The organism is Vibrio zhugei (genome assembly GCF_003716875.1).
GTDB lineage: Bacteria > Pseudomonadota > Gammaproteobacteria > Enterobacterales > Vibrionaceae > Vibrio > Vibrio zhugei.
The window spans coordinates 519,044-634,386 of the sequence record NZ_CP033078.1 but is presented as its reverse complement, the minus strand read 5'-3'; the positions used below and the strand labels follow the sequence as shown (position 1 = coordinate 634,386).

The window sequence follows — 115,343 nt, the reverse complement described above, 5'->3', positions numbered from 1 at the left end:
GTTTAACATCACATAGAGTGTGACCAGTTTGTACGTTCTTCATACCAACGATTGCAATAATGTCACCCGCTTGAGCAAAAGTCAGCTCTTTACGGTCATCAGCTTGCATTTCAACCATACGACCAACACGTTCTGTTTTACCAGTGAACGAGTTAAGAATCGTGTCGCCTTTGCTCAGTTTACCAGAGTAAATACGAACGAAAGTTAGTGCGCCAAAACGGTCATCCATGATTTTGAATGCTAGCGCTTTGAATGTTTCGTCAGCAGAAACCACAGCGTGATCGCCAGTTTCTTCACCTTCAGCATTCATTAGCGGCTGTTCATGAACTTCTGTTGGGTTTGGTAGGTAATCAACAACGGCATCAAGTACTAGTTGAACACCTTTGTTTTTAAACGCAGAACCACAGTAAGTTGGGAAGAACGCTAGGTCACGAGTACCTTTACGGATACAACGTTTGATGTCTTCAATAGAAGGCTCTTCACCGTCCATGTACGCCATCATTAGATCGTCGTCTTGTTCAACAACCGTTTCGATCATTTCTTCACGGTACGCTTCAACATCGTCAACCATGTCAGCAGGTACGTCTTTGATTTCGTAGTTTTCTGGAAGACCAGTGTCATCCCAAACGTACGCTTGACGAGTTAGGATATCAACCACACCTGAGAACTCATCTTCAATACCGATTGGTAGAGTCATCACCAATGGAGTTGCTGCTAGAACATTTTTAACTTGGTCAACAACGCGATAAAAATCTGCACCCATACGGTCTAGTTTGTTAACGAAGATCAGACGAGAAACACCAGATTCGTTCGCGTAACGCCAGTTAGTTTCTGATTGAGGTTCAACACCACCAGAACCACAGAATACACCGATACCACCATCAAGAACTTTCAAAGAACGGTAAACTTCTACAGTGAAGTCAACGTGTCCAGGAGTATCGATGATGTTGAAGCGGTGGTCTTTCCAGAAACACGTTACCGCTGCTGACTGGATAGTAATACCACGTTCTGCTTCCTGCTCCATGAAGTCTGTAGTAGATTCACCGTCATGAACTTCACCGGTTTTATGGATCGTACCAGTTAGCTTTAGGATACGCTCAGTTGTGGTAGTTTTACCCGCATCAACGTGCGCGAAAATACCAATATTTCTGTATTTCGATAAATCAGTCATTGTCTTACTCTGTTAATAAGGTATAAAGTGCGCGCAGAGTATATCATAATCTGTACAGACTGATAGCCCCACACGCCGATTACCCAAAAAAAACTGTCTCTATATTACCCGCTACGTTTCTGCATTCATTCATCCCGTTCGTACTCATATAATAAGCAAACGCTAGAATATTCATCGAATAAAACATCCACGTACTGCGACTAATACACTCACTCATTTCCAGCGATTCAGTATAGGCAAAAATGACACTCTTGAGCGCCTCACTGCTCGATACCGCACCACTAAATTCTTTGGCCGAGAGGATACAGGGATTTTATTCAAAGTTCATCAAAAGCTTCAATCGCTTCAGATAATTTTTTGACCCCATGAATTTGCATGCCGTCAATGCCATTTTTCGGCATATTCGCAAACGGAACAATCGCTTTTTTAAAGCCATGCTTAAACGCTTCTTGTAAACGTTCTTGACCACTCGGCACCGGTCGTATTTCTCCCGCTAACCCCACTTCACCAAAAATCACCACATCTTTAGGGATCGCTCGATCGCGAAAACTCGAAAGTAACGCAACGACCAAGGCTAAGTCTGCACTGGTTTCGGTGACTTTTACTCCACCCACGACATTCACAAACACATCTTGGTCAGCCATTTGTAAGCCACCGTGTTTATGCAACACCGCAAGTAATAAAGACAGTCGATTTTGTTCTAACCCCACGGCGACGCGACGTGGATTGGCTAACTGCGAATAATCGACTAACGCTTGTATCTCGACTAATAACGGTCGAGTTCCTTCCCATACCACCATGACAGAGCTGCCTGACGTTTCTTCTTCACCACGAGATAAGAAAATGGCGGAGGGATTACTCACTTCGCGTACCCCTTGGCCTGTCATGGCAAAAACGCCTAACTCATTGACCGCACCAAATCGGTTTTTATGACTACGCATGGTTCGAAAACGACTGTCGGTACCGCCATCCAGCAACACTGAGCAGTCAATAATATGTTCGAGCACCTTAGGCCCGGCGAGTGTGCCATCTTTGGTGACATGCCCAACAATAAACACCGCAACATTATTTTGTTTGGCATAACGCGTTAACGCTGTTGCCGATTCTCTCACCTGGGACACACTGCCTGGTGAGGACTGAACATCCGCCACGTGCATCACCTGAATCGAGTCGATCACCATAATTTTGGGTTGTTCTTTTTGTGCCACTTCGCAGATTTTATCGACATTGGTCTCCGACAACATTTTCAAATTATCTTTGGGTAAACCAAGCCGTGAAGCACGCATCGCAACTTGCTGTAATGACTCTTCCCCTGTGACATAAAGCGTGGTCATCTGAGATGATAAATAACACATGGTTTGCAACAGCATCGTGGATTTCCCCGCACCTGGGCTACCACCAATTAAAATAGCAGCGCCTGGCACAATTCCCCCACCTAGGACTCGGTCAAATTCTTTAAAACCGCTGGTAAAGCGTGGCACTTCTTGGAGATCAATCTCTGAGAGAACCTGAACTTTCGATTCCCCCACTCCCGCGTAACCATGTCCTATGCGCTCATTACGTGCAGCTTGAGGCGAAGCGGCTAAACGGACTTCAGTAATCGTATTCCACGCACCACAAGCGCTACATTGGCCCTGCCAGCGTGGAAAATCTGCGCCACAATCGTTACATACATATGCTCGTTTTGCTTTCGCCATGAAAATGATTACCTTAATTGTAAAATGATGACAAGAGATGTGAAATGTCTAATACTAAGTCGCTATAATGGCAGCGTCTTTTCTAAAGACTTAGAATTTATTGCCGATCAATCTATCAAACAATTCATCTAACAGGAAATTATGGATCAATCTGACGTACTTTCATTCGCTGAACGCTTAATTCCTGCCTACCATTCAAGCGACTTTGAGTCTCTTCTCGATAAAGTCACTCAAGATCAGCCACCGTCAGCGAAAATTCTTATTAAAATGGAATTAAGCCAGATGATGGCGCCTTGCCATAACAATGTAGACCTAAGAGGCAAAGTCGATGGCGTATGTCGTGAATATCAGATTGATGGCTTCACCCACTATCTCGATGATGTAGCTCTCAATACGTATCATAAAAATATGAAGAAGTTCGGTAGCTACACATACGGGGTATGGAGTGCACTAAATAGCACGCGTAACAATTATCGTGTAATGCAGAAAAAGGCGCAAGATCCCACGAATAACACCCAAACGAATGCATTCGATGTGGAGCCCATTCGTCTTGGTTACGATCTAAAACGCATGGAAAAACGGTTACGGCTATCCACACAAGTACAAGTCAAAACAGCAACCACCGATATGTTGATTCATGGTGAAAGTTTCGATCTCTCGTTATCAGGTGGTCGCTTTAAGCTGCCATCCTGCTTTAAATACAAAACCGACCAAATTATTAAAGTTAAATTTGTCGAATTAAACCAGCGACATGATATCCCCGGATTAGACCAATATATTGATTATAAAATCATTGGCGTCAACGATGCCTACAGCCACGATTCAGTGACTTTTTTGCGTGCCCTAAGAATAACAAAAACCGATATCATAGGCCAAGTCATCACAGAATCATTAACGACGATAAGAAAACAACAAGCGCACGATAATCAAGATAAAATTGCCCGTGTGCGCAGTCGCGCTTATGAGCATATTTTTCTAAAGCATTCCTGTGGCTTGCCACTATTTTTCAATAATGACACACTACAGTTGGCATTAGTAACTGAAAATAATAGAGAAATATGGCAATACTGGCACGATGAGCGCAATCAGCAAACCTTAGGTAACCTCTTTACCCCCAAGCGCATGGCAGCATTGGCTAAATCCAACCTCAAAGAATGCAGCGTCACTATCTATGCGTTTAAACATGAACTCAATGGAAAAACGCTGTTCTTTTCTTTATTAAAACCCGAGGTCAAAGACGAGATACGCCACTTATTTTGCCATGTAGGGGCCCAGCGCGATACATGGAAAGTGTTTCGGTTAACCATGTTTATGCTATCTGAATCTGAGCAAGCGACCCTCGCATCGCATGATGATGAACTGCAAGGGTATGCCACGCAAATGAGTCACTACGGTGTGTTACAAGAGATCGGAGACATCCAATCCGCTCAGGATTATTTACTGCAAGCCAAACCCGCTTTGCCAGTAAAATATGTGAATGCTTTCTGTCATCCACGCGCGATACCTCATTCTCCAATGGGCATTCATTTTGACGCCTGCTCACGCCGTCGTGAGCCACGCTATCAATTCAGGACACCTATTGAGGTTTACCAGAATAATCAATTGCTCTCGACAGGCGCTACCGTCGATATTTCCAAACATGGATTGAACCTAACGCTCAAAAAACCAGTGGCTTTAACGAGTGAGGTTGACGTCACCATTAATTTTATCGAACTGCAGCTCTATAATTCAAAACTCGCCTTAGATCGCGTTCCCTACCAAACGGTGCGCATTAGTCCCGAAGGTCGCTATGTGCAATTGATGATTGATGAAAATGCAGAAACCGTGAAAATTACCGCTTTTCTGCAATCGATCATCGACCATAACAAAACCAAAATAATAGAAAAACCTGAGGTGCTGCCGTCGGTAGCACTATTGGAAGGACTGCATAGCATTTTACTGAGTAAACTCGTCAGTACTCCGATTTATATTGAAAAGCAGAGCCGTCGATTGAAACCCAAGGTAATAGGCATCAAGTTGCCATTACCTAACTATCTTGAATTATTCGATTTTCTGGGAAAAGATGAGACATTGTCGTTAGATTCTATTTATAAAAATCATACCAATACGCTCATGGCGACCCCAATGCGTCATATTGAAGGGCTCGATCCGCAATGGAATGAAATCTATCTCTTTATCTCTAAATTCGCTAATCGCATCCAAGCGATAGAGGCACGCTTACACAGTGATTTTAACGATGCGCAAGCAAGGCTAGAGTATATAAAACAAGCCAAAAACTTGGGGGAGCTATTGGTTCTGCGTATTGCGTCCACGCCCGTCATTAACGCAAAAACCCGATTGCTACACGAAGATATCGAAGAAATGAGTCATCTTGATATGCGTACTGCCGCCGCAATCGATAAAGAAGTGAACGCCATTGCCGGTTATAACGAGATTATTGATATCACTGAGGAAGTCTTGATGCGTATACCGACCCATCAAGACTAACCATCCCATCGGATAAAAGGGGTCTTAAGGCAGGGTTTTCCAGCTCAGTTTACCTTGCTTTACTAATCCTGCCGACAAAATACACAACACGCCACCGAGTCCTGAATATTGCACTGACGTTTGTGCGCTTTGTTGAACTTTCGGTTTGGCGTGATAAGCGATGCCAAGCCCTGCTGCATTCATCATAACAAGGTCATTGGCGCCATCACCAACCGCAACGGTATTATGCGTTTCAATCTCATAACGCTCTGCCAACTGATGCAAAATATCGGCTTTCGTTTGTGCCGAAACCACCTCACCAAGTACCTCCCCGGTCAAGCGCCCTTGCTCAATCTCCAGCACATTGGCTTTCGCATAATCCAAGCCCAGTAATTGCTGTAAATGATCAGAGAAATAGGTAAACCCGCCAGAGGCGATAGCGGTTTTCCAACCAAATTGCTGTAACGTATGCACTAACGCGCGCAATTCTGGCATGAGCGGTAACGAGGAACGGACGGTGTCGAGAATGCTCTCATCAGCGCCAGCCAGCTTACTCACCCGCTGACGCAGGCTTTGTTCAAAATCCAATTCACCTTGCATCGCACGCTCAGTAACCGCGGAGACCTCCTCGCCCACCCCAGCGAGCTTGGCAATTTCATCAATACACTCAATTTGAATGGCGGTCGAATCCATATCCATCACAATCAACCCAGGTTTGCTCAAATCAGGCACATCTTGAATCACGGCATATTCGATCCCTAATTCTTGCGCAATCGCCTGTCGCTCTTTCGTCAACTCGCCAGCCATTAAGGCGACTTCATAGTGACCGACCCGCCACACATCAACGATATGATTGGATTGGCCAGTCAAAAAATCGAGATCGCGAAATATCTCTGCGTGTAAACATTCACTGAAGACAATCCAATTGGCTTGCTTGCGCTTGAGATAATGCCCGTGTTGGATCTCCGGGAAACGCTGAATCAGGGATGGGTGTTTTTTAATTGATAAACTCTTCAAAGCATCCATGTATACTATCCTTTATGATGGAGACTAAACGTTACCCTATTGCAATTTAAAAACGCAAGTCTCAATATAGCCATCGCTTCATTTTTATAGGTATTAAGGTTTATGAATGGTTCATTGTTCTCATTTCGCGTCGTCATTCGCGCTAGTGCGGTCATACTGGTAACCTTGATGTTTATTGTCACCATAACTAACAGTGTCATCATTAGTAGTGGCAATGAGCGCATCCAAGCGAATCAATTGGAAACACTGACCAAAGTACTGATCACTCAAGCAGCAATGACAGCCAGCGATATGATTGAACAACAAGATCAGGAGCGACTATTAGCATTAACCAACCAACTTGCTCATGATCGGTTGGTGTTCGATGCCACTATTTATGATGCGGAAGGGGTCAAATTAGCGTCCAGTGATAATGCCCTGAGTGCGCGAGAAGTCTTAGGGTTAGATACACCATTACATACTGCCAGCATTGGCCGTCAGCAATTGGTGGAACCGATCAAACATGATAATACCATTATCGGTTTTGTTCGCATTACCTTTGAAACCGGTAAAGTCACGGCAATTTCGGATCATCACTATAGAAAAAGCGATCATTACATGTATTTAATGATTCTAATGAGTTTTATCAGTGGTGTATTGTTGACGCTCTTACTAAGACGCTCGAGTGCCCCCAAAGGGGAAAATTTACTGCTCAATCCCCCAGCCTCTTAATAGTGCGCGATAAAAAAAACCTCCGTCAGTACGGAGGTTTTTTTATTCAAAACACATTAAGCATTTTGATCATCAATCAATACAGACTCTAGCGCAATAACGATCATATCGTTAAACGTATTTTGACGTTCATCGGATGTGGTTTGCTCACCGGTTTTAATGTGGTCAGACACGGTACAAATAGTCAGTGCTTTCGCTCCGTACTCGGCAGCAACACCATAAATCCCAGCCGCTTCCATTTCTACGCCGACAATACCGTACTTATCCATAACATCGAACATGTCTGGATCTGGAGTGTAGAACAGTTCCGCAGAGAACAAGTTACCCACTTTAACATCCGTACCACGAGCTTGCGCAGCTTGCTCTGCAGCACGAACCATCTTGTAATCAGCAATGGCTGCGAAGTCATGATCTTTAAAACGAATACGGTTTACTTTTGAATCCGTACACGCACCCATACCAATAACAACATCGCGAACTTTGATATCTTCGTTCACAGCACCACAGCTGCCAACACGGATCAATTTCTTAACGTTAAAGTCTTTAACGAGCTCAGTTGCGTAAATCGAGCATGATGGAATCCCCATACCGTGGCCCATCACAGAAATCTTACGGCCTTTATAAGTCCCCGTATAACCGAACATATTACGAACATCACACACTTGAACAACATCGTCCAAGAAGGTTTCTGCAATGTATTTCGCACGCAACGGATCACCCGGCATCAGTACAACATCAGCGAAGTCACCTAATTCAGCGTTTATATGTGGAGTTGCCATAACTATTTCCTATTGTTTATTTTTAAAGTAAGAAATCCACCAGGTTTGCACCATCAGTGGATCTCTAAACTGGTGGTCAATGATAATATCGTTGCTTTGTCGAGTCTACTTTCCTACAGCAATAAACCTGAAGCTCGCCGCTTTATGATCACAAAGTACGGTAGATTAATGGGGTTTCCTCATAGTGCTCGGAAACGCCCACCGCATCGCGAATCAATTCTGCGGCTTTTTGCCATTCTTGTTCATTACGTGCATGCAACATAGCGATCGGGGTTTGGTTATCAAGAGTGTGCCCAAGAGCCGCAATATTGTCCAAACCAACCGAGTAATCAATTCCATCACTTGCAACCCGACGGCCGCCGCCAAGCTCAATCACAGACATGCCTATTTTGCGGGTATCCATCGTGCTCAACACGCCTGATTCACGAGCAAATACTGGCTTAATAATAGTCGCGCGCGGCAAATGTTGAGCATAATTATCAACAATGTCACTCGGTCCACCCAAGCCGGCCACCATGCGCTCAAAACACACCGCGGCTTGACCCGAACTCAAAGCATGTTTTAGCTTGGTTTGTGCGGCATCTATTGAAGGCGCAAGATTACCCAAGACCAACATTTGTGCCGCTAAGCTTAAAGTGACCTTGAGTAAGCGAGGGTTTTGTTGCTCGCCACGCAAGAAACGAATGGCCTCAGTCATTTCAAGCGCGTTGCCTGCCGAGGAAGCCAAGACTTGGTTCATATCCGTCAACAGAGCGTTCGTCTTCGTTCCCGCCCCATTGGCCACTTCCACTATCGATTGAGCTAATTCTTCCGATTGCTCATAGGTCGCCATAAACGCGCCAGATCCGACTTTTACATCCATGACCAGTGCGTCTAATCCCGCAGCGAGCTTTTTCGATAAAATAGAGGCCGTGATCAACGATAGATTATCGACGGTTGCGGTAATATCCCGCGTCGCGTACATGCGTTTGTCCGCGGGTGCTAAGTCACCCGTTTGACCAATGATCGCAACACCAGCGGATTTTGTCACTTGCCCAAACACGGCATTAGATGGCGTGATATTGTATCCAGGAATGGATTCAAGCTTATCTAAGGTTCCTCCGGTATGACCAAGACCTCGCCCTGAGATCATAGGAACATAACCGCCACAGGCGGCAACCAAAGGCCCCAACACCAGAGAAGTTAAATCGCCCACGCCGCCCGTCGAGTGCTTATCCAATACTGGACCATCAAAGTCCATTGATGTCCAATCGAGGACTTGGCCTGAATCACGCATGGCACACGTTAACGCTATACGCTCTGGCATCGACATTTCTCGAAAGAATATTGCCATCGCAAAAGCAGCGATTTGCCCTTCAGAGACAGACTGATTAGCAATGCCTTGGACAAAGCATTCAATCTCAGCCACGGTCAACTCATGTCCATCGCGCTTCTTACGAATAATTTCCTGAATTAATAACGCCATCATGTATCCTTATCAAGAGCAAAAGCAGTAAGACTCACTACAGATTTAGTAAGCGCTTGGATCCGCAGTTTCATCGCTGACTTCTAGCGTATTCAGCAAGTTTGTCAAAAGGCTCGATGCCCCAAAACGATAATGACGTGGGCTGACCCAGTCAGGCCCAAGAAGCTCGTCAGCCATCGCAAGATAGGCAGCGGCATCTTCTGCTGTACGAACGCCGCCAGCAGGTTTAAAACCAACACGATCCGCCACATCCATATCACGAATCACTTCTAACATCATACGGGCAGATTCCGGCGTGGCATTGACTGGCACCTTCCCTGTAGAGGTTTTGATGTAATCAGCGCCTGCGTCAATCGCGATTTTAGACGCCAGCTTAATCAAACGTTCTTCCTTTAGTTCACCCGTTTCAATGATGACTTTCAGCAAGGCTTGCTCACCGCATGCTTCTTTACATTGGCGTACCAGCTCAAAACCGCACTGCTCGTCACCAGAGATTAAAGCACGATATGGGAACACGACATCGACTTCATCGGCACCGTAAGCGACGGCGGCTTTCGTTTCTGTTACCGCAATATTGATATCATCATTGCCGTGAGGGAAATTGGTCACTGTCGCAATTTTAATGTCTGGCGTACCTTGTTGTTTCAAGGTTTTTTTCGCAATAGGAATAAAGCGAGGGTAAATACAAATCGCCGCTGTATTGCCTACTGGGCTCTTCGCTGCATGACAAAGCTGAATGACTTTTTCATCGGTGTCATCGTCATTCAATGTAGTCAAATCCATTAGTTTTAACGCACGTAAAGCCGCCGCTTGTAAATCACTCATTTTTCTCTCCCATCCAGTTATTAAGGGACACGAATCATCAACATGATGAATTCAATTCTCGCCAATCCACTTGTAACACGGTTATGACTCTACGACGGATCATGCCAAATCACAGCGCTCATTCGTAGAGGTATTGATGAATAGGACTACCATAACGTAAAAATTCCTATTCGATAGTGTTCATCGAGAAGCAAACGGTTTGCATCTCAAAATATTTCAATGCGATTCGATGAACATAAAAAAACCCCGCAGCACATTCATGCTACGGGGTCTGGGTTCGTGGCGTCTATATAATTACTCTACAAACTATGATTAAGAAAGAGAGATAAAGAAGCCTGCGATAGTCGCTGCCATTAAGTTAGACAACGTACCAGCCGCAACCGCACTCATACCTAAGCGCGCAATATCATGGCGACGATTTGGCGCTAGACCACCCAAGCCACCTAACAGAATGGCCACGGATGATAAGTTAGCAAAACCACACAATGCAAATGAAATGATGGCCGCTGTTTTCGCAGATAGCGCTTGTCCAGTTGAAGCAACAACATGCGTTGCAGGATCGCTAATGTAAGGCACAAAATTCAAGTACGCAACAAACTCGTTCACGACCAGTTTTTGACCGATAAATGAACCAGCCAGTGGCGCTTCGCTCCATGGAACACCAATTAAGAATGCAACAGGGGCAAAAACCCAGCCTAGAATCATTTCTAAGGTCAGTCCTGGCATACCGAACCAACCACCAACGCCACCAAGTAAGCCATTAATCAACGCAATTAATCCGACGAAAGCTAACAACATGGCACCAATGTTGAGTGCTAATTGCATACCGGTAGCGGCACCACTAGCGGCAGCATCGATAACATTGGCAGGCTTATCGTCACCACCACTCAAGTCTTCATCCAAGATTTCTTCGTGAGGCTGATCCACTTCAGGCTTCATGATTTTGGCAAATAAAAGCCCGCCAGGTGCGGCCATGAATGATGCCGCAACTAAGTACTCTAGAGGCACACCCATTTGAGCGTAGCCTGCAAGCACACCACCAGCAACAGAAGCAAGACCGCCACACATCACAGCAAAGAGTTCAGACTGTGTCATGCGTGAAATAAATGGACGAACAACCAAAGGAGCTTCAGTTTGACCGACGAAGATGTTCGCCGCGGCTGACATGGATTCCGCACGAGACGTGCCCAAGGCCTTTTGTAAACCGCCACCAAGAATACGGATAACCCACTGCATCACGCCTAAATAGTAAAGTACAGAGATCAAGGCCGAGAAGAAGATAACCGTTGGTAGTACGCTAAATGCAAAAATGAAACCTACATTTTTCATATTCCCATTGACGAGGTTACCAAATAGGAAGTTTATACCGTCTTGGCCGTACTCTATAACGTGGTGCACTCCACCGGATACACTCGCTAGTAGGTCGCGTCCCCAAGGTACGTATAAAACGAAACCACCGATAATAAATTGGATAGCAAAAGCACCACCCACGGTTCTTAGATTGATAGCTTTACGGTTATCGGACAATAAAAAAGCAAATGCTAGAATTGTCACCATACCGACTAGGCTCATAAACAGGCTCATAGTTTATGACTTCCTTACTGGTTAGTAGTTGGCGTGTTGGACACAAGAATAAATTTGGCGGGATTATACTGAGGTAAGCATCAAAAGTAAGGGTCGCTCACGCTTTTATGAACATATTTATCCCTATACATTACTAATTGAGACACTAATCACACTGCATAATTAAAAAGCCAATTTAAAAAACAACATTTTAACAAAAAAATCACAATAACAAAGCGTAAGAAAACGACAAAAGCAAACGATTACAAATGAAAAATATCCTCATTTAACTGCAATATCACTGCAAACTATCGCTTTATCGCCTCATTATCCAAGAAAAATATATCGTATTTTTCTTACATCAACTGAGGCCGTCATCACAGTCAAGAGAGGCGAGTTTTCAATAATGTCTCAATTATCATGAAAAATTAACAAAAAGTGAGATATTGATCGATTTAACGCGGAGGTCTTCGCGATATTTACTGATACACCGCCTGATAAGAACACACCAATTAGCCAGCTTTTTACTTATTAATGACCGTAAAGCTGTACACTCATTACTCATCAATATGCATTAGTAGCAATTAAAACGTTTGCTTTGTAACAAAGCATAACGATTAACAATGAATAACTTTTTATTAACATTATTAACAAGCCATTATCAAACCTTTGTGATAATGCTGTTTTTGTGAGCATAACGACATTGAATCGACTTGACCAAACGAATTTGGCCTCTATTGCAAAAGTGTGATGAAAACGAAACTATTGACATTAGAACGGATATCTGACTTTCATTGACAGGCTGAAAAGGACATGACAAAAACGCAGGTAATCGCTGCTGAGGTGTCGTATGAGGATGACTATCAGCGGGCAGTATCCGGTAATTGAAAGACGTCACAACTGTTATGCCACAATTGAGATTTGAGCTCATCGGGCGTTTCAGAGCGCAGCTCCAGCAGACACTGAAAGATAAGAGGTAAACGCTCAGGGTGATTACTTTTCCCTTGAAAGCCCGCAATGGGCATATCTGGCGCGTCCGTTTCCAGAACGAGTGACTCAAGAGGAAGTGACGCTATGGTACGACGTGTCTTTTGTGCTCGAGAATACGTAATACTCCCTCCTACACCGATTTTTAGCCCCCTCTCAATCAATTGCCGAGCCTGTTGCTCACTGCCAGTAAACCCATGTACGACGCCCCCCTCATCAAACTGCGCATTCTTGAGAAGAGAGAGAATGTGATGATGAGTTTTTCGGCTATGGATCACCAGTGGCAAGTGATAATGCTGAGCCAAACGAATGTGTTCAGTAAACACTGTGACTTGCTGCTGAAAATCGATGTCGATCATCGCGTCTAATCCACATTCACCAACAGCAACAATTCGGCGAGAACGCTGCTTTAACGCGTCATCTAATTGACTGAGCGATGAGGTCATCGCCATATCGGGGGATAAAAAGTAAGGATGCAGACCGAGAGCCCCATAGACCGATGGAAAACGAGACACAATCGACGTTACATTCGCCCAACTTTTTTGTGTGGTGGCGGGCAACAATAAGCGATGAACTTCCGCGTCCATCGCTTGTTGTATGGTCATTTGAGGATCACCCAACTCGGCAAAATCAATATGACAGTGGGTATCAAAAAACATGGGGAATTTATTGCTCTTCGCGCTTGAATATCAGCTCGTTACCCGATGACTCAGCCGCAACAAAATAATACCCAGCCGTATCGAACCCCTTGAGCTCTTCAACCGACTCAATACGATTTTCGATAATATAACGCGCCATCATGCCACGAGCTTTTTTCGCATAAAAACTGATGACTTTGTATTGGCCGTTTTTGCAATCTTTAAATACCGGCGTAATCACTTGTCCTTCGAGGCGCTTAGGCTTCACCGCTTTAAAGTATTCATTCGAAGCCAAATTAATGAGAAGCTCAGAGCCTTGCGCCGCTAACGCCTCATTAATTTTATCGGTAATGATGGTATCCCAGAACTGATACAAGTTACTGCCGCGGTTATTCTCTAGTTTAGTGCCCATTTCTAAGCGATAAGGCTGCATTAAATCAAGTGGTTTAAGTAGGCCGTATAGCCCCGACAGCATTCTTAGATGGTCTTGAGCATAGTGTAAATCGTCCATCGACAGCGACGTAGCGTCTAGCCCTGTATAGACATCACCTTTAAAAGCAAAGATTGCTTGGCGAGCGTTATCAAAATCAAACTGCTTACTCCATTGTGCAAAACGAGCCACGTTCAAACCTGCGATTTTGTCACTGACTTTCATCAGCTTTGAAATATCTTGCGGCGATAGCGTCTGACACACATCGATCAACTCAGCTGAATGTTCAATCAGATCAGGTTGAGTATGGTCTTTGGTCGGTAGAGGTGATTCATAGTCTAGCGTCTTTGCCGGAGAAACGACGATCAGCATAATTATTGTCCTAATGTATGTTGGGTCTATGTAGCCACTATATCACAGTCAATCAGTGAACTAACCAATGTGTCTAGAGTACGAAAAAACACTCTTCACATAAAGTGAGAAAACCCTTTACGCACAGAAGTGGGACAAATCTCTTACCAACGAAAAGAGAGGTGCGCTTCTGAGTTCGATACTCAAAGACGACGCTCTGTGGCATGAAAATAGGACGAAACATCAGTGATTGATATCATACTCTTTAGTTAGGCAAATTTAGCGCGATGCACCATCTATTTCCTTTTCTGGGATCTTCGATAATGCCTCTACCTCGGCCATGCGCATATTTACTGCCACTATATTTTCGCTGCATTTCTCCGTTGTTACGTAATGAGTAATACAACCACATATATTACACCGATGAAATTTAGCCTCTCTGTCGCCCCAAATATAGAAAACTGTTTTCTCAGTTTGGAATTTTATCTGGACGTCTTCCGGTAAATAGTAAGCCCAAAGAGCAGAATAACGACGGCATATTGAACAATTACATTTCCCAACTTCATTCGGAGAAAAACTCAATGTAATTTCAACATTTCCACAATGACAACTGAGTTTCACTAGTCCTCCCTGTTTTTGCCTAACGTAAAGTACTGCAGTACCTTGATTGCAGCCTCAGCAAACTGATAACTTTAAACCACAAGAGCACAACTTAGTAGTGTTTGCTGGTGCGTATTGTTATGTATAGTTGCTATAGTAAACTGAGTAAGCTAGAAACCCCTGCTCCAACAACACTTGCTACTGTACTATTTGAAAGTAATTCCTTGAGTAATGTCTTGGCTTTGGGATCATTAGAATATGCAACTTGTTCAACCAATTCTTGTACATTAATATTTGTTACTTGCTTATTCTCGTTTCCAACTTGGACTTGGGTACTATCTATAGTACCAATAGTAATTTGTTAACGATATCATTTGGAAAAAACGCGCACGCGCGTGTTGGTTACCGACAACCAAGTCGAAAAAAAGCCATGCAGTGTCTGCATGGCTTTATGAGTTTTTATCATTGGTTGAACAATGAATTACTTGGTCTTGGTGTTATCCCAAATCCCTTCTTCTAACTGCGATTTGAGTTCGGGATAATCATTGACATCAAAGGTGGGTAGTTTGCCCGCTTTTAACTGCTGGTTATAATCTTTCGTCAACTTAACCACAATCCCCGAGAGCAACAAAATCGCGACAAGGTTGACGATCGCCATTAAGCCCATCGATACATCAGCCAGCGACCAAACCGTCGGTAGATTCGCTAACGAACCAAACATCACCATGCCAAGAAACACCACACGGAAAAACATTAGCGTGGATTTTTTACGCATTTTTAAGAAAACCAAGTTGGTTTCTGCGTAGGAATAGTTTGCGATGATGGAGGTAAACGCAAAGAAGAAAATCGCCACGGCAATGAACGTACCGCCCCAATCGCCAACTTGGGTACTCAAGGCTCGCTGCGTCAATGAAATCCCTGTAATGTCACTATGAGGCACATATTCCCCAGACATTAAGATGATGGCCATAGTCGCAGAACAAATAACGACCGTATCGGTAAACACGCCCAACATTTGTACGTAGCCTTGAGAGGCTGGATGAGGTGGATATGGCGTCGCGGTTGCCGCCGCATTCGGTGCCGAGCCCATGCCCCCTTCGTTAGAGAAAAGACCGCGTTTCACCCCATTGATCATCGCTTGAGCAATCGCATACCCCACACCACCAGCGGCAGCTTGTTGGAAACCGAACGCACTTTTGAAGATCAAGGCAATGATATCGGGTAATTTTTCAATATTTGCAAACATGACGAACAAAGCGATCGCCAAATAGGCCAGAGCCATAAATGGAACAATCAATTCTGCGGTTCGCGCAATTTTACGGATACCACCAAAAATCACAAAGCCCGCAATGAGAACCAAGCCAATGCCAATCAAAACAGGATCAAGGTGAAAAGCGGTATGCATGGCATTGGTGATCGAGTTGGCTTGTACGGCGTTAAACACTAAACCAAAAGCGATCAGCAAGAAGAGTGAAAATAGTACTCCCATCCAACGCATGCCCAAACCTCGAGTCATATAATAGGCTGGGCCACCACGATAGTTGCCGTCCATGTCTCGGGTTTTATACAACTGGGCTAAGGTGCTTTCCGCATAAGCGGTTGCCATGCCAAGCATTGCCGTGACCCACATCCAAAAAATAGCACCTGGTCCACCGGCGGTCAGTGCCACAGCAACCCCAGCCATATTACCTGTTCCGACACGAGCGGCTAAACTGGTACACAACGCTTGAAAAGAGGAAATCCCAGAGCTGTCCCCTTTGCGGCTATTTTTCAAAACGGAGAACATATGGCCAAAATGGCGAAATTGGATGAACCCCAAGCGGATAGTGAAATAGATGCCTACTCCCACTAATAAATAAACGAGAACTGACCCCCATAGGAGATCATTCAAAAAGCTAATTAGATCTGTCACATGAACCTCTTGTAGAGTTTTGACGCAGTTCCAAACCTACTGTTTGGCCTAGTAAGTCACCGACAAGAAATGTGATTTCCCCGGTTCTTACTGCATAAATGAATTGTTCATTGAGCGCTCGAATACTCTTCTTATTGATTCAACGCACGATTTTAAGCGCTGGATAATGCAGACACTTGGTACAAAAATCAATAAGAGATCGATTGCATAAATGAATTATCGTTACCAATAATTTACTAACTGTTAACAGCTGATAAACCAAATAAGAAACAATTTAAAAACAAAAATAAAACATAAATATCACAAATAAACCCGCTATAACATGCATTATCTGCGAAGCCATAAGAGTGACTTCCTCTTTTAAAATCAAGGTTAATCACGGATTAATGGCTATTATCCTTATCAACGCAGCGCAAGATGTCATTGTGTGGTGATTTCTCAGTGGCTGGGTCATCTCACCCAAAATGCTCAACAGTTCCTTAACAAGCGAGGCGTACTAAAGAAGTCACGATAGGTCATCAAGTGATGAATAATTCACCACCCGACGAGCGATTTTTGGCAGAAGTCACATTCAATGACTAATAAAGTTCATCAAGATGCAACAAATGAGAAATAAATCATAGATACGATTGCCAAAGATGTGCTAAACAAAGCACTAAAGGAAAGGTTAATTTCAATGCTACCGTAACCACAACAACTCAGATGAGGCTTGCTTATGGATGATATGCACTTCGTAGAAATGTTGGAAAATGAAATCAATAAAATTCGCGCAGCCCGAGCGTCAAAACCGGGGAAGAGGATGTGGAGAGAAATTGAAGCGCTACGGGATAAACGGCGTCTAGAAAAAGAATTAATGGAAATGGACGCTTGCTTAGATATTAATGACATTAAATTTTAAGGACAAACACACAGAAAAAGAGGCATGATGACATGCCTCTTTTTTATTGAACCACCATCACCTAGCTTTCTAATGTTTGGTTGTTGATATAGTGAGCTAACTGAAGATAGCGATTCTTAATCGCCTCGCCAAAGACAGGATCAATATCACTATGCTGCCATTGTGATTCAAGATACTGCCAATCTTGAGGAGTAAATGTGGCCCGAATTCAACTGCGAAGTGCGACACTCTCCAATATCAAGAAGCTAAAGCCATCTCCTCAAATATAATGGCTGCCTGCTTGAAGCCTAAACACTTTCTCGGACGGTAATTTATCCGCGATAAAGCGAACTCTATATCGATGTCCGTCACTGTCGTTAGATCGGTTCCTTTCTTCACATATTGCCTTAAAAGACCGTTCGCATTCTCATTAGCACCACGCTCCCAAGAACTGTACGGATGAGCAAAGTACACATCAGCCTTTAATTCTTTTGCGATGGTTTCATGACCTGCAAACTCTCGCCCGTTATCTGCCGTAATGGTATGGACATGTTTCTTATAGGGCTTCAGTAGCTCTATTGTCGCTTTGGTGACATCATCCGCTGACTTAGATGGCACTTTCTTTACCACGTAAAATCGAGTCTTACGCTCTAAAATAGTCACCATTGCACCTGTACCATGCTTACCTAGCACAGTGTCGATTTCCCAGTCACCAAACCGCTCCTTACTGTCAACGATGCTTGGTCTATCATCAATCGAAACGGCATTTTTTATCGCTGGAGCTTTCTCTTGTTTACCTCGGCGATACCGCTTATGACCTTGTCTCAAGTGACGATATAACTTACCGCCCAAGCGTTTATCTTGAGCAACAAAGCGATAGATCCACTCATGACTGACAGATGCACCAATTTTCGTTAATACATTAGAAATCTGCTCTGGACTCCAATCTGTTTCTAAAAGAAGGCGGATAAAATCGACACGTTCCTTTGGTATTCGGTATTTACGTGCTGTTTTGCGCTTTTTGGTAGACGACATCTGGGCTTCGTTAGGGCAATAATGCTCTCCCTTCCGACCGCGTTTAAGCTCACGGTATACCGTCGAGCGGTGGCACTGAACTGTTTTAGCTATTTCAGGAACCGAAATTCCCCGTTCCAAAAGAGCAGAAATCTGGTATCTTCTGCCTTCGGTCAACTGTTGATAATTCATGGTAGTACTGCTTGTTTCTTTGGCGAGAAGAGCGTACCACTTTCAGCAGTTGGCTTCCTCTTCTACATATTTCCATGAATGTCGCACTTATTATCTGAAATCGGGGGCTTCTATTTTTGGCAGTACATTGAGTTCCTCGATCGATAGGTGCCGATGTTGAATCGCAATAAACGATTCAAGCAGTTCGATAAATCGATCCTGCGGCACGATCGCATCCTGTAAAACCATATCGACCGTCTCTAAAAATTCCTGCGTTTTGACCGATAAGGTAGCATGCTCTTCGGCTAAGTTGACCAAGCGTTCATCGGTGCCATAGTGCTCATTGTAATAGTGATACATGAGATCTTCTTTGGGGTGGTGGACATGCTCTGAATGTCCAGCGAGGTAATCAACGATCTCTTTGATTAATAAATAATTAATTGATTTCTCAGCTTGTAACGCCTGCACATTCTCATCGAGTATCGCCAGCAAGCGTTTCATATAACCGTGCTCACGCCCTATCCTTTCCATCATCATGTTCATGCTCCTTACCTACCCTTTTTAACAGTGTATGTAAGAGAAAACTAATAAGCTTTGATTGCTGTCTAATTTTTAACCCATTTCGTTTGTGAGCGAAGAGAGCTGCCAATCGATCGGTTGGCGACCTTGAGAAAGGAGTATGTGATTGGTCTTTGAGAAATGTTGGCAGCCAAAAAAACCACGATAAGCAGAGAGTGGTGAAGGATGGGCAGCCGTCAGAACGGTATGTCGGCTGGTATCAATCATACGACCTTTTTTCTGTGCATGGGCGCCCCACAATAAAAAGACAACGCCTTCACTGTGCTGATTTATCGCTTCAATGACCGCATCGGTGAAACGCTCCCAACCTGTATTTTTCGCATGAGAATGTGCCTTGCCCTGCTCAACGGTCAGCACGGTATTTAATAATAAAACGCCTTGATCGGCCCACTCTTTTAAATAGCCATGCGTAGGGATGACAAAGCCTGAAATGTCTTGGGCCAATTCTTTATACATATTGCGTAAAGATGGCGGGATTTTCACCCCCGGCCTCACCGAAAAACTTAAGCCGTGTGCCTGATCCGGACCGTGATAGGGATCTTGTCCAAGTAGCACGACCTTGACTTGATGAAACTCAGTATAACGAAAGGCGTTAAACACCTCCGACTCCGGGGGATAAATCACTTTGCCCGCTTGGCGTTCAGCAGTAACAAATTGCAAGGTATTCTGAAAATACGTGTGTTGCTTTTCTACGCCAATAACATCATGCCATGTTAATAACTCGGTCATGCAGGTCTCCTATCATCTGAGAATCAATCAAGAATTATATACTGATTTATTCTCAGATGCAGGCTTGAACAGGTTGTATATGGATAGAGACAATCGCGTTATTTTACAGGCCTTTGTGGGCTGCGGTGATGGCCTTGCCCAGAGACATGACGATTCGGGACCGGCCTACGATAAACCGGCATATATACAGAGCGAGCAGTCGTTACAGTTTTTGTCATAATGGATCCTCCAAGATAGTCTCTTGTTCACCTATGAAAAAACAATGCCAACTTTTTATGATGTACCGGCATTCGCTTAACCCAAGACATAAAAATGAAAATACTCTTATAAATCAATAACAAAAATAGTCACATATAATTCCAATCACGTACATCACTTTACTTCCTGATAGCATCCGCCATACTCTGCTTTCATCGAAATGTGGAATTATAACGACACATTGCTCCTCATTGGTGCATCGCTCTTTTTGTCATTTTTTTTCATGCTTTTTATGACGAAATCATCGTTAAGCCCCCGTTTTTTATCCATTTTATGGATTACCTTTTGCAAAAAAAACAATGTAACACGTTGATTCCCCTAGTTTTATTCCAATAAAGAATAATGAAATGTGTTGTTTTTTGACCAATATCAATACTATAATCAGGGTTATTAGTAAGGCTTGATGATTTATCAAGTGGAACATCAATAAATACCACAACATGTGGCTAGGAGGTTGGAATGATCCAAGGTATTCAGATTACTCATGCAGACAACGCATCACTTATTAATTCTATTTGGTTAATTAATGAGGAAGCGAATGAAGCGCGCTGTATTGCAGCGACAAAAGGCTTCAAAGAGGATCAAGTGCTACCGCTCTCTGATCTTGGTCACTATGAAAGTCGTGAAGTGGCGATCAAAGCCGCACCACTGGTTGAAGGTGGTCAGCACCTTAACGTCAATGTATTGCATCGTGAGACGTTACTGGATGCCATTGATCATCCGGAAAAATACCCACAATTAACCATCCGTGTTTCTGGTTATGCCGTTCGTTTCAATTCACTGACTCCAGAGCAGCAACGTGATGTTGTGTCTCGGACCTTCACTGAAACGATGTAACGCCATCTGCTGGATATAAAAAGCGGTGCATCATGCACCGCTTTTTCATACCTATACTTTTCATATCTATGACGATTGCGGCGTTCAGCCCGCGTCGTTCACGTCAATCAAAAGCTGCTTGAGCTTGGTAAAATCATTATCAAAATTCAAAGACAGCAATTCCATTTTTGAGTGCTTATCAAGCGCGGGGGGTAATGGAATATCCGTTTCTAAAATCTCATCAACGACTTCTTTAAACTTCGCGGGATGAGCGGTGCACAAAAACAACCCAGTTTCATCGGCTTGTCGCTGCTGCTCCAAAACATGATAAGCGATGGCGCCATGAGGCTCACATAAGTAACCGAGCCCTTGCAGTTCACGTACCGCATCGGCAGCGATGGCATCGTCAACCACCGCACCTTTACCTAACTGCTCTAAAGGCCATCCTTTAACACGGCAAAGCTCTTCAATGCGTGGCCAATTATTCGGTTGGCTTACATCCATCGCATTGGACGTGGTGGCAACCGTTGGTTTAGGAGCCCAATGACCGCTTTCCAAATAGCGCGGAACCGTATCATTAGCATTGGTCGCCGCAATAAATCGTTTCACAGGCAAGCCTAGCGCTTTCGCAATCAACCCTGCGGTCAAGTTACCGAAGTTACCGCTTGGTACCGAGATCACTAAGTTATTGCGCTCTTGAGGGGTCATTTGCGCGGCCGCTTCAAAGTAATAGCAGACCTGAGCCATGAGACGACTGATATTAATCGAATTTGCGGAATTCAACCCAACCTGCTTACGCAGTTCCTCATCATTAAAAGCGTGTTTCACTAATGCTTGGCAGGCATCGAAGTCATCGTTGATCGCTACCGTATGGATATTCTTACCCAGAGTACAAAATAGTTTTTCTTGTAACGGACTGATTTTACCTTTCGGATATAAAATCACGACATTGATATTATCCATACCATAAAAGGCATGAGCCACTGCGGCCCCCGTATCACCTGACGTTGCAGTCAAGATGGTAATCTTTCCATCATCGGCCACTGTCGCCAACGATTGAGCCATAAAACGACCACCAAAATCTTTAAATGCTAATGTTGGACCATGGAAAAGCTCTAACGCATAAACTCCATCTTTGACTGACTGAATCGGCGCAGGAAAAGCAAAGGCGTTACCAACCAGTTCATGGACTTTTTCTGCAGGGATCTCATCGCCAATCAAGGCCGATAAAATGCGAGCGCTACGCGCAACAAACGATTCTGATAGCAGCCCCTCAATATCATCAAATGTCGGTAACTCTGCTGGAAAAAATAATCCTTGATTGCGGCCTAAACCTTGTCGAACCGCCTGACCAAACGATACCTGTTCATCATTCTCTTTTATATTATACAGCTTCATAGCTTACTTCCTGTCACTTGAGATCCGTGTTTATCCAATTGACAAATATGGACAAACCCTTCGGCATTTTGTACGTAATGTTCTTCTAACCAGCGGGCTAAACGCTGAGCGGTTTCTTTCTCTTTACAGACACTAAACAGTGTTGGGCCACTGCCAGAAATTCCGGTTGCCAAGGCTCCCAATGCACTCGCGTGTTGACGCGCAGCCACAAAACCAGGAAGCAATTGAGCACGATACGGTTCAGCCACCACATCGTTGATCATCGTCGCTGCCAACTCCGATTGCCCCGTATGACACGCGTGAATAAACCCAGCTAAATGCCGCCCGTGAGCAATCACGTCTTGGCGACGGTATTGCGCTGGTAAAATAGAACGCGCTTCGGCGGTGGAGACTTTAATCCCTGGATACGCCATAACCCAATACCATTCATCAAACCCAGGGACGGATTGACTAATGATTCCCACTTCTTCGATCATTAATTGAATGCCACCTAAATAACACGGTGCGGCATTGTCATAATGTACCCCACCGGAGATTTGGCCTTCCATTTCGCCCATTAACGCTAATAGTTCAGTGTCATTCAGCGGTTGTCCATGAAAACGATTCAAAGCATCAAGCGCCGCGACGATGGAACATGCGCTCGATCCTAGCCCCGAACCAATCGGCATATTTTTCTCGAGCGTCATTGCTACAGGCTTTAACGCCCTGTTTTTTTTACTGAGCTCCCGCGCAAAAATCGTCCAACAATCATACACAATATTGTCTTTCGGATCGCTGGGCAGTTTATCAATAAAGCGCCCAGCTAACGCCAGACTGAATGCTTGTTGACCGAGCGTCACTTGCACTCGGTCCCCTAAACGCGACCCGTCAATGGGGGAAACTGCCGCCCCCAACACATCAAAACCCACACTCACATTACCGATTGAGGCCGGAGCATATACTACGACACTGTCTTCATCCCTGCTCATCGTCTTAGACTCCTAACTTCCAACCTAACGTACGCATCACATCAGAGAACACGCCAGCAGCGGTCACTTCAGTCCCTGCGCCATAACCGCGTAATACTAATGGAATGGGTTGGTAATAGCGGCTATAGAAAGCCAGTGCGTTTTCGCCTTCCTTCACTTTATACATCGGATCATTCTCATCAACGACAGCGATACGGACATGACATTTTTTATCGGCAATTTCGCCAATGTAACGCAATACTTTCCCTTCAGCGCGTGCTTTTTCACAGAGGTCAGAAAAGTAGGCATCCGCTTGTGGCAAGCGCGCCATAAACGCGTCAACATCCCCGGAATCATCAAAACCCGGCGGCAACGCTTGCTGCACTTCCACATCATCAAGCTCTAATGACAAGCCCGCTTCTCTTGCTAAAATTAAAAGCTTACGCGCCACGTCCATACCCGATAAATCATCGCGAGGATCCGGCTCGGTAAAGCCTTTTTCTTTTGCCAGCACCGTTGCTTGACTCAGGGTATAACCTTCATCTAACTTACCGAAAATGAAAGACAAAGATCCAGAAAGGATGCCATTAAATTGCTCTAACTCATCTCCCGCCGCAATTAAGTTCTGCAAATTTTCAATGACAGGAAGACCCGCACCTACCGTCGTTTCATACATGAGCTTACGACGTGATTTTAGCGCCGTTTCACGTAATTGATGGTAGTACTGCATGCTGGCGGTGTTGGCCTTTTTATTCGGGGTGACGACATGAAAACCTGCAGCAAGAAAATCCACGTATTGATCCGCAATGAGTTCACTCGAGGTACAATCAACCAATACGGGGTTAATTATATGGTTACGTTCAACCAAAGCGGTTAAACGTTCCAAACTAAACGGTTCAGTCACATTGTTTAAGCGTTCACGCCAGTTATCCAACGGCAGTCCGGCACTATCCAACACCACACCTTTACTGTTTGCCAATCCGCATACACGAATGATGGTGTCTTTTTGCGCCAATTTTTCTTGTTGACGTTGAATTTGATCCACCAGCTCACCGCCAACACCGCCGACACCGACCACGAAAACATCAAGGTAGTGCTTAGCATTGAAGAAATTTTCGTGGCACGTTTTGATGGCTTCAGAAATTTTATTCTCGGGGATAACCGCCGAAATGGCTCGCTCAGAAGAGCCTTGTGCGATCGCCACAATATTGACATGCACTTCGGCCAATGAGGTAAAGAATTGAGAGGCAACACCACAGGATGTGCGCATCCCGTCCCCCACTAAACTGATGATCGCAACATCATCCACAAACTCAACCGGTTCAAGCAATCCGTCTTTCAGTTCTAACTCAAACTCATCGGTTAACGCCAGTTGAGCTTGTTCTTTATAGTCTGCCGCAATACAGAAACTGATGCTATATTCTGAAGACGATTGAGTAATGAGTACAATCGAGACCCCGTGAGAGGACATGGTACCGAATATACGGCCAGCCATTCCCACCATGCCTTTCATTCCCGGACCTGAGACATTCACCATAGTGAGATTATCTAACGTCGTGATACCTTTGATAGCGAGGTTATCTTCACCAGTATCTTGACCAATCAGCGTTCCTACGCCTTGAGGGTTAAAACTGTTTTTAATCAGACATGGAATTTGGAATTGAGCGATAGGCGCAATCGTCTTTGGATGCATAACAGAGGCACCAAAGTAAGATAACTCCATCGCTTCTTGATAGCTAAGAGACTTGAGCAAGCGTGCATCAGGCACTAAACGAGGATCACAGTTATACACCCCATCGACGTCCGTCCAAATTTCACAACAATCGGCACGTAGACACGCGGCTAAAATAGCCGCAGAGTAATCGGAGCCGTTGCGCCCCAGACAAACCAATTCCCCATGTTCATTCCCTGCGGTAAATCCGGGCATGATGCCGACATGCTGACGAGGGATTGGCGAGGCGTTAAAGCGCTGCGTTGACGCATCCACATCAACAAGCGCTTCAAGGTATGGGCCTTTGGCCACTAAGTACTCGACCGGGTCGATCAAGTAAGAGTCTTGGCCTTTGGTATGCAAAATGGCTTTCATCAACTGCACTGAAACACGTTCACCAATACTGATAATGCGCGCATTCACGTTATCTGGACACATACTCAGCAAGCTGATGCCTTGTACAAAATCGCGTAAGCGTGACATCGATAACAGCAGTTGCTTGTCAAACCCCTCGCGCTCCACACTGGGCAGTACCGCTTTTATATCATTAAATAGGGTAATTAAGTTGGTTTCTAATTGCTCTATTTGTCGCTCGGCCTCTCCATATCGCATGGCATGCTCAATGATGGCCACTAATGTATTGGTGGTTTTACCCGGCGCTGAGAGGACAACGGCGACCTCTTCCTGCTTCGCATTATTAGCAACGATATCGGCCGCTCTTAAAAAACGATCCGCATCTGCCAATGATGACCCTCCAAACTTTAATACTCGCATCCCTTCCTCCAAGAATCTAAAAATAGTGATAAAAAAAGGCCTGTATCGTTGGGATACAGGCCTTTTTTAAAAATCTTTCGCTCAGCAGCCTGCCCCAACATAGTATGAGTTGGTAATAATAATGGTGGTGGTCATTACGGCTGCGTTGAGAGATAACATAATTATTCTGGTCTTTGTGTTCGTGTTTGCTATTTACTACGTTTACCGTATTTTTCTAGTTGAAGTCAACGAAAAAATACTTTTTTTTCTGAGCGTAATCGCAGGTAGAGGCATTCTGATATTTTTGTATAGGAATGAATATAAATACGAGATAGTGATTAACCTATGCAAAAAATGGCTTTAGTCGTGATTAAGTAATCTAACAACACCATTAACAGCCACGCAAACCGACCAAGCCGGAATGCCTCTCTATCATTACAAAACGGAAAGATCTAACTCAGTTTTTGAAATTAACATGCCGTTCCAATCGGCATACAGATAATCACCAGGAAAAACGGTTTGCCCGTTCATCGCCAGTTTTTGATTGACAATGCCCGCATCTAACTTCTCGCTTCTCACAGGGCAAGTACCCAAAGCTTGAATACCAATATCCATCTGTGAAAGAGTCACAACATCGCGAACAGCGCCAAAAATGACAATACCTTCCCAATCATTTTCCATCGCTTTAAGTGCCATTTGATCACCAATTAGCGCTCGCTGGCACGAGCCATGGCCATCCACTACCAACACCTTACCTTTACCATTTTGATTAAGCATGTCTCGAACTTTCGAATTATCGTGATAACACTCAACCGTCACAATTTGCCCCCAAAAGGCAAAACGTTGTCCATAATTCTGCAATGGTAGCTCCAGAACGCTTACGGTATCACCATAGTAATCACTGATATCTGGTGTAATGTCGCTCATTCTTCCTCCTTGAGTTCAATTATTGTCATATTTTAAAAATGCCAGCCTGTCAGGCGGACAGGAAACATCAACCAATAACCCCATAACGTGATTGACGATAAAAGGTTATTTTTAATAAAAACATAATGTTATATTTAATTCCGACTTAATTTTTTGGTAAAAACTTGTCGACTGCGATAACAATAGAATCATCATTAACAAGGTCGTCACATCCATCATAACGGCTTCCCCTATGAAGTACATGATGAAAAACTGTTCTATTCTCACTATATGAAAAAAAATCTGTCTAGTTATCGCATTATTATCAAAAAATAATAATTACTCATCCTCTAATATCTACGCAATCAATGGCTTATCAGACAAGTAAGGCAAAGGAACACCACGTTTGATAACAACTCGATTACATCAATGAAATGCGATTCATAACGATTAGCTTACATCTCTTGATGTAAATCAACAAAGCATTGAGAATTAACATTTGGTCGTTGTTAGCATGCTGTTAACAATATAGAATCGCTCTAAAAGACTGATAGCCAAACTCATATGACCAAACTTCTATGAGCACATATGACATGTATTATATCGTTTCCAGCTCTTGTTATCGGGCAACGTTTCACTCACTATGATGTAGTATATTGTTTCAGCTAGCGTTCTATCAGCACAGTTTATTCACAATTTTAGGTACCGCTAATGCAAACCCCGCAGATTCTTATTGTTGAAGATGAGCAAGTGACTCGTAACACTCTTAAGAGTATTTTCGAAGCAGAGGGATACACTGTTTTTGAGGCAAGTAACGGTGAAGACATGCATACCTTGCTGTCAGAACATCCTATTAACTTGGTCATTATGGATATTAACTTACCAGGAAAGAATGGACTTTTGCTCGCTCGTGAATTAAGAGAACAAGCCAATGTCGCGCTCATGTTCTTGACCGGTCGTGATAATGAAGTTGATAAAATACTTGGTTTAGAAATCGGCGCTGATGATTACATCACCAAACCGTTCAATCCGCGTGAATTAACCATTCGTGCACGTAATTTGTTGAACCGTTCGATGAACGCCGGTGAAGCGCAAGAAGAAGCACACAGTGTTGAAAAGTATGAATTCAATGGTTGGATATTGGATATTAATAGTCGCTCATTATTCAATCCTAACGGCGAAAGCTACAAGCTACCGCGCTCTGAATTCCGTGCGCTTTTACACTTCTGTGAAAATCCCGGTAAGATCCAAACACGAGCAGACTTATTGAAAAAAATGACAGGTCGCGATCTCAAGCCTCACGATCGTACCGTCGATGTCACTATTCGACGTATTCGCAAACATTTTGAGTCTGTCGCGGGTACGCCTGAAATCATCGCCACCATTCATGGTGAAGGTTACCGCTTTTGTGGTGATTTAGAGTACTAAGCTGATGGCTTAATTCATCAAAAAACCCGTCATTCGACGGGTTTTTTTATATCAAGCGGTGAGTGATGTCATCTTAATAAACTTTATCGATACCGACATGATGCTCAACGAGCCAGACTTCTTTGCCATCGTCATCAAGCGCGAGAGCAATCGACACTGGCTGATCCAAATTCAGTTCAATGCCACTTTCAAAAACGGCTTCCCAGACATTTTCACTTTGAGTACGCAGTTCCACCGTGTCACCATCGATACTCCAAGTCGAATCCCCTTGTTTGAAGACGATTCTTTTCACCGTTAGATCAGCGGGCAAGCTTCCAGAGGTTTCTAACGTCAATGTGCCATTTAAGTTTTTAGTCACCGTATCTTTGGCCATTTTCGGCATTTGATCGGTCCACAAATTACTTTTCAGTTGAGTATCAATCTTTGCTAACTCCGCTAAGCTACCCTGCTTCCAATCCACTTGTGGTGAAAAAGAACACGCCGACAGCGCGAATGCTAAAACTATTGCGACCCATGTCTTCATATTATTTCCTTTGCCCTAACCACTGTTTAAGTATTTCAATATCGTATTGATATTCGTTCTTGATTTCATCAACCCAATCACGAATATTCTGCCACCAAACGGGACTTTCTGGTGATTGGGCTTGCTGAGCAACACGTTGGATATGTTTTAAGCCTATCGAACCTGCAGCACCTTTAATTTTATGGGCTTCAGAGACAATATTGTCCTGATCTTTGGCAACCATATTCGAATCCAACACTTTCAAATAAGAAGGCATCATTTCTTCAAATAATTCAATACTATCAAGTATCGGTTGCACCCCTACAATACCGATATAGGACTCTAACATATCTGTATCAAGAAGCCTTTGTGAAATTTCGTTATCCACCATTTTAGGTTGCTCTTCTGATTCGTCCGGCTCATCTTCCGGTAGTGCCTCTAACGGCCCGGCAATACGTTTTAGCACATTATACACTGCACTCACGGACAAAGGCTTGCTGATCGCATCATCCATGCCTTGCTTGATATATTCATCTTTGTTTTTCAGTACATTTGCCGTCAAAGCCACCAGCGGTGGCAGTTGGCGATATTGCTCTCGCCAGTGATGAGCAATATCAAACCCCGTCATATCCGGCAATTGAATATCGAGGAAAACCAAATCATATAACTCAGGAGAAAACTCGGTAAGGGCTTGTTTGCCAGTCATCGCCACGGTCACTTGATGTCCCATGCTTTCCAACAACGATTGTGCCACCGTCACATTCAATTCAATATCTTCTACCATAAAGATATTCAATGATCGTGTCGCTGATTCCGTCATCACTTGTGTCTGTCTCAGATCTTCCGCTAACGGCACATGTACATTGATGGTGAACGTACTACCGAAGCCTTCTTCACTGCTGACATGAATATCTCCATCCATCAAATTCATTAATTGGCGTGATACTGATAACCCAATCCCGGTTCCGACGGCATGCAAATTATCTTTGCCAGATTTCACTTGATAGTACATGGTAAAGATATTATCGATTTCAGATTCGGGTATCCCAATGCCCGTGTCTTCGACTTCCATGACGATATCAGCATAGCCGTCATGCTCTTCGGCACTGACGGTCATAACCACCCCACCTTCTTTGGTGAATTTCATGGCATTACTGATGACGTTCCACAACACCTGACGCAAGCGGGTCGCATCAACTTCGATGAATTTGGGCAGGGAGGTTAATCGGTCTAAATCGAAGCGTAGCCCTTTTTGTTCCGCCATCAATCCCGATAAGCTTTCTAGCTCAACGACAAATTCTTCAAAATCTAAAGGTGCGGGTAACAACTCCAATTTACGACGATCAAACTTATCCATATCGATAATGTCGTTAAAAATATTCCCGAGCGTGATCGCACTGACGTTGATGGTTTGCATATATTTGCGTTGTTCGTCCGTCAGCGATGTATCTAACAGAATGCGACTGAGTCCAACGATACCATTCAGTGGTGTGCGCAGTTCATGGCTAATGGTCGAGATAAACGTTGTTTTATCTCGGCTCGCCTTCTCCAACGATTCTTCATAATGCTTACGTTCAGTGATATCACGGCCAAACCCTACCAACCCAAGGTGATCCCCCTCTTTGCTGTAAAAAGGCACTTTACGCAGCTCAAAATAGTTCTTCGAACCATCTGGATATTCCATCCATTGCTCATAAGTCACGGCGCGATCATTGTTAAATACTTCTTGATCAGTTTCGACAATCGGTTTGGCAATTTCTTCGCTATAGACATCCCATGGAGTGAGCCCGACCAATTCGCTTTCTTTTCGTCCGGTCAGTTCTTGCATGGCTCGGTTGCAACCGGAAAAAACCCCCTGTGCATTGCGATAATAAATGAGGTCAGGCGAGGTATCGATGAATGAGCGTAAGAGCGCTGTACTTTCCGCGAGATCCAACTGGGTTTTCTCGCGCTGACGCACCTCATTTTCTAAATCAAGCATCGCCATCTCACGAGCTTCTTCGGCCTTAATTCGCTCCTCAATTTCTTGATTTAACTTCACAATGTTCTGTTGGAGTTTTTGATTGAGGACTTGATCTCGTGAGCGCATATCCTTCAGTTTTGAAACCAGTTTCGCTAAACGCTGTCTTGATTCCTCCAGTTGGTCGACCACAACAGACAAAAAATAGACCGCCCATGGCGTAATTAAGAGACCAAAAAAAACCGAGCGAACAATATCGATATTATCGACGCTGCCCTTCAATGCCAGAGTAATGCCCACTTGAACTACAACGGCAAGAGCCACCAATGCTAAAGCAAGCAAAATGGAGAAACGTAAAATGCCGAGTTTGACCAGAAGATCAACATAGTATTGTGCTAAGTTTTTTATGGGTTTCATTCATAACTCCACAGGAATGAATTAGGGGCAGTGTACCGTGTTTCAATACACATCGTCTGGATAGGCATCACAGGAAAACCGATTTCCCTTAGCATAAGCTGAGACGTACGTTTTTACCATCATTAGACTGTCCCATCGCTGATTTTTTCGAGTATTTTAATCACTTAAAACATAGAGATAGCTCGCTGTTTATCACGTGTACAGCTTGTATACTGGCGCGAATAATTCCTCCTTTTTATAGAGAATCATCCCACTATGAGTGCATTTGACGACATGCTGGCAGGCAAACATTATCCCATCAACGATGCGGAGCTTATTCGTATCCGTAACACCACTCGTACTCGCGCCGCTGAATTTAATGAATTGCATCGTGAAGACTTGGTAAACCAACAACGTTTACTCAAGGATATATTTGGTCAGATGGGTGACAACGTTCACGTAGAAAAGCGTCTAAACGTCGATTATGGTATTAACACCACCATTGGCAGCAATGTGTTTATCAACTTTAACTTTACCTTACTCGATTGCGCACCAGTGACGATTGGCGACAATGTGTTTATTGCACCGAATGTTCAATTTTATACCGCCCATCATCCCATGGATGCCAGTACTCGCAACCAGCACATTGGCTGGGCAGAACCCATTACTATCGGTTCCAATGTCTGGATTGGTGGAGGAACCATCGTGTTACCTGGCGTCACCATCGGCGAAGGAGCGGTCATTGGAGCAGGTAGCGTCGTCACGAGAGATGTTCCCGCCTACCACGTGGCGGTAGGTAATCCTGCCAGAGCGATACGCCCTATTACCGAAGAAGCGCAGTAATACCGGGTAAAAATGGTACGATGAGGAAGCCCATCCGCTTCCTCTCAATCTGGTGTCACTCTACTGACGAGATACAAATAACGCGTGTCCTGCCATCTCCAATAAATTTGCATAACCTGTCACTTTATCAATGAATAACACCCTATAGTCAGTAGGTTATAATCGCCTAACAGCAAAGTCATGCCGACATTTGATAAAAATCACTAACATAATGAACAAACCCAGAATAAAAGACCACAATATAGAGAGACAGACAAAACATTCATTGGAAAATGATTTATTTGAAAAGACATTCGCCTAGCACACCCTCTTTTCCCCTCCTATATATTCGTTACTTTTATGTAACAACCCTCTACGAATAGATCCATTAAGTAATTGATTTTATATTAATTATTTTATTACTCAGCAAGAAAAAATAGTGAAACCGAGATTTCATAGCATCTGCTTGACCTTTCGTGCAATAAGCTATAATTTGTCGTTTCAGTATGCGTTTATTTTATTTGACCAGTTAATTTTTTAGTCATTTTTTCACAATAAAAACTCATAAAATTACAACTTATAAGAATATATAGTCATTTATTGTCTGGAAGACATAGACGGCAAGAAGGGAGAATTGCAATGGCTCTTTATGATCCAAGCTTTGAAAGAGATAACTGCGGATTCGGCTTAATTGCGCACATGGAAGGCCAACCAAGCCATAAACTTGTTCGCACGGCCATCTCTGCACTCGATCGAATGACTCACCGCGGAGGCATCGCCTCTGATGGCAAAACCGGTGACGGCTGCGGCCTATTACTGCAAAAACCGGATTCGTACATGCGTCTTATCGCAGAAGAGAATCAGTGGAAACTCGGTAAGCAGTACGCTGTGGGTATGATTTTTTTCAGTCAAGATCCCACCAAAGCTCAGTTCGCACGCGATATTATCAATAAAGAGCTAGAGCAAGAAACCATGAAAGTTGTCGGTTGGCGCGATGTGCCGACCAATGCTAACGTACTTGGCCCTATAGCAACGTCTTCGTTGCCGAATATCCAGCAAGTATTTGTATCCGCCCCTGCCGGTTGGCAAGAGCGCGACATCGAACGCCGCTTGTACATTGCTCGCCGTCGTATCGAAAAACAAATCACCCAAGATGATGATTTTTATATCTGCTCGCTGTCCACTCAGGTCATCATCTATAAAGGCCTATGTATGCCTGCGGATTTGCCCCGCTTTTATCTCGATTTGGCCGATCTACGGATGGAAGCGTCTATCTGTTTATTCCACCAACGCTTCTCAACCAACACACAGCCACGCTGGCCCCTAGCCCAACCATTCCGTTACCTCGCGCATAATGGTGAAATCAATACCATTCAAGGTAACCGTCAATGGGCACGCGCACGCGCCTACAAATTCGTATCGCCGTTGCTACCCGATTTACAAAGCGCAGCGCCCTTTGTCAATGAAACGGGCTCAGACTCCTCTAGCTTAGATAATATGCTGGAGCTGTTATTACAAGGTGGGATGGATCTCTTCCGAGCCATGCGTCTGCTTGTGCCGCCCGCTTGGCAGCATCACCCAGATATGGATGATGACCTGCGCGCTTTCTATGACTTTAACTCAAAACACATGGAACCATGGGATGGCCCCGCGGGTATAGTGCTTTCTGATGGGCGCTATGCCGCGTGTAACTTAGACCGGAACGGCCTGCGCCCAGCGCGCTATGTGATCACCAAAGATAAGCTCATTACGTTAGCTTCAGAGGTCGGTATCTGGGACTATGCGCCGGATGAAGTGGCGGAAAAAGGACGCGTCGGGCCTGGCGAGTTGCTGGTTATTGATACCCAAGAAGGCAAGTTATGGCAATCGTGGGAAATCGATAACGACTTAAAAGTTCGCCATCCTTACCGTGAATGGCTCAACGAATGCGTCTATCCGTTAATCCCCTTTTCATCCTTGCCCGATGATAAAGTCGGCAGTCGGACACTGGATGAATCACAACTAGAAACCTATCAAAAACAGTTCGCGATGAGCCACGAAGAAGTGGATCAAGTTCTTCGCGTCTTGGGGGATATGGGACAAGAAGCTGTCGGTTCAATGGGTGATGACACGCCAATGGCCGTACTGTCTTCGAAAGAGCGCTTAATCACCGACTATTTCCGTCAAAAATTTGCGCAAGTGACCAACCCACCGATTGATCCTCTGCGCGAAAAACATGTGATGTCATTGGCTACCTGTATTGGCCAAGAGATGAACGTGTTCAATGAGACCGATGGGCATGCCTATCGTGTCACATTCGACTCGCCGGTACTGCTCTATTCCGATATGCAGCAGTTGATGAATCTTGATACCCAACATTACAAACATGAAGTTCTCGATATTCAATATGATCCAAACGAAACGGATCTAAAACAAGCGGTCGTGGATTTATGTGAACACGCTGAACAACTGGTACGTGACGGCTGCGTGCTTCTCGTCTTGTCTGACCGTCACCTTGAGAAAGGCAAACTGCCTATTCCTGCGGCGATGGCGGTTGGGGCGATTCAAACCCGCTTGATTTCCACGCAATTACGCTGCGATGCCAATATCATTGTGGAAAGTGGCGCGATCCGTGACCCACACCAATTTGCCGTATTAATTGGTTTTGGCGCGACAGCCATTTACCCTTATCTCGCCTATGAAACATTAGGTAAGCTCATTGACGACGGCGCGATTGATAAAGATTATCGAACTGTGATGCAAAACTATCAATATGGCATCAACAAAGGTCTGTACAAGATCATGTCGAAAATGGGTATCTCTACAGTAGCCTCTTACCGTTGTTCCCAGTTATTTGAAGCGGTCGGGTTAAGCTCTGAGTTAGTGGAACTGTGCTTTAAAGGCGTGATGAGCCGCATTGAAGGCGCGGGCTTTGCTGATTTCCAACAAGATCTCTTGAATTTATCACGTAAAGCATGGACTAAGCGTAAACCGATTGAACACGGTGGCCTATTAAAATACGTCCATGGCGGTGAATACCACGCCTATAATCCCGACGTTGTGCAAACACTGCAAAGCGCGGTGAAATCTGGCGACGCAAAAGATTACAAAACTTACGCGGAAAACGTTAACCAACGCCCGATCGCGATGTTGCGTGATTTAATGAAGTTAAAACAGCCAGAGCAGACTACGCCACTAGAAAAGGTCGAACCGGCCACGGATCTGTTTAAACGTTTCGACTCTGCCGCCATGTCGATTGGCGCGCTTAGCCCTGAAGCCCACGAAGCTCTCGCCACCGCCATGAACCGCTTGGGCGGCTTCTCTAACTCAGGCGAAGGGGGTGAAGATCCTCGCCGCTTCGGTACCGAGCGTAACTCTCGCATTAAACAAGTCGCGTCAGGTCGTTTCGGCGTCACTCCGCATTACCTTACTAATGCAGATGTCATTCAAATTAAAGTGGCTCAAGGCGCAAAACCGGGTGAAGGGGGTCAGTTACCAGGGCACAAGGTAACGGCAGAAATTGCCAAATTACGTCATTCAGTACAGGGCGTTACGCTGATTTCGCCACCTCCCCATCACGATATCTATTCGATTGAAGATTTAGCTCAGCTGATATTCGATTTGAAACAAGTGAACCCGCAAGCGTTAGTCTCAGTCAAGCTTGTCTCAGAGCCGGGAGTCGGAACGATTGCAACGGGTGTTGCCAAGGCTTATGCCGATTTGATCACCATCTCTGGCTACGATGGCGGCACTGCCGCCAGCCCATTAACCTCGGTAAAATACGCGGGATGTCCTTGGGAGCTAGGCTTAGCTGAAACGCAGCAAGCCTTAGTGGCAAATGGATTACGCCATAAAATTCGCTTGCAAGTGGACGGGGGGTTAAAAACCGGGTTAGATGTGATTAAAGGCGCGATTCTCGGCGCAGAAAGTTTTGGGTTTGGCACCGCACCAATGGTTGCGATGGGCTGTAAATTCCTACGTATTTGTCACCTCAATAACTGTGCAACCGGGGTCGCAACGCAAGATGAAACCCTGCGTAAGCAATTCTTTAAAGGCTTACCCGAAATGGTGATGAACTACTTCTCGGGACTGGCTGAAGAAGTGCGCGGCTATCTGTCACAACTTGGGGTAGAAAAACTGACCGATCTTATCGGACGCACCGACTTACTAGAGACGGTCCAAGGGATCACGGCCAAACAGAGCCACTTAGATTTATCCAATATTTTAGAAGCGCCTGTCTCTCCTGAAGGGTTACCGCTATTTTGCACCGAAGCAAACACGCCTTTTGATAGTGGCGAGTTTAACGAGCGTTTGGTCAAAGAGGCGCTGCCTTTTGTCGAGCGTAAAGAGTCGACCGAATTGTACTACAGTGTGATTAACACTGATCGCTCAGTAGGCGCGCAACTTTCAGGCGAAATCGCCCGTCGTTATGGTAACCAAGGTTTGGCCGCCTCACCTATTCGTGTCCTATTGGAAGGCACGGCAGGTCAATCTTTCGGAGTATGGAACGCAGGTGGCGTCGAACTCATACTAACAGGCGATGCCAACGATTATGTCGGTAAAGGTATGGCGGGCGGTAAGCTGGTCATTAAACCGCATCAAGGTACGGCGTTTGCGTGTAATGAAGCCACGATCATCGGTAACACCTGTCTCTACGGTGCCACGGGTGGAAAACTGTTTGCAGCAGGTAAAGCTGGTGAACGGTTTGGGGTGCGTAACTCAGGAACCATCGCAGTGATTGAAGGCGCGGGAGACAACGCCTGTGAGTACATGACTGGCGGTGTTGTCGCCATTCTTGGACGTACTGGCGTCAACTTTGGCGCGGGCATGACCGGCGGGTTCGCCTATGTGCTTGACCATGATAATGAATTTGCTGGGCGAGTAAACCAAGAGTCAGCAGAAGCCATTTCTCTAGAAGATTTATACATTCATCAGGAACACTTACGAGGTTTGATCGCCGAACATCTAGAACACACAGGATCGGTGCACGCGCAAACCATTCTTGCCAATTTTGACGAATGGATTCCTAAGTTCTATTTAATCAAACCTCAAGCGGCGGATTTGAAAACGCTATTGGGTCACCAAAGCCGTAGTGCCGCTGAACTTCGTGTTCAAGCACAGTAATTGGAAGGAACCAAATTATGAGCCAGAATGTATATCAATTTATCGACGTCAATCGCGTTGACCCGGCGAAAAAGCCGATTGAGGTTCGTAAGATTGACTTTGTAGAAATCTACGAACCCTTTACTAAGCAACAAGCGGAAGCCCAGTCAGATCGCTGTCTGGATTGTGGTAACCCTTACTGTGAATGGAAATGTCCAGTTCATAACTACATTCCTCAGTGGCTAAAGCTCGCCAATGAGGGGCGCATTCTAGAAGCCGTTGAGCTATCGCATCAAACCAACAGCTTGCCTGAAGTCTGCGGCCGAGTATGTCCACAAGATCGTTTGTGTGAAGGCTCTTGTACTCTCAATGATGATTTTGGTGCGGTCACCATCGGTAATGTGGAAAAATACATTACCGATAAAGCGTTTGAGATGGGCTGGAAACCAGACATGTCACACGTCACATGGACAGATAAGAAAGTCGCCGTCATTGGTGCGGGCCCCGCTGGGCTTGCCGCTGCCGATGTCTTAGTTCGTAACGGTGTTAAACCGGTGGTATTTGACCGCTACCCGGAAGTGGGTGGCCTACTCACCTTTGGGATCCCATCGTTTAAATTGGAAAAAGGCGTCATGGAAAATCGTCGCCGTATTTTCACTGAGATGGGCGTCGAGTTCCGCTTAAATACCGAAGTGGGCAAAGATGTGGCGATGCAAGATTTAATTGAAGAGTTTGATGCCGTATTTTTAGGTGTGGGGACTTATAAATACATGCGTGCTGGCCTGGATAACGAAGAAGCCGAAGGGGTCTACGATGCACTGCCCTTCTTGGTATCGAACACCTATCGCGTCATGGAGCTCGAGAATCCACAACCGTTTATCGATATGGCTGATAAAAAAGTCGTCGTACTCGGTGGCGGTGATACCGCTATGGACTGTGTTCGCACCTCGATTCGCCAAGGCGCCAGCAGTGTTGTCTGTGCGTACCGCCGTGATGAAGAGAATATGCCGGGCTCACGTCGTGAAGTCAAAAATGCGCGTGAGGAAGGGGTTGAGTTTATGTTCAACCTACAACCTTTAGGCATTGAAGTGAATGCTCAAGGCAAAGTCACTGGGGTAAAGGTCGTCAAAACAGCGCTCGGCGAAGCGGATGAAGCCGGACGGCGTCGCCCAGAGCCAGTGCCCGGCAGTGAACATGTATTGGATGCCGATGCGGTCATTATGGCCTTTGGGTTTAAACCTCATAATATGGCGTGGTTAGAACCGTATGGCGTTGAGGTCGATTCTCGTGGCTGTATTAAAGCGCCTGTAGATCAAACCTTTAAATATCAGACGAGCAACGAGAAAATTTTTGCTGGAGGTGATATTGTACGCGGATCGGATCTGGTCGTGACCGCAATTGATGAAGGTCGCAAAGCTGCTGATGGTATTATGGATTACCTAGAGGTGTAACCTCATTCCATACCCAACAGACGAAGAAATAAGGATTCATAGCAATATGGATCCTTTTTTTATATCTAAGTCTATAATTTCAATCATGATCCATAATTTGGCGCTATCAATGTCACAAAACTGTCTACCCAGCACCGTTCAATTCTCTAAAATTATCGCTCTCATCCTGCCTTTTTTGTTGGTCGCGTGCAGTCGAGGGAGCGAGCCGGAGCAAGATCGCACCGATTTACTGTGTGACTCACAAGCCGTTAGCTGTGTATCGACGATTGATCCCAGAGATCCCCATTATCTTGCCCCCTTTCTACTGCGCCCTGGCGTCACGATGAAACACATACAACGGGTCGTTTTGTCACTGCCCAATACGCATGTCGCCGACTCAAATACCGATTATCTGCGCATTGAATGTACGTCATCCTTCTTTAATGCGATTGATGATCTAGAATTAAAGTTGGACGATTATCAGCTCATCGTGCGTTCAGAAACCCGCGATACTTACCCAGATCTAGGACGTAATCGCGGTCGAGTCGAACAGCTCAGAACAAAGTTGGCACAAGCTGGACTATTAGAGACGCCCTAGTCTCGATTAGCAGCGTCAGGTCATGATAAACTGAGCGCTGTTTTCCCTATTAATGAAAAGAGATTCCTCATGAAGATTGGCATCATTGGTGCGATGGAACAAGAAGTCGCCATTTTGAAAAACGCAATGCAAGACGTGACTGAAGTCAGCAAAGCAGGCGGCACTTATTATTCAGGCCAGATTAACGGTCAAGACGTGGTTCTACTGCAATCAGGTATTGGTAAAGTCTCTGCGGCTGTTGGCACTGCGATTCTCATCAACGAATACCAACCGGATGTCATCATTAATACGGGATCAGCCGGTGGGTTTGATGCCTCATTAACCATGGGCGATGTGGTCATCTCCAGTGAAGTGCGCCATCACGATGCTGACGTGACCGCGTTTGGCTATGAAATCGGCCAAATGGCTGGTCAACCTGCCGCTTATTACGCCGATGAAAAACTCATGAGCATTGCCGATCAAGCCATTCAACAAAGCGAAGGCAAACACGCAGTACGCGGCCTGATCTGTACTGGTGATGCCTTTGTTTGCCGTCAAGATCAACAAGATTATATTCGTCAACATTTCCCTAACGCGATTGCGGTAGAAATGGAAGCCTCAGCCATAGCTCAAACCTGTCACCAGTGTGGTGTACCTTTTGTTGTAGTGCGAGCAATCTCGGACGTTGCCAACAAAGAATCGCCAATGTCATTTGATGAATTTTTGCCTCTGGCTGCGCAAAGCTCATCAGACATGGTCTTCAAAATGCTTGAATTAATGAAATAAATAGACCCGCGCATGGAAGCTTTTCTTCATCTTGTCTACGCTAATGGATCGCTCCTCGCATTGTGGGGAGCGCTGTTCTTTCACCTGTTAATTCCCATTCCGCATACCGCTCATCCAGTCACTCTGTGGCATCAGTTTGCTGAATTACTCGCAAGTAAAGTCAATAACCAAGAGCACTACAAACAAGCCTATCTAAATGGAACTTTGGCTTGGCTACTTATGATCATTCCCACCATTGCAGTTCTCTATTCCATCAAAACTCTGGTCTGGCAGCCTGTGCTGTTTGAAATGGCCTTACTATTACTGGCATTAGATTGGCGCACGCAAGAAAGTTTATCCAAAAGATTGATCGAATCCCTATCGGCACTTGATAAACAACAAGCACGTCAAAGCCTCGCGCCTTACGTCAATCGAGAGACCAAGACCTTATCGGCTCTCGGATTAGGCAAAGCCAGTGCAGAAACCTTGATTATGGGCTTTGGTCGTAACGTCATTGGCGTCTTGTTCTGGTACGGAGTATTAGGGGGCATTGGCGCCTTTACCTACCGATTGCTGGCTGAGTTGGCGCGCGCATGGTCGCCCAGCCGCCAACAATACGCGCCATTTGGTCTGCCGATTATTCGCGTGGTCGCCGTATTAGATTTTATTCCAATGCGCTTATTCAGTCTGTTAATCCTCATTGGTAGCAACATGCGCCACATTTGGTCACGCGCAGCCCAACAAACGAAGAGCTGGCCATTGCCGGGACCGGCTTGGCTACTGTGCATTATTGGTAATAAGTTAGAATTGGCCTTAGGCGGGCCAGCCATTTATGGAACACAAAAAACGTTGCGCAGTAAAATTGGCGGTCGAATTGCACCAGCAGCCATCCACTTATCCCAGTTACAATCCTTATTGGCATGGCGAACCTGCGCTTGGATAATGCTACAAAGCCTGATTACCGCAGCGGTGCTTCATGGGATATAACTGGTCCCGTTGCCGTGGTTCGCTCGCGTTGGGTATGCTGCTGTGTGCGATGTCCAGCTCCGTTGGTGCCAGTCCTGTGCAGCGCGTCATCAGTTTATCACCTCATGCGACCGAACTTGCCTTTGCCGCTGGGCTTGGCGCGCAATTGGTAGGTGTCAGTCAGTCCAGTGACTACCCACCCGCAGCCAAACAGATTGAACGCGTGGCCAATTTTAAAGGTATCAATGTGGATCGCATTGTCGCGCTCCAACCGGATTTAATCATCAGTTGGCCGGAAGGCAACCCACCTAAATCGCTCAGCATGCTCAAACAAATGGGATATACTATTTATCCCGCCTCGATTCGTCATTTAGATGACATCGCCACTCATATTCGTGAGTTAAGCCACTATGCAACTCATCCAGAGCAAGGTCAGAAGAAAGCACGCGCCTTCATGGCCCAATTAAACAGCCTTAAGCGCCTTTATCAACATGCATCCCCTGTGCGGTATTTTTACCAAATTAGCGCTAAGCCGCTGATCACCATGGCTCGCGGCAGTTGGCCCAGTGAAGTGTTTGCTTTATGCGGTGGCGTGAATGTGTTTGCCAATAGTCCGAGCCCTTACCCCCAGGTCAGTGTCGAACAAGTACTTTTGGCGCAGCCTACCGCGATGTTCTCAACCAACGCGAACAGTATGCAGGTATGGAAACGTTGGCATGAGGAACTGCCGGCCTTTCAACATCAGCATGTATGGGCTCTCAATGCTGATTGGCTCAACCGAGCAACGCCACGCACACTCAACGCCGTGCGCCAAGTGTGTGACTCTCTCGCACAGGCAAGAAAAAACTAGCGAGGACAGTCCTAAATCCCTTACAATTCCTCCTCTTTTATTTATCCTTATTTATATTGAGAGTCATCACGCGTGGACACGTCACTACTGTATTTGATCGATTTATTTGGCACCGCAGTCTTTGCCATTTCAGGAGTCTTGTTGGCTGGTCGTCTGCGCATGGATCCATTTGGTGTGATTGTGCTTGCCGGCGTTACGGCGATCGGTGGCGGGACCATGCGTGATATTGCTCTTGGCGCCACTCCCGTGTTCTGGATTCGCAACACCACATACCTTTGGGACATTCTCATCACCAGTGTGCTAACCATGCTGATTGTCCGCAAACCAAAACGTATCGCTTGGTGGATTTTACCAGTATGTGATGCGATCGGACTTGCGGTTTTTGTGGGTATTGGCGTCGATAAGTCATTGGCTTACCAAGACTCTTCCTTTGTTGCCATTATCATGGGGGTATTGACAGGCTGTGGTGGCGGTATTATTCGTGATATGTTAGCGCGAGAAATTCCGATGGTACTGCGCAGTGAAGTCTACGCGACCGCATGCATTATCGGTGGACTTTTTCATACGCTGGCGCTCTATTTAGGGTACTCCTCATCGGTGGCGCTACTCTCTTGCATCAGCGCAACGCTAATCATTCGCTTGGGTGCGATCCGTTGGCACCTCTCATTGCCGATCTTTGCCCTTAATAGATAAATGAATTTTATATCAAAAAACAAGCATAAAAAATCAATATAATTTTTTTCTGTCTCTTTCGTTTTATTAGGTGTAGCCTATAACTCATCGGCAGTTCTGGATGAACAGTTCACCATCAATGACGCACAGCCCGTGCGTCTGTTGTTTATATTGAAGACGGTAAGAGACACATAGTTATGCAAGGGATTCTATCCATTCAATCACATGTCAGTTATGGCCATGCTGGCAATAGTAGTGCTGTTTTTCCCATGCAGCGAATGGGATTTGAGGTTTGGCCAATCCATACAGTACAGTTCTCTAACCATACCCACTATATGGAAGGATGGACCGGTCGCGCGTTTAGCGCCGATGAAATCAAAGAAGTAGTTCAAGGCTTAGATAACCTCAACGTTTGGCCACAATGCCAAGCGATCGTCACAGGTTATCAAGGTACCCCCGAGCAATGCGCCGTCATTGCGCAAACCGTACACCATGTGAAGCAACACAACCCAAACACCCTCTATGTTTGCGATCCGGTGATGAATAACCCGGGCAAAGGGTGTCTCGTTGCACCAGGCATTACTCAGCAGATCGTCCGGACACTGATTCCTATTGCGGATGTTATTGTTCCCAATCAGTTCGAGTTAGAAACCATTGCTCAAATGCCAATCCATAGTTTGGATGATGCCATTGAAGCCAGCCGTCGAGCCTTAGCCGCGGGTCCTAAAATCGTGGTGGCGAAACACATATATGGTATCGGCAACGGTCAGTTTAATTTGATCCTCGCCACCCCAGACGCTATTTATCTGGCATCACGTCCGCTCTATAAAATGAATAAAGAGCCTGTCGGAGTGGGTGATTTAATCACCGCGACCTTTACGGCTGGACTCCTAAAAGGTTGGAGCCCTCTACAAGCGTATCAACATTGTCATGACGCCGTGCATGGCATTTTGAAACACACCGCAGACAGCGGTGAATGGGAATTACAAACCATTGCCGCGCAAGAGCAACTCATGACACCTAGCCAGCATTTCCCAGCAACTCAAGTGGCCAGCAATAAAAGCCATGCGTAACCGCAGATAATGCTCTCTTTTAGACTGAAGGGTAAGTCGCTATCGCGATTTACCCTTTTTTATTGCCGCCAATGACGATGGACACCCGCCTCTAGAAGAGAGAGAAAAGCCATTCATGATGCTGTTCCCACAGGAGTTTCATCGCCATTAACATCGACATAATAATCACCAGAGGACGAATCCATTTGGTGCCCTTCGAGATGACCACCGTCGCTCCCAAACGGCCTCCCAAGAATTGTCCGACTGCCATCACCAAGCCAATTTTCCAAACGGGTAAACCGGCGATAATAAAGAAGATCAGTGCGGCTATGTTCGAGGTGAAGTTGAGTATTTTGGTTCGAGCGGTCGCTTCCACCAATGTAAACTGCCCAAGCAAGACAAAGCACACCGTAAAGATCGAACCCGTACCGGGTCCAAAAAAGCCATCATAAAACCCCACACTGGTGCCGATGATAACGGCAAAGACATTCATTGACATCGGCTGACGAGAACTTGGCGCACGAGTTTGCGGTGCGAACAAGAAGTATAAAGAAATGGCAATGAGAAGCCCGGGAATTAAGGTGGTCAGTATCGATGCATCAATGTGCTGGACCAATTCTGCGCCAACGGCTGCCCCAATAAAAGTGCAAATAATTGGCATCAGCATTTCTTTGAGGTTCACATGGCCTTTACGAATAAAGTAAAACGACGAAGAAAAACTACCAAACGAACTTTGCAGCTTATTCGTTCCTAACGCCTGAGCGGGTGGTACGCCAGCCGCAAGTAAGGCCGGTAGTGTAATTAACCCCCCTCCTCCAGCAATGGCATCAATAAATCCAGCCGCACAGGCAACAAAAAACAGCATGATCAAAATGTCGAGTGTAACGTGCACATCCATGAATGGTTCACTTATTATGGTCAGGTAATCGGTTGAGTCAGCTTAAAAATATATCAGCAATGTTGAATAATCGATATCAATTATTAACGCGAGCTCCAACACCGTCCGAACAAAGCATGACACATAAAAAAGCCTACTCATCCCGAGTAGGCTTTGTCATCATCAAGTACAACGAACCACTTAAGCGCGTGTTGTTGTAAACTGAGCGTGTAACTCTTGAATGGAGTGAACTTCCGCTTTGGCATCCGATTTATGTGCCATACACGTTGCAAAGGCAGCATTCAATGTCGTGGTATAATTCACTTTTTCCGCTAACGCTCCGCGACGTAACACTTTTGAATCTTCAATCGCTTGACGGCCCGCGGCGGTATTAACAATGTAGGTGTATTCATTGTTCTTGATACGGTCAAGAATATGAGGGCGACCTTCATGAACCTTATTCACAAGGCGTGGGTTAATACCCGCTTCACCAAGAATCACCGCAGTACCATGAGTGGCATCTAACTGATACCCCAATTTAACGAGGTTAGAAGCCAGATCAACGACGCGTTCTTTATCCCCTTCACGAACCGATAACAACGCTCGGCCACCTTCTGGGTACACATTTCCACAGGCAAGTTCGGCTTTAGCGAACGCTTCAGCAAAGGTTTTACCAATTCCCATCACTTCCCCTGTTGAGCGCATTTCTGGGCCAAGCAGTGGATCGACACCTGGGAACTTGTTAAACGGCAACACCACTTCTTTCACCGAGTAATAGCACGGAATGATTTCTTTGGTAAATCCTTGTTGCTCAAGTGATTGACCAACCATAACGCGAGCGGCAATTTTGGCGAGCTGTGCTCCGGTCGCTTTCGAAACAAAAGGGACCGTACGCGCGGCACGAGGGTTCACCTCAATAAGATAAATCTCGTTATCTTTTACCGCAAACTGCGTATTCATCAAGCCACGAACGCCCAATTCTAATGCCAGTTTTTGTACTTCCACTCGCATTCTATCTTGGATATCTTGGCTCAGTGTATAAGCAGGTAGTGAACATGCAGAATCACCCGAGTGTACCCCAGCCTGTTCAATATGCTCCATAATTCCGCCAATGAGCACGCGCTCGCCATCGCATATCGCATCGATGTCGACTTCGGTTGCGTCATCCAGGAAACGGTCTAAAAGAACCGGGGATTCGTTAGAAACGCTCACCGCTTCGTTAAAGTAACGACGCAGATCTTGCTCGTCATACACGATTTCCATCGCTCGGCCGCCCAAAACATACGAAGGACGCACCACTAATGGGTAACCAATGTCTTTGGCTTTTTCTACTGCCTGCTCAAGTGCTGTTACGGTCGCGTTTTCAGGTTGTTTTAACCCTAGGCGTTCCACCGCATGTTGGAAGCGTTCACGGTCTTCAGCGCGGTCAATTGCATCAGGACTCGTACCAATAATCGGCACACCTGCCGCTTCTAGCTCACGAGCGAGTTTCAGTGGTGTTTGTCCGCCATATTGAACGATAACACCTTTCGGCTTTTCTACTCGGACAATCGCCAGTACATCTTCGAGGGTAATCGGCTCAAAATACAAGCGGTCTGAGGTATCGTAATCTGTCGACACAGTTTCTGGGTTACAGTTGACCATGATGGTTTCGTAACCGTCTTCACGAAGCGCTAGCGATGCGTGTACACAACAATAGTCAAATTCAATCCCCTGACCAATACGGTTCGGTCCACCACCAATCACCATGATTTTTTCACGATCGGTTGGGTTAGCTTCACATTCTTCATCATACGATGAGTACATGTAAGCCGTATCAGAAGAGAATTCGGCCGCACAAGTATCAACACGCTTATACACTGGATGGATATTGTGCTGCTCACGTACACGGCGAATTTCCTGCTGCGCGACACCTAGTAAATGTGCCAAGCGTTCATCAGAGAAGCCTTTACGTTTCATGCTACGCAAGATGTCTTTTGTCAGGCCAGCAAACCCACCGTCTTGAATCATCGCTTCTGATTTCACGATATCTTCAATTTGCACCAAGAACCAACGGTCAATGTTAGTGAGGTTGAAGACGCCATCCACTGACATCCCGGCACGGAATGCGTCTGCGATGTACCAGATACGCTCGGCACCGGCTTCTTTCAATTCATAACGGATTTTAGTCAGAGCATCTGGCGCATCCAGATCCACCATACTGTCGAAGCCAGTGGCTCCAACTTCCAAACCACGCAGGGCTTTTTGTAAAGATTCCTGTTGGTTACGGCCAATCGCCATCACCTCACCAACGGATTTCATTTGTGTGGTTAAACGATTATTTGATCCAGCAAATTTCTCAAAGTTAAAACGCGGGATTTTTGTCACAACGTAATCGATGGTCGGTTCAAACGAGGCTGGCGTCGCGCCACCAGTTATGTCGTTGGTCAATTCATCCAACGTAAACCCAACCGCCAGTTTCGCGGCAATTTTAGCAATCGGGAAGCCTGTCGCTTTCGAGGCTAAAGCAGAAGAGCGGGAGACGCGCGGGTTCATCTCGATGATAACCATGCGCCCATCATCCGGATTGATACCAAACTGAACGTTTGATCCACCAGTCTCAACACCGATCTCACGCAACACGGCAAGAGATGCGTTACGCATCAACTGATATTCTTTATCCGTAAGCGTTTGGGCGGGCGCGACGGTAATGGAGTCACCAGTATGAATCCCCATCGCATCGAAGTTTTCAATCGAACAAACGATAATACAGTTATCGTTTTTATCGCGCACCACTTCCATTTCATATTCTTTCCAGCCAATCAACGATTCATCAATCAATAGTTCATTGGTTGGCGACAGATCCAAACCGCGGCGACAAATTTCATCAAACTCTTCTTTGTTATAAGCAATACCACCACCGGTGCCGCCCATGGTAAAAGAAGGACGAATGATACATGGGAAGCCGACTTTATTGAGAACGTTATACGCTTCTTCGATACTTTTCGCCGTATCGGCGCGTGGGCATTCTAAGCCAATCGACTTCATCGCTTCATCGAAGCGTGAACGGTCTTCGGCTTTATCAATCGCATCCGCTGTGGCGCCAATCATTTCGACGCCAAACTCGGCCAACACACCTTGTTTTTCCAACTCAAGTGCGCAGTTCAATGCAGTTTGTCCACCCATGGTAGGAAGAACCGCATCTGGGCGTTCTTTTTCAATGATTTTACGTACCACTTCCCAGTGAATAGGCTCAATGTAAGTGGCATCAGCCATTTCGGGATCTGTCATGATCGTAGCCGGGTTCGAGTTCACAAGAATCACTCGATACCCTTCTTCACGTAATGCTTTACACGCTTGCGCGCCTGAGTAGTCAAACTCACAAGCCTGGCCGATAACAATAGGACCCGCACCTAAAATTAGAATGCTTTGAATGTCAGTACGTTTTGGCATGGTTTACTACTCCCAATTAAGCGCTGTGTTGTTGAATCAAATCAATGAAGTGGTCGAAGAGTGGCGCAGCATCGTGTGGGCCTGGGCTCGCTTCGGGGTGTCCTTGGAAGCTAAATGCGGGTTTATCTGTTCGGTGTATCCCTTGCAGTGACCCATCAAATAAAGACTTATGAGTCGCACGCAAAGTGTCAGGTAAACTCGCTTCATCGGCAGCAAAACCGTGGTTTTGAGAGGTAATCATCACCACATCGCGTTCGATATCTTTGACTGGGTGGTTCGCCCCGTGATGACCAAATTTCATTTTTACTGTCTTCGCGCCAGAGGCCAGTGCCAAAATTTGATGACCTAAGCAAATACCAAAAAGCGGTATATTTTTCTCGAGGAACGTTTGTGTTGCTTTGATCGCATAGTCACAAGGTTCTGGGTCACCAGGGCCATTAGATAAGAAAATACCATCGGGATTTAAGGCAAGCACTTCTTCTGCTGACGTTTGTGCCGGCACAACCGTTAAGCGGCAGCCTCGGTCAACTAACATGCGTAAAATATTGCGTTTCGCGCCGAAATCATAAGCCACAACATGATAAGGCAAGTCTTCCTCGGCTTTTTCTTCTGGCAATCCCTCATTCAGCGTCCAAGATCCTTGTTTCCATTCGTACGCTTCTTGGGTTGTAACGACTTTCGCTAAATCCATGCCTTTCAAACCAGGAAATGCCTTGGCTTTTTCTAGAGCCATATCCGCATCAATATGGTCACCAGCGACTACACAGCCATTCTGCGCACCTTTCTCACGTAAAATACGAGTCAATTTACGCGTGTCGATATCTGCAATGCCAACGATATTACGTTCTTTCAGGTAGTCAGAAAGCGATTGTTGATTACGGAAGTTAGAAGCAAGGAGAGGAAGGTCGCGAATGATAAGACCTTGAGCATGAACCGCTGAGGATTCTTCATCTTCGGAGTTAGTGCCGGTATTACCAATATGGGGATAAGTTAACGTAACGATTTGTTGAGAGTAGGAAGGATCAGTGAGGATTTCTTGGTACCCCGTCATCGAGGTATTAAAAACAACTTCACCAACAGAACAACCATCTGCCCCGATGGACACTCCGTGGAACACCGTCCCATCTTCTAGGACTAAAAGTGCTGATTTACTCAAGATAACCTCCAGAATAAAAATGCAATAGATTTAATTTATGATTCATCATTGCCTTCCTTGCCGCATTTTGTATCAGCGCTAAGAGATAGTAGACAAATTGGCGCTATTCTAATGAGTGCAGTGATTAGTGTCAATAATTCGTTAAAAATAAACGCACAGTTTATTGCCTTTATCTTAAAAACCATTGCAAAGCCGCTAAAAATGTCAGTCACAGCCTATAGAATCGATAAAATTTCTGCATTAAATTTCAAAAACAGCAAAAAAAATTAATTGACCAACAAGATCCAATAGACAGTAAAAAGCAAACGATAACTTACCCAGTTATCTATTAATAAAAGCAGTTACAAAAAATAAAAAGCAAAAGACCTCCAAAATAAACAATAAAAACCCTGTTTATTGAAGAATAAAGCGAAGAAAACTTGAAGTGAAAAATAGTCGAGAAAGGAATATGCGCCAACCTCGTTAGCGCATAATTATGTACTATAAGGAATTTAAAGACAAGACATCACTCATCGTATAAAACCCATTTGGCTGTTCACAGAGCCAAATCGCAGCACGTACCGCGCCATTTGCAAAGGTCATACGGTCCGTCGCTTTGTGAGTGATTTCCACGCGCTCACCAATATCGGCAAACATCGCCGTATGTTCGCCAACAATATCGCCCGCACGAATGGTGGCAAAACCAATCTCATCACGGGACCGTTCTCCCGTAATACCTTCACGAGCATAAACAGCGACATCACTCAGCTTATTCCCCATCGCCCCCGCGATCGCTTCTCCCATGCCGATCGCCGTGCCAGATGGCGCGTCCACTTTATGGCGATGGTGAGCTTCGATAATTTCAATATCAGAGTACTCTCCCATCACTTGAGCAGCTTTTTCTAGCAACTTAAAGACAAGGTTGACGCCGACACTATAGTTAGGGGCCATGACGATACCGATCTCTTGTGCAGCCTCGTCAATAAGGGCACGCTCTTCGTCACTAAAACCGGTAGTCCCAATAACAATTTTTTTCTTGTATTGCTTACACAATTCAATATTAGCGAGTGTGCTTTTAGGGGCCGTAAAATCAATGATGACATCAAAGCCATCAATCGCTTGAGTTAAGTCATCGACCAATACCACGTTAAAGCGCCCTTCTGAACAAAGTTCGCCAATATCCACCCCCACTAAAGACGACTCAGCACGCTCTGATCCTGCTACGACACTGGCTTTAGGGTTATTATGTGCCGCTTTGACAAGGTTTCGCCCCATGCGCCCAGCCGCGCCAGCAATTGCAATTCTTACCATTGCCGAATTCTCCATGTTATATCACCCTGTTTGGGTTCATTTATTTTTCGGTTCCACAACGCTACTTACGTTAACAACTATCGTTTTACCTGGCTAGTACTTAACCGTACTCTTTTACTATCTTCTCTAAGATGGGCACGTTCGCTTCAGGGAAGCGATATTGCGTGAGCTCACTGACCGCCACCCAACACCCCGTTTGGCCTTCTTTGCCAAATGGCTGCCCCGAAAACGCCGTCACCGTCATAAAATCAAAAACCAAGGCCTTATCGGAATAATCAAAGGCAAGGTGTTCGTAAACGGCTTGCTCGGTCACCGTGATACCAATTTCTTCGAATAGCTCGCGTGACATGGCTTGCTCAATGGTTTCTCCAGCTTCCACCTTGCCACCGGGAAACTCCCAATAGCCGCCTTTATGACGATCATCAGGACGCTTGGTAATATAAACCTGACGACAATCATCACTGAAAATAATGCCTGCGACAATGTGAGTTCGCTTCATTGTGTGCTCCTATCAAATACCTAGACGAATAAAAAATGCTTAAAAAAAGAGTCGCCTAAGCGACTCTTTTTTAACTCTTACTGATCAATGAATTTGACCATGACAGTGTTTATATTTTTTCCCACTACCGCATGGGCATGGTTCATTACGACCCACTTTAGGCATATCACGCATAACAGGTTGTCCGGAGGTTGATTGCTCTTCATCCATATCACCACTATGCTCTTGAATGCGACGCGAGGCTTCCTCTGCTTGGGCAATGCGCTGAGCTTCCATACGTTCGACTTCTTCTTCTTCCTGAACACGAACTTTAGACAACACCATAATCACATCCGATTTCAGTGCTTCTAAGAGTCCTTGGAACAGTTCGAACGACTCTCGCTTATACTCTTGCTTAGGATCTTTCTGCGCATAACCACGTAAGTGAATACCTTGACGTAAATGATCCATGGCAGCCAAATGCTCTTTCCACAGCGTATCCAAGGTTTGCAACATGACAGACGTTTCGAAATTACGCATCACTTCTTCACCCACCGATGCTTCTTTTTCACGGTACACATCGACGGCTTTTTGAATCACACGCTCACGCAGTGTTTCTTCATGCAGCGATTCATCTTCATCAAGCCATTGCTGGATGGGTAATTCTAAATCGAAGTCATATTTCAGGCGCTCTTGCAGACCAGCAATATCCCACATGTCTTCTAGGCTTTGCGGTGGAATGTACTGATCCATCACCGCATGCAGAACGTCTTCACGGTTTTGATCAAGCATACCTTTGACATCTTCCGATCCCGCCAGCAAACCATCACGCAACTCATAGACGACTTGACGTTGATCATTAGCGACATCATCGTACTCCAACAGCTGTTTACGGACATCAAAGTTACGTCCTTCCACTTTGCGTTGGGCTTTTTCAATCGAACGGGACAACATTCTGCTTTCGATGGCTTCCCCTTCTGACATGCCGCCTTGAATCAAGTTTGCCATGCGATCGGAAGTGAAAATACGCAACAACGCATCTTCCATTGAAAGATAGAAACGTGTTGAACCAGGATCCCCTTGACGACCAGAACGACCACGAAGCTGGTTATCGATACGGCGCGATTCATGGCGCTCGGTACCAATAATATGCAAACCACCGGCTTCAATGACCGCATCATGCAGTGTTTGCCATTCAGCTTTAACTTGATCGATTTGCTCTTGGCTTGGGTTATCCATCATATCGACTTTCATTTGCCAGCTACCGCCTAGCACGATATCCGTACCACGGCCCGCCATGTTGGTAGCAATAGTAACGGAGCCTGGTTTCCCTGCTTCAGCAACGATTTCCGCTTCTTTTTCGTGGAATTTGGCATTCAATACAGCGTGTTTAATATTCGCCTGTTTCAATGCATTAGATAGCAATTCAGACTTTTCGATCGATACCGTACCCACCAATACTGGTTGTCCACGTTCCACACACGCTTGGATATCTTTAATAATCGCGGCAAATTTCTCCGCTTCGGTGCGGTAAACCGCATCCGCGAAATCACTACGACGTGTTGGACGGTTGGTTGGAATCACCACGGTTTCTAAACCGTAAATTTGTTGGAACTCGAATGCTTCTGTATCCGCCGTCCCTGTCATACCAGAGAGTTTTTCATAAAGACGGAAATAGTTTTGGAAGGTAATCGACGCTAAGGTTTGGTTCTCATTCTGAATATCGACCCCTTCTTTGGCTTCCACAGCTTGGTGTAAGCCATCGGACCAACGACGGCCTTCCATCGTACGTCCGGTATGTTCATCGACAATCACCACTTCGCCTTTTTCATTGACGATGTAGTCAACGTCACGTTCAAACAAAATGTGAGCACGTAGCCCAGCATGAACATGATGCAATAAGCTAATATTGGTTGGTGAATACAGTGTATCGCCTTCTTCCATTAAGCCATGTTTGATCAGCAATTCTTCGACAAATTCTTGGCCTGTTTCAGTTAGGTACACTTGCTTGGATTTTTCATCCAGCGTGTAGTGTCCATCGCCGCGATACTCTTCTGAGTCTTCTTTATCTTGCTTTTGTAGGCTAGGAATCAGCTTATCAATGCGAGTATATAAATCCGAGCTGTCTTCGGCAGGACCGGAAATAATAAGAGGGGTACGAGCTTCATCAATTAAGATAGAATCGACTTCATCGACAATGGCAAAGAAGCGTTCACCTTGAACACGATCTTCTTCACGAAAAGCCATGTTGTCACGCAGATAATCAAAACCAAATTCATTGTTGGTTCCGTATAAAATATCCGCTTGATAGGCTTCTTTTTTCGCATGAGGTGGCATATTAGGGACATTGACACCGACCGTCATGCCTAAGAATTCAAATAGAGGACGGTTTGTTTCGGCATCACGCTTAGCAAGGTAGTCATTGACGGTAACAATGTGTACGCCTTTTTGTGGTAAGGCATTTAGGTAAGCCGCAAGAGTCGCCGTTAATGTTTTACCTTCACCTGTACGCATCTCAGCAATTTCACCGGAGTTCAGTACCATACCGCCGATGAGCTGCACGTCGAAATGACGCATACCGTATAAACGTTTGGAAGCTTCTCGCACTGTTGAGAACGCTTCAGGCAACAGCGCGTCTAAAGTTTCGCCTTGATCAAGACGTTGACGAAATTCAGCGGTTTTCGCTTTAAGTTCTTCATCGGAGAGCGCTTCGAAAGCGGGTTCGTAATTATTAATTTCGTTAACAATCTTTCTCAAGCGGCGCAATGTGCGATCATTACGACTGCCAATTACCTTTGTCAGTAGCTTAGTTATCATCTTGTGTGGATCTCTCTGTACTTAGGTCGTCATTGATCGACTTCTTAATGCCTATGCCTTTACTCATATATTCAACAAGGAATACTAAAGATAAGTCTTATTTATCATTACATGGTGATGATAATGTCTATTTTCAAGGCATTTAGGGGAGTAAATACCCCACTAGTTTAAGGAATTTTTTGCCCTGCGACCAATAGTAATAAGGTTTCTGCGAATATAACTTATCGTTTTGTGCGTCTAACCTAAGGTTTTTAACTTAGTTTATCAATAGTTAGTCCGACGTTATTGAAATAAACCTCAGATAAACGGTATTTGCTTGCCATGTCGTGTAAAAAACCATCACAGCGCACGGTTCTCAATCCTATGAGACAATGGCTTTCTTTATAAAGAAATATGGCTACAATAGAGCGTCAGTCTTATGACTTATGATGTTAATGCATGACACGATTTCATCACCCATGATGATAAAGGAAGCTCAATGAGAGATCATCGTCCAACTGCGACTACAGAGTTAATCGATAGCTCACTCTTAAAACGCTTACAAGATCACGCCAGTGAAATAATAACGATCAATAAGATCATCAAGTCTATTGTCCCTGCTAGCGCGGCTGGTCATGTACGAGCGGCCAATGTACGTCATGGTCAATTAGTGATCGAAACCGCCAGTGCCGCTTTAAAGATGAAGATCGATCGAGATCGTTTAAACATTCTCAATCAATTACGTAGCCAAGGCTTCGCCAAACTGATCTCTATCGATGTGCGGATCAACCCTGACATCTATCGAACCGAAGGGGCGGGAGTCGGACGGCATAAACAAGAGGCAAAAGCCCGCCCCCCTATCTCCCAAAAGGCTGCAAATTATCTCCTCGCGGTAGCGGAAAGCGCGCCACCGAAATTACAGGCTCGTTTACAGCGTTTAGCCACATTGACAAAACCATCCACCCCAAAAGACTGACAGCATCTCGTCCCCATACAGTGAACCATTGCTGTTTTATACGCATAAAAAAACCAGACATCACGTCTGGTTTTTAATCAATCTTCATATTTTGCTGTTATGCAATAACCATATTCGGTTCCACATACATTAGCGGTGCACCCGCTTCTTCTTCGTATGTTGCCCATTCCCATGCTTCTTGGTTTGCCAACAAAGCACGTAGAACTTGGTTATTCAATCCGTGTCCAGATTTAAATGCGCGGAATTCACCAACGATTGAGTGACCACACATGTATAGATCGCCAATGGCATCCAACATCTTATGTGTCACAAATTCATTACTAAAACGCAGACCATCTTCGTTCAAGATACGGTAATCATCAAGTACAATCGCACAGTCGAAACTGCCGCCTAAACAAAGGTTTTGAGACTGTAAGTACTCGATATCACGCATAAAACCGAAAGTTCGTGCTCGAGAAATCTCTTTAACAAAGCCTTGTGATGAGAAATCAAACACCAAATGTTGGCCATCACCATCAATTGCAGGATGATCAAATTCAATTTCGAAATCCATTTTGAAGCCGTTATGCGGACGTAATTCAGCCCACTTATCGCCGTCTTCAACACGAATCGGTTTTTTCACACGAATGAATCGCTTAGATACGTTCAGCTCTTCGATACCTGCTTGTTGCAGCAAGTAAACAAAAGGACTCGCGCTTCCATCCATGATTGGGATTTCTGGTGCATCAACTTCAATAACAATGTTGTCGATGCCCATACCTGCTAATGCAGCGCTTAAATGTTCAACGGTGGAGATACGAATCCCCTGATCGTTAACAAGAGCACTACATAACATCGTATCGCGAACCGCTTCAGGATCAACCGGAAAATCAACCGGTGGATTCAAATCAGTGCGGCGATATACAATCCCAGTATTTGCAGCAGCAGGGCGAAGAGTAAGCGTGACTTTACGACCGGAGTGTAATCCTACACCAGTTGTTTTCACTATTTCTTTCAGAGTACGTTGTCTGATCATCTACTTGCCTCAAATAATTGCCACAATACTTGGCCCTAAAGCCAAGCAGAGCGCTATCCTACCAGAATTTTGAACAGTGTCAAATTGTGGCGAAACTTTAATCAGCCTGACGGCGTAGGAAAGCAGGAATGTCTAAATAACCGCTTTCTTTCTCTGGCTTAGGTGCAGTGTTCTGATTACCAGAGGACACATTATTCGACGACGGTTTTGAAGACGTTGTCGGTTGTGGTGTCTCTGTTTTCTCTTGCACAGGTTGTGCCACTTTTTCTTCAACACGTGCCGCGGGTTGTTGCGTTTGTACCGGCTGTGTTGGAGCGGTGACTTTTGCCTTGCCGCCTGCGACCAAAGTAATGTCAGGACGTTTTTCTGTTCCGATACCTGTCGCTACCACTGTTACACGAATTTCATCTTGCATATCAGGGTCTAAAGAGGTACCGATAACGACCGTCGCATTATCAGAAGCAAACGCTTTCACTGTATTACCCACGGTTTCGAATTCATCCAAACGCATGTCGAGACCGGCTGTAATGTTGACCAGCACGCCACGAGCACCAGCAAGATCAATATCCTCAAGAAGTGGGCTAGAAATGGCCATTTCTGCTGCTTCTTCAGAGCGATCTTCACCGCTTGCGACACCGCTGCCCATCATCGCGTGACCCATTTCCGACATCACGGTTCTTACGTCCGCAAAGTCGACGTTGATCATGCCAGGGCGAGTAATCAGTTCAGCAATACCTTGCACTGCATTTTTAAGCACATCGTTCGCGCTGCCAAAGGCTTCCAGTAAGGTGATACCACGACCAAGCACTTTAAGAAGTTTTTCGTTTGGAATAGTGATTAAAGAATCAACATGCTTTGATAATTCTTCGATACCCTGTTCGGCAAACGATAAACGCTTCTTACCTTCAAAGCTAAATGGCTTAGTCACTACGGCAACGGTAAGTACGCCAAGTTCTTTTGCCACTTCAGCAATGACCGGTGCAGCACCTGTACCAGTACCACCGCCCATACCAGCTGCGATAAATACCATATCGGCACCAGTCAGAACTTCTTTAATCCGTTCTTTATCTTCGAGAGCTGCGTCACGTCCAACCTGTGGATTCGCACCAGCGCCAAGGCCCTTAGTGATATCGCCACCAATTTGAATGACAGTACTCACACTGGTTTTACGAAGTGCTTGTGCATCTGTATTGATACTGATGAATTCCACGCCTTCGATGGATTCACGTACCATGTGTTCTACGGCATTACCGCCGCCACCACCTACTCCAACGACTTTAATTACAGCATCGTCAGACATTTCCATCATCGGTTCAAACATGTGTTATCTCCGTTTTTTCCTGCAACTCAGGTTAAAACTCTTTCTGAATCCAATTACGCAAACGACTCCAAAGACTGGCTGATGTTGGTTGGCGCTTAGGCTCTTGGTAATCCACATCGTCATTCATTTGGCTATCTTTTGCGTAATGAAGTAAACCCACTGCCGTAGAATGATACGGCTCTTTTACGTAATCAGTAAGACCACTCACTTCGAGTGGTTTACCGACTCGGACCTGATTGCGGAAAACACGTTCTGCGCAATCCACCAGTCCTTCAATTTGTGCAGCCCCGCCCGTTAACACGACACCTGCGGCAAGATGATGTTTAATACCATCTTTACGTAGCTGATCTTGCACTAAATCTATGGTCTGGTTAACCATCCCCATAAGTTCAGTATAACGAGGCTCAATGACTTCTGATAACGTTTGTCTTTGTAAGCTTCGAGATGGACGGCCACCCACACTCGGGACGTTCACCGTATCATCTTTACTCACCAACTCGCTCAATGCACAACCGTATTTAACTTTTATCTCTTCTGCATCACTAATTGGTGTACCAAAGGCAAAGGCAATATCACTCGCCACTGCATTACCTGCGTATGAAAATACCTCCGTATGACGAAGTGCTCCTCCAGTCCATACGGCGATATCCATGGTGCCCGCGCCAATATCAACGACACACACACCTAACTCACGCTCATCTTCAGTAATTACAGCATTACTTGCTGCAAGTCCTGAGTATACTAACTGTTCAACGGTTAACCCACAACGCTCAACCGCTTTAATAATATTTCTTGCCATATCATTGTGACAAGTGATCAAGTGCACACTGACTTCCATGCGAACACCTGATAAGCCTAGCGGATTTTTAATCCCTTCTTGGTAATCAATTGTAAATTCTTGCGGTATAACATGCAGGATTCGCTGTTCTTCGCCAATTTTAATGGATTTAGCCGTATGAATAGCACGATCCATGTCATCTTGCGTCACTTCCTCGTCAGAAATCGCCCCCATTCCCTTTTCTATTCGGCTAGCAATATGCTTACCAGAGATAGAAAGGTAGACGTTACTGATTTGACATTCCGCCATCAGCTCAGCTTGATCGATCGCACGTTGGACCGATTTTACAACCGACTCAAGATCATTAACACCGCCTTTGTCCATTCCACGTGAAGGACTGGTTCCTGCACCAATAATATTAATTTGCCCGTCTGGCAGAACTTCGCCTACCAAAGCAGATACTGTGGCAGTGCCTATGTCCAAACCAACAATAATGTTGTCGTCGGCAGATTTAGTCATCGGTCTTCTCTTGTGTTGAGTCTTCTTGAGGTATCCAGCCAACCGCCGCACCAGTATCGTATCGAAGATCGATATAACTAACGCGCTCGGCTTGGTCACCTAATTTATTGTAAAGCAGGAAAAAGCGTTGAAGACGTTCATCTAATGACTCTTTTCCCAACTCTAAACGAATACCGTTATCTAATATAATTTGCCAAGCTCGTCGTTCGTTCAATAATAAAGACGATATATTCAATCCAAGGTGTTTAAACTTAGGATTATAATGACGCCAAGCTTGCAAAACTTGTTGAGCCGTCCCTTTAGGACCATACAGTTTAACACGTTCGCCAGTCACTTCAGACACATCACCACCAAACACAGTACCTTTGGCGTTCAACAACTGATTGCCATTCCAAATCGCAATCGCGTGATACTCAGTCAAAAATACTTTGATGGTATTGGGCCACTGTTTACGAATAGAGGCATGTGATACCCAAGGAATGGTTTCCACGCTGCGTTGCAGCGTGCCGATATCCTGAGACATAAACGTACCGATATGATTCAGTTGCTCAAATGCTTGTTGAACATCTTGTGCCGTGACGTGCTGTAAATCACCTTGTAGTACGATATTGGACAGTGGAAGCCGTTGTTCGTCCCACATCCAACTGACTGTTGAGTACAACAAAAAACCAATCAACAAAGTCACCACTAAAAAAAAGCTGCCACCAGCGGCATGCTTTTTCACAAGTGGAGAAGTGGATAACTGTCGTCCTTTGTCTAAAACGTGTTGTATCAAAGTCCGAATATCCTGTTAACAACCGGCCATTGAAACCCTATCTGTAATGATAATAGAGGCAAAAGCATTAACTGTAACCCTTAAATTATACTGAGGTCATTGAAAGTATCAAACCCTGAAAGGTAGAAATCAACGATTAATACCAACTTCAACTGAAAATGCCCTAAAAACACCATTATTTTAGCTATTTTGCATGTGCTCGATGTTCAATTTTAGAGTTGCTAGCTTTTTGGCTACTTTGCCGATATCCCCCGCACCCTGAGTCAATACTAAGTCACCATCTTGTAAGACATTTGCTAAAACAGAAGGTAACGTATCGATATCAGGCACGAATATTGGGTCAACTTTGCCACGTGTACGAATCGTGCGGCACAGTGAACGACTGTCGGCATTGGCAATTGGGGCTTCCCCTGCCGAATATACATCAAGAATCAGTAATACATCCACTTGTTCCAGCACATTGGCGAAATCTTCGTATAAATCTCGCGTACGTGTGTAGCGATGCGGCTGAAAAATCATCACAAGACGCTTGTCTGCCCAGCCATTGCGTGCCGCTTTAATCGTAACATCCACTTCCGTCGGATGATGGCCATAATCATCGACGAGCATCGCTTGGCCATGACCGGTATCAAACGTTCCGAGTTGATCAAAGCGACGTCCAGTGCCTTGCGTGCTTGCCATCGCGCGTAAAATTGCCGAATCCGACACCTCATCTTCTGTCGCGACCGCAATCGCAGCAGACGCGTTCAAGGCATTATGACGACCGGGAATATTCAATGTTATCTCTAAATTTTCTCGGCCCTGACGCACCACGGTAAATTTACCTTGCTGGCCTTCCTGACGATAGTTTTCAATCCGGACATCCGCGTCCGCAGAGAAACCGTAGGTAATCACTTGACGGCTAATGCGAGGAATTAACTCTCGAACCACTGGATCATCGACACACATTATCGCCTGACCATAAAAAGGCAAATTATGGATAAAATCGACAAAGGTTTGCTTGAGAGTCGAGAAATCACCACCATAGGTATCCATGTGATCCGCTTCAATATTGGTTACGATGGTCACCATCGGCTGCAAATGTAAGAAAGAGGCATCACTTTCATCCGCTTCCGCAATCAAGATACGACTGGAGCCTAAACGAGCATTGGTCCCAGCGCTCTTTACCAAGCCGCCATTCACAAACGTCGGATCCAATCCTGCTTCATTATAAATTTGTGTCACAAGAGCGGTCGTCGTGGTTTTCCCATGTGTCCCCGCAACCGCGATACCATGGCGAAAACGCATCAGTTCAGCAAGCATTTCGGCGCGACGAACAATCGGTATCCGTTTCGCTCTGGCGGCCGCTACTTCTGGATTGCTTTCATTAATGGCTGTCGAGACAACAATCACACTGGCATGCGCGATATTGCTTTGGGCATGACCAATAAAAATCGTGGCACCTTTCGAAGATAAGCGTTGCGTGATCGGGTTTTCAGCGATATCAGACCCAGTAATTTGATACCCTTCATTGAGCAGTACTTCGGCAATGCCACTCATACCGGCTCCGCCAATACCAACAAAGTGAATGCTTTTCACACGGCGCATTTCTGGGACCATCGCACGGATTTGTGCGATATCGGGAGTTTGTTTTGCTGTCATTGTTGTATTCTCATTATTCAGTCAGAGAGGCAATCGCATCGGCGACAATCTTATCGGCGTCCGTGTTCGCGACGGCGCGAGCTTTGCTTCCCATCGTCATCAACTGAGGGCGATCCAAAGTTTCAATGGCATCAGCCATTGCGGTGACGGTTAAATTAGGTTGTTCGATCATCACGGCGGCGCCGCACTCAACTAAGTGATCGGCATTTAACGCTTGCTGGCGGTCTTTGTGCATAAACGGAACGAAAATCGCCGCCACTCCTGCCGCCGACACCTCGGAAACAGTCAAAGCGCCCGAGCGACACACCAAGAGGTCGGCCCATGCATATTCTTTCGCCACATCATCAATGAATTCGGTCACTTGCACCTGAGGCATCCCAGCAGCTTGATAAGCGGCAATCACCTCTTGATGTTGATTTTTTCCTGCTTGGTGATGAATGATATAACGCTCGCTATCGAGTTGCTCCATCACCTTAGGTAAGGTTTGATTAAGAATGCGCGCGCCCTGACTGCCCCCCATCACGAGAATACGAATAGGACCATCTCGGCCTGTCATTCGCTCCTCAGGAGCCGGTAACCCGCTCACATCACTGCGCACCGGATTGCCGACCACAGGCACCTCTTTAAATGCGCCGGCAAAGGCTTGAAAAACGCGAGTCGCAATTTTTGCCAACCACTGATTGGTTAATCCAGCCACCGCGTTCTGTTCATGCAACACCACTGGGATCCCCAGTAGCCAAGCGGCAATACCACCAGGACCACTGACATACCCTCCCATGCCTAACACCACGTCCGGCTTCCAGCGTTTCATATGACGTCGGGCTTGAAAAATGGCATTCATAATTTGGAAAGGGGCTTTGATCAATTTCCCTAAGCCTTGGCCTCTTAACCCCTTCACACGAATAAAATCAATCTCAATCCCATGCTTTGGGACTAAATCCGCTTCCATACGATCTGCGGTACCGAGCCAACGAATGTCCCAGCCTTGTTGCTGTAATTGCTTGGCAACCGCCAGTCCAGGGAAAACATGTCCTCCTGTGCCACCGGCCATCACCATTAATCGTTTATTTGTCTTCATGAGTCACTTACTTTTTCTGCAGGTTGAGTGCGGATTTTTATTCGGCATTCGTAGTCAATGCGCAGCAACATAGCCACGGCGACGGACATCACAATCAAACTCGATCCACCATAACTGATCAGCGGCAACGTCAAACCTTTGGTGGGAACAATGCCCGCGGCCGCCCCCACGTTGACCAACGTCTGAAACGCAAACCAAATGCCGATACCAAAGGCTAAATACCCACCGAAATATTCATCATGTTCAAACGCTTTTTTACCAATAAAAATCGCTTTCAGTACCAAACTAAAGATCAACATCAGTACCAATACAACACCAACAAATCCTAGCTCTTCCCCTAACACCGCAAACACAAAGTCGGTATGCGCTTCTGGCAAATATTCGAGTTTCTGTACTGAGTTACCTAATCCTTGTCCAAACCATTCACCTCGACCAAAAGCCATCAATGATTGCGTCAACTGATACCCGCTGCCAAAGGGATCTTCCCAAGGATCCATAAAGGAAGTCACACGACGAATACGGTAGGGTTCAGCGGCAATCAAGCCGACTACGGCTAAAATTCCCGCCATCATCAAGGCTAAAAATTGGGTCAGTTTCGCCCCTGCGATGAATAACATGCCAAACAAGGTCACCAACATCACGACCACCGTCCCCAAATCGGGCTGACACAGCAGTAATACCGCTAAGGTACCGAACACCATGATGGGTTTTAAAAATCCCCCAAAGAAGGTTTCACGAACTTCATCTTGTTTACGGACTAAATAGCCCGACATAAACATAAATAGTGAGAGCTTAGCGACTTCGGCAGGCTGTAAGTTAAAGAGCCCTAACGGTATCCAGCGGGATGCGCCGTTGACTGAGTGCCCTGCAACCAAGACCACCAAGAGCAAAAACGCCGATAACGCCAATAATAGGGAACTGAATTTCATCCATTGCGACATTCGAACTTGCATCACCACCGATGCGGTACAAATAGACAAAAATAGGAATAGCGCATGGCGCTCCATAAAATGGAACGGTTGATGCGTTAAGCGTGTACTGATCGGAAAAGACGCCGACGTTACCATGACGAGGCCAATCAACATTAACCCCAACGATATCCAGACTAATTGCCGATCAAACAAGGCCTCAGGCGATGGCGTTTTTAACCAATGGAGGGTTTTTTGTAAGGGCTTGGATAACACCAAATGAATCACCTATTGATTATGCGTAGCGCCTTGCCAGTTCAGTAAATACATCACCGCGATGCATGAAACTTCTAAACTGATCAAAGCTGGCACAAGCTGGAGACAACATCACCATGTCACCCGCCTGCAATTGTGGACGGATAATTTGGATGATGTTCTCAATCGAATCAAAATATTCGGCCGATGGATGCAACGCTAAGAACTGTTTTCCATCGCGACCAAAACAACATAACTTTAAGGGTAATGCTTTAAAATAGTCGGCCAACGGCGAGAAGTCGGCCCCTTTGCCAACGCCTCCTACCAACAAGTACAACGTACCTTTCAGGTGTAAACCGGACAAGGCAGCTTCGGTACTCGCCACGTTGGTCGCTTTCGAATCATTAACCCAAATAATGCCCTGATTATCCGCAACAAGCTGACATCGATGTGTCAGTCCAGTGTAAGACTTTAGCGCGTCTAAGCCACTTTGATAGGAGACACCTGCAGCATCGAGTAAAGCGAGAACAGTGAGTACGTTTGCAATGTTGTGCATGCCGACTAAACGCAAATCCGCAGCAGGCAACACAGGCTGACCATGTGCACATAAATACGACGTATGATGATGCTCTGCTAACGTATAATCTGCAGGATGATGCAAACCAAAACTGAGTCTGTTTGCCACAGCAGTATCAGGCTGTGTCGTTGGATCATCCGCATTATAAACAGCCGTGTCTGCATGCAAGAAAATGCGTTGTTTGGCCTCACGGTAATCATCCATACTGATATAACGATCCATATGATCTTCAGACAGATTTAAAAATGCAGCGGCCACCACAGACAAATGCTGCGTTGTTTCCAATTGAAAGCTCGACAGCTCTAACACATAAAGCTCAGCATCCTCTTGTAATAAATCCAGCGCAGGCACACCAATATTGCCACCTACCGCTGTTTTTATCCCGCTGGCATTCGCCAGTACCCCGGTTAAGTCGGTGACCGTGCTTTTGCCGTTAGAACCGGTAATAGCAATCACTGGCTTATCAACATGCCAAGCGAACAGTTCGACATCACCAACAACCGGAATATTAGCATCGCGTACCTGTTGAATTTGTGGCGTCGCTAATGCAATTCCTGGGTTCGTGACCACTAAATCGGCCGATAATAACCAATCAAGCTGCCAATCCCCAATACAACGAGGAATGCGACTATCAAGAAGCTCAAGACCAGGAGGAGATTGGCGCGTATCAATCACTTGAACCGCCACTTGAGGCTGATATTTTCTTAAGTAATTAACGACGGAGAGCCCGGTGATACCGAGCCCTACTACCACAACCTTATGAATGTGATGCCAACGATCCATTTCTCTCACTCCTTGTTAAATTAGCGAACTTTTAGTGTGGCCAAGCCCACTAGCACTAATACAATCGAGATAATCCAAAAGCGCACAATAACACGCGGCTCTGGCCACCCTTTCAGCTCGTAGTGATGATGAATAGGCGCCATTCGGAAAATACGCTGACCGCGTAATTTATAAGAGCCGACTTGTAAAATGACCGATAAGGTTTCAATAACGAATACGCCGCCCATAATCACCAAAACAAATTCTTGGCGCACTAATACCGCGATGGTACCCAATGCTCCGCCTAATGCTAAAGAGCCGACATCGCCCATAAACACTTGAGCAGGATAAGTATTAAACCATAGGAAGCCCAAACCGGCCCCCACAATCGCCGTACACACAACCACTAACTCGGACGCATTCGCAACATAAGGAATATGCAAATATTCGGCAAAATTGACGTTACCCGTTGCCCATGCAATGACTGCAAATCCCGCGGATACTAGGACGGTTGGCATAATGGCTAAGCCATCGAGCCCATCGGTTAAGTTCACCGCATTGCTGGTTCCCACAATGACAAAGTAGCTTAAAATCACGAACATCAAGCCTAATTGCGGCATAACATCTTTAAAAAATGGCACCACTAATTGCGTCACGGCGGTGTCTTGCCCGTAGGCATAAAGCGCGAACGAGACCACCAGCGCGATCAGCGATTGCCAAAAATACTTCCAGCGAGCGATCAAACCATCGGTATTTTTCCGTACCACTTTACGGTAATCGTCGATAAAGCCAATGATGCCATAACCGAGCAAAACACCCAGCACAGCCCATACATAAGGGTTTGATAAGTCGGCCCAAAGTAACACCGTCACCGTAATAGAAGCGAGGATCATCAGACCGCCCATCGTTGGGGTACCGCGCTTACTAAAATGCGATTCTGGACCATCGTTACGAACCACTTGGCCGATTTGCAGTAATTGTAATCGTTTGATAAGACGAGGGCCTATCCATAACGAAAGACTTAATGCCGTTAAAATACTCACAATCGCACGAAACGAAAGGTATTCAAATAAACGGAAAAACGAAAAATATGGCTGGAGCAAATCCGCAAGCCAAATAATCATGTGTATATCTCCTTAAGAGCAGCAACAATCTTACCCATGCCCGAACTCAATGCGCCTTTAATTAATAGCGTATGGGTGGATTGACTTTCTTTTTGTAGTTGCTGCCGAATAAACGCAATCATGTCTTCATGGGTGGCAAAGTGCTGGCCTTGACACACCTCGCTGATGATTTTGGCATCATCACCGTATGTTAAAACATGCTCAAATTGAAATGGGTACGCATGTTCACCGACTTGTCGATGAAGTGCAAGACTTTCATGACCTAACTCAGCCATATTGCCCAAAATTAACCAGCGAGTCGTACCAAACTCACCTAACAAGTCGATCGCCGCTTTCATGGCGGGCACACTGGCATTATAGCTATCATCAATGACTTTCACATTGTCTGTTAATGTGAAGGCACTGACTCGCCCCTTAACAGGTTGTAAACTTGCCAAGCCTTTTTGAACCTCACTCAAGCTCGCTCCCATTTCCATCGTAAGAGCGGCCGCAGCGAGTGCATTAGACACATTATGCTGGCCCATAATACCGAGTGTAATCGGTAAGCTTCCTTGTGGTGAATGGAGTGTAAAGCTGGCTTGGCCTTGTTCATTTAGCCTGATATCACTGGGGAAAAAGTCAGCATTATGATCATGGAGAGAAAAAGTTTTGATGTTTTTCCCCGCAAGTACCGTCTCAAACCAAGTTTCACCACAACTGTCTAAGTTCACCAATGCGATGCCCGCTTGAGGTAAACCGAGATAAATTTCACCTTTGGCTTGTTTTACCCCATCGATCGAGCCAAACCCTTCAAGGTGAGCGGCCGCAACGTTATTAACGAGTGCCACATCGGGCTTAACTAACTGTGTGGTATACGCAATTTCACCAATATGATTGGCGCCCATTTCAATCACGGCAAAGTCATCATCGACGGTTGAGCGCAGTAACGTTAACGGAACCCCAATATCGTTATTGAAATTTCCCGCAGTCGATAAGACACGCCCTTTCAGGGAGAGAATACTTGCGGTCATTTCTTTCACCGTGGTTTTTCCACAGCTTCCGGTAATCCCGACGGTTGGAGTCTGTGAGCACTGGTGTACCCAAGCGGCCAACTGTCCCAAGGCTATTCGCGTATCATCGACGACAATATGAGGAAAATCACTGTCGAGTGGTCGAGAGACGAGCGCGGCAACCGCACCGGCTTCTTGTGCCTGGGTCAGGAAGTCATGGGCATCAAAACGCTGACCAATCAAAGCAATGAATAATGTATTGGCTTGAATATCACGGGTATCCGTTGACACATAGTCAATCACTGGACTATCACCATGCCATTGTCCGTTTACTGCTTGAGCGATGGCTTGTAAGGACGTAGTAATCATACATTCAACTCCAATAAAGTTTGCGCCGACTCGCGATCTGAATAATGTAGGCGTTGCTCACCAATGATCTGATAATCTTCGTGGCCTTTCCCCGCCAGCAAAATAATGTCATCACTTGCCGAATTCGTTAACGCGAAAGACAGTGCATCAAAACGGTTATGCTCGACGTGACACTGCTCGGGATGCACTAACCCAGTCTGCATATCAGCAATAATCTGCTCAGGTGACTCACTACGCGGATTGTCATCGGTCAAAATCACCCTATCGGCACCGTGTTCTGCGACTTTCGCCATGACCGGGCGTTTTCCTCGATCACGATCCCCACCACAACCGACGATCGCCCACAAGCGGCCTTGGCAATGTATCCGCAGAGCCGATAGTGCTTTTTCTAATGCATCCGGGGTATGGGCATAATCGACCACAACTTTGGCACGCTGAGGCTGTTGAAATAACTCCATACGTCCAATAACGGCTTGCAAAGATGGCGCGGCGCTCACCAAGGCGTTCTTATCCATCCCGAGCGAGAGCAAGGTGGCCAATGCCAGTAACACATTGCAAGCGTTAAACGCCCCAATCAGTGGGGTGTGCAATGTGCCTTCTCCCCACGATCCCGCAAAATGAATCACAATACCAGACTCGGCATAATCGACATGGCGAGCCCATAGTTGCAAATCCGTGTCTGGCGGGCCAAGCAAAGAAACACCGACCACATTATCGAGGTCCGTGCTCCAACGTTTTCCCACTTCGTCATCAACGTTAATGATGGCGACACCACATTCATGCTCAGTGAACAATTGCTTTTTGGCTGCTTCATAAGCCTGCATGCTTCCGTGATAATCCAAATGATCACGGCTGAGATTAGAGAACACACTGGCCGCAAAATCGATCGCTTTAACCCGTCCTTGCACTAAGCCATGCGAAGACACTTCCAACGCTGTATATTGCGCCCCTTGCTGGCTCAATTGATGCAACGTTTGCTGAATATCAATCGCATTGCCCGTGGTATTCAACGCGGGTTGCAACGCATCTAAAAAGCCATTGCCTGTCGTCCCCATTACCGCAGTCGGTGTATCTAATCGGGTCAACCACTGAGCGATCAGTTGAGAAATCGTCGTTTTACCATTGGTGCCGGTGACTGCGATCGCTTGATTGGTATGTTCGCCATATAAATCACGTCCGAGCTGGGATAAATGGGCGTTGAGTTGCGCCACATACACCACCGGCGTGCCATGACAATCGGCGATCTCACCATGGTGGTGGACGTCATCCGCCTGCGCAATGATGGCATTGGCACCTTGCGCCGCTGCCTTTGCCATGAATTGACGCCCATCAACCGCATGGCCAATAATGGCGACAAAGGTACTTCCGGGCTGCACTCGGCGGCTGTCCAGCTGCAAATCGGTCACCGTAATCTGTGCAATATCAGAGCGCGCTATCGCACACCATGAGCTCAGCAACTCACCGAGCGTTTTGCCTACTTTCTCTAACATGTCTTTCATAATTAATCGTTTTTATCTTTCTTGAACTTGTTTTCATCAGGCGCAATATTCAGAATCTGCAACGCCCCTTTCATAATTTTTCCAAAAACAGGACCTGCAACTGCACCACCATAATAAGAATCGCCTTGTGGTTCATTCACCATGACAACCAACGACAAACGCGGATTACTCACGGGAGCAACCCCTGCGGTGTAAGCAAAGTATTCATCACTATAGCCCCCAGCCGCGGCTTTGCGAGACGTCCCGGTTTTGGCGGCAATTCGATATCCAGGGACCGCAGCTTTCACCGCAGTTCCCCCTGGTTGAGTCACCGTTTCTAGCATGTTGAGGACTTCGCGCACATAATGAGGATCCGCCACTTGATGCTCCAAATTACGATTACTTTGACTTTCGATGAGGTGCAATGGCTGATATTTCCCCATATTGCCTAATGTGGCATAAGCATGGGCTAATTGAATCGGGGTAATGGACAATCCATACCCAAAGGCGATGGTCGCGCGTTCAAAATCGGACCAACGCTGACGACTAGGGAAAATACCGGTACTTTCACCCGGCAAGTTTAATCCTGACGTTTCCCCCAGCCCGACCGAGCGATACATCCCAAGCAAGGCTTCAATCGGCATACGCAAGGAAAGCTTAGACACACCGACGTTACTGGATTTTTTCAAAATCATTTGTAGCGAGGCTTTGCCGCCTTTAATCGGATCAGAGTCGCGAACCCGTGCCCCACCGATGCGCATGGAGCCATTACCCACATCGATAATCGTATGTTCGTCTGCAGTACCATTTTCCAATGAGGCCAATACCACGAATGGTTTGACGGTTGAGCCAGGTTCAAACGCATCCGTCACTACGCGGTTACGCATTTTAAAATTCTGATAATCGGAACGATTATTGGGGTTATAAGAGGGCGCATTGACCATCGCGAGGACATTGCCCGTTTTGACATCGATCATCACAGCAGAAGCGGAAGTGGCACGGTAGTCAGCCATCGCTTGTTTCACCGCACGAAACGCAATCGCTTGTAGTCGCTGATCAATGGTCAATTGCAAGGGTTTCCCTGCTTGGCTCTTATCTAAGGAGATATTTTCAACCACATTGCCATAGCGGTCTTTACGAATGATTTGTTTGCCCGCTTCGCCGGTCAACCATTTATCGTAACTGCGCTCAATGCCTTCAAGACCATGGCCATCGATTCCCGTCACCCCGACCACGTGAGCACTCACTTCTCCTGCCGGATAATAGCGTCGAGATTCGGATTTGAGGCCCACGCCGGGCAATTTAAGCTCGCGGATATAATTGGCCATCGCCGAATTCACTTGGCGTTGCAAATAAATAAAGCGGCGATTTTTATGAGATTCAATCCGCTTAATCAAGCCTTGGCGATCCAAATTGAGTACATCGGCTAACGCATACCAACGATTTTTCTCTTGCAAGCTCCCTTTTTTAATAATGGTGGCCGGATCCGCCCATACCGCGTCCACAGGCACACTTACGGCAAGAGCCTCGCCATTACGATCGGAAATAATGCCACGCTCAGAATGAATGGTTTTCGAGCGAACCGTACGCAAGTCGCTTTGGTGAATAAGATTATCGGGCTCAATGACCTGAATATAGGCAGCGCGAACGATTAAAATAGCAAAAGCGACAAATACGAACCCTAAAATTAAATAAAAACGCCAGCGAATAAACAAGGGGTCGTTGCCTTGTTCCGTCTGACGTTTATTGGTATTCGGTGTGTTGGGCTTTTTCTTGTTGAACGGTTTTTTCATTTCAGTTTAATCACTACTTCTTTGTCCGCATCAGGACGCTGCATGTGTAACTGCTCTTCAGCAATTTCCTGAACACGGCTATGCTCAGCCAAGGCGGTTTCTTCAATGATAAGATTGCGCCATTCATTATCTAGGTCAAAACGTTCGCTTTGTACCTGACTGAGTCGGGAGACAGATTGACGGGTATCATGAGTAGTCAACACGACGCCCATGGCACTAGCAAAAATCAATACCATGAGAATCAGTGGAATACGACCTACCGTCAGTAGGTCGATTAAAATCATTTTCGCAAGTTTCGGGGATGGCTGAGACATCGTGATCGTTACAGTTTCTCTGCAATCCTTAACACTGAGCTACGAGAACGCGGATTCAGATCCACCTCGGCCTCGCTCGGTTTGATTGCTTTTCCAATGGTTTTAAGGTTAGCACTTCCTAGCGCTTTGATTTGGTCTTCCGTCATCGGAATACCATGCGGCACCTGAGGGCCTTGACTCTCTTTACGCATGAAACGTTTTACCATGCGATCTTCTAACGAATGGAAACTGATCACCGATAACCGTCCTTCAGGAGCAAGAACACGCATCGCGCCTTGCAGGGCTTTATCAATTTCTTCCAGCTCACTGTTGATATAAATGCGAAACGCTTGGAATGCGCGTGTGGCTGGGTGTTTTTTCTCTTTGTAGTTCTTTGGAGCGACATCAGAAATCAGCTTCGCTAATTGCCCGGTACGCAGCAGGGGTTCATTGGCTTCATTCTCACGATATTCCACGATACCACGCGCGATACGCCGCGCATGTTTATCTTCACCAAACTGACGAATCACCCAAGTAATGTCATCCAGATCCGCTTTGGCTAGCCATTCGGAGACGGGCATCCCAGCCGTCGGATCCATACGCATATCCAGAGGGCCATCTTTCATAAAACTAAAGCCACGCTCCGCATCATCGAGCTGAGGAGACGACACGCCCAGGTCAAACAAGACCCCATCCACTTGTCCCACAAGATCATGCTGCTGTGCATAATGGGCAATACCTGAAAACGGGCCATGTACAATGGTAAAGCGAGGATCATCAATTTTTTGTGCTTCTGCGATAGCTTGAGGATCACGATCAATACTGAATAATCGACCGTTAGGACCTAATTTTGACAAGATAGTGCGACTATGACCGCCTCGCCCAAACGTCCCATCGATGTAGGTTCCATCGGGTTTGATTGCTAACCCATCAATAGATTCATTGAGTAGCACAGATATGTGTTGAAAAGATTCAGTCATGGTTATCTCATTACGCCGGTTCGGCGGTGTATTGTCTTAATTAGTGTACCTATTTCCGACACTACCGCTACTCATTACCCAGATATGGGCGTGATGGGGCACTAAGTTTAAAGCTTTTCGTATCGGTTGAGTCAATATAAAGCAAAAAACCCATCATAACTCAAGAGCCATGATGGGTTTCAATTGGGTGGAGTTGGCCGTATAAGCCGGGTTCTGTACCGCTTACGCGGTGGTAACCATTCCTCTAGGCCAGCAATCGCTCACTGGCTCAAGCAACCTACCCGCCTCCAAACGCGAGCCGCGCTATGTGGAAGCCTATTTGGTCTTGCTCCGGGTGGAGTTTACCTTGCTACGCACTGTTACCAGACGCACGGTGCGCTCTTACCGCACCCTTTCACCCTTACCTGTGCACTATTCAATGAATAGGCCATCGGCGGTATTCTCTCTGCTGCACTTGTCGTGGACTCACGTCCCCCAGGCGTTACCTGGCACCCTGCTCTATGGAGCCCGGACTTTCCTCCCCCTCATCAGTCTCCCCAACACAAGGTCAAGGGACATCAATAAGGCAGCGATTACCCTGGCCAACTCCGAGCGCGCATAATATCGATAACCCTTCTTAGTGTCCACCAAGAATCGGGAAAATCGACAAATTCCCGAATAAATGCGCAAAATAACAACACCCCTTAATCGAGGTTATCCAATCCCCATTTATACAATGCGTTTTTCTTCACATTATAAATCTCCGCGGTTGCGGCTGCAGCGCGCTTAAGCGGGAGTTCTTTGTTCAAAATGCCCAACGTACGTAACGCCTCATCGGGTAGCGCCTCATCTTTCTGTTCACGCTGCCCATGAATGAGTAATACCATTTCCCCACGTTTACGGTTGCTGTCTTCTTCTATCCAGTCAATCAGTTCACCCAGAGGCAATCCTTGAATGGTTTCAAAAGTCTTAGTGAGCTCACGCGCTAAGACAACTTCGCGATCCGGACCTAACACTTCCAGCATATCTTGCAGGGAATCTGTGATACGGTGAGGGGATTCATAGAAGATGCAGGTACGCTCAACGTTGGCAATCTCCATCAGTTTATCTTTGCGCCCTTTGCTTTTGGCGGGGAAGAACCCCTCAAAGCTAAAACGATCTGACGGTAAACCCGACGCACTGAGCGCCGTGATCACCGCACACGCACCAGGAAGTGGCGTAACTTTAACACCCGCCTGACGACATTGTGTGACCAAATGATAACCTGGATCACTGATTAATGGTGTACCAGCATCGGAGACAAGCGCAATCGATAATCCTGATAATAATTTATCAACTAAAGCTTGAGCTTTGTGCTGTTCATTGTGATCATGAAGCGCGAACGTCTTCGTTTGAATATTGAAGTGTGAGAGCAATCGGCCGGTATGGCGAGTATCTTCAGCGGCGATAACATCTACACTTGAAAGTACATCTAAAGCTCGTTGAGTTATATCACCAAGGTTACCAATTGGCGTAGGAACTATATATAACGTTGGAACGTCCAAGGTTTTGTTATCAGTCATTTGTTTACCATCACTTCAGCGATTATTATAAAGACAATTTTACACGGATTAATATAAGAACTCATGGCTATGAAAAACCACCAGAGACTCAGTGTACCACGCTTACTCACTCCTGTTGCATTAGCAATGATGCTGGCGGCTTGTTCAACCACGCCTACGGCACCAAATTTGATTAATATCACGAGCAAGCCAAGCGAGACGGCACAGACCTACATCATGCAGGCCGACACCACGCAAGGCCGTCTACAAAACGATTTGCTGATTATGGCAATGAAAGCGGCGAACGCGGCTAATAATACTCAACAAGCACAATTGTTGAGCAAACGCTTATCCAAACAAACCTTATCTACGAAACAAGACGCCGAGTGGCAATTGGCAAAAGCCCAACTTTTGATCAATGTGGAGCAGTATAAGAAAGCGCTAGCACAATTGGATTTCAAAGCAGATGATTCACTTGAGGACGCTCAGTGGCAACATTATTATCGACTGAAAGCCTTGGTGTACACCAAGCTCGAGCAACCCTTTGAAGCAAGCCGTCAACTCGTACAACTGTATGATTTTCTTCCGCAATCTCAGTGGGCTGACATATCCGATAACATTTGGAAAAAGCTCAATCAGTACAATGCCACTTCGATTACTGAATTGTCACCACAACCGGATGAAAAAATCTTGGATGGCTGGTTACAACTTGCTATCTATATGAAAACCTTAGGTAGTGATTTACCGCAGCTTCAGAATACGCTCAAACACTGGCTGCAAGAGAACCCGCAACATCCTGCAGCGTTGAATACGCCAAAAGACATTACGGATATCTTAGATATGGACATCCGTCAGCCAGAAAACATCGCGCTACTCTTGCCGCTCACCGGCAAATACGCCAATCAAGCCGCATTGATTCGCGATGGGTTTATTTTGTCACTCATGAATGACGATGCACGTAAAGAAAACACAAACTTTACCGTCATCGACACCAACAAGCATTCAATACAAGACATCAACGATACATTGCATAAAAACCACATCGATTTTATTGTCGGGCCATTGCAAAAAGACAAAGTAGAGCAGCTACAAGACGCTCAAGCAAGCAGTGATCATCCAATACATACGTTGGCATTGAACATCCCAGAAAATGTGCAGGCGGGTTACCAAACGTGTTATTTGACGCTGTCTCCTGAACAGGAAGTGGCACAGGCGGCCAAACATATATTCAGTGAAGGTTACCACTATCCATTGATTCTTGCCCCGAAAGGCACCTATGGTCAACGTGTGGTGGATGCGTTCACAAAAGAATGGAAAAAATACAGCGACCACGATGTGGCTTCAAGCTTGTTCGGCGATAAGAGCCAACTGCAACGCAATATCAACGCGGTATTCGGTTTACAACACAGCCAACAAAATATTGCTCAGATTGAACAGTTAACTCATCTCAATCTCCAAACGCAGCCACGTAGCCGTCGTGATATCGACGCCGTCTATATCGTGACCAAAAGTTCAGAGCTAACGCTGATTAAACCCTTCATTGAAGTCGCCGTGAACCCAGACACCACACCACCACGCTTATTTGCTAACTCAACCAGTAATGGGGCAAGCAAACAATATGAAGATATGTCAGGGATTACCTACAGCGATATTCCACTCTTAATTCATCCTGATGTCTCCGTTGAGCATCAAATGGATAAGCTGTGGCCTCAAGATACCAATGGTGAGCGTCGATTACAGGCTCTTGGTATGGACGCCTATCGCTTAATGATGGAATTACCACAAATGAAAATTGTACAAGGCTATACCATCAACGGACAAACTGGTGTGTTAAGCATTGATGACCGCTGTCTTGTTCACCGTGACATCAGTTGGGCAAAACACTAAGACAGGCTATGTTTTCAAGTAACCATCGTAAAACGGGCGAACATTACGAGCAATTGGCGGCCGAGTATCTAAGCCGCCAAGGGCTCACGCTTGTGGAAAAGAATTTTACGATTCGCGGTGGGGAATTGGATCTCATCATGAATGATCATGGCACTTTCGTGTTTGTCGAAGTAAAATACCGCAAGAACCAGCAGCATGGTCATGCGGCAGAAATGGTGACTCGCGCCAAACAGCGCTTTCTTATCCGTACAGCCAATGTGTGGCTGAAACAACAACACCTGAATGTTCATACAACTGACTTCCGATTTGATATAGTGGCGATTCACAATACCGGAGACCATATCGAATGGATAAAAAACGCAATAACGGAAGGATAGACAATGCTCGACAGCATTAAAAATAGCTTTACCGAAAGTATTCAAATTCAAATTGCCGCCGCAGAAGCACTTCCTGATGCCATCATGCATGCCTCACAAGCAATGGTTACCACCTTACTCAATGGCAATAAGATCCTGTGCTGTGGTAATGGCGGCTCATCGGCCAATGCGCAACAGTTTACCTCTTGCTTACTTAACCGTTTTGAAACTGAGCGCCCTAGCCTGCCTGCATTAGCGATGGCATCCGATGCAACGACACTGACCGCGGTCGCCAACGACTACGCTTACCAAGAAATCTTCTCGAAACAAGTGCGAGCACTCGGTCAGCAAGGGGATATTTTGCTCGCGATTTCGACCAGTGGTAACAGCCAAAATATTATTAAAGCCATGGAGGCCGCCGTCACACGCGATATGACCATCATTGCTCTGACGGGCAAAGATGGTGGTGAAATGGCGGGGTTATTGGGTGAACACGACGTAGAAATTCGTATTCCCTCACAGCGTACAGCACGCATCCATGAAGTGCATATGCTCACGCTACATTGTCTCTGTGACTTAATTGACCAAGTACTTTTCCCAGCTCACGAAGAGTAAAACTATGAAAAACTATCTGTCTCTTATTCTTGTTAGCGTGTTAGCGTTTTCCACGACAGGATGCGCGGGGTTTTTAATTGCCGGTGCGGCAACGACCGCGAATCTCGTCACTGATCCTCGTTCTGCGCAGCAGATTTGGGATGACAATCATTTAGAATTAGATATCGGTGGTTTAAGTCATAAAGCGCCCTACAAAGATCAATTACGGGTTACCGCTGTCTCCTATCAGGGCAAAGTGGTGCTGATTGGACAAGCGAAACAACGTGCAATATTGGATCAATTTGTAGATAAAGTCCGTAAAATGAAGGGCGTGAGAGAGTTGCATAACAAAGTCGATATTGGTGAACCGCTGAGCTTCGCGCAGGTAAGCGATGACACTTGGATAACCACCAAAGTTAAATCATCTCTGCTGACCGACTCAAAGTTGAATGGCGTCAAAATCACCGTAGAAACCGAAAATAACGTCGTGTATTTATTTGGTTATATTACTCATGAGCAAGCCAAAGTTGCCACTGAGATCACCAGACACATTTCAGGCGTCAAACAAGTGATCCGCGCCTTTAACTACGCGGATTAATCCTCGACCGAGTTCATCCATCGCCAATATGAAATAAAAAAGCAGCCATTAAGGCTAATGCTTGTAAGTTAAGAGGCATTTAACATCTTTTAGAAGGCCTGGTCGCATAGCGACTGGGCCTTCTTTTTACTGCTCTTGGATAGCTTCGTTCTCTCCTTTCTGGCAGCGTAAAACTCTCAGCCATATCTAAGATGTAATTCATCACCTCCGGGACCCTTCCCGGTGCCACTGACGGCAGTTGCTGTAATTGCCCTATTAAGAACAACGAAGCTTGTTTGAACCCTATCTGGTAAGGCATGACCTTGTTTTGATCGTAAGCCATTTGGCACATCAAGAACCTAAGTAAGTTGTAAGCCAGCAGCATGCCCCATAATTCTTGTTCTACTAGCTCAGGCTTTTTACTTCTTAGGGTTAGGGTGTTTTGCAGCATATATTGCTTCATTTCTCGATAACCAAGTTCGATTTCCCACCGATGGCTATATAGCTCGGCTATGTCTTGCCCTGGGTAACGCAAGGGATCTGTCATTGAGGTTAATAACCGAACTTCCTTCCCCTTTATCGTCTTGGTGATTAATCGAGCCTCGAGTGTTTCTGGTGCATCGTGCCACTTCTTCTTCGCTTGTGGGGATAGCGTTAACTCAACCAGCTCTTGACCACGTCCTAATTGGCGAAGTGTCGTGTATTGCGCCCCTTTACGCATGGGAATTAGCCAATGTCTTTCTGTCCCTGTTGTCTGCCAACGGTGTAAAAGCCCTAGCGCATAAAAACCTCTATCGAAGATAGTCAGGCTATTATCTGGTGATTGCTCTATGAGCTCCGTTGTTAGGTCCACTTCACTTGTTGATGTGGAATCGAACGAAGCGCTATTTAGAAGATGACTAGTCAGTTCCATGTGGCAGACCATGCGCACTTGAGGATATTCGGACGAGCACTTTTGATTCCGAGTCCGACTGAATGTCTCACCGTTTTCTTTCGTATCTGGCGTTCGCCAGACGACGCCGTCGACAGCATGAAGCGTGAGTCCATGCCAGTCTGGATGAGGCGTTTTATCATGCCAAATCTTCTGTGTTTGAGTAAAAACGGATTTCATGACATCGGAGCCCAACCGTTGTCTGGCTTGGATGACGGCACTTGGAGCAACAAATGGCTTCTTACCTGGAAGGAGGATATCCAGTTTCGACACAACTTTCTCCATAGACAAGTGACGATATAAAGACATCCCAACGACACTCCATACCATCATCTCCATAGGCAATCTTCGTCTACGAACTGTGGTAATTCCGGTATCTTCTAAACATTGCGAAATGAGTTCAGGGGAAAGTAGGTCAGATAACCCCGAAAGTTGTTCAGCAGAAAATTTGTGTACTTGGTTAAGTGCTTGTCTTAAAAACATAAAAAAATCCGAGTGCATGAATACACTCGGATTTTGACACGTTAGATGGATCCTTCAACCGATCATTTTAGTCTTAACTGATCGGCATTAGCCATTAAGGCTGTTTTTTTATTGTCTGGTATGTGACTACTTGACGACTCGAAGACTTGGTTTACCACGCGGACGTGGTGGCTCATCATCGTCATCATGAGACGTGTCGACATGAGTATCGGCTGGCGTATCACGTTCGACTTCAACGATATCATCAGTGTCCGAGACTAACATCATTGTCTCTTCTTCGCTGCCACTGTCTTCGACAGGCGCTTGCCAGTCATCCATTTGCTCCTCATATGCTGGCTCAGGCTCAAACATCGTGCCTGCACCGTTTTCACGTGCATAAATGGCTTGCACAGCATATAGCGGGACCATCACCGAATGAGGACGGCCACCAAAGCGAGCACTGAACGTAACAGCATCATCGCCCAGTTGTAGATTCCCAACTGCACGAGGGGCAACGTTTAATATGATCTGTCCGTCTTGTACGAATTCTAATGGAACATTCACTCCATTCATGGTGGCATCCACCACCAGATGAGGAGTTAAGTCATTGTCCAATAGCCAATCATAAAAGGCACGTAACAGAAATGGACGACGCGGTGTCATTGTTTCAATATCCATAAACAACCATTAACGAGCTAGGCGCATCTCACGTTCAGCTTCAGTAAGTGAAGCCAAGAACGAATCACGTTCAAAGACACGGTTCATGTACACTTTCAATTCTTTCGAGCCAGGGCCAACAAGCTCAATACCCAGAACAGGTAAACGCCAAAGTAGCGGAGCTAAATAACAATCAATTAAGCTAAATTCTTCGCTCATGAAGTACTCATATTCCGCAAACACAGGCGCAAGTGTGAGTAAGTCATTACGTAGACGATCACGGGCTTTCTCTGATTCTTCTGCAGAACCGTTGACGACTTTATCGACCAAGGTGTACCAATTACGTTCAATTCGATAAATCATCAAACGACTATTACCACGAGCAACCGGGTAAACAGGCATCAATGGTGGATGAGGAAAACGCTCATCAAGGTATTCCATGATGATTTTTGAGTCATACAAAGCGAGCTCGCGATCAACGAGAGTAGGAACCGATTTATACGGGTTCAACTCGATAAGTTCTGCTGGTAGGTTAGTTTCATCAACTAACTCCACTTCAAAACTCACGCCTTTTTCAGCCAAAACAATGCGAACCTGATGGCTATACATATCAGTGGCACTTGAAAACAAAGTCATCACAGAACGTTTATTGGCAGCAACAGCCATGGAGCCCTCCAGCACACTTAAACAAAAATCAATGGCATTAGGTATCCACCGATTTATAAAAAAAGGAAATTAGCGCGATATAATAGCACAATTCGTGTTCATCACGCTATCACTCATTCTATTGCACTCTCAACTATTTATGACGCTAACACTCCGTCTCTTATTGATAAAAATACCGACACATCCATTTATGGAAAAGAAACCACATGCATAAGGCGACGACACTAACAAGTTTTGTCTATGTCATAGAAATAATCAAGGGAGCAGGCATTGACGAGCAAGATGATGAGAGAGAATGACCCAGGAGAAACCCGGTAATAGGACAACGAGTGTTACAGTAGAATAAAAAACAAAAAGCCCGGTAAAAACCGGGCTTTGGCACCACACTCCAGAAAACTGGATGTCGGTTCTGACAAAACGAGATTAACGTTTTGAGAACTGTGGTGAACGACGTGCTTTACGTAGACCAACTTTCTTACGCTCAACTTTACGAGCATCACGAGTCACGTAACCTTCAGCACGTAGTGCTGGACGTAGAGACTCATCGTACTCCATAAGAGCGCGAGTGATACCGTGGCGGATAGCGCCAGCTTGACCAGAGATACCACCGCCAGAAACAGTGATGTATAGGTCAAGTTTGTCAGTCATTTCAACTAGCTCAAGTGGTTGTTTAACAACCATACGAGCTGTTGGACGACCAAAGTACTCATCAAGGCTACGCTTGTTGATTACGATGTTGCCGCTGCCTGGTTTGATAAAAACACGTGCAGCTGAGCTTTTGCGACGGCCAGTGCCGTAATATTGATTCTCTGCCATTTTCCAAGTCCCCGATTAAATGTCTAGTACTTTTGGTTGTTGAGCAATGTGGTTATGCTCAGCGCCAGCGTAAACTTTAAGCTTACGGTACATAGCACGGCCTAGAGGACCACGCGGAAGCATGCCTTTAACCGCTGATTCAATTACCATTTCTGGCTTACGATCGATCAGTTTTTCAAACGTGATAGATTTTAGGCCGCCTGGGAATTCAGAGTGACGGTAGTACACTTTGTCTTTAGCTTTATTACCAGTTACGGCAACTTTCTCAGCATTTACAACGATGATGTAATCACCGGTGTCAACGTGAGGAGTGTATTCAGCTTTATGTTTGCCACGTAGGCGTAATGCAATTTCACTTGCTAGACGGCCAAGAGTTTTACCTTCAGCGTCTACAACATACCAGTCACGTTTTACAGTTTCTGGTTTAGCAACGAAAGTTTTCATGCTAATAATAACCCGTTTATTTAAATTTACACATTAAGGAGCATATACATACTCCCACTGTCTAAGAGCCCAGTCATCACCCCTTCGAGTGGATGCACTCTCGGTCTTCAAGACCTGCAGTAACGGTGGGTCGCGAGATTATAGAGAAGACTGAAGAAAAAATCACCTCATTTCATAAAAAAAGTGAGAAAATTTTCAAAAAAGTTCGTGACTCCGCCTCGCATTGCCCAGCCGCGTATCATGCCTGAAAGTCATGACTAAGTCGACGCTAAATCAAATGTTCGCGCGCTAAATATTCACGGCTTTGCATTTCAATTAATCGCGACTGACAGCGTTGAAATTCAAACTCAAGTTGACCATGGGTATATAAGGCATCCATTGCCACTTCAGCAGAAATAATTAATGTCACATGACGCTCATAAAACTCATCGACTAACGCAATAAAGCGTCGTGCAGAATCGTCCATACTGCGATCCATTTGCGGGGCATTTTGTAAAAAGACCGTATGGTAGAGCTGTGACAGTTCAATGTAATCATTTTGACTGCGTGCGGTTTGGCATAGTTGAGCGAACGTCACCAACAACACGCCATCATGGGCACCACACACATCAATATCGCGATGATTGATACCAATCGTGGTTGGGTGCGTGTCAGTGACACCTGCGACTTGCTGATAATAATTCAGTAAATAATCACTGGCATATTTATCTAACGGGTAATGATAGATTTCCGCCTGCTCTAATGTTCTGAGACGATAATCCACTCCGCTATCCACATTGAGAATGTGGCAATTGGCTTCAATCAAAGCAATCGCAGGTAAAAAGCGGGCACGTTGCAAGCCATTACGATACAAATCATGAGGGGGCAAGTTAGACGTCGCGACCAAAATCACTCCACGCTGAAACAACTCTTGAAACAAAGTCCCCAAAATCATGGCATCAGTGATATCAGACACGAAAAACTCATCAAAACAGATAATTTGAGTTTCCTGTGCCAAAATATCAGCAACCTGATTCAGCGGGTCACTGATTTCACCGAGTTGTGCTAATTCTTGATGGACGCGTAGCATAAAGCGATGAAAGTGGCTGCGCATTTTCTTTTCAAAGGGCAAAGCCTCATAAAAAAGATCCATGAGATAGGTTTTACCGCGTCCTACCCCACCCCAAAAGTACAATCCTTTTGGCGGGGCCACGGGTTTCGGGGCTCGTTTGGTAATTTTTTGCCACCAACTGACCTCAATAGGGGGCGCTTGAGAGAATTCGATGCACTGATGATACAAGGTCTCTAACGCCTCAATCGCGACAGATTGTGCTGCATCTCTTTGAAATTCATGCTTAATTAAATCTTGTTCATAACGTTGCTTTGGAGTCATAGTCATCTACTATTCTAAAAGTGAAAAACTGACGTATTGCGCATATGCTTTTTCTTTATCCAACCCATCAAATCATAGTAACATGGGCTAAGGGCATGTGTAACTAAATGGTAAAACATGTTAAATAACAACAATAAGGAGCTGTTATGCCTTGGATATACGCAATTGTAGGTTTGCTGGTCGGTATTGTCGTGGGCATTGTGATTACCCGCCTTATGACGCCACAATACAAGTCTCAAAAATCCCTGCACAATGAGCTGCAACACGCGAATTATGAACTCGAACAACAACGTCAGGAGTTTGCTGATCACTTAAGTCAATCCGCAGAACTGCTTGATACTTTAGGAAAGGACTACACTAAAATTTATCAACACATGGCGCAGACATCGGCTGAGTTATTAGCACACCTGCCCGAACAAGATAATCCTTTTGATAAATTAGTCACCCAAGGGAAGCCAAGCAATACGGCGAAAGAGGACGATAATGAGGACAGTTTTCCTCCAAAAGATTATGCCTTAGGTGCCACAGGCTTACTTAAAGGTGAAGAAAAGCAATTTGTTGATCCGTCAGAAGTCATCAAGAATCAAGCAAATTAATTGTTAAATTCTCCACTGAACTTTACAAAGGTTTTTGAGTCATAAATTACATTGCGCGTATTGAATATGCCGGCTTTACCACTCATATTTGATCACACCGTTGTGTAACTTCGAGGAGTTTTATGATGAAAAAACCTTTGCTTGCATTAACCGCCCTTTCCCTTAGTTTAAGTTCTATAATGGCTCCAATGCCTGCTTCTGCCGCGATTCCAATGACCGTCAGTGGTGAGCATGTCCCCAGCCTCGCCCCAATGTTAAAGAAAGTGACGCCCGCGGTGGTGAGCATCGCCGTTGAAGGTACCCAAGTTTCTCGTCAACATATTCCAGAACAGTTTCGCTTTTTCTTTGGACCCGATTTTCCAACAGAACAACTCGAGAAACGTCCATTCAAAGGATTGGGTTCAGGCGTCATCATTAATGCAGATAAAGGCTACGTCGTTACCAACTATCATGTGATTAAGGGCGCGGACTCAATCAAAGTACAATTAAAAGATGGCCGTGAATACGATGCAACCTTAGTCGGTAGCGACAAAATGTCTGATATCGCCTTACTGAAACTCAAAGATGCGAAAAACCTAACACAAATTCAAATTGCTGATTCCGATGATCTCCAAGTCGGTGATTTTGCGGTGGCTATCGGCAATCCATTTGGCCTTGGTCAAACTGTCACCTCCGGCATTATTTCGGCTCTTGGCCGAAGTGGTCTTAATATTGAAAACTTTGAAAACTTCATTCAAACCGATGCCGCCATTAACAGTGGTAACTCTGGGGGCGCATTGGTCAATCTTAAGGGACAACTGATAGGTATCAACACCGCCATCCTTGGCCCCAATGGGGGCAACATTGGTATAGGCTTCTCGATCCCTTCCAATATGATGAAAAACCTAACTGACCAAATCCTCAAATACGGCGAAGTAAAACGCGGTATGTTAGGCGTGAAAGGCGGTGAAGTGAACTCAGATCTGGCGGAGGCATTAGGCTTAGACTCAAGCAAAGGCGCCTTTGTGAGTGAAGTGATGCCACATACCGCCGCCTCAAAAGCTGGCCTGAAAGCGGGTGATGTGATCATCTCCATTAATGGGAAGACCATTCACTCCTTCGCAGAGCTGCGTGCGAAAGTCGCGACATTAGGTGTCGGCAAAAAAATCAAAATGGGAGTCATTCGCGACGGAGATCATAAAACCTTCGACGTGACGCTAGGGAAACAAACAGAAACTAAGATGACCGCATCAGAGCTTCATCAAGGCTTAGCTGGCGCCTCCTTTGTCAACACCAGTTCAGACGATGGCATGAAAGGAGTCAAGGTATCCGCCGTAAAACCGAACTCACCTGCCGATCAATATCAATTGAAAAAAGGTGACATCATTATCGGCGTTAACCGTCATCGCGTGAAAAACATCGCCGATTTGCGTCATGTATTGGAGAAGAAACCCAGCGTACTGGCCCTCAACATCAAACGTGGCTCACAAACCCTGTATCTTGTTGTGCGCTAATCACATAACAAAGGGCTCAACACCATCCTTAAAAGAGCAGGCTCCCTGCTCTTTTTTATTGGCTTTCGTAATAATTCGAACGAAATCATCCACTCGAGAAATGTAATCAAACGAAAACGTGGTAGCGAGAAGAGACAGATTCAGCATACAATAGAGCTCATTGTATTTTGACACTGTGAGTTATCTTGGGGAACGTATGCTGAAATTTTGGATTCGCTCAGTCATTATTGGGCTAATAGCAGCCGCTATAATCATTGTAGCCATACCATCATTGCGTGAGCATATTGTAAAACTAGAACACCCCGATCCTGAGAACATCGCGTCCATGGAGCTCTCATTCAACCCGGCGGTACGCCGCGCTGCGCCAGCTGTTGTGAATATTTATAGCCGTCAATACGATCGCAACAACCGTAAAAAGCTGTCTACCCAAGGCTTGGGATCTGGGGTCATTGTCAGCAAGAAAGGCTACATTATTACCAACTATCATGTTATTGCCAAAGCTGACCAAATCATCGTCGCATTACAAGATGGACGAGTGGCCGCGGCACAACTCGTTGGCAAAGATAAACGCACAGACCTTGCCGTCCTGCGTATTGAAGGGGATCACCTACCGATAATCCCAGTCAACCCACACTATCACCCCAAAGTTGGCGACGTCGTCATGGCGATTGGCAATCCTTATAACTTAGGACAAACCACCACCTTTGGGATTATTTCAGCGACAGGGCGTTCATCGATCAGTGCTGGTCGACGTCAAGCCTTTATTCAAACCGATGCCGCCATTAACGCAGGCAACTCTGGCGGTGCGCTAGTCAACTCGCGTGGCGAGTTAGTGGGCATTAATACCGCCTCATTCCAGCAAGCCACCGATATTGAAACCTATGGCATTTCTTTTGCGATCCCGTTTTCATTGGCCAACACCATCATGCAAAAGATCATCGCCGATGGTCGGGTTATTCGTGGCTACATAGGTGTTGATGGTGAAGATATGAATGCCGTGACCAGTCGTCTTAGAAATGGACAACAAGCGGGGGGAATTTTAGTCGTGGGCGTCGATCCTAATGGCCCAGCGAAAAAAGCAGGCTTGCAGAAACGCGACATTATCACTCAAATCAACGGTCAGACAATCACAGGTCGTCAAGAGGTCATGGACACCGTCACCAACTTACGTCCTGGTACCTCGGTAAAAGTCACCATTTTACGTAACGGTAAAGAAATCACCCTGCCCGTGACCATCGCAGAAGATAATTACGACTGAGCTCAATAAGGCTCGAGCGTCATGACACGGTCGTTATGACATTGGACGAATCAACCAAAGACACACATAAAAAAACGGAGCCCAATGGGCTCCGTTTTCATGAGAACGCGAGTTCTAGCATTATTTCTTAGTAAGCTTCTCTTTAATACGAGCAGCCTTACCAGAGCGATCGCGTAGGTAGTACAATTTGGCACGACGTACTGCACCACGACGTTTCACTTCGATGCTATTAACAACTGGTGAGTGAGTTTGGAACGTACGCTCAACACCTTCACCGTTAGAAATTTTACGTACAGTGAAAGCTGAGTGTAGACCACGGTTGCGTTTACGAATCACAACACCTTCAAACGCCTGTAGACGTTCACGGTCACCTTCTTTTACCTGAACTTGAACCACAACAGTGTCACCTGGTGCGAAGTTAGGTAGGTCTTTTTTCATTTGCTCTTCTTCTAGAGCCTTGATGATGTTACTCATTATTTAATTCCTAGAATAAACTGATACTAAATTTAATAGGTTTACGAGGTCTGAAATTCTTTAATGAACTCAGCCAGTAATTTTTCCTGTTCGTCAGTCAGAGCTAGGTTTTCCAGGAGCTCTGGTCTTCTTTGCCAAGTTCGGCCTAGCGACTGCTTCAGTCGCCAACGGCGCACATCCTCATGATGACCAGATTTCAGTACACTCGGTACCTCTTTACCATCTAGCACATCGGGACGCGTATAGTGGGGGCAATCTAACAAACCATTCGCAAAAGAATCTTCTTCTGCTGACGCAAAATCTCCAAGTACTCCCGGCACAAACCGCGAGACCGAATCAATCAACGTCATGGCTGGGATTTCCCCGCCCGTCATCACAAAATCCCCGATTGACCATTCTTCGTCAACCTCAGACTCAATGATACGTTCATCTATCCCTTCGTAGCGACCACAAATCAGAATCAAATTCTCATTGGTTGCCAGTTCTTCTACGCCCGCTTGATCGAGTTTACGACCTTGCGGTGAGAGATAAATAACTTTCGCCTTACCCGGAGCGGCCTGTTTGGCTGAATGAATGGCGTCGCGCAAAGGCTGAACCATCATTAACATGCCAGGACCACCACCGTAGGGTTTGTCGTCAACAGTACGACGTTTGTCGTGCGTGAAATCACGAGGATTCCAAGTTTGCACAGACATGACCCCTTTTTTTACCGCTTGACCTGTTACTCCAAAATCCGTAATGCTTTGAAACATCTCAGGAAAGAGGCTTATTACGCCAACCCACATATGATTCTTGCCTTACCGTTCTGGAGTTAGAATCCAGGATCCCAGTCAACTTCGATCCGTTGAGCTTCACGATCAATATGTTTGATCACTTGCTCTTCAAGGAACGGGATTAAACGTTCCTTTTGGCCGAAAGCATCTTTCGGATTTGCTTTAACCACCAAAACATCATTGGAGCCCGTCTCTAAGACATCGGTGACTTCACCAAGGTTGTACCCTTTAGTCGTCACGACTTGCATACCAAATAATTCTCGCCAGTAGAACTCATCTTCTGGCAGTTCTGGCAGTACCGCCGGGTTAATCCCAATTTCGAAATTTGTCAGTTGGTGAGCGTCTTCACGGATATCTAACCCCGTTAATTTCACCACCATGCCTTTATTATGGCGCTTCCAACTTTCGACTTGGTACTCAACCCACTCGCCCTTGCGTTTTACAAACCAAGGACTGTAATCAAAAATACTTTCTGGATTGTCTGTATAGGAAAAAACTTTAAGCCAACCTCGGATACCATAAGTTGAACCAAATTTTCCAACCGTAATGGTTTCGTCTTGTTTGCTCATCGTTTCTTTACCTTCCATCGACATAAACTAGCTACTACTTTAAAACGATTAAGCCGCAGCTTTAGCGTCTTTAACCAGTTTTGCTACACGATCAGAAACAGTCGCGCCTTGTGAAACCCAATGGTTCACACGGTCTAGATCAAGGCGAAGACCTTCTTCTTGACCAGTAGCAGTAGGGTTAAAGAAACCTACTTTCTCGATGAAACGGCCTGTAGCAGCGTTGCGGCTGTCTGCAACAACGATTTGATAGAATGGACGCTTCTTAGCGCCGTGACGTGCCAAACGAATGGTTACCATGTCGTCCTCTTTGCTTTCTCAATAATTAAAATAACCCCATCACCGTCTAAAAAACACAGCTTGGGGTCTCGTGCCAAAATAAAGCCTCGGAATTTTACTCCTATTCCAAGGCAATGCAAGGGGTTTCGCTAGTTTTTTTCACCACTACAAATCAGTAAAAAATCTGTGACAGTGATGGCAATTTGATAAAACACTTACAAAAAAGTGGATATCAGAGGCTATCGACCGAAGAAACCGCCGCCGCCCATGCCGCCACCCATCATACCTTGCATGTTGCGCATCATACCTTTCATGCCACCTTTTTGCATTTTCTTCATCATCTTCTGCATCTGGGTGAACTGTTTAAGCATACGATTCACATCTTGAACCTGGGTTCCTGAACCTGCGGCAATCCGCTTTTTGCGCGAGCCTTTAATCAAATCCGGATTATGACGTTCTTTCATCGTCATGGATGAGATCATCGCTTCCATTTGTTTAAAGACTTTATCATCGACATTGCCTTTCACATTATCCGGAAGCTTATTCATACCAGGCAGCTTATCGAGCATGCCCATCATGCCGCCCATGTTTTGCATTTGTCCGAGTTGCTCGCGAAAATCTTCGAGATCAAAGCCTTTCTTCTGTTTGAACTTCTTCGCTAATTGCTCGGCTTTTTCATGATCGACGTTCTTTTGTAAGTCTTCAATCAAAGACAACACATCGCCCATCCCCAAGATACGTGATGCCACGCGATCAGGATGGAACGGTTCTAGTGCATCGGTTTTTTCACCAATACCTAAAAATTTAATCGGTTTACCCGTAATATGACGAACAGATAAAGCTGCACCCCCACGGGCATCACCATCAACCTTGGTTAACACCACCCCAGTTAAAGGCAGCGCATCGCCAAAGGCTTTCGCCGTATTTGCAGCATCTTGCCCGGTCATGGCATCGACCACAAACAAGGTTTCAACTGGCTTAATTGCCGTGTGGAGTGATTGAATCTCCGCCATCATATCTTCATCGATCGCTAAACGACCGGCGGTATCGACGATCAACACATCAAAGAATTTTTTCTTCGCATGGTCAATCGCTGCATTGGCGATATCAATGGGTTTTTGATCCGCAGATGAAGGGAAAAATTCAACGCCGACACTCTCTGCTAGTGTTTCCAACTGTTTGATCGCCGCTGGGCGATAGACATCGGCTGACACCACGAGCACTTTTTTCTTATCACGCTCAGTAAGCAGTTTCGCAAGTTTACCAACACTGGTCGTTTTACCTGCACCTTGTAAGCCGGCCATCAGTACCACAGCCGGCGGCTGAGCGGCGAGATCAAGCGCTTCGTTGGCGTCGCCCATTACCGCTTCAAGCTGAGCTTGAACAATCTTGATGAACTCTTGCCCCGGAGTGAGTGATTTAGACACTTCAACACCGACAGCGTTTTCCTTAACGCGCTTCACAAATTCGCGAACGACAGGAAGCGCAACATCCGCTTCAAGCAACGCCATGCGGACTTCGCGCAGCGTTTCTTTAATATTATCTTCGGTCAAACGACCTTTACCGCTGATGTTCTTCAGCGTACTCGACAATCGATCGGTTAAATTCTCAAACATATGCTTTTCTCTTCGCTATGAGGCGATAATCTTTGGCAAGTATACCTTAGGCAGAACGATAGTCATACCCGTTGCAAACGACAACCCGCATTTCGTTTGGCATATAAATCCACTTTTCCAGTCATAAGTCAAAAAATCAGTGACTAAACGTCATAGCTCATCGTCGACAGGCAAGGTATAATTAGAATCTTCGTTTATTAGCTTTGTGAGAAATATGGACAACCTAATCACATTAGTTGCCGCACTGTTATACTTCATTGCCATTGCTATGATTGTTCCTGGTATTGTGAACCAGACAGGCATTAAGAAAAAAGCGGTATTCATCAGTGCTGTGTGTGCACTTCTGTTTCATGCTTGGCTTCTCAGTGATCTTATTTTTCATCATAACGGACAAAACCTCAGCATCTTAAATGTCGCGTCTGTGGTGAGCTTTATGATCACCGCTCTCATGACCATTGCGATGTTTAAAACTCGCTTATGGTTCCTATTGCCGATCGTCTACAGTTTTTCCGCTATCGTGTTGGTCGTCGCCAATTTTGTCCCTGATACCTTCATGACGCATTTAGAAGATGACCCGATGTTAATGGTTCATATTTCCTTTGCGTTATTTTCTTATTCAACCTTATGTATTGGCACGCTCTACTCGATTCAAATTGCGTGGCTCAATCACAAATTGAAACATAAAAAAAGTTTGGCGATTAACCCGAACTTCCCGCCACTACTGCGTATCGAACGGCACTGTTTCAACATCCTCATTGTCGGTAACCTCTTGTTAACCGGAACAATCATTACAGGCGTTGGCTTTTTGAGTGATATGGTGGCCCAAGGCAAAGCCCACAAAGGTGTCTTGTCAGTGCTCGCATGGATTGTCTACTCTCTGTTAATATGGGGACACTACCAAAAAGGTTGGCGAGGCAAAAAAGTGACATGGCTTTCGGTAAGTGGTGCATTTTTACTCACACTCGCGTATTTTGGTAGCCGCTTTGTTAAAGAGGTTATTCTTAACTAAGCGTCATGCTGCACCTTGGTATCATTAATACTCAACCTCATGTAGGTTATAACTTACTTTCATTGTTAAAAGGAAAAGGACCGTTTTGGACGACATCTCGACGGGTTTATTGTTTGCGCTATTAGCGTGCCTTATCGTCATTTCAGCTTATTTTTCAGGTTCAGAGACAGGAATGATGTCTTTGAATCGATACAGATTAAAGCACTTATCCAATACTGGTCACAAAGGCGCTAAGCGCGTTGAGCGTTTGCTTGAGCGTCCAGATCGCCTCATTGGTCTCATTCTGATTGGTAATAACCTCGTCAATATCTTAGCCTCGGCGATTGCGACGATCATTGGTATGAGACTGTACGGCGATGTCGGCGTCGCCATCGCGACTGGGGTGTTAACCTTAGTGGTATTAGTATTTGCCGAAGTGACGCCAAAAACCGTCGCGGCGCTCTACCCAGAAAAAGTGTCTTACATTAGCAGTGTCTTACTGACGGTTTTAATGAAAGTGCTCTCGCCTGTGGTGGTGTTGGTGAATATTATTACCAATACGTTTATCCGTATTCTTGGGTTAAAACCGCAAAGCCAAGGCGATGACTCGCTTAATCCAGAAGAGTTGCGCACAGTCGTCAATGAAGCTGGCGGATTAATTCCGCGCCGTCACCAAGATATGCTGCTGTCCATCCTAGATTTGGAGCATGTCACCGTGAATGACATCATGGTGCCGCGCAATGAAATTACCGGCATTAATATCAACGATGACTGGAAGTCGATTGTTCGTCAATTAACACATTCCCCGCACGGCCGCGTGGTGCTTTATCGTGATCAAATTGACGAAGTGGTGGGCATGCTGCGCTTACGTGATGCGTCTCGCCTGATGTTGGAAAAAAACGAATTCAACAAAGAAACGCTATTACGCTCCGCCGATGAAGTGTATTTCATTCCCGAATCCACCCCATTAAACGTGCAGTTACTGAAGTTTCAGCGTAATAAAGAGCGGGTTGGCTTAATCGTAGATGAGTATGGTGACATTGTCGGCCTCATTACGCTGGAAGACATTCTCGAAGAAATTGTTGGCGAGTTTACGACCTCTATGGCCCCTAGCCTTGCTGAAGAAATTACGCCGCAAAGCGATGGCAGCTTTTTAATTGAGGGCAGCGCGAATATTCGAGACATCAATAAGAGCCTACGTTGGAAATTACCGACTGATGGACCACGTACATTAAATGGCTTGATCTTAGAACACCTTGAGCATATCCCAGAAAGTAAACTGAGCTTACTGGTTGCCAAGCACCCTATGGAAATTGTTGAGCTCGAAGAAAACCGCATTAAGCTAGTGAAAGTTTTCCCCACGAAAGCTCGTAAACAAACTCACTAAGCACGTAATCGATAAATCTTAGCCATTCATTGCCAATAAAAAAGCCCTCGACCATGTCGAGGGCTTTTTTCATTCTACATTAATGAGTAATGACTGACTTAGTCAACTTTCAGTTCTTGCAGCATTGCGTCTGGCAGTGCGAGATCATCATTTTTATTGACTTGAATACCACTGGTAATGACGGCTTGTGCAATTTGCTTCGCTTCATCAAGCGAGTGCATCTTCGCCGTACCACATTGATATTCATTCAACTCAGGAATTTGGTTTTGATCCGCCACTTTCAACACATCGTTCATTGCCGCTAACCATGCATCCGCCACTTGCTGTTCGCCTGGGGTGCCAATCAAGCTCATGTAAAAACCAGTACGACATCCCATTGGAGAAATATCAATGATTTCAACATCATCACCATTAAGGTGTGCACGCATAAAGCCAGCAAATAGGTGCTCTAGTGTATGAATCCCTTTTTCAGAAAGGAGCGCTTCATTGGGTACGGTAAAACGTAAGTCAAACACCGTAATGTCATCACCTTTAGGCGTTTGCATGTTCTTAGCAACACGAACGGCTGGGGCATGCATACGCGTGTGATCGACGGTAAAGCTGTCTAATAACGGCATAATTACTTTCTCCTTCAATTGTTGGTTTAAAAAAACCAACTCAAATTATCATCAAGTTCCTTGCGGCACTTCTTCAGTTGCCATCCATAATTTTTAGCTTGTCTTTCCACCTTTCTCGCTACACGAATCAGGCTTGGTTTATAGCGATAAGAGCGACGTTTAAATCCCCCTCGCCCTTCATGATAAGCTAAATATTGATGGTAGGTATCCCACTTCGACACCCCTAATAGTCGGTGCGTTTCACTGATATACCAACCAATAAACATGAGTGAATCATCAAAATCATTGCGAGAGCCGCCATTGTCGGTCGCGCTTTGATAATCGTCCCATGCTGGATCTTGAGCTTGTGCATAGCCATAGGCACTGCTTATGCGGCCCCAAGGAATAAACCCTAGTATATAATCTTTTGGTGGCCTTGCATCATCTCGAAAAGAACTTTCTTGTTTGACAAAGGCCATCGCGATTTGAATGGGAACCCCCCATTCTTTTTTCATATCAAGCGCGGCTTCATACCAATCAGGCTTCTCACGGAATATATCACATAAGTTAGACTGATTCTGAGGGGGAGCTGTCGCGCACCCCGCCATCATGAGCACAACCAAGATCATGAGGATTCTCATCACGCCGCTCATCATTTACTGCAGATAGCTAAAATACTGACTCAAAAACTCATCAAAGCTGACGTCATCAGACGCTTCCATGGCTTGAGCTTGTATACGCGAATCCGTCACCTCTTGCTGCATGTCTTCTTCCGAATAATACTGGTAATGATGCGTTAAATTTTTATCACGATACGCTTCGCCTAGCTGAGCGCCCATTTTGCCCATGCCACCCGCTTGTTTGGTTTGCTGCAGAACTTGCGCAGAAAGCGTCAATTCAGGGTCATCAATCCAACGTTCTAACTCATCGCAAACGTCTTGATAGTCATGGCCACCATGCGCCTCATCCATGACTATCGCAATCTCACGTAACTCAGTAAAGACACGCTTCGCCCAAGCTTGTAATGTCAGTTTCTCACCGTGACAGCCAATTTGCAGCTCTAACCCTGGCTTACGGCCTTCCACAACCACTTTACGCCAGTTATCGCGCCAACATTCTAATTCGCACTCATTCATTTCTTCCGAGTCAGTTAACGCTGTCCAAGTAACAAACATGTCCAAGAAGCGCACTTGTTGCTCGGTAATCCCGATCGGGCTAAATGGATTGACGTCCAATGACCGGACTTCGATGTATTCTACGCCGCGGCGAAGGGCTTCTGAGGGTTTTTCTCCACGCTTCGCCACACGTTTAGGTCGGATCGGCGCATACAGCTCGTTCTCAATTTGTAGAATATTACTATTGAGCTGTCGGTACTCGCCATTTTCTTTCACGCCCATATCAGCAAAACGCTGTGAGGGTGTGCGAATAGCGCGATTCAAACCTTCAAGGTACTCATCAAGGCTATTAAAACTGATCTTTAGAGAACTCTGCTCATTGCTGGTATACCCTAAATCACTCAAGCGCAGTGACGTTGCGTAAGGCAAATACAGAGTTTTGCCAATATTTTCAAATGGTAAATCCGTTTTACGCCCCTGAATAAAAGAAGAACAGAGTGCGGGTGAGGCGCCGAAGAAGTAAGGGATTAACCAACCAAAACGGTAATAATTACGAATCACAGAAAAATACGCATTAGATTGAGACTCTTGGCGCGCTTGCTCGGACTGCTCGCCAAATAAGGCATCCCAAAAACCATCAGGGAACGAAAAGTTAAAATGCACCCCTGAGATGATTTGCATCAAACTGCCGTAGCGGTTCTTTAAACCCGCACGATATAACGTTTTCATTTTGCCAGAATTCGATTCGCCAAACTGGGCAATTTTTATATCGCTTTCTTCATTCACGAAACACGGCATCGACAACGGCCATAATTTCTCATCGCCAATGTTCTTCTGAGCAAAATGATGTATGTCTTCTAATTGATTTAATAATGTATGCACATCTTGGGAGACGGGAGTAATAAACTCCATCAATGACTCAGCAAAATCTGTCGTAACTAGATCATTGGTCAGCGCTTTTCCCAAGGAGTCAGGATGAGGCGTTAAAGCAATACTACCTTGCGCAGAGTAACGTAATGTTTCGCGTTCGACGCCACGGCCAAACTGCTTAAATGTGTCAGTTTTTTTTGCAACTCGTTGAAGTCGCTCGGAAAATTTAGTCAAAATAGCATTCGCTTATTGTTGTATTGTTCCAATGATAGCAAACGGCTCCCCATGCGATGGGGAGCCACTCTCAGCCCTAGATTATATGGCTACTCTAACGGATGATTTCAAGCGGTTCTACTGATAATCCTGTTTTTTGTAGCTGTGGCTTTAGCGTTTTGGCATCACCGACCACGACGATCTGATAATCGTTCGGGTCAAACCATTTGTGTGCCAATTTGGTTAACGCAGCACGACTGATGGTTTTTACAATGTGTTGCTGTTCATCCAAGTAATTGGCATCCAGTTTATAACTCATCATGTGACCAAGCAATTGGGCTTTTTGCTGCGGCGTTTCATAAGAGAGCGCCTTCTTCTGTCCAACGGCCAAACGCATAAAGTTCAGATCACGCTGCGTGGGGCCAGATTGACTGTATTCCGCCATTTCTTTATGGATCTCCATAATCGAATCGGCCGTTGATGGCGCTTTCACTTGAGCGCTAAATACCCATTTACCAAAATCTTTATTCGCAGAAATATAGCCAAAAGCACCATAGGTATAGCCTTTATCTTCACGTAAATTCAGGTTAATGCGGCTATTAAAGTTGCCCGCTAAGTTAAAGTTGGCTAAACGGGCTTTATACATTTCTCCCGTGGCACTATAGGTCGGACCTAAACGCACAAAACTTACCGTCGTTTGCGGCGCATTCGGTTTATCCACTAAGTAGATATGCGATTGACTTGGCAGCTTTGGTAGTGTCACAGTCGGCCAACTTGGGGCGGCTTTCCCTTGCCAATCAGAGAAGCTTGCTAACTCGTGACGAACTTGCTCTTGCGTCATATCCCCAACGACCGCGATCTTAGTGCCTTGCGGAGTATAGTATTGGTGATAAAACTGCTTCACATCATCGAGTGTTAACGAAGATAAGCTTGCTTTGCTACCCGAGGGATCATTGGCAAAGCGTGTACCATGAAAGAGCACGTGACGCACAGCTTGTGCATTCATCCAACTGGAGGACTGCTGACTATACACCGCTGACTGCAAACTATTTTTACGTAAGCGCTCAAAATCCTTAGGATCAAATTTAGGATGCCACAACACATCCTGCATCAAGGCTAACGTCTGTGAGACGTTTTTCCGCAATGAGCGAACAACGATACTAGTGGAATACATTCCCGTATCAATATTAATGCTGGAACCGAGCTGATCCAATTTCGATTCCAGATCCTCAGAGCTAAGCGTCTTACTGCCTTCCAGCAGCAGCTGAGCCGTCAGCCCTGCCAACCCTTCTTTCCCTTGCGCGACGCCGCGCTCCCCCGCGGGAACCCGAAACTCCATCACGACCGTCGGCGTTTCCGTTTGTTCAATGCCACGGACGGTCATCCCATTGGCGGTTTTCCAGTGGTAGCTACTTGGTAAGTGGGCATAAACACCATGGGTCACTGGCGGCATGACCGACCGGTCGAAATTATCTGAGATGGCAACTGGCTCGACGTGTTTCGCTTTCTCTTTGCTGTAGTCAGGCAATTGACGTGGCGGCGGGGTGTAATTGGCTTTACGTGCGGCAAGTTGAGGTTGCCCATGAGGTACAACACTGAGCGCAACTTTGGCATGACCATGGATATAATGATCAAAGACCGCCATCACATCATCTTTCTTTAACGCGCGAAGCTGCTGCAGCTCAGCTTGTAAATAAGCTGGGTTGTTATAGAAAGTTTCGCTATTGGCCAGTTGTGTTACTTTTCCCGACACGCTTTGCAAATCAAAAATCGCCGAGGCTTCTGAGCTATTGGTGATTTCCTCGAGCTTACGCGTTGAAATACCTTGCTGCTTGAAGGTTTTTAACACATCCATGATGTCTTTATATAACGGTGTCAGGTTGGCATTTTTACCCGACGGCGCCATCGCATAAATATTAAAGGTGCATGCTAACTCATCACAACGTAAGAACGCGCCAGTATCGACCGCTTTTTGCGTTTTGATTAAACGCTTATACAACAAGCTATTGTTGCCATTGCCAATCGCGCTGGCTAACACTTCTTGTGCTACCTGATCGTTCGCGCCTTTAAAGCTGGTTGGCCAACTCATGACCAGCATCGGTTGTTGAATATTATCTGGTAAGGTAATGAAACGATCAGTCTCCAATGTCGCTGGCTGCTTAGGCGCATCACTGACACTTGGCCCTTTAGGAATCGATCCAAAGTACTTTTGTACCCAAGCCAACGTTTGTTCAACATCTAAATCGCCACCAATCGTCAACACAGCGTTATTGGGACCATACCAACGCTGAAAGAAGGCTTTAAGATCATCGACATTCACTTTATCAAGATCCTGTACATAACCGATGACAGGCCAAGAATACGGATGACCAACTGGGAACAATGCTTGATCTATTTTTTCCCAAATTAAGCCATACGGTCGATTGTCAAAGTTTTGGCCACGCTCGTTTTTCACGGTCGAGCGCTGGATTTCAAACTTGCGCTGCGACACGGCTTGCAATAAAAATCCCATACGGTCGGATTCTAACCACAACGCTTTTTCAAGTTGATTCGACGGCAGGGTTTCAAAGTATTTGGTACGATCGCGCGTGGTGTTGCCATTCAGTGTTCCGCCAGCTTCCGTGACAATTCTAAAGTGCTGCTGATCGCCGACATGTTCCGAGCCTTGAAACATCATATGTTCAAAGAAGTGAGCAAAGCCAGATTTGCCAACTTGCTCACGAGCCGAGCCAACATGATAAGTCACATCAACATGCACTAAAGGATCGGAGTGATCAGGGCTTAAAATCACCGTCATACCATTGTCTAGACGATACTTGGTATACGGAATAACGGAAGAGCCAGGTTTGGCATCGACGTGCTCGATTTCAGTAATGCCTTTGGGCAATGAGTCCGCTTGTTTATCGTATGCGTTACCACAACCAGACAGCGCAGTCACAACCACTAACAGTGGCCAGAAATGTTTCATGTTCAATCCTTTAAACCAGTTGATGGAATATGGCGGCCAAGGTGACATAGCGAGCCGTTTTACCAATCAACATCATAATTATTGCCAAATAAGGAGAAATTCGCACCCACCCTGCGGCGACACACAATGGATCTCCGACGACAGGTAACCAACTTAGCAGCAATATCCAAGCTCCATATTGCTGTAGCCTATCTAATGCGCGCCGCTCAGAATGCTGAAAGCGACGGCCCATAGGTAAATATCGTCCCAGCACATAGTTTGTGACACCACCAAGAGTATTACCGAGGCTGGCAACCGTAATAACCGTCAAACTGGAGAGCGAGGTTTCGCTCAACGTCATTAAGAAAACGGCTTCCGATCCCATGGGTATCAAGGTGGCACTCACAAAAGCGCTAAGAAATAAAAACAGTAACGGATAACCAATAACATACTGATAAAATTCAGTAAATATTGAGTTAATCACGATTGCATATCAAGTAAAATCTTACCGCGAGTATGACCTGATTCTATTTGTTTATGCGCATCAACTGCCGCGCTCATCGGGTAAGTTTTAAAAATCTCAACTTTCAATAAGCCAACGCTGACCATATACAACATCGTATCAAGCTGTTCGGGCTGAGGGTCGACTAGCATGCCGGTCGCAGAAAAACCGAGCATCTGAGCCTTTTCACAAATCATCTCAGCCGAAATCGTGGGAACGGTAACCACTCGCGCATTATCGCTTAAACACTTCAACGCATCTAACGCCACTTCGCCGCCCACCAGATCAATCAACACATCCACATTGTCCAAACGCTGTGACGCGGGCTCAAAATTATAGTTGATGGCATGTGCCCCTAACGTCGCAAGATAATCCAAGTTGTCTTCACTACACGTGGTGTAGACTTCGGCTTTGGTTGCCAGAGCAATTTGTACGGCTAAGTGACCAACGCCGCCAGCGCCAGCAAGAATTAAGACTCGCTCACCTTCTTGCAATTCCGCTTTGTTCAGTGCTTGTGCGGCCGTCTGACCGGCCAGAGGAAGCGCGGCGGCCGCTTCTAGCGTAATCGCATCAGGCACTAAACTTAAATCGTTTTCCGGCACACACACATATTGGCTATAGCCTCCCCCTTTCAAAGGAAAACCGATGAACCCGGCCACATTATCACCTTTAACAAAGCGCTGAGCACCTTCACCGAATGCCTCAACTTTACCGGAAATATCGTAGCCAGGAACCCATGGCAAATGATCTTTGTTTTGCTCAGCCGCCCATCCCAAACCAGCTCGAGTTTTCACATCAATGGGATTCACACTAGCAAATGCAACTTTCACAAGCACTTCGCCTGCCTGCGGTGTCGGCACCTCAGCAGAGTGCATCACTAGCTGTTCTGGACCTCCAAAACTGGAGATAGATATCTGTTTATTTTCCATTTCCCATATCCCTACTTTGACGGCTACCCTCTATGCGAGGTTCGAAAACACCACGAATCTTCTACCTATAAATGGGCAACCAACGACATTAACCGAGGTATTAGTCTATCTTACTTTCACTATCCTAAGTCAACCTAACCGTGTGAAAAAACAGAGCAAAGCCCGTGTTCGGAGCATCATGTAGGCAGGGACATCAACGATAAACGCCTCTCCACTCCCCATCCGCCCCTCAATAATGCACGCATCATATTGATAATAGCTTAACAGGCAAGGGTTTGCAGAGAGTGAAAGAGCAATAACAGGATTGGACGCTGAGCAGATCATCAGTAAATGTTATCTGATGTCAGTTTTCCTCAGATGAAAAAAAACCTCGCCAAAGCGAGGTTTCTCAATGATGGTGCGCCTGAGAGGATTCGAACCTCTGACCGCCTGGTTCGTAGCCAGGTACTCTATCCAGCTGAGCTACAGGCGCACTGTGTGCTTCGATACCGCCTAAGCCGTATCAGGAACCAAGGTCCCTTTAAAATGGTGCGCCTGAGAGGATTCGAACCTCTGACCGCCTGGTTCGTAGCCAGGTACTCTATCCAGCTGAGCTACAGGCGCACTGTGTGCTTCGATACCGCTTAAGCCGTATCAGGAACCAAAGTCCCTTTAAAATGGTGCGCCTGAGAGGATTCGAACCTCTGACCGCCTGGTTCGTAGCCAGGTACTCTATCCAGCTGAGCTACAGGCGCACTGTGTGCTTCGATACCGCTTAAGCCGTATCAGGAACCAAAGTCCCTTTAAAATGGTGCGCCTGAGAGGATTCGAACCTCTGACCGCCTGGTTCGTAGCCAGGTACTCTATCCAGCTGAGCTACAGGCGCACTGTGTGCTTCGATACCGCTTAAGCCGTATCAGGAACCAAGGTCCCTTAAAAATGGTGCGCCTGAGAGGATTCGAACCTCTGACCGCCTGGTTCGTAGCCAGGTACTCTATCCAGCTGAGCTACAGGCGCACTGTATGTGAAATATATCACAAAAATATTCTTATAAAACAAAAAAATGACCGACTGGTCAAAAATGGCGGTGAGGGAGGGATTCGAACCCTCGATACGGCTACAAACCGTATACTCCCTTAGCAGGGGAGCGCCTTCGGCCACTCGGCCACCTCACCACTTTTTTGTTTTCATACTCTAAATAAGAATATGGTGCGCCTGAGAGGATTCGAACCTCTGACCGCCTGGTTCGTAGCCAGGTACTCTATCCAGCTGAGCTACAGGCGCACTGTGTGCTTAATAAAATAAGCGTTGCAAGAATGGCGGTGAGGGAGGGATTCGAACCCTCGATACGGCTACAAACCGTATACTCCCTTAGCAGGGGAGCGCCTTCGGCCACTCGGCCACCTCACCGTCTTGCGGGGGCACATATTAAGGTGTAGCGAAAATATGTCAAACACTTTCTTTGGAAACTTTGCAAAAAAACACTTAAGCGTTGGGTATTTAACCAAAGCGCTATGAATTTGCACTTTAAATAGAGAAAATCAACCAAGTGTTAAAAAAGGCTAACAAAAAATTGCTAGCCTTTTATGTGTTCTTTAGTAATCGTCAGCCGCGACGTCACTATTGCCTTTTTCCGCTTGAATGCGCATATAGATTTCTTCACGATGCACAGACACTTCTTTCGGTGCATTAACACCAATACGTACCTGGTTACCTTTTACGCCCAAAACCGTTACGGTGACTTCATCACCAATCATAAGAGTTTCGCCAACACGGCGAGTTAAAATTAGCATTCTTTGCTCCTTGAGTAATCTCTATCATTTTTTTGCAACTACACTATTATCGATCAAAAGTCATAAATAGGTAAATTTATTCAGTCTAAAACGCCCTGTTGAGCCGCAGAATCACTGAACACGACAAAAGCATCATGTAATACATTCGCTGCTGTCTCGATATCACACGGCGTCAGTAACAACATCAGAGCTTCAGCCGCAGTAAAAGTGTACAAAATCTCAATATTTACATTGCTTAAGCAGGTATGTGCTGCATGAACAAAATGAGAGGCTTCTAAACCAACCATGGTTAATAAACTCACAGGTTTAGTGTTACGGATTTTATCGCCGAAAACCAGCATCAACCTCGCACAAGCACCTTGTTTTATCGCCACTCCTGCCCATTTTGTATCCCGGATCACATTACCGACGTCAATCCCCAACAATTGGCATTGTTCTAACACACTGTCACAAACGTCAGGCGCAAACGTCACCAACGTTAAGGCTTCTTGAATGGCAAGGCCACAAATCTCACCACGAGGCTTGTCGCCTTTAATCAAGGTCCCTTTACCAGGTTGAAACGTTGACAACACCCTTAGCGGAACTCGGTGTTTTTCGGCATAGCATACACTCGGTAAATGCAACACTTTCGCGCCGCACTGAGCCATCAGCTTCATTGAGGGAAAATCGACCACACTCAGCTTTTGGGCCTGAGACACAATTCGAGGATCACAGGTGTACACACCGTCCACATCTGTATAGATCTGGCATTCCTGAGCATTAAGCGCTCCGGCTAACGCCACGGCGGTGGTATCGGATCCCCCTCTACCAAGCGTAGTAATATCCCCTTGTTTATTCACACCCTGAAAGCCTGCCACGATCACAATATGATCTTGTGACAGTAAATCCATGATCCGTTCAACACCGATATCGAGGATCGTCGCATTGTTATAGCGATCATCGGTGACAATATTCGCCTGCCCACCGGTTAATGAGCTGGCTGAATATCCCCATTTATTGAGCATCATTGCCACTAAGGCCATTGAGACTTGCTCCCCAGCAGAAAGCAAAACATCCAACTCTCTTGCTGACGGCACCGCATCAATGTCATGCGCCAAACGTTGTAAACGATTGGTCTCTCCTGCCATCGCAGATACCACAACCACGACGTGATATCCCGCCTCTTTTGCTTGAATGATATGTTTGGCAACCCTTTGAATAGACTCTATAGATTCTACAGAAGTTCCGCCAAATTTTTGCACAATAAGGGGCTTTTCCACCGTTCTCTACCTTGCCCAGAGGAAAACCTATAGGCTTACTTCTGGTTCATAAACTCGTTGTATACCGATAAGCAAGTCACAAAAATAAAACCAAGCAGCGAACTGAGTTTTCCTCCGTCATACTACTTGGCTAATCAATATGGAGCGCCAATACGGAGCTCCAATCATAGGTATTGCATTATCTTATTGTTTACAGGCGCTCAGTAAGCCACTCATCAACGGATGCAAGTGCAGCAGGCAATGCTTGAGCATCACTTCCGCCAGCTTGCGCCATATCAGGGCGACCACCGCCTTTACCACCCACTTGTTGGGCAACCATATTGACCAACTCGCCAGCTTTCACTTTGCCTGTTAAGTCTTTTGTCACACCAGCAATAAGCGCAACTTTACCATCAGCGACGTTGCCTAACATAATAATTGCGCTGCTTAACTGATTTTTCAACTCGTCAACCATTCCGCGTAGCGCTTTGCTATCGGCACCGTCGAGTTGAGCGACCAATACGTTCACACCTGAAATCTGCTTAACTTGGCTGGTTAAGTTTGAACCCGCTTGAGCAGCCAGTTGTTCTTTCAAGTGATGAATTTCTTTTTCCAATGACTTCGCTTTATTCGCCATATCATCGACTTTCTGAGCTTGCTTGCTGGCTTGCTCATCAAGATAATTCAATGCGGCTTCACCGGTCACTGCTTCAATACGACGAACCCCAGCCGCTACACCACCTTCGTGAGTGATTTTAAATAAACCAATATCACCGGTGCGACGTGCGTGGATACCACCACATAATTCTGTCGAGAAATCTTCCATGCTAAGCACGCGAACTTCATCGTCGTATTTCTCACCAAACAATGCCATGGCACCTTGCGCTTTCGCATCTTCGATGTTCATGATGTTGGTATCAATAGCAAGGTTACGGCGAATTTGTTGGTTAACCATACGCTCAACTTGCTTTAACTCTTGTGCGCTAACGGCTTCAAGGTGAGAGAAGTCAAAACGCAATCCTTCAGGACGAACCAAAGAACCTTTTTGCTGTACGTGAGTACCAAGTAAACGACGTAATGACTCATGCAACAAGTGAGTGGCTGAGTGGTTTAACGCACTCGCGTTACGACGCTCTTTATCAACTTTCGCCACGACGCTGTCATCGCGACTCAGAACGCCCTGCTCTAAGACACCGTAGTGACCAATCGCTTGGCCGACTTTCTGGGTATCTTCAACCACAAAACGTCCCATTGAGGTTTCTAAAACGCCAGTATCGCCACATTGACCACCCGATTCTGAATAGAATGGGGTTTCTTTGAGTACCACAATCGCCTGATCGCCTGCAGATAACGACTCAACTGACGTTCCTTCCACAAACAACTCAACCACCGTACTTTGACCTTCGTCCTGCGTGTAACCGCAGAAGTCCGAGGCACTTTCAGCCACAATTTTATCATTGTAATCTTTTTCAAACTGACCGGCTTCACGCGCACGTTGACGCTGTGATGCCATCGCAGATTCAAAGCCGGCTTCATCAATGGTAAATCCACGTTCACGGGCAACATCATTGGTCAAATCCGCAGGGAAACCGTAAGTGTCGTACAGTTTAAATACCATTTCACCGTCAAGGATCTCGCCTTTCACGTTATCCAACGCTTCATTAAGGATCGTCATGCCACGCTCAAGAGTACGTCCGAAGTTTTCTTCTTCAATACGCAGGATCTTCTCAACGAGGTCCTGCTGCTCTTTGATCACGTCGCCCGCACTGCCCATGATCTCAGCCAAAGGCGCAACCAGTTTATAGAAGAAGGTTCCCTTCGCACCCAGTTTATTACCATGACGAACCGCACGACGAATAATGCGGCGCAGTACGTAGCCACGGCCTTCATTGGACGGCATCACACCATCAACAATTAAATAGGTACACGAACGAATGTGGTCAGCAACAACACGTAGCGATTGGCTCGACAAATCGTCGTGACCGATCACTTCAGCGGCGGATTTAATCAGCTTTTGGAACACATCAATTTCGTAGTTTGAATGAACGCCCTGCATAATCGCAGACATACGCTCAATCCCCATGCCCGTATCGACCGATGGCTTAGGAAGAGGATGCATGGTGCCATCAGCTTCACGGTTAAACTGCATGAAAACGTTATTCCAGATTTCGATGAAACGATCGCCATCTTCTTCCGGTGTGCCTGGTCGGCCGCCCCAGATGTGTTCACCATGATCATAGAAAATTTCTGAACATGGACCACATGGACCTGTATCCCCCATTTGCCAGAAGTTATCTGACTCATAAGGTTTACCGCCTTCCTTATCACCGATTCGAACAATACGATCCGCTGGAATACCAATCTGTTTATTCCAGATATCAAACGCTTCATCATCGGTTTGATATACCGTCACTAACAGGCGCTCAGCAGGCAATTTGAGAACGTCAGTCAGAAATTCCCATGCAAACTTAATCGCATCTTCCTTGAAATAATCACCAAAACTAAAGTTACCAAGCATTTCAAAGAAAGTATGGTGGCGAGCGGTAAAGCCAACATTTTCAAGATCGTTGTGCTTACCACCAGCTCGAACACAACGCTGAGCGGTGGTCGCTCGCGTGTAGGCGCGCTTTTCTAGACCTAGAAAACAGTCTTTAAATTGGTTCATCCCTGCGTTGGTAAATAGCAACGTAGGATCGTTATGAGGTACCAGTGAGGAACTTTCGACGATCTGGTGACCTTTTTTTTCAAAGAATGAGAGGAACGCATTGCGAACCTCATCCGTGCTCATGTACATGCAGCTCTTCCTGAAATTCTTAAGTGAGATTTTTGCGCTATTGTAAAGCATGGATAAGACTTCGCCTAGTTTCTTCTCGAAAAAGTCTTGAGAAGACGGAATCCAGCGTCACCTGTGATGACGAGAAAAAACCATACCTGATGATGATTCCCCCTCGCCTCTCGGTGGATCCATTGCTTATCACTTCGCTCAGATTGGCGCGCCGATTCCCCAGCCAAAGCATCGGGTACACAGGGAGGATTTTCGAAAACACACCACTATTCATCATCACCGCTGAGTGCATAGTGTATTTGGTCGAAAGAATAGCCGCGATATTGCAGAAAACGTACTTGTTTGGCGTACTCTTTTTTATCGGCCGCTGGCTTCCCTTTAAATTTTTTCAGCGCCGTTTCTCTCGCCAACTCAAACCAATCCGGCGCCTCTTCTTCCAATGCCGCGTCAATGATCGATTCTGCTACTCGCTTGGCATTCAGTTCTTGCTGAATGCGACGCTTACCATGTCCTTTAAAAACATGCTGACGCACTTGGCTTTTCGCAAAACGTAAATCGTCTAAATAATGATATTCATGACAAAAAGCGATCGCTTGCTGTACCTCAGTTTCTTCATAGCCTTTTTGTGTCAGCTTTTGCTGTAACTCAGCAATGCCGTGATCACGTCGACTCAACAACTGTATGGCCGCTTCTTTCACCGATAATGTCGGTTTTTTCTTCGCATACATCGCGTTTCTCCAGATAGCCAAAAGCCCCGCATGTGCGAGGCTTTCGTTAACGATAATGATTCATTATACGCTTATTTTTCTTCTTGCTCTGGTACCGCACCGAACTCCGCTTCTTCCGCAGGTTTTACCGGATTAAGTAGCATATCACGCAAGGTCGTATCAATTGTGGTTCCAACCTCTGGATGCTCACGCAGATACTTACATGCGTTCGCTTTACCTTGACCAATCTTATCGCCATTGTAGCTGTACCATGCACCCGCTTTTTCTACGAGCTTATGTTTCACGCCAAGGTCAACCAACTCACCTTCGCGGTTAAAGCCTTGTCCGTATAAGATTTGTGTATGAGCTTCTCTAAATGGCGCGGCAATTTTGTTCTTCACCACTTTGATGCGAGTTTCGTTACCCACCACTTCATCGCCATCTTTAATTGCACCAGTACGACGAATATCTAAACGCACAGACGCATAGAATTTCAGAGCATTACCACCTGTTGTGGTTTCTGGGTTACCAAACATCACACCAATTTTCATACGAATTTGGTTGATGAAGATACACATACAGTTAGAGGCTTTCAGGTTACCGGTCAGTTTACGCATCGCTTGTGACAACATACGAGCTTGTAGGCCCATGTGGCTATCGCCCATTTCACCTTCGATTTCCGCTTTCGGAGTTAAGGCAGCAACAGAGTCGACAACCATTACATCGACCGCGCCTGAACGAGCCAACGCATCACAGATTTCTAGTGCTTGTTCACCCGTATCCGGTTGCGATACCAATAGCTCATCGATGTTGACACCCAATTTACCTGCGTATACAGGATCAAGCGCATGCTCGGCATCAATAAAGGCACAGGTCTTACCGGCACGCTGAGCGGCCGCAATCAGTTCTAGAGTTAATGTTGTTTTACCCGAGGATTCAGGACCGTAAACTTCCACAATACGTCCCATTGGTAGCCCACCCGCACCTAGCGCGATGTCTAGAGAAAGCGACCCGGTAGAAATGGTTTCAACATCCATCGCGCGGTTATCACCTAAGCGCATGATAGAACCTTTACCGAATTGCTTTTCAATTTGGCCAAGTGCTGCGGCCAGCGCTTTTTGTTTATTTTCGTCCATTACTTTCTCCAGACTGTCACTCATTGCGTGATCGGTGAATGCGTCAATATTAATTCGACAATAGTTGTCTTTGTTGGAAATCATTATACTGTTGATTCATACAGTGTCCACCCCTGTATCACAATTTTTTTGATTTCACTCGACGCATGTCACTCTTTGTTTTTTTCAAGGTAATCACTCAGGGTTTGTAAGGCGAAACAAACCGCTTGTGCACGCACTTCGCGGCGATCGCCCTGAAAGTGCTGAGTACTGACACACTGCCAGCCCGAAGTATCCTGCCATGCAAAGCACACCGTACCCACTGGTTTTTGCGCCGTGCCCCCACCAGGCCCAGCGATACCACTGATCGCCACAGCAATCGTGCCATTTGAAGCGACTAACGCGCCTGCCGCCATTTCCTGTACCACCGGTTCAGACACAGCGCCATAAGCCTCTAAAGTCGCCTTTTGCACGCCAATCATCGTTTGCTTGGCTTCATTACTATAAGTCACAAAGGCTCGCTCAAACCATTGTGAGCTTCCCGCGACGTCAGTAATGAGCGCGGCCACTGCGCCCCCGGTGCAAGATTCAGCCGTCACTAAGATTTGCTCCGCGTCTTGCAACTGTTTACCAACGGTCTGACTTAATATGTCCAATGATTCCATCATCAAAAACCCTTTTACATCTTTTCGCAGCAAAGTGATTCACGTATCCTAAGCCGCAATGTTCTCAAACAAAAGAAATAAACCGTGACTGCTGAGCAAAAACACACTCCGATGATGCAGCAATATCTGAAACTCAAAGCTGAGAATCCAGATATTTTGTTATTTTACCGTATGGGAGACTTTTACGAACTCTTTTACGATGATGCCAAACGAGCGTCTCAATTACTTGATATCTCGCTAACCAAACGGGGTGCCTCAGCAGGTGAACCTATTCCTATGGCCGGCGTTCCTTTCCACGCCGTGGAAAACTACTTAGCCAAATTAGTGCAGCAAGGCGAATCCGTTGCGATTTGTGAACAAATTGGTGACCCAGCCACCAGCAAAGGTCCGGTTGAACGCCAAGTGGTGCGCATTGTCACTCCAGGAACCGTCACGGATGAAGCGTTGCTTTCAGAACGCGTCGATAACCTCATTGCCGCCATCTATTACCAAGATGGTCGTTTTGGGTATTCTACGCTGGATTTAACCTCAGGTCGCTTCCAATTGTGTGAACCCGAGTCGGAAGAAGCCATGGCGGCAGAATTACAACGCACCGCCCCACGAGAACTGCTTTTCCCGGAAGATTTTACCCCTGTCCATTTGATGGAGCACCGACAAGGCAACCGACGTCGCCCTATCTGGGAATTCGAGATTGATACTGCGAAGCAGCAATTAAATCAGCAGTTTGGTACCAAAGATTTGATCGGTTTTGGGGTGGAAAATGCACAGCGCGGCTTATGTGCGGCCGGCTGTTTAATCCAGTACGTCAAAGACACGCAACGCACAGCGCTGCCACACATTCGCTCATTAACGTTTGATCGACAAGATCAGTCGGTTATCTTAGATGCCGCGACACGACGTAATCTCGAACTGACTCAAAACTTATCAGGCGGTGTCGATAATACGTTAGCCGAGGTCCTCGATCATTGCGCCACTGCAATGGGAAGCCGGATGTTAAAGCGTTGGATTCACCAACCCATGCGCCACATTGAGGCTTTGAATCAGCGTTTGGATGCCATTGCGGAATTCAAAGAAACTGGCTTATTCAGCGATATTCAGCCAGTCCTTAAATCGATAGGCGACATTGAACGGATTTTAGCGCGTTTAGCTCTGCGCTCTGCACGGCCACGTGATTTGGCGCGCCTGCGTAATGCACTGCAACAATTGGATGAATTAAGTGAGATCACTCAAGACCTTCAACATCCCTATTTACATAAGCTCGCACAATACACGCGCCCTCAAACCGAGTTATGTGCATTACTGACCTCGGCCATTATTGATAATCCGCCCGTAGTGATTCGCGATGGGGGGGTAATCGCGCCGGGCTACAATCAAGAATTGGATCAGTGCCGCGATCTGGCCAACGGTGCCACCGAATACTTAGAACAACTAGAAAGTGAAGAGCGTGAGCGTCATGGCATTGATACGCTCAAGGTCGGCTATAACAACGTCCATGGCTTTTATATTCAAGTCAGCCGTGGACAAAGCCACTTAGTGCCGCCTCACTATATTCGCCGCCAGACCTTAAAAAACGCAGAACGCTATATCATTCCTGTCCTAAAAGAACATGAAGATAAAGTGCTGAATTCCAAATCTCAAGCTCTGGCGCTCGAGAAGAAGTTATGGGATCAATTGTTTGATCAGCTACTTCCTCACTTAGAGACTCTGCAAAATCTGGCATCGGCTCTCTCTCAGCTCGATATTTTACAAAACTTAGCTGAGCGGGCAGAAACGTTAGATTATTGCCGCCCGCAATTGACCGATAAAACAGGGATCCACATTCAAGCCGGTCGCCACCCTGTGGTGGAGCAAGTCATGCAAGATCCTTTCATTTCGAACCCTATCGATCTCGATCCACAACGCCAAATGTTGATCATTACAGGACCGAACATGGGGGGTAAATCAACCTATATGCGACAAACCGCGCTCATTGCATTAATGGCACATATCGGCTCATTTGTTCCGGCTCAGCAAGCCACTATTGGGTTACTCGACCGTATCTTTACCCGTATTGGTGCCTCGGATGATCTCGCCTCTGGTCGATCAACCTTTATGGTAGAAATGACTGAAACAGCCAATATTTTGCATAACGCGACCGCTCAAAGCTTAGTACTCATGGATGAAATTGGTCGTGGAACCAGCACCTATGATGGTTTATCACTGGCATGGGCCAGCGCAGAATGGTTGGCGAAAAAAATTGGTGCGTTAACGTTATTTGCCACCCACTACTTCGAACTGACAGAGTTACCAGAACTGCTGCCAAACTTGGTCAATGTGCATTTAGACGCGGTGGAGCACGGTGAGACCATTGCCTTTATGCACTCGGTCAATGAAGGCGCAGCAAGCAAATCTTACGGGCTCGCGGTAGCAGGACTGGCGGGTGTGCCGAAAACCGTGATTAAAAATGCCCGCCAGAAATTGGCTCAATTAGAACAAATCGGTCATCAGGCCGCTCCCTCACCACAAAACTCAGTGGATGTCGCTAATCAGCTGAGCCTGATCCCCGAGCCGAGTGACGTCGAGCAACACCTAGCCAATGTGGATCCAAACGATCTTTCGCCGCGTCAGGCATTAGAATTGATCTATCAATTAAAAGGCATGCTTTAATTCACTGGCTTTTTACTGCCAAGATCAAAAAGGCACTCCAATGGAGTGCCTTTTTATTAAACTGAGCGATCTTTACCTAGAATTCAGCTTCAACGTTAAAGAGTGCTTCCATGCTCAACCCTTGTTTGACCAAGATTTCGCGCAGACGCCGTAGCCCTTCCACTTGAATCTGACGAACACGTTCACGAGTCAGGCTGATTTCACGTCCAACTTCTTCCAACGTTGACGGTTCGTAACCCAACAATCCAAAACGACGAGCAAGCACTTCTTTTTGTTTTGGATTCAGTTCATCTAACCAGTTGACTAATGATGCTTTAATATCATTATCTTGGGTCGAAACTTCGGGATCAGAATGATGACCATCAGGAATGATATCCAACAACGCTTTATCACCATCACCGCCAATCGGTGTATCCACAGAACTGATACGCTCATTCAGACGGAGCATTTTACTGACATCTTCAACAGGCTTATCCAGCTCTTGAGCGATTTCTTCAGCGGTAGGTTCATGGTCTAAACGTTGTGAAAGTTCACGTGCAGTCCGTAAATAAATATTCAATTCTTTAACAACATGAATCGGTAAACGAATGGTTCGTGTTTGGTTCATTAGCGCACGCTCAATCGTTTGGCGAATCCACCACGTCGCGTAGGTGGAAAAACGGAATCCACGTTCTGGGTCGAATTTCTCGACCGCACGAATCAAACCAAGGTTGCCTTCTTCAATTAAATCAAGAAGCGCCAAACCGCGGTTGCCATAACGACGAGAGATTTTAACAACTAAGCGTAAATTACTTTCGATCATACGTTTGCGCGCAGTATCGCAACCACGTAACGCACGTCGAGCATATAACACTTCTTCTTCTGCTGTTAATAGTGGTGAGAAACCAATTTCGCTTAAGTACATTTGAGTCGCATCTAAACTTTTTGATGAGACTTCAAAGTCATCTTGAGCATTGGCCGTTTTTTTGGTTGAACTTGAATCTGTCACATCGTATTGCGTTGCGTCGAATTCAAATTCTTCTACTTTTGTAGCAGTGTTACTAATACTCATAGTGCCTCCCCATGGCGAGCTCAGCGAACATCACAACTTCAATGATGCTGAATTCTCTATCTATAAAGTATAATTACGGTAAATAACGTTTAGGATTAACGGATTTACCTTTATAACGAACTTCAAAATGTAATCGAACGCTGGATGCCCCTGAACTGCCCATAGTGGCGATCTTTTGCCCACCTCTCACATTTTGTCCTTCCTTGACTAACAACTTGTCATTGTGAGCGTAAGCGCTAATGTAATCATCATTATGTTTGATAATGATAAGGTTGCCGTATCCTCGTAACGCATTTCCAGAATAAACCACAACCCCTGCTGCTGCCGCAGTGATGGATTGTCCTCGTTGACCCGCAATATCGATACCTCGATTACCTTGGTTCCCCGAAGAGTAGTTTCTCACCACTCGACCTTTTGTTGGCCAATACCATTTCGTAATTTTTTGGTTACTAAAATGCGTATTATCCAAACTCGCGTTTACACTATCTTTACGTTCACCACCAACATACTCTTTTGTTTTTGTTGAATCAATCCCCCGTTTGGTGGTTTTACTACCCCCTTTAGAGGTATTTTTAGCCTTTTTAGAGGATGATGTGGCTTTTGCGACATGAGGAAAAACAGCGCCGCTTGGGGAGGGAACCGAAGGTGTGGTTATTTTTTGCTCACCAGACCTAGACTTATGACCATAAGCAGGGGCTTCATATTTTGGCTTCCATAAATTGAGTTTGTCACCAGGGTGAATAACGTAAGGAGACGTCAATTTATTGTAACTAATTATTTCTTTGATGCTTTTATCAGTAACATAGGAGATAAAATACAACGTATCACCCGGTTTGACCACGTAGTAACTACCACGGTAGCTGCCACGGCTGATCGAGTCATAATCTTTTCCCAACCCAGAAACCGGTGCTGGTGCATGGGGAGCACATCCTAGTAAAACACTAGATAACGTGGTCATCAGCACGGCAGATTTGAGTTGGGAATGATTCATTATGCGAGTTCACCTGCGACTAAAGGGACGAAGCGGACTTCTTCAACCGGTTGAGATAAGTAAGTGCCGCCTTGACGAACCACTTTATAGAGTTGCTGCTGCTCACTGCCAACAGGAATGATCAATCGGCCATGATCGGCTAATTGTTCAATCAATGCCTGAGGTATGTTATCCGCAGCGGCGGTCACGATGATCGCATCAAAAGGCGCTTTACTGGCCCAGCCTTCCCAGCCATCACTGTGTTTCGTTGAGACGTTATAGATGTCGAGTTTCTTCAGACGTCGCTTTGCATCCCACTGTAACGATTTGATCCGCTCCACCGAATACACATGTTCGACCAATTGGGATAACACCGCCGTTTGATACCCCGATCCCGTGCCAATTTCAAGAACACGACTCTGAGGCGTGAGATCGAGTAACTGGGTCATTTTTGCCACAATATAGGGCTGAGAGATAGTTTGTCCCTGTCCGATAGGCAGTGCATTATTATCATACGCTTGATGCATCATTGCTTGCGATACAAACTGATCCCTTGGCAACGCGTACATCGCGGCCAACACACGCTCATCATTAATGCCTTGCTCGGCCAAAAACTGAACTAACTTTTCAGCTTTGGGGTTCGCCATTATCCCTACCCTTTCAACCATTGATTTATAGAGTTCATTGCTTCATGAGCGGTCAAATCGACCTGTAAAGGCGTCACCGACACATAGCCACATTCCGTTGCATGAAAATCAGTACCTTGACCCGCATCTTGTTTTTGCCCGGGAGGACCAAGCCAATAAATATCATGGCCACGCGGATCTTGCTGACGAATCATGGCTTCAGCATGATGACGAGCCCCTAAACGCGTGGTTTGTATTCCCTTGATATGCTCTAACAAAATATCTGGCACATTGATATTCAACAGGCGATTATCAGGGATCGGATTGGCAATATGCTGTAAAACTAACTGCTTCGCAATCTGTGCGGCTGTAGTAAAACACTGCTTTCCGACGAGGGAAAAGGCCATCGCTGACACGCCCAGAAAATGCCCTTCCATCGCAGCGGCAACAGTCCCAGAGTACAGCACATCGTCCCCTAGATTGGCACCATGGTTAATGCCCGTTAGAACCAAGTCAGGACGGCAGTCTTGCATCAGTTCGTTCAATGCAAAATGCACACAATCTGTCGGTGTACCTTGCACGGAATAACAGCGCGGAGCAATTTCATGAACTCGTAAGGGATGTTCTAAAGTGAGCGAGTTAGATGCCCCCGACCGATTGCGATCAGGTGCGACGATGGTGATCGTCGCAATGTCTTGCAGCGCTTCAGCAAGAACACGAATGCCCTCTGCATGGACGCCATCATCATTACTGAGTAATATCTTGAGTTTTTTTTCAGTCATACTGACGCTCTACTGGGATTTCGTCGATAAGCTCGCGAGTGATTGCAGTAGCAAAACTACCAGAATCCAACTCGAATTTTAATGTAATCATATCGTTATCGACACTCCAGTGAAAGTTTTGCGCGTGCAAAGACACCCCACGACGATCATGACGCATCCGATTACCGCGAATCAAGGCCATAAGGTCGTCTTCTTGATCAAGGCAAGACTGTTCAATGTCTAACACTTGCCCTTGCGTAGGTAGCGCATTATCACCCGCCATGGCAGCAGTGATCATCGCTTGTTGCTGATCCACATCCGCCTGCAGTGATGGGACCATCGCCTCATCAACTAAGCGCAACTCGCCGTTGCTTTGCACCACATCGCCAACCATCACACGATCAAAAATCCCCTGCTCAATACGCTGAGAGACAATGTGGTTAAATATCCAAGAACGTGCGGTCGAAAGATACATACTGCGCTTGTTGCTATTCCGAGTGCGTACGTTTTCGCGTCCCCAACGACGGGCTTCGTGTAAATTATTGCCCTCACGACCAAAGCGTTGGCTACCAAAGTAATTGGGAACCCCCTGCTCTTTTACCGTTGCCAAGCGAGCCAACACATCCTCGACATCGGTCACTTCAGAGAGCACCACTTCAAAGGCATTGCCTTGTAAATCACCCGGGCGCAATTTTTTATGATGGCGTGTGGTTTCTAGCACCTCAATGGTGTCGTGCGCTTGCAAAAAATCCGTCAGATCCGGTTCCACATGACCGGGAAGATGCACACTCAGCCACTGCTCAGTCACGGCATGGCGATCTTTCAATCCTGCCCAACTGACATCTTTGGATTTCACGCCACAAGCTTTCGCCAGTTCATTGGCGACAAAACTGGTATTTTCACCGGTTTTGCGAATGCGTACCATCCAATGCTCACCCTGGCCTGAAAGATCGTAGCCTAAGTTTTCTATGACTCGAAAATGCTCAGGTTTCGCTTTTAACTTCGCTTTCGCTGTCGGTTGGCCGCACAAATAAGCAAAAGGGGATAATATATCTGTCATTTTTTCTCTTTTCCGTCTGCTTTACGCTCGGGTCAACAACACCACAGCTTCACATGCAATGCCTTCTTTACGCCCAGTAAATCCGAGGCGTTCACTGGTCGTTGCTTTCACATTGACTTGCCCAAGTTCACATTCGAGATCGTGAGCAATCGCGGCACACATGTCTTCAATATGGGGCGCCATCTTAGGGGCTTGCGCAATAATGGTGATATCGGTATTGCCTAAAATATAGCCACACTCTTTAACACGGCGATACACATCTTTGAGTAAATCACGACTGTTCGCTCCCTTCCATTGATCGTCAGTATCAGGGAAGTGTCGGCCAATATCGCCTTCAGCGATGGCACCTAACAACGCATCACAGAGCGCATGCAAAGCCACATCACCATCAGAGTGAGCAATCAAACCGAGTTCATAAGGAATGGCCACACCACCAATTATCACCGGGCCTTCGCCACCAAATTTATGTACATCAAAACCATGGCCAACTCGTATCATGTCGACTCCTTATCACGTCGTAAATAAAACTCGGCTAATGCGAGATCTTCAGGTTGAGTAATTTTAATATTATCAGAACGCCCAGCAATAAGCGCTGGCTGTTGGCCGATCCATTCAAATGCCGAGGCTTCATCCGTTAAAGTGACACCTTGTTGCAGAGCATCCCCTAATGTTGTTAATAACGCCTCAGTACGAAACATTTGCGGCGTAAGCGCATGCCACAGCGCTTGCCTGTCAACGGTATGAGTAATGGAATTATCGGCTCCGGAACGCTTCATGGTATCGCGAACTGGCGCAGCCAAAATGCCCCCAACATCATGAGTGATCACAGCGTCAATCAACTGGGTAATATCGGACAAATGCACACACGGTCTCGCCGCATCGTGCACCATAACCCATTCGCTTGGTATGTGATGGTGGACATAGTCTAACGCTGACAGCACCGAATGTGCACGTTCATCGCCACCACGCACAGAAATAACCCGTGGGTGTTGAGCGAGGGCTAACTGTGCATAGTAAGGATCATCATCACTCACCGCGACCACCACCTGACCAATATTGGGATGGCTGAGCAGTTTCTCGACCGTGTGCTCTAACACGGTTTTGCCTAGTAACGACAAATATTGCTTGGGACGATCGGCTCTCATGCGGCTGCCAATACCCGCCGCGGGAACAATCGCTGTAATTGTTGCGATCATTGAGCGTCTTCCTTATTGTCGTCCCCAATAATGCGATAAAACGTTTCGCCTTTTTTTACCAAACCGAGCTCATGGCGTGCCCGCTCTTCAATCGCATCTTTTCCTTTGCGCAAATCATCGATCTCCGCAAACATTTCTTGATTACGCTCATGCAAATTCGCATTCACTTTTTCTTGGGCTGCGATTTCACTCGACACTTTTTGATAATCCGACACTCCGTTTTTTCCAAACCAAAGTGTGTATTGCAAAATGCCGAGTAATACCATCAATGCCACTGCAAAGACGCGCATAAATTTCTACTCATCATTGAAAATTATGCCGCAATTAAGCGGCATAATACGTTAAACATTACGAATGGCTTCTGTTATAGCATATGGCATCTATAGGATCGAATATGCTAGCGCTTGCTCTAAGCACGCTTAACCGTCTGCACATCGCATCGTTAGCGAGTTCAAGACGCGTTACGCATACAACCACAACAGTAAAGCAGCACCAAAAATGATGCGATAAATACCAAAAGCGTTAAAGGTAAAGCGATTCAAAAAGGCTAAGAACAATTTCATTACGATCCAAGCCGATAGATAACTCACCACAAACCCCACGACCAAGGTAGTTAATTGAGCGTGAGAGAAATCTTTATAGTTTTCCAAGAGCTCTAAGCCGCCCGCCGCGACCATCACAGGTAAGGCTAACAAGAAAGAAAATTCCGCACTCACTGTACGATTAACGCCAGCCAGCAACGCCCCAACAATGGTGGATCCCGCACGGCTCGTCCCCGGAATTAACGCAAACACTTGCGCAATACCAATGGCCATCGCTTGACGATAAGTAATCGTATCTAACGAATGCGTCGTCGGTTCACGACCTTTGAGGTAGTGTTCCATCCATAAGAAGATGACCCCCCCGACGATAAACATGATAGGCA

The 115,343-nt window shown here is 45.8% G+C and carries 98 protein-coding genes, 8 tRNA genes, 1 other RNA gene, 1 pseudogene and 1 other annotated feature (2 of these 109 running past the window's edge); of the genes and pseudogenes, 25 read left to right on the top strand and 83 right to left on the bottom strand.

What is annotated here, in order from left to right; all coding sequences use genetic code 11:
• Positions 1–1,171, bottom strand: partial view of an elongation factor G gene (gene fusA / locus EAE30_RS08095; RefSeq protein WP_123015466.1) — the 5' portion only. The gene continues 914 nt to the left of window position 1, outside the view; 1,171 of the gene's 2,085 nt are visible here — the first part of the coding sequence; its start codon is at positions 1,169–1,171; its stop codon lies off the left edge, out of view.
• A gap of 317 nt (positions 1,172–1,488) precedes the next feature.
• Complete coding sequence (radA, locus tag EAE30_RS08090; protein ID WP_123015465.1) at positions 1,489–2,868, bottom strand: DNA repair protein RadA; 1,380 nt, start codon at positions 2,866–2,868, stop codon at positions 1,489–1,491.
• 141 nt (positions 2,869–3,009) lie between these two features.
• Between radA and EAE30_RS08085 the strand changes: the two genes are divergently transcribed.
• Positions 3,010–5,355 carry a PilZ domain-containing protein gene (locus EAE30_RS08085; RefSeq protein ID WP_123015464.1) on the top strand — a complete coding sequence of 782 codons (2,346 nt, stop codon included), beginning with the start codon at positions 3,010–3,012 and terminating at the stop codon, positions 5,353–5,355.
• A gap of 24 nt (positions 5,356–5,379) precedes the next feature.
• Here EAE30_RS08085 and serB read toward each other — a convergent pair whose 3' ends face one another.
• Positions 5,380–6,360 (bottom strand): phosphoserine phosphatase, encoded by a 981-nt coding sequence (gene serB / locus EAE30_RS08080; protein WP_123015463.1) that lies wholly within the window; start codon positions 6,358–6,360, stop codon positions 5,380–5,382.
• A 102-nt stretch (positions 6,361–6,462) separates the two neighbouring features.
• Here serB and EAE30_RS08075 point away from each other — a divergent pair, with 102 nt between their 5' ends.
• The gene (locus EAE30_RS08075; protein WP_123015462.1) at positions 6,463–7,071 is read left to right on the top strand and encodes a YtjB family periplasmic protein; all 609 of its coding nucleotides are present in this window, start codon (positions 6,463–6,465) and stop codon (positions 7,069–7,071) included.
• Between the two features lie 56 nt (positions 7,072–7,127).
• On the opposite strand, the gene deoD is transcribed toward EAE30_RS08075, so the two are convergent.
• From deoD to EAE30_RS08030, 8 genes are all read right to left on the bottom strand, one after another.
• Positions 7,128–7,850 carry a purine-nucleoside phosphorylase gene (deoD, locus tag EAE30_RS08070; protein ID WP_123015461.1) on the bottom strand — a complete coding sequence of 241 codons (723 nt, stop codon included), beginning with the start codon at positions 7,848–7,850 and terminating at the stop codon, positions 7,128–7,130.
• 148 nt (positions 7,851–7,998) lie between these two features.
• Positions 7,999–9,318, bottom strand: a complete 1,320-nt coding sequence (gene deoA, locus EAE30_RS08065; protein WP_390258602.1) for a thymidine phosphorylase — start codon at positions 9,316–9,318, stop codon at positions 7,999–8,001.
• 42 nt (positions 9,319–9,360) lie between these two features.
• Positions 9,361–10,140 carry a deoxyribose-phosphate aldolase gene (gene deoC / locus EAE30_RS08060; RefSeq protein ID WP_123015459.1) on the bottom strand — a complete coding sequence of 260 codons (780 nt, stop codon included), beginning with the start codon at positions 10,138–10,140 and terminating at the stop codon, positions 9,361–9,363.
• 312 nt (positions 10,141–10,452) lie between these two features.
• A complete protein-coding gene (locus EAE30_RS08055) occupies positions 10,453–11,724 on the bottom strand; it encodes a NupC/NupG family nucleoside CNT transporter (protein ID WP_123015458.1) in 1,272 nt (423 codons plus the stop codon).
• A gap of 842 nt (positions 11,725–12,566) precedes the next feature.
• On the bottom strand, positions 12,567–13,349 hold the full coding sequence (locus tag EAE30_RS08050) for a TatD family hydrolase (protein WP_123015457.1): 783 nt from the start codon (positions 13,347–13,349) through the stop codon (positions 12,567–12,569).
• Between the two features lie 7 nt (positions 13,350–13,356).
• Positions 13,357–14,130, bottom strand: coding sequence for a peroxide stress protein YaaA (yaaA, locus tag EAE30_RS08045; RefSeq protein WP_123015456.1), 774 nt, complete (start codon positions 14,128–14,130; stop codon positions 13,357–13,359).
• 258 nt (positions 14,131–14,388) lie between these two features.
• On the bottom strand, positions 14,389–14,730 hold the full coding sequence (locus EAE30_RS19035; protein ID WP_123015455.1) for a GFA family protein: 342 nt from the start codon (positions 14,728–14,730) through the stop codon (positions 14,389–14,391).
• A gap of 460 nt (positions 14,731–15,190) precedes the next feature.
• The gene (locus EAE30_RS08030; protein ID WP_123015454.1) at positions 15,191–16,621 is read right to left on the bottom strand and encodes an alanine/glycine:cation symporter family protein; all 1,431 of its coding nucleotides are present in this window, start codon (positions 16,619–16,621) and stop codon (positions 15,191–15,193) included.
• Between the two features lie 715 nt (positions 16,622–17,336).
• Between EAE30_RS08030 and EAE30_RS08025 the strand changes: the two genes are divergently transcribed.
• Positions 17,337–17,519 carry a DUF3545 family protein gene (locus EAE30_RS08025; protein ID WP_123015453.1) on the top strand — a complete coding sequence of 61 codons (183 nt, stop codon included), beginning with the start codon at positions 17,337–17,339 and terminating at the stop codon, positions 17,517–17,519.
• Positions 17,520–17,756: 237 nt separating this feature from the next.
• Here EAE30_RS08025 and EAE30_RS08020 read toward each other — a convergent pair whose 3' ends face one another.
• The 3 genes and pseudogenes from EAE30_RS08020 to ung all read right to left on the bottom strand — a co-directional run bounded on the left by EAE30_RS08020 (position 17,757) and on the right by ung (position 19,991).
• On the bottom strand, positions 17,757–18,704 hold the full coding sequence (locus tag EAE30_RS08020; protein WP_123014135.1) for an IS30 family transposase: 948 nt from the start codon (positions 18,702–18,704) through the stop codon (positions 17,757–17,759).
• 111 nt (positions 18,705–18,815) lie between these two features.
• Positions 18,816–19,220 (bottom strand): annotated as a pseudogene (locus EAE30_RS08015) (hemerythrin domain-containing protein); the annotation flags it as partial.
• Between the two features lie 75 nt (positions 19,221–19,295).
• A complete protein-coding gene (gene ung, locus EAE30_RS08010; RefSeq protein ID WP_123015451.1) occupies positions 19,296–19,991 on the bottom strand; it encodes a uracil-DNA glycosylase in 696 nt (231 codons plus the stop codon).
• A gap of 717 nt (positions 19,992–20,708) precedes the next feature.
• On the opposite strand from ung, the gene grcA reads away from it, so the two are divergent.
• Complete coding sequence (gene grcA, locus EAE30_RS08005) at positions 20,709–21,086, top strand: autonomous glycyl radical cofactor GrcA (RefSeq protein ID WP_123015450.1); 378 nt, start codon at positions 20,709–20,711, stop codon at positions 21,084–21,086.
• 84 nt (positions 21,087–21,170) lie between these two features.
• Here grcA and thrC read toward each other — a convergent pair whose 3' ends face one another.
• The 4 genes from thrC to EAE30_RS07980 all read right to left on the bottom strand — a co-directional run bounded on the left by thrC (position 21,171) and on the right by EAE30_RS07980 (position 26,801).
• Positions 21,171–22,463, bottom strand: a complete 1,293-nt coding sequence (thrC, locus tag EAE30_RS08000; protein WP_123015449.1) for a threonine synthase — start codon at positions 22,461–22,463, stop codon at positions 21,171–21,173.
• Entirely contained in the window at positions 22,460–23,431 is a 972-nt protein-coding gene (gene thrB / locus EAE30_RS07995; RefSeq protein WP_123015448.1) for a homoserine kinase, read from the bottom strand. The genes thrC and thrB overlap by 4 nt, the downstream gene beginning before the upstream one ends.
• A 4-nt stretch (positions 23,432–23,435) precedes the next feature.
• Positions 23,436–25,895, bottom strand: coding sequence for a bifunctional aspartate kinase/homoserine dehydrogenase I (gene thrA, locus EAE30_RS07990; protein WP_123015447.1), 2,460 nt, complete (start codon positions 25,893–25,895; stop codon positions 23,436–23,438).
• A gap of 29 nt (positions 25,896–25,924) precedes the next feature.
• Positions 25,925–26,041, bottom strand: a sequence feature (Thr leader region).
• Positions 26,042–26,309: 268 nt separating this feature from the next.
• Positions 26,310–26,801 (bottom strand): putative 4-hydroxy-4-methyl-2-oxoglutarate aldolase, encoded by a 492-nt coding sequence (locus tag EAE30_RS07980; RefSeq protein WP_123015445.1) that lies wholly within the window; start codon positions 26,799–26,801, stop codon positions 26,310–26,312.
• Positions 26,802–27,491: 690 nt separating this feature from the next.
• On the opposite strand from EAE30_RS07980, the gene arcA reads away from it, so the two are divergent.
• The gene (arcA, locus tag EAE30_RS07975; protein ID WP_123015444.1) at positions 27,492–28,208 is read left to right on the top strand and encodes a two-component system response regulator ArcA; all 717 of its coding nucleotides are present in this window, start codon (positions 27,492–27,494) and stop codon (positions 28,206–28,208) included.
• A 73-nt stretch (positions 28,209–28,281) separates the two neighbouring features.
• On the opposite strand, the gene EAE30_RS07970 is transcribed toward arcA, so the two are convergent.
• Together EAE30_RS07970 and arcB are read right to left on the bottom strand one after the other, a co-directional pair.
• Positions 28,282–28,731, bottom strand: coding sequence for a hypothetical protein (locus EAE30_RS07970; RefSeq protein WP_123015443.1), 450 nt, complete (start codon positions 28,729–28,731; stop codon positions 28,282–28,284).
• A gap of 1 nt (position 28,732) precedes the next feature.
• Positions 28,733–31,087 (bottom strand): aerobic respiration two-component sensor histidine kinase ArcB, encoded by a 2,355-nt coding sequence (arcB, locus tag EAE30_RS07965; protein ID WP_123015442.1) that lies wholly within the window; start codon positions 31,085–31,087, stop codon positions 28,733–28,735.
• 255 nt (positions 31,088–31,342) lie between these two features.
• Here arcB and EAE30_RS07960 point away from each other — a divergent pair, with 255 nt between their 5' ends.
• From EAE30_RS07960 to pdxY, 9 genes are all read left to right on the top strand, one after another.
• Positions 31,343–31,909 (top strand): sugar O-acetyltransferase, encoded by a 567-nt coding sequence (locus tag EAE30_RS07960; RefSeq protein WP_123015441.1) that lies wholly within the window; start codon positions 31,343–31,345, stop codon positions 31,907–31,909.
• 618 nt (positions 31,910–32,527) lie between these two features.
• Positions 32,528–36,991: a glutamate synthase large subunit gene (gene gltB, locus EAE30_RS07955; RefSeq protein ID WP_123015440.1), complete on the top strand. Its 4,464-nt coding sequence runs from the start codon at positions 32,528–32,530 to the stop codon at positions 36,989–36,991.
• Positions 36,992–37,008: 17 nt separating this feature from the next.
• Complete coding sequence (locus EAE30_RS07950) at positions 37,009–38,421, top strand: FAD-dependent oxidoreductase (protein WP_123015439.1); 1,413 nt, start codon at positions 37,009–37,011, stop codon at positions 38,419–38,421.
• Positions 38,422–38,530: 109 nt separating this feature from the next.
• Positions 38,531–38,998, top strand: a complete 468-nt coding sequence (locus EAE30_RS07945) for a DUF1499 domain-containing protein (protein ID WP_123017303.1) — start codon at positions 38,531–38,533, stop codon at positions 38,996–38,998.
• A 69-nt stretch (positions 38,999–39,067) separates the two neighbouring features.
• Complete coding sequence (mtnN, locus tag EAE30_RS07940; protein ID WP_123015438.1) at positions 39,068–39,763, top strand: 5'-methylthioadenosine/S-adenosylhomocysteine nucleosidase; 696 nt, start codon at positions 39,068–39,070, stop codon at positions 39,761–39,763.
• A 12-nt stretch (positions 39,764–39,775) separates the two neighbouring features.
• Positions 39,776–40,729, top strand: a complete 954-nt coding sequence (locus EAE30_RS07935) for a cobalamin biosynthesis family protein (protein ID WP_123015437.1) — start codon at positions 39,776–39,778, stop codon at positions 40,727–40,729.
• The gene (btuF, locus tag EAE30_RS07930; protein ID WP_241967746.1) at positions 40,719–41,558 is read left to right on the top strand and encodes a vitamin B12 ABC transporter substrate-binding protein BtuF; all 840 of its coding nucleotides are present in this window, start codon (positions 40,719–40,721) and stop codon (positions 41,556–41,558) included. Before EAE30_RS07935 ends, btuF begins: the two co-directional genes overlap by 11 nt.
• Positions 41,559–41,630: 72 nt before the next feature.
• Positions 41,631–42,251: a TRIC cation channel family protein gene (locus EAE30_RS07925; RefSeq protein ID WP_123015436.1), complete on the top strand. Its 621-nt coding sequence runs from the start codon at positions 41,631–41,633 to the stop codon at positions 42,249–42,251.
• Positions 42,252–42,427: 176 nt separating this feature from the next.
• Positions 42,428–43,303 carry a pyridoxal kinase PdxY gene (pdxY, locus tag EAE30_RS07920; protein ID WP_123015435.1) on the top strand — a complete coding sequence of 292 codons (876 nt, stop codon included), beginning with the start codon at positions 42,428–42,430 and terminating at the stop codon, positions 43,301–43,303.
• A 91-nt stretch (positions 43,304–43,394) separates the two neighbouring features.
• On the opposite strand, the gene EAE30_RS07915 is transcribed toward pdxY, so the two are convergent.
• The 6 genes from EAE30_RS07915 to secA all read right to left on the bottom strand — a co-directional run bounded on the left by EAE30_RS07915 (position 43,395) and on the right by secA (position 53,332).
• A complete protein-coding gene (locus EAE30_RS07915; RefSeq protein ID WP_123017301.1) occupies positions 43,395–44,174 on the bottom strand; it encodes a TSUP family transporter in 780 nt (259 codons plus the stop codon).
• Positions 44,175–44,360: 186 nt separating this feature from the next.
• On the bottom strand, positions 44,361–47,591 hold the full coding sequence (carB, locus tag EAE30_RS07910) for a carbamoyl-phosphate synthase large subunit (protein WP_123015434.1): 3,231 nt from the start codon (positions 47,589–47,591) through the stop codon (positions 44,361–44,363).
• A gap of 16 nt (positions 47,592–47,607) precedes the next feature.
• Positions 47,608–48,747, bottom strand: coding sequence for a glutamine-hydrolyzing carbamoyl-phosphate synthase small subunit (carA, locus tag EAE30_RS07905; RefSeq protein WP_123015433.1), 1,140 nt, complete (start codon positions 48,745–48,747; stop codon positions 47,608–47,610).
• Positions 48,748–49,227: 480 nt separating this feature from the next.
• Entirely contained in the window at positions 49,228–50,037 is an 810-nt protein-coding gene (gene dapB, locus EAE30_RS07900) for a 4-hydroxy-tetrahydrodipicolinate reductase (RefSeq protein WP_123015432.1), read from the bottom strand.
• Between the two features lie 100 nt (positions 50,038–50,137).
• Positions 50,138–50,536 (bottom strand): 8-oxo-dGTP diphosphatase MutT, encoded by a 399-nt coding sequence (mutT, locus tag EAE30_RS07895; RefSeq protein WP_123015431.1) that lies wholly within the window; start codon positions 50,534–50,536, stop codon positions 50,138–50,140.
• Between the two features lie 84 nt (positions 50,537–50,620).
• A complete protein-coding gene (gene secA, locus EAE30_RS07890) occupies positions 50,621–53,332 on the bottom strand; it encodes a preprotein translocase subunit SecA (protein WP_123015430.1) in 2,712 nt (903 codons plus the stop codon).
• Positions 53,333–53,810: 478 nt separating this feature from the next.
• Here secA and EAE30_RS07885 point away from each other — a divergent pair, with 478 nt between their 5' ends.
• Positions 53,811–54,287, top strand: coding sequence for a DUF721 domain-containing protein (locus EAE30_RS07885; RefSeq protein WP_123015429.1), 477 nt, complete (start codon positions 53,811–53,813; stop codon positions 54,285–54,287).
• A 97-nt stretch (positions 54,288–54,384) separates the two neighbouring features.
• Here EAE30_RS07885 and lpxC read toward each other — a convergent pair whose 3' ends face one another.
• From lpxC to rsmI, 16 genes are all read right to left on the bottom strand, one after another.
• Positions 54,385–55,302 (bottom strand): UDP-3-O-acyl-N-acetylglucosamine deacetylase, encoded by a 918-nt coding sequence (lpxC, locus tag EAE30_RS07880; protein ID WP_123015428.1) that lies wholly within the window; start codon positions 55,300–55,302, stop codon positions 54,385–54,387.
• 97 nt (positions 55,303–55,399) lie between these two features.
• Positions 55,400–56,623, bottom strand: a complete 1,224-nt coding sequence (gene ftsZ / locus EAE30_RS07875; protein WP_123015427.1) for a cell division protein FtsZ — start codon at positions 56,621–56,623, stop codon at positions 55,400–55,402.
• A 31-nt stretch (positions 56,624–56,654) separates the two neighbouring features.
• Positions 56,655–57,920 carry a cell division protein FtsA gene (ftsA, locus tag EAE30_RS07870; protein WP_123015426.1) on the bottom strand — a complete coding sequence of 422 codons (1,266 nt, stop codon included), beginning with the start codon at positions 57,918–57,920 and terminating at the stop codon, positions 56,655–56,657.
• Positions 57,913–58,695: a cell division protein FtsQ/DivIB gene (locus EAE30_RS07865; RefSeq protein WP_123015425.1), complete on the bottom strand. Its 783-nt coding sequence runs from the start codon at positions 58,693–58,695 to the stop codon at positions 57,913–57,915. Before EAE30_RS07865 ends, ftsA begins: the two co-directional genes overlap by 8 nt.
• A 180-nt stretch (positions 58,696–58,875) precedes the next feature.
• Complete coding sequence (murC, locus tag EAE30_RS07860) at positions 58,876–60,336, bottom strand: UDP-N-acetylmuramate--L-alanine ligase (protein ID WP_123015424.1); 1,461 nt, start codon at positions 60,334–60,336, stop codon at positions 58,876–58,878.
• A 13-nt stretch (positions 60,337–60,349) separates the two neighbouring features.
• Positions 60,350–61,414 carry an undecaprenyldiphospho-muramoylpentapeptide beta-N-acetylglucosaminyltransferase gene (gene murG, locus EAE30_RS07855; protein ID WP_123015423.1) on the bottom strand — a complete coding sequence of 355 codons (1,065 nt, stop codon included), beginning with the start codon at positions 61,412–61,414 and terminating at the stop codon, positions 60,350–60,352.
• Positions 61,411–62,601, bottom strand: coding sequence for a cell division protein FtsW (ftsW, locus tag EAE30_RS07850; protein WP_123015422.1), 1,191 nt, complete (start codon positions 62,599–62,601; stop codon positions 61,411–61,413). Before ftsW ends, murG begins: the two co-directional genes overlap by 4 nt.
• 16 nt (positions 62,602–62,617) lie before the next feature.
• Entirely contained in the window at positions 62,618–63,937 is a 1,320-nt protein-coding gene (gene murD, locus EAE30_RS07845) for a UDP-N-acetylmuramoyl-L-alanine--D-glutamate ligase (RefSeq protein WP_123015421.1), read from the bottom strand.
• A gap of 20 nt (positions 63,938–63,957) precedes the next feature.
• On the bottom strand, positions 63,958–65,040 hold the full coding sequence (mraY, locus tag EAE30_RS07840; RefSeq protein ID WP_123015420.1) for a phospho-N-acetylmuramoyl-pentapeptide-transferase: 1,083 nt from the start codon (positions 65,038–65,040) through the stop codon (positions 63,958–63,960).
• A complete protein-coding gene (locus EAE30_RS07835) occupies positions 65,037–66,398 on the bottom strand; it encodes a UDP-N-acetylmuramoyl-tripeptide--D-alanyl-D-alanine ligase (RefSeq protein ID WP_123015419.1) in 1,362 nt (453 codons plus the stop codon). Before EAE30_RS07835 ends, mraY begins: the two co-directional genes overlap by 4 nt.
• Positions 66,395–67,888, bottom strand: coding sequence for a UDP-N-acetylmuramoyl-L-alanyl-D-glutamate--2,6-diaminopimelate ligase (murE, locus tag EAE30_RS07830; RefSeq protein WP_123017300.1), 1,494 nt, complete (start codon positions 67,886–67,888; stop codon positions 66,395–66,397). The genes EAE30_RS07835 and murE overlap by 4 nt, the downstream gene beginning before the upstream one ends.
• 11 nt (positions 67,889–67,899) lie before the next feature.
• Entirely contained in the window at positions 67,900–69,669 is a 1,770-nt protein-coding gene (locus EAE30_RS07825) for a penicillin-binding transpeptidase domain-containing protein (protein WP_123015418.1), read from the bottom strand.
• Positions 69,666–69,983: a cell division protein FtsL gene (gene ftsL, locus EAE30_RS07820; protein ID WP_123015417.1), complete on the bottom strand. Its 318-nt coding sequence runs from the start codon at positions 69,981–69,983 to the stop codon at positions 69,666–69,668. The genes EAE30_RS07825 and ftsL overlap by 4 nt, the downstream gene beginning before the upstream one ends.
• A gap of 8 nt (positions 69,984–69,991) precedes the next feature.
• Complete coding sequence (gene rsmH, locus EAE30_RS07815) at positions 69,992–70,942, bottom strand: 16S rRNA (cytosine(1402)-N(4))-methyltransferase RsmH (RefSeq protein WP_123015416.1); 951 nt, start codon at positions 70,940–70,942, stop codon at positions 69,992–69,994.
• A gap of 185 nt (positions 70,943–71,127) precedes the next feature.
• An RNA gene (rnpB, locus tag EAE30_RS07810) (RNase P RNA component class A) lies at positions 71,128–71,531 on the bottom strand.
• A 94-nt stretch (positions 71,532–71,625) separates the two neighbouring features.
• On the bottom strand, positions 71,626–72,483 hold the full coding sequence (gene rsmI / locus EAE30_RS07805; RefSeq protein ID WP_123015415.1) for a 16S rRNA (cytidine(1402)-2'-O)-methyltransferase: 858 nt from the start codon (positions 72,481–72,483) through the stop codon (positions 71,626–71,628).
• 69 nt (positions 72,484–72,552) lie between these two features.
• On the opposite strand from rsmI, the gene EAE30_RS07800 reads away from it, so the two are divergent.
• From EAE30_RS07800 to EAE30_RS07785, 4 genes are read left to right on the top strand one after another with little or no spacing between them, the layout of a single operon-like run.
• A complete protein-coding gene (locus tag EAE30_RS07800; RefSeq protein WP_123015414.1) occupies positions 72,553–74,349 on the top strand; it encodes a penicillin-binding protein activator in 1,797 nt (598 codons plus the stop codon).
• Between the two features lie 8 nt (positions 74,350–74,357).
• The gene (locus EAE30_RS07795; protein ID WP_123015413.1) at positions 74,358–74,726 is read left to right on the top strand and encodes a YraN family protein; all 369 of its coding nucleotides are present in this window, start codon (positions 74,358–74,360) and stop codon (positions 74,724–74,726) included.
• 3 nt (positions 74,727–74,729) lie between these two features.
• Positions 74,730–75,320 carry a phosphoheptose isomerase gene (locus tag EAE30_RS07790; RefSeq protein ID WP_123015412.1) on the top strand — a complete coding sequence of 197 codons (591 nt, stop codon included), beginning with the start codon at positions 74,730–74,732 and terminating at the stop codon, positions 75,318–75,320.
• Between the two features lie 4 nt (positions 75,321–75,324).
• On the top strand, positions 75,325–75,897 hold the full coding sequence (locus EAE30_RS07785) for a BON domain-containing protein (protein ID WP_123015411.1): 573 nt from the start codon (positions 75,325–75,327) through the stop codon (positions 75,895–75,897).
• A 79-nt stretch (positions 75,898–75,976) separates the two neighbouring features.
• On the opposite strand, the gene EAE30_RS07780 is transcribed toward EAE30_RS07785, so the two are convergent.
• The 6 genes from EAE30_RS07780 to zapE all read right to left on the bottom strand — a co-directional run bounded on the left by EAE30_RS07780 (position 75,977) and on the right by zapE (position 81,224).
• Positions 75,977–77,290, bottom strand: a complete 1,314-nt coding sequence (locus tag EAE30_RS07780; protein ID WP_123017299.1) for an IS4 family transposase — start codon at positions 77,288–77,290, stop codon at positions 75,977–75,979.
• A 126-nt stretch (positions 77,291–77,416) separates the two neighbouring features.
• Entirely contained in the window at positions 77,417–77,947 is a 531-nt protein-coding gene (gene sspB / locus EAE30_RS07775; protein ID WP_123015410.1) for a ClpXP protease specificity-enhancing factor, read from the bottom strand.
• Positions 77,948–77,956: 9 nt separating this feature from the next.
• A complete protein-coding gene (gene sspA, locus EAE30_RS07770; RefSeq protein WP_123015409.1) occupies positions 77,957–78,592 on the bottom strand; it encodes a stringent starvation protein SspA in 636 nt (211 codons plus the stop codon).
• 423 nt (positions 78,593–79,015) lie between these two features.
• Complete coding sequence (gene rpsI / locus EAE30_RS07765; protein ID WP_123015408.1) at positions 79,016–79,408, bottom strand: 30S ribosomal protein S9; 393 nt, start codon at positions 79,406–79,408, stop codon at positions 79,016–79,018.
• Positions 79,409–79,423: 15 nt separating this feature from the next.
• Positions 79,424–79,852 (bottom strand): 50S ribosomal protein L13, encoded by a 429-nt coding sequence (gene rplM / locus EAE30_RS07760; protein WP_123015407.1) that lies wholly within the window; start codon positions 79,850–79,852, stop codon positions 79,424–79,426.
• 268 nt (positions 79,853–80,120) lie between these two features.
• On the bottom strand, positions 80,121–81,224 hold the full coding sequence (zapE, locus tag EAE30_RS07755; RefSeq protein ID WP_123017298.1) for a cell division protein ZapE: 1,104 nt from the start codon (positions 81,222–81,224) through the stop codon (positions 80,121–80,123).
• A 146-nt stretch (positions 81,225–81,370) separates the two neighbouring features.
• Between zapE and zapG the strand changes: the two genes are divergently transcribed.
• Positions 81,371–81,820 (top strand): Z-ring associated protein ZapG, encoded by a 450-nt coding sequence (zapG, locus tag EAE30_RS07750; RefSeq protein WP_123015406.1) that lies wholly within the window; start codon positions 81,371–81,373, stop codon positions 81,818–81,820.
• A 125-nt stretch (positions 81,821–81,945) separates the two neighbouring features.
• Complete coding sequence (locus EAE30_RS07745; protein ID WP_164711894.1) at positions 81,946–83,313, top strand: Do family serine endopeptidase; 1,368 nt, start codon at positions 81,946–81,948, stop codon at positions 83,311–83,313.
• Here EAE30_RS07745 and EAE30_RS18750 read toward each other — a convergent pair whose 3' ends face one another.
• Positions 83,314–83,460, bottom strand: a complete 147-nt coding sequence (locus EAE30_RS18750) for a hypothetical protein (RefSeq protein ID WP_164711817.1) — start codon at positions 83,458–83,460, stop codon at positions 83,314–83,316.
• 49 nt (positions 83,461–83,509) lie between these two features.
• On the opposite strand from EAE30_RS18750, the gene degS reads away from it, so the two are divergent.
• The gene (gene degS, locus EAE30_RS07740) at positions 83,510–84,571 is read left to right on the top strand and encodes an outer membrane-stress sensor serine endopeptidase DegS (RefSeq protein ID WP_123015404.1); all 1,062 of its coding nucleotides are present in this window, start codon (positions 83,510–83,512) and stop codon (positions 84,569–84,571) included.
• 120 nt (positions 84,572–84,691) lie between these two features.
• On the opposite strand, the gene rplS is transcribed toward degS, so the two are convergent.
• The 5 genes from rplS to ffh all read right to left on the bottom strand — a co-directional run bounded on the left by rplS (position 84,692) and on the right by ffh (position 88,279).
• Positions 84,692–85,045, bottom strand: a complete 354-nt coding sequence (gene rplS / locus EAE30_RS07735) for a 50S ribosomal protein L19 (RefSeq protein WP_123015403.1) — start codon at positions 85,043–85,045, stop codon at positions 84,692–84,694.
• Positions 85,046–85,086: 41 nt separating this feature from the next.
• Complete coding sequence (gene trmD / locus EAE30_RS07730; protein ID WP_123015402.1) at positions 85,087–85,830, bottom strand: tRNA (guanosine(37)-N1)-methyltransferase TrmD; 744 nt, start codon at positions 85,828–85,830, stop codon at positions 85,087–85,089.
• A gap of 26 nt (positions 85,831–85,856) precedes the next feature.
• Entirely contained in the window at positions 85,857–86,411 is a 555-nt protein-coding gene (rimM, locus tag EAE30_RS07725) for a ribosome maturation factor RimM (RefSeq protein WP_123015401.1), read from the bottom strand.
• A gap of 24 nt (positions 86,412–86,435) precedes the next feature.
• Positions 86,436–86,684, bottom strand: a complete 249-nt coding sequence (gene rpsP, locus EAE30_RS07720) for a 30S ribosomal protein S16 (protein ID WP_123015400.1) — start codon at positions 86,682–86,684, stop codon at positions 86,436–86,438.
• Positions 86,685–86,902: 218 nt separating this feature from the next.
• Complete coding sequence (gene ffh / locus EAE30_RS07715) at positions 86,903–88,279, bottom strand: signal recognition particle protein (protein WP_123015399.1); 1,377 nt, start codon at positions 88,277–88,279, stop codon at positions 86,903–86,905.
• Positions 88,280–88,493: 214 nt separating this feature from the next.
• On the opposite strand from ffh, the gene EAE30_RS07710 reads away from it, so the two are divergent.
• Positions 88,494–89,288, top strand: coding sequence for a cytochrome C assembly family protein (locus EAE30_RS07710; RefSeq protein ID WP_123015398.1), 795 nt, complete (start codon positions 88,494–88,496; stop codon positions 89,286–89,288).
• Between the two features lie 85 nt (positions 89,289–89,373).
• Entirely contained in the window at positions 89,374–90,654 is a 1,281-nt protein-coding gene (locus EAE30_RS07705) for an HlyC/CorC family transporter (RefSeq protein WP_123015397.1), read from the top strand.
• A gap of 98 nt (positions 90,655–90,752) precedes the next feature.
• Here EAE30_RS07705 and luxS read toward each other — a convergent pair whose 3' ends face one another.
• From luxS to pncC, 20 genes are all read right to left on the bottom strand, one after another.
• Positions 90,753–91,271, bottom strand: a complete 519-nt coding sequence (luxS, locus tag EAE30_RS07700; RefSeq protein WP_123015396.1) for an S-ribosylhomocysteine lyase — start codon at positions 91,269–91,271, stop codon at positions 90,753–90,755.
• A gap of 26 nt (positions 91,272–91,297) precedes the next feature.
• Positions 91,298–91,891, bottom strand: coding sequence for a transglycosylase SLT domain-containing protein (locus EAE30_RS07695; protein WP_123017297.1), 594 nt, complete (start codon positions 91,889–91,891; stop codon positions 91,298–91,300).
• Between the two features lie 15 nt (positions 91,892–91,906).
• Entirely contained in the window at positions 91,907–93,469 is a 1,563-nt protein-coding gene (gene gshA, locus EAE30_RS07690) for a glutamate--cysteine ligase (RefSeq protein ID WP_123015395.1), read from the bottom strand.
• Positions 93,470–93,563: 94 nt separating this feature from the next.
• Positions 93,564–96,416, bottom strand: coding sequence for a M16 family metallopeptidase (locus tag EAE30_RS07685; protein ID WP_123015394.1), 2,853 nt, complete (start codon positions 96,414–96,416; stop codon positions 93,564–93,566).
• A 10-nt stretch (positions 96,417–96,426) separates the two neighbouring features.
• Positions 96,427–96,879: a YqaA family protein gene (locus EAE30_RS07680; RefSeq protein ID WP_241967742.1), complete on the bottom strand. Its 453-nt coding sequence runs from the start codon at positions 96,877–96,879 to the stop codon at positions 96,427–96,429.
• Positions 96,876–97,826 carry an NADP-dependent oxidoreductase gene (locus tag EAE30_RS07675; protein ID WP_123015393.1) on the bottom strand — a complete coding sequence of 317 codons (951 nt, stop codon included), beginning with the start codon at positions 97,824–97,826 and terminating at the stop codon, positions 96,876–96,878. Before EAE30_RS07675 ends, EAE30_RS07680 begins: the two co-directional genes overlap by 4 nt.
• Positions 97,827–98,221: 395 nt before the next feature.
• Positions 98,222–98,298, bottom strand: a tRNA-Arg gene (locus tag EAE30_RS07670).
• 54 nt (positions 98,299–98,352) lie between these two features.
• A tRNA-Arg gene (locus EAE30_RS07665) sits at positions 98,353–98,429 on the bottom strand.
• 54 nt (positions 98,430–98,483) lie between these two features.
• Positions 98,484–98,560 (bottom strand) — tRNA-Arg (locus EAE30_RS07660).
• A 54-nt stretch (positions 98,561–98,614) separates the two neighbouring features.
• Positions 98,615–98,691, bottom strand: a tRNA-Arg gene (locus EAE30_RS07655).
• 54 nt (positions 98,692–98,745) lie between these two features.
• A tRNA-Arg gene (locus EAE30_RS07650) sits at positions 98,746–98,822 on the bottom strand.
• Between the two features lie 65 nt (positions 98,823–98,887).
• Positions 98,888–98,980: transfer RNA gene (locus EAE30_RS07645), tRNA-Ser, on the bottom strand.
• 32 nt (positions 98,981–99,012) lie between these two features.
• Positions 99,013–99,089 (bottom strand) — tRNA-Arg (locus EAE30_RS07640).
• A gap of 33 nt (positions 99,090–99,122) precedes the next feature.
• Positions 99,123–99,215, bottom strand: a tRNA-Ser gene (locus tag EAE30_RS07635).
• 185 nt (positions 99,216–99,400) lie between these two features.
• Complete coding sequence (csrA, locus tag EAE30_RS07630) at positions 99,401–99,598, bottom strand: carbon storage regulator CsrA (RefSeq protein ID WP_123015392.1); 198 nt, start codon at positions 99,596–99,598, stop codon at positions 99,401–99,403.
• 80 nt (positions 99,599–99,678) lie between these two features.
• A complete protein-coding gene (locus EAE30_RS07625; RefSeq protein ID WP_123015391.1) occupies positions 99,679–100,857 on the bottom strand; it encodes an aspartate kinase in 1,179 nt (392 codons plus the stop codon).
• Between the two features lie 190 nt (positions 100,858–101,047).
• Positions 101,048–103,630: an alanine--tRNA ligase gene (gene alaS, locus EAE30_RS07620; protein ID WP_123015390.1), complete on the bottom strand. Its 2,583-nt coding sequence runs from the start codon at positions 103,628–103,630 to the stop codon at positions 101,048–101,050.
• Between the two features lie 257 nt (positions 103,631–103,887).
• Positions 103,888–104,349, bottom strand: coding sequence for a recombination regulator RecX (gene recX / locus EAE30_RS07615; RefSeq protein ID WP_123015389.1), 462 nt, complete (start codon positions 104,347–104,349; stop codon positions 103,888–103,890).
• Between the two features lie 71 nt (positions 104,350–104,420).
• Positions 104,421–105,464 (bottom strand): recombinase RecA, encoded by a 1,044-nt coding sequence (gene recA / locus EAE30_RS07610; protein ID WP_123017295.1) that lies wholly within the window; start codon positions 105,462–105,464, stop codon positions 104,421–104,423.
• Positions 105,465–105,613: 149 nt separating this feature from the next.
• Positions 105,614–106,108 (bottom strand): nicotinamide-nucleotide amidase, encoded by a 495-nt coding sequence (pncC, locus tag EAE30_RS07605; RefSeq protein WP_123017294.1) that lies wholly within the window; start codon positions 106,106–106,108, stop codon positions 105,614–105,616.
• 84 nt (positions 106,109–106,192) lie between these two features.
• On the opposite strand from pncC, the gene mutS reads away from it, so the two are divergent.
• Positions 106,193–108,754, top strand: coding sequence for a DNA mismatch repair protein MutS (gene mutS / locus EAE30_RS07600; protein WP_123015388.1), 2,562 nt, complete (start codon positions 106,193–106,195; stop codon positions 108,752–108,754).
• Between the two features lie 76 nt (positions 108,755–108,830).
• Here the strand turns inward: mutS and rpoS are convergent, their stop codons facing one another.
• The 9 genes from rpoS to EAE30_RS07555 form a co-directional block, all read right to left on the bottom strand.
• Positions 108,831–109,805, bottom strand: coding sequence for an RNA polymerase sigma factor RpoS (rpoS, locus tag EAE30_RS07595; protein ID WP_123015387.1), 975 nt, complete (start codon positions 109,803–109,805; stop codon positions 108,831–108,833).
• Positions 109,806–109,878: 73 nt separating this feature from the next.
• Positions 109,879–110,796, bottom strand: a complete 918-nt coding sequence (locus EAE30_RS07590; RefSeq protein WP_123015386.1) for a peptidoglycan DD-metalloendopeptidase family protein — start codon at positions 110,794–110,796, stop codon at positions 109,879–109,881.
• A complete protein-coding gene (locus EAE30_RS07585) occupies positions 110,796–111,422 on the bottom strand; it encodes a protein-L-isoaspartate(D-aspartate) O-methyltransferase (protein ID WP_123015385.1) in 627 nt (208 codons plus the stop codon). The genes EAE30_RS07590 and EAE30_RS07585 overlap by 1 nt, the downstream gene beginning before the upstream one ends.
• A 5-nt stretch (positions 111,423–111,427) precedes the next feature.
• Entirely contained in the window at positions 111,428–112,183 is a 756-nt protein-coding gene (gene surE, locus EAE30_RS07580; RefSeq protein ID WP_123015384.1) for a 5'/3'-nucleotidase SurE, read from the bottom strand.
• Complete coding sequence (gene truD, locus EAE30_RS07575; protein ID WP_123015383.1) at positions 112,176–113,222, bottom strand: tRNA pseudouridine(13) synthase TruD; 1,047 nt, start codon at positions 113,220–113,222, stop codon at positions 112,176–112,178. Before truD ends, surE begins: the two co-directional genes overlap by 8 nt.
• Positions 113,223–113,243: 21 nt before the next feature.
• On the bottom strand, positions 113,244–113,720 hold the full coding sequence (ispF, locus tag EAE30_RS07570; protein WP_123015382.1) for a 2-C-methyl-D-erythritol 2,4-cyclodiphosphate synthase: 477 nt from the start codon (positions 113,718–113,720) through the stop codon (positions 113,244–113,246).
• Positions 113,717–114,415 (bottom strand): 2-C-methyl-D-erythritol 4-phosphate cytidylyltransferase, encoded by a 699-nt coding sequence (gene ispD / locus EAE30_RS07565; RefSeq protein ID WP_123017293.1) that lies wholly within the window; start codon positions 114,413–114,415, stop codon positions 113,717–113,719. Before ispD ends, ispF begins: the two co-directional genes overlap by 4 nt.
• Positions 114,415–114,708, bottom strand: a complete 294-nt coding sequence (gene ftsB / locus EAE30_RS07560; RefSeq protein ID WP_123015381.1) for a cell division protein FtsB — start codon at positions 114,706–114,708, stop codon at positions 114,415–114,417. The genes ispD and ftsB overlap by 1 nt, the downstream gene beginning before the upstream one ends.
• 171 nt (positions 114,709–114,879) lie before the next feature.
• On the bottom strand, positions 114,880–115,343 hold the 3' portion of the coding sequence (locus tag EAE30_RS07555; RefSeq protein WP_123015380.1) for an undecaprenyl-diphosphate phosphatase. It continues 307 nt past the right edge of the window; the window shows 464 of its 771 coding nt (coding positions 308–771); its start codon lies off the right edge, out of view; its stop codon occupies positions 114,880–114,882.

What these genes read in the sequence shown, in the direction of transcription:
- radA (WP_123015465.1), bottom strand. Translation starts at nt 2,868, where the DNA reads ATGGCGAAAGCAAAACGAGCATATGTATGTAACGATTGTGGCGCAGAT.
- EAE30_RS08085 (WP_123015464.1), top strand. Translation starts at nt 3,010, where the DNA reads ATGGATCAATCTGACGTACTTTCATTCGCTGAACGCTTAATTCCTGCC.
- serB (WP_123015463.1), bottom strand. Translation starts at nt 6,360, where the DNA reads ATGGATGCTTTGAAGAGTTTATCAATTAAAAAACACCCATCCCTGATT.
- EAE30_RS08075 (WP_123015462.1), top strand. Translation starts at nt 6,463, where the DNA reads ATGAATGGTTCATTGTTCTCATTTCGCGTCGTCATTCGCGCTAGTGCG.
- deoD (WP_123015461.1), bottom strand. Translation starts at nt 7,850, where the DNA reads ATGGCAACTCCACATATAAACGCTGAATTAGGTGACTTCGCTGATGTT.
- deoA (WP_390258602.1), bottom strand. Translation starts at nt 9,318, where the DNA reads ATGATGGCGTTATTAATTCAGGAAATTATTCGTAAGAAGCGCGATGGA.
- deoC (WP_123015459.1), bottom strand. Translation starts at nt 10,140, where the DNA reads ATGAGTGATTTACAAGCGGCGGCTTTACGTGCGTTAAAACTAATGGAT.
- EAE30_RS08055 (WP_123015458.1), bottom strand. Translation starts at nt 11,724, where the DNA reads ATGAGCCTGTTTATGAGCCTAGTCGGTATGGTGACAATTCTAGCATTT.
- EAE30_RS08050 (WP_123015457.1), bottom strand. Translation starts at nt 13,349, where the DNA reads ATGTTTTTTGATACCCACTGTCATATTGATTTTGCCGAGTTGGGTGAT.
- yaaA (WP_123015456.1), bottom strand. Translation starts at nt 14,130, where the DNA reads ATGCTGATCGTCGTTTCTCCGGCAAAGACGCTAGACTATGAATCACCT.
- EAE30_RS08025 (WP_123015453.1), top strand. Translation starts at nt 17,337, where the DNA reads ATGGATGATATGCACTTCGTAGAAATGTTGGAAAATGAAATCAATAAA.
- EAE30_RS08020 (WP_123014135.1), bottom strand. Translation starts at nt 18,704, where the DNA reads ATGAATTATCAACAGTTGACCGAAGGCAGAAGATACCAGATTTCTGCT.
- ung (WP_123015451.1), bottom strand. Translation starts at nt 19,991, where the DNA reads ATGACCGAGTTATTAACATGGCATGATGTTATTGGCGTAGAAAAGCAA.
- grcA (WP_123015450.1), top strand. Translation starts at nt 20,709, where the DNA reads ATGATCCAAGGTATTCAGATTACTCATGCAGACAACGCATCACTTATT.
- thrC (WP_123015449.1), bottom strand. Translation starts at nt 22,463, where the DNA reads ATGAAGCTGTATAATATAAAAGAGAATGATGAACAGGTATCGTTTGGT.
- thrB (WP_123015448.1), bottom strand. Translation starts at nt 23,431, where the DNA reads ATGAGCAGGGATGAAGACAGTGTCGTAGTATATGCTCCGGCCTCAATC.
- thrA (WP_123015447.1), bottom strand. Translation starts at nt 25,895, where the DNA reads ATGCGAGTATTAAAGTTTGGAGGGTCATCATTGGCAGATGCGGATCGT.
- EAE30_RS07980 (WP_123015445.1), bottom strand. Translation starts at nt 26,801, where the DNA reads ATGAGCGACATTACACCAGATATCAGTGATTACTATGGTGATACCGTA.
- arcA (WP_123015444.1), top strand. Translation starts at nt 27,492, where the DNA reads ATGCAAACCCCGCAGATTCTTATTGTTGAAGATGAGCAAGTGACTCGT.
- EAE30_RS07970 (WP_123015443.1), bottom strand. Translation starts at nt 28,731, where the DNA reads ATGAAGACATGGGTCGCAATAGTTTTAGCATTCGCGCTGTCGGCGTGT.
- arcB (WP_123015442.1), bottom strand. Translation starts at nt 31,087, where the DNA reads ATGAAACCCATAAAAAACTTAGCACAATACTATGTTGATCTTCTGGTC.
- EAE30_RS07960 (WP_123015441.1), top strand. Translation starts at nt 31,343, where the DNA reads ATGAGTGCATTTGACGACATGCTGGCAGGCAAACATTATCCCATCAAC.
- gltB (WP_123015440.1), top strand. Translation starts at nt 32,528, where the DNA reads ATGGCTCTTTATGATCCAAGCTTTGAAAGAGATAACTGCGGATTCGGC.
- EAE30_RS07950 (WP_123015439.1), top strand. Translation starts at nt 37,009, where the DNA reads ATGAGCCAGAATGTATATCAATTTATCGACGTCAATCGCGTTGACCCG.
- EAE30_RS07945 (WP_123017303.1), top strand. Translation starts at nt 38,531, where the DNA reads ATGTCACAAAACTGTCTACCCAGCACCGTTCAATTCTCTAAAATTATC.
- mtnN (WP_123015438.1), top strand. Translation starts at nt 39,068, where the DNA reads ATGAAGATTGGCATCATTGGTGCGATGGAACAAGAAGTCGCCATTTTG.
- EAE30_RS07935 (WP_123015437.1), top strand. Translation starts at nt 39,776, where the DNA reads ATGGAAGCTTTTCTTCATCTTGTCTACGCTAATGGATCGCTCCTCGCA.
- btuF (WP_241967746.1), top strand. Translation starts at nt 40,719, where the DNA reads ATGGGATATAACTGGTCCCGTTGCCGTGGTTCGCTCGCGTTGGGTATG.
- pdxY (WP_123015435.1), top strand. Translation starts at nt 42,428, where the DNA reads ATGCAAGGGATTCTATCCATTCAATCACATGTCAGTTATGGCCATGCT.
- carB (WP_123015434.1), bottom strand. Translation starts at nt 47,591, where the DNA reads ATGCCAAAACGTACTGACATTCAAAGCATTCTAATTTTAGGTGCGGGT.
- dapB (WP_123015432.1), bottom strand. Translation starts at nt 50,037, where the DNA reads ATGGTAAGAATTGCAATTGCTGGCGCGGCTGGGCGCATGGGGCGAAAC.
- mutT (WP_123015431.1), bottom strand. Translation starts at nt 50,536, where the DNA reads ATGAAGCGAACTCACATTGTCGCAGGCATTATTTTCAGTGATGATTGT.
- secA (WP_123015430.1), bottom strand. Translation starts at nt 53,332, where the DNA reads ATGATAACTAAGCTACTGACAAAGGTAATTGGCAGTCGTAATGATCGC.
- EAE30_RS07885 (WP_123015429.1), top strand. Translation starts at nt 53,811, where the DNA reads ATGAGAGATCATCGTCCAACTGCGACTACAGAGTTAATCGATAGCTCA.
- lpxC (WP_123015428.1), bottom strand. Translation starts at nt 55,302, where the DNA reads ATGATCAGACAACGTACTCTGAAAGAAATAGTGAAAACAACTGGTGTA.
- ftsZ (WP_123015427.1), bottom strand. Translation starts at nt 56,623, where the DNA reads ATGTTTGAACCGATGATGGAAATGTCTGACGATGCTGTAATTAAAGTC.
- ftsA (WP_123015426.1), bottom strand. Translation starts at nt 57,920, where the DNA reads ATGACTAAATCTGCCGACGACAACATTATTGTTGGTTTGGACATAGGC.
- murC (WP_123015424.1), bottom strand. Translation starts at nt 60,336, where the DNA reads ATGACAGCAAAACAAACTCCCGATATCGCACAAATCCGTGCGATGGTC.
- murG (WP_123015423.1), bottom strand. Translation starts at nt 61,414, where the DNA reads ATGAAGACAAATAAACGATTAATGGTGATGGCCGGTGGCACAGGAGGA.
- murD (WP_123015421.1), bottom strand. Translation starts at nt 63,937, where the DNA reads ATGGATCGTTGGCATCACATTCATAAGGTTGTGGTAGTAGGGCTCGGT.
- mraY (WP_123015420.1), bottom strand. Translation starts at nt 65,040, where the DNA reads ATGATTATTTGGCTTGCGGATTTGCTCCAGCCATATTTTTCGTTTTTC.
- EAE30_RS07835 (WP_123015419.1), bottom strand. Translation starts at nt 66,398, where the DNA reads ATGATTACTACGTCCTTACAAGCCATCGCTCAAGCAGTAAACGGACAA.
- murE (WP_123017300.1), bottom strand. Translation starts at nt 67,888, where the DNA reads ATGTTAGAGAAAGTAGGCAAAACGCTCGGTGAGTTGCTGAGCTCATGG.
- EAE30_RS07825 (WP_123015418.1), bottom strand. Translation starts at nt 69,669, where the DNA reads ATGAAAAAACCGTTCAACAAGAAAAAGCCCAACACACCGAATACCAAT.
- ftsL (WP_123015417.1), bottom strand. Translation starts at nt 69,983, where the DNA reads ATGTCTCAGCCATCCCCGAAACTTGCGAAAATGATTTTAATCGACCTA.
- rsmH (WP_123015416.1), bottom strand. Translation starts at nt 70,942, where the DNA reads ATGACTGAATCTTTTCAACACATATCTGTGCTACTCAATGAATCTATT.
- rsmI (WP_123015415.1), bottom strand. Translation starts at nt 72,483, where the DNA reads ATGACTGATAACAAAACCTTGGACGTTCCAACGTTATATATAGTTCCT.
- EAE30_RS07800 (WP_123015414.1), top strand. Translation starts at nt 72,553, where the DNA reads ATGAAAAACCACCAGAGACTCAGTGTACCACGCTTACTCACTCCTGTT.
- EAE30_RS07795 (WP_123015413.1), top strand. Translation starts at nt 74,358, where the DNA reads ATGTTTTCAAGTAACCATCGTAAAACGGGCGAACATTACGAGCAATTG.
- EAE30_RS07790 (WP_123015412.1), top strand. Translation starts at nt 74,730, where the DNA reads ATGCTCGACAGCATTAAAAATAGCTTTACCGAAAGTATTCAAATTCAA.
- EAE30_RS07785 (WP_123015411.1), top strand. Translation starts at nt 75,325, where the DNA reads ATGAAAAACTATCTGTCTCTTATTCTTGTTAGCGTGTTAGCGTTTTCC.
- EAE30_RS07780 (WP_123017299.1), bottom strand. Translation starts at nt 77,290, where the DNA reads ATGTTTTTAAGACAAGCACTTAACCAAGTACACAAATTTTCTGCTGAA.
- sspB (WP_123015410.1), bottom strand. Translation starts at nt 77,947, where the DNA reads ATGGATATTGAAACAATGACACCGCGTCGTCCATTTCTGTTACGTGCC.
- sspA (WP_123015409.1), bottom strand. Translation starts at nt 78,592, where the DNA reads ATGGCTGTTGCTGCCAATAAACGTTCTGTGATGACTTTGTTTTCAAGT.
- rpsI (WP_123015408.1), bottom strand. Translation starts at nt 79,408, where the DNA reads ATGGCAGAGAATCAATATTACGGCACTGGCCGTCGCAAAAGCTCAGCT.
- rplM (WP_123015407.1), bottom strand. Translation starts at nt 79,852, where the DNA reads ATGAAAACTTTCGTTGCTAAACCAGAAACTGTAAAACGTGACTGGTAT.
- zapE (WP_123017298.1), bottom strand. Translation starts at nt 81,224, where the DNA reads ATGACTCCAAAGCAACGTTATGAACAAGATTTAATTAAGCATGAATTT.
- zapG (WP_123015406.1), top strand. Translation starts at nt 81,371, where the DNA reads ATGCCTTGGATATACGCAATTGTAGGTTTGCTGGTCGGTATTGTCGTG.
- EAE30_RS07745 (WP_164711894.1), top strand. Translation starts at nt 81,946, where the DNA reads ATGAAAAAACCTTTGCTTGCATTAACCGCCCTTTCCCTTAGTTTAAGT.
- EAE30_RS18750 (WP_164711817.1), bottom strand. Translation starts at nt 83,460, where the DNA reads ATGCTGAATCTGTCTCTTCTCGCTACCACGTTTTCGTTTGATTACATT.
- degS (WP_123015404.1), top strand. Translation starts at nt 83,510, where the DNA reads ATGCTGAAATTTTGGATTCGCTCAGTCATTATTGGGCTAATAGCAGCC.
- rplS (WP_123015403.1), bottom strand. Translation starts at nt 85,045, where the DNA reads ATGAGTAACATCATCAAGGCTCTAGAAGAAGAGCAAATGAAAAAAGAC.
- trmD (WP_123015402.1), bottom strand. Translation starts at nt 85,830, where the DNA reads ATGTGGGTTGGCGTAATAAGCCTCTTTCCTGAGATGTTTCAAAGCATT.
- rimM (WP_123015401.1), bottom strand. Translation starts at nt 86,411, where the DNA reads ATGTCGATGGAAGGTAAAGAAACGATGAGCAAACAAGACGAAACCATT.
- rpsP (WP_123015400.1), bottom strand. Translation starts at nt 86,684, where the DNA reads ATGGTAACCATTCGTTTGGCACGTCACGGCGCTAAGAAGCGTCCATTC.
- ffh (WP_123015399.1), bottom strand. Translation starts at nt 88,279, where the DNA reads ATGTTTGAGAATTTAACCGATCGATTGTCGAGTACGCTGAAGAACATC.
- EAE30_RS07710 (WP_123015398.1), top strand. Translation starts at nt 88,494, where the DNA reads ATGGACAACCTAATCACATTAGTTGCCGCACTGTTATACTTCATTGCC.
- luxS (WP_123015396.1), bottom strand. Translation starts at nt 91,271, where the DNA reads ATGCCGTTATTAGACAGCTTTACCGTCGATCACACGCGTATGCATGCC.
- EAE30_RS07695 (WP_123017297.1), bottom strand. Translation starts at nt 91,891, where the DNA reads ATGAGAATCCTCATGATCTTGGTTGTGCTCATGATGGCGGGGTGCGCG.
- EAE30_RS07685 (WP_123015394.1), bottom strand. Translation starts at nt 96,416, where the DNA reads ATGAAACATTTCTGGCCACTGTTAGTGGTTGTGACTGCGCTGTCTGGT.
- EAE30_RS07675 (WP_123015393.1), bottom strand. Translation starts at nt 97,826, where the DNA reads ATGGAAAATAAACAGATATCTATCTCCAGTTTTGGAGGTCCAGAACAG.
- csrA (WP_123015392.1), bottom strand. Translation starts at nt 99,598, where the DNA reads ATGCTAATTTTAACTCGCCGTGTTGGCGAAACTCTTATGATTGGTGAT.
- alaS (WP_123015390.1), bottom strand. Translation starts at nt 103,630, where the DNA reads ATGTACATGAGCACGGATGAGGTTCGCAATGCGTTCCTCTCATTCTTT.
- recX (WP_123015389.1), bottom strand. Translation starts at nt 104,349, where the DNA reads ATGTATGCGAAGAAAAAACCGACATTATCGGTGAAAGAAGCGGCCATA.
- recA (WP_123017295.1), bottom strand. Translation starts at nt 105,464, where the DNA reads ATGGACGAAAATAAACAAAAAGCGCTGGCCGCAGCACTTGGCCAAATT.
- pncC (WP_123017294.1), bottom strand. Translation starts at nt 106,108, where the DNA reads ATGGAATCATTGGACATATTAAGTCAGACCGTTGGTAAACAGTTGCAA.
- rpoS (WP_123015387.1), bottom strand. Translation starts at nt 109,805, where the DNA reads ATGAGTATTAGTAACACTGCTACAAAAGTAGAAGAATTTGAATTCGAC.
- EAE30_RS07590 (WP_123015386.1), bottom strand. Translation starts at nt 110,796, where the DNA reads ATGAATCATTCCCAACTCAAATCTGCCGTGCTGATGACCACGTTATCT.
- EAE30_RS07585 (WP_123015385.1), bottom strand. Translation starts at nt 111,422, where the DNA reads ATGGCGAACCCCAAAGCTGAAAAGTTAGTTCAGTTTTTGGCCGAGCAA.
- surE (WP_123015384.1), bottom strand. Translation starts at nt 112,183, where the DNA reads ATGACTGAAAAAAAACTCAAGATATTACTCAGTAATGATGATGGCGTC.
- truD (WP_123015383.1), bottom strand. Translation starts at nt 113,222, where the DNA reads ATGACAGATATATTATCCCCTTTTGCTTATTTGTGCGGCCAACCGACA.
- ispF (WP_123015382.1), bottom strand. Translation starts at nt 113,720, where the DNA reads ATGATACGAGTTGGCCATGGTTTTGATGTACATAAATTTGGTGGCGAA.
- ftsB (WP_123015381.1), bottom strand. Translation starts at nt 114,708, where the DNA reads ATGCGCGTCTTTGCAGTGGCATTGATGGTATTACTCGGCATTTTGCAA.